We start from the raw sequence: 113,023 nt of genomic DNA, 5'->3' as shown, positions 1-113,023 counted from the left end.
CGCCGCCGGTCCTACGGGCTGACCAGCAACGCGGTTTCAGTCGGCCGCCTGACCGTCTTCCTGGACGGCCGCGACCCGGAGGTGGACGGCGAACGCCTCCGCCTCAGCCAGCGGGAACATGCGATCCTGTCGGTGCTCGCCCTCAACCACCGCCGCGTGGTGTCGAAGGAGCATATCTACGAGGAGGTCTACGGCCTGTCCGGCTCCGACCCGCTCGACAAGGTGATCGACGTCTACATTTGCAAGCTGCGCAAGAAGATCGACATGGCGACCGGCGGCGGCCGCTACATCGAGACGGTCTATGGCCGCGGCTACAAGTTCGAGGCGCCGCCCGACCATGTCGCTCCCGACCGCGCCAAGCTGATGCTGGACCGCTGGTCGAGCGCCGGCGGGCTGGCGGCCGGCCCCCGCGTGCCCTTCATCCCGCCGGTGGCGCCGCGCGCCGCGGCCCGTGCGGTCGGGCGCTGATAGCGGCTGAATCGCTCCGTCTTTTCCGTCCGCTCCGAAGCGTCCGATTTTTTACCCCGGCTTAAACCGGCTCCGTCATCCTGATCTTGCCGCTCGCGCCCCCGCACACTGATCGGGAAGGCCGGCGCGAATGGCCCCGGCGTCAGAAAGGCGCCATGCATCTCGCGAATGGAGATACCCATGGCCTCGATTATGACGAACACCTCCGCCATGACCGCGCTGCAGACCCTGCGTCGCGTGACAGGGGATCTGGAGACCACGCAGGACCGCATCTCGACCGGCCTGAAGGTCAACAACGCCAAGGACAACGCCGCCTACTGGTCGATCGCCACGACCATGAAGGCCGACGTCGCCGGCTTCAAGGCGGTCAAGGAATCGCTGGAGCTGGGTTCGGGCACCACCAACACCGCGTCGGTGGCCTCCAAGAACATCGTCGAGAACCTGCAGACGCTGAAGGCCCGCGTCATCGCCGGCCAGACCAACGGCGTCGACAAGACCCTGATCCAGAACGACGTCGACCAGCTGGTCAAGCTGATCAAGGGCGCCGCCGCCGATGCCTCCTTCAACGGCGATAACCTGCTGCGCGTCACCTATTCGAACGACGGCACGGCCAAGGACAAGAACGTCGCGATCCTGGCCTCGCTGAGCCGCAGCGACAGCACGGTCGACCCGAGCTACATCGAATTCCAGCGCCAGGACATGCGCGTGGAGTCGATCGTCGGCAAGGCCACCATCGAGCAGCAGGTCGACTCGACCAATGCCGTCAAGGCCAAGGTCGACGTCAAGCTCGGTGCCCCGGGTGCCACCTTCATCGACGGCCAGAACCTGGGTCTCGGCAGCCTGACGCTGACGGTCACCAAGGAGGACGGCAGCAAGGCGGACGTGTCGGTCGACCTGTCGGGGCAGACCTACGACACCGATCTGGCGACCACCAAGACCAACATCCTGGGTGTGGTCAACACCGCCCTGACCGCCGCCGGCGGCGACTTCCAGGTCACGTTCAGCGGCGACACGCTGACCTTCACCGACCAGGACAAGAACACCGACGGCAACTTCACCGCCCAGGTGTCCGGCCTGTGGGTCGGCTCGAAGGAAAGCGATGCCTTCGGCGGCCTCGCCGATCTGACCCAGATCGACGTGGTCAACAACTCGAAGAAGTCGCTGGAAGTCATCAATTCGCTGCTCGACAGCGCCATCGGCAAGGCGGCGGTGATCGGCTCGATTGAGAACCGCGTGTCGGTGCAGAACGACTTCGTGTCGAAGCTGACCGACTCGATGAACAAGGGCATCGGCGCGCTGGTCGACGCCGACATGAACGAGGAATCGAGCCGCCTGCAGGCCCTCCAGGTCCAGCAGCAGCTCGCCATCCAGGCTCTGTCGATCGCCAACCAGGGCCCGCAGAACATCCTGTCGCTGTTCCGCTAAGTCCCTTCGTGGGTGGCGTCATCGTCCGAACCCCTGGACGGTGGCGCCGCCCCGTCGGCCATGCCCGTTCACGCCGCCCGCAAGACGGAGCGGGCATCGCCGACGGCCGGCCTCCGCTTCGCCGGATCCTCGACCGTCCACCAAGACCCACCGCAACCGGTCCGGCTTCCCGCCGCCAAGGACCCCACCGCAGGGGTGCGCCCATGAGCATCGCCGCCTACCACCAGACCATCGCCGAGTGCGACGATCCGCGAAAGATCGAATACCGGGTGTTCCTGCGGATCACCCTGGCACTGGAAACCTACCGCGAGGCCGACTGGCGCTCCGCCGAGCTGAAGGACGCGCTGTGGCGGAACCTGGAGCTGTGGAACGCGCTGCGCGCCGATCTGCTGGAGGACGGCAACGCCCTGCCGGAAGCGTTGCGCGCCGGGCTGGTCTCGCTGTCCTTCGCGGTGAACCGCAACACCCAGCGCGTCCTGCGCGGGGAGGGCGGCATCGATCTGCTGATCCACATCAACCGGTCGGTCATGCAGGGCCTGCAGGGTGCCGCCCAGCAGCCGGCGCGGGAGCTGGCCACGGAGGAACTGTCCTATGGCACTTAAGCTCCGCCTCAAGCCGTGCGAGCGGGTGGTCATCAACGGCTGCGTCGTGCAGAACGAGAATCGCCGCTACACCCTGACGATCTCCAACTTCGCGCAGATCATCCGCGGCAGCGACATCCTGCAGGAAGAGGATGCGGTGACCCCGGTGCGCCGCGCCTATTTCCTGATCCAGAGCATGCTGCTGGACCCGGCCACGGCCGCTGCCGGCAGCGGTGCGGTGGCGGAGATGATGGCGCAGCTCTACACCACCTTCTCCCGTCCCGACATTCAGGACCGCATCGCCGGCGCCATGGGCCATGTGGGCGAGCGCGACTACTACAAGGCGCTCTCCGCCCTGCGCCCGGTGATGGAGTATGAGGGGACGCTGCTGTCGGCGGCCAATGCGGCCCCGGCGGTATCCATCCAGGCGGCCCAGGCGGTGCAGATCGACCGTCACGCGGGAGGATGACGCCATGTCCACCCCCGTCGCCGGCGTGACCGGCCCGAGCGGCGAACGCTCCCCCGCCAGCGCCGACATCATCGCCGAGGCCCGCCAGCGGCAGGCCGACCGTCTCCGCGCCGCCCAGGCCGAGACGACCAAACCGGCGGAGGTGGTGGAGCGCACCGCGAAGACCGATGCCGCGGAGGCGGAGCCCAAGCATGCCGTCCGGCCCTACCGGGTCAACCTCGACCCCGGCACGAGCCGGCTCTACACCGAGGTGCTCGACACCGCGACGGGGGAGGTGATCATGCGCATCCCCGCCAAATACGGGGCGGAAACCGACGCCGCCGACGAGCAGCCGGCCATTCCGCGCGACGGCAGCGAGATCGGGGCCGAAATCGGGGCCGGGATCGGGGAGGTGAAGGCATGACCACCCTCGTCGATCTCCGCGTCGTCAGCCGCAACCACGACCGCTACGAACAGGCGGTGCGCAGCCGCCCGGCGGTGCAGCGGGCCATCTCCTATTTCCAGGAGAACATCGGCAAGGTCTCCAGCACCGAAGACTTCATGAAGGACGACAAGCTCTATCGCTTCGTCCTGGAGGCGTTCGACCTGGGCAGCCAGGCGAAGTCGCGCGGCCTGATCCGCAAGGTGCTGGAGGAGGGGGTCAGCGACCAATACTCCACCGCCAACCGGATGAGCGACACCAAGTTCCGGGAGATGGCGACCATCCTGGGCTTCGCCGAGAATGACGGCGCCAACCTGAAGCAGCCTGCCGTCGTCCGGGCGATCATCGACCGCTATGTCAACGTGACGCTGGAGGTGGAGTCCGAGAACACCAACCCGGCGGTCCGCCTGGGTCTCTATTTCCAGCGGCGGTCGGGCAACATCAACAACTGGTATCAGGTGATGGCCGACAATGCCCTGCGCAAGGTGGTCTACACCGCGCTCGGCCTGCCGGAGCAGACGGCGCTGCTGGACGTCGACAAGCAGAAGGCGCTGCTGGAAAAGCGGATGGACATCGCGGACCTGAAGAATCCGCAGAAGGTCGCCAAGTTCCTCGACCGATTCGCCGCGATGTACGACATGCAGAATGGCGGTGCCACCGCCATGGCGGCCATGCCGTCGATCGGACCGATCTCCCGCAGCGGGCGCGCGTCGGTCATCTCCATCGATCCGTCCATCACCATGACGCTGATGAGATTCCCGCGCTTCTGATAAGCCCGCGGGGGCTCGGCAGAGGGGAGAACCCAGCCTTGCCGCCAGCCGGCACCCCACAGGACAGACCGGGACGGGACCGCATCCGGCCGCCGGCCACCACCGGAGCGGCGGCGGTGCGGCTGAAGCCGCCGGCCTCCTCGGAGGAGGATGAGGCGCGCGATGCGCTGCACATCCTGCCGCTGTCGATCCTGCCGCTGGAAACGCCGGGCCTGCGCCGGGCGCGGCTGATCAAGAATGTCCGGCTGGAGACGGTGGCGGAGCTGTTCAATGACGCCCAGACCGGCAGCGGCCAGATCGGCATCAACCAGCTGCCCAAATGCTTCGGCATCGACGACCCGGAATTCCGCCGCGACCTGCGCAAGATCGCGCAGATCGCGGAAGCCGCCAGCTTCGACGTCTACAGCCTGCGGCTGGAGCTGCGCCGGCTCAACATCGACGTCGATGATTCCGACGCCCTGCGACTGTCGCAGGCCAAGCGGGCGGAACTGACCAGCTACATGCGCATCTTCACCCGGCCACTGATCGAGCATGTCTACGGCATCCAATGCTCCGAAATCGCCAGCATGGACGAACTGATCCGCCTGTTCGCCCAGCCCGACGTGGAGGAGGCGCGGCGCCGGCTGCAGATGACGGCCGACCGGCTCGACATCCCGCTGCAGGAAATCCCGGCCTTCCTGGAGGAATACGCCGACATCTTCCTGTCGCTGGCCTATTTCAAGCGCTGCCTGGACGACATCGTTCCCGACGTGCAGGGCTTCCTCGGCTGGATGGCGGAACTCTATCAGGTCAGCGAGGTGCGCCGCGACACCCGCCAGGGCCGGATGCTGGACGAGATCGGCCACGACCTGACCGACATCGCCACTTCCATCACCGGGCGTTTCGAGAGCTTCGACAACCGTTCCCGCGATTTCTGGCGCGACATCAACCCGCAGAGCTTCCGCAGCATCCGCGACCTGATCGTCACCCACCACCTGACCATCGGCGGCGTCCTGTGCGGTCTGGCGGTGAAGATGAACCTGTGGAAACACCGCTTCGCCCGCGGCGGCGGCCCGGTCCGGCGGCTGGAGTTCATCCGGTCCGAAATCCTGCCCGGCCTCGCCCACATCAAGACCATCGAACAGGCGTCGCGCAACAATCTCGGCGGGTGAGGGGCGGGCTTTAGGTCTTGTCGTCGGCTGAGGGTGTGGGGCGCGACACCACATAGGTGCCGGCCGCCACCATGACCGTCCCGACGCCGCCCAGCACCAGATAGCCCGGCGAGGACAGGGCGAGCACGGTGAATCCGGACGACATGCCGGCAATGGCGAAGACCTTCGCCTTGACCGGGATGGCGCCGCGGTCCTGCCAATTCCGCACGGCAGGACCGAAACGCGGATCGTTGCGCAGGCGTTCGCGCAGGGCCGGATTGCTGCGGGCATAGGCCCAGCCGGCCACAAGTAGAAAAGGAACCGTGGGCAGAACCGGCAGGACCGCGCCGGCCGTGGCGAGACCGACCGCGGAATGGCCGATCAGCAGCCAGAGCCAGCGCCGGCTGCGTGGGGTGCCGGCGTTGTCGCTCTTGCTGCCACTGTCTCCGTCCTCCGCCACCTGGCCACCCACGATTGGAATCCGGCGGGAATCGTAGCATGCCTGCGCATCGCCGCTCCAGGGTGTCAGGCTGCTTTTCAGGAGCTGTTTCGGTACCGGGGAGAATCCCCTCTCCCCCCCGGGGAGAGGGTTAGGGTGAGGGGGACGCGTCGAAAGAACTTTTCTAGAGAGCAGCGCGTCGCGCATCCCAACATCCACGCCTTGCATCCCCCTCACCCCGACCCTCTCCCCGGGGGGGAGAGGGAGAGTCACCCCGCCTTGCGGACCACGCCCGGCGCGTCGGCGTTGGCGGTCGCTTCCAGGCTGTAGAGCTTCGCCAGCAACTGCGGCGCCGGGCGGTCGGCGGCCGGGACGGCGAGCGCCGTCATCGCGGTTTCCGTGGCCGGAGACTTGCGCCGCAGCGCCTCGGCCAGCGCCTGGGGGGAGGGCAGGGCCGGATCCGCGCCCTCGCCGGACCCGGCGTTCATCCAGGGCAGCGCTCCGGCTCCGCCATCGGCCTTGCCGTCCGCCACGGCGGTGCCGGCCTCATCCTCCAGCAAGCCGCCGATATGGCCCAGCACCGTGTCCCCCGTGACCTCTTCGAACGCCACCATGGCGGCGCTGCCGATCAGGCCGGGCAGGCCGCCGAACAGGAAGCCGCCGGCCAGCCGGGCGGGGATCGAGATGCTCTCCCCCGTCGCCTCGCGATAGACCGACGACACCACCGGCAACTGCTGCAGCGGGTTGACCGCATCCACCAGATCGTCGAAGCCGAGGCTCATCTTGTCGTCCGGGCTTTCCGCCTTTTCCTTGCGGGCAGGCTGTGCCGTGGGCGGAGTGACGGCCTGGGCTGCCAGCCTCCTGTCGGCGGGCGGGGTGTTGACGCTCATGATTGGTCTCCGATGGCGGCGAGCAGCGCGTCCAGATGCGCGAAGCTGTCGGCGGATGGCGAGGGGTCGTCCTTGCCCTGGCGCAGGAATTCCTCCAGCCGCGGGTGCAGGTCGATGGCGGCGTCGGTCTCCGGATCGGTGCCGCGCTTGTAGGCGCCGAGCCGGATCATCTCCTTCATGCCGTCATAGGTGGCGGCCAGCGCGCGGGCGCGGCCGACGATGCGGTTCTCTCGCGCGTCGTGGCAGCCGGGCAGGGTGCGCGACACGCTGCGCAGCAGGTTGACGGCGGGATAGCGCCCCTGCTCGGCGATCCTGCGGTCGAGAACCAGATGCCCGTCGAGGATACCGCGCACCGCGTCGGCGATGGGCTCGTCATGGTCGTCGCCGTCGACCAGAACGGTGAAGATGGCGGTGATGTCGCCCTCTCCACCTCCTTCCGGGCCGGGACCGGCACGTTCCAGCAGGCGGGGCAGCTCGGCGAAGACGCTGGGCGGATAGCTCTTGGCGGTCGGCGGCTCGCCGGCGGCCAGCCCGATCTCGCGCTGGGCCATGGCGAAGCGGGTGACGCTGTCCATCAGGCAGAGGACGTGTTTCCCCTGATCCCGCATCTCCTCCGCCACCGTCATGCAGAGCAGGGCGGCCTGCCGGCGCATCAGCGGGGGCTCGTCGGAGGTGGCGACGATGACGACGGAGCGCGCCAGCCCTTCCGGTCCCAGATCGTCCTGGATGAACTCGCGCACCTCGCGCCCGCGCTCGCCGATCAGGCCGATGACGATGGCGTCGGCCTCGGCATGGCGGGCGACCATTGCCAGCAGGGTCGATTTGCCGACGCCGGACCCGGCGAAGACGCCCAGCCGCTGGCCGCGGCAGAGCGGCACGAAGCTGTCGATCACCCGGATGCCGCTGTCGATCCGCTTCCCCACCCGGCGCCGGGCGCAGGCGGCCGGCGGCGGCTGGCGCAGGGCCCGCGGGTGCTCGCCATTGACCAGGGGACCCTTGCCGTCGATGGGCTCGCCCAGCGCATTCACCACCCGGCCGAGCCAGCCGGGACCGGGGCGGAGCGTGAAGGCGGTGTCGTCAGTGACGGCGGCGCAGCCTTCCGCCACGCCGTCCAGATTGTCGAAGGCCATCAGCAGCGAGCGGCCGTTGCGGAACCCGATGGTCTCGCACAGCACGCGGCCGCCGCGCACGGTTTCCGCATGGCATTTGTCGCCGACCGACAGCACGCGCTGCAGCCCGTCGACCTCCAGCGTCATGCCGGCGGCGGAGCGGATCTCCCCGCGCCAGTGGCGCGTCGGCAGCCGTTCGAGTTCCGCTGCCAGGGTGGCGAGTGCCGGCATCGGCGCTGTCTCCATCATCTCAGTCGATGGGGGTAGCCTAGAGGAGGGAATTTAAATCCGGTTTTAAACGGGCGGGTTCATCGTCCGCCTCGTGTTCCGGAGAGATGTGGTGGAACGAGGTCGCAATGGATTTGAGTAAAATCGGTTTCTTCCAGCTTGCCGGCACGCGCTTGGACTATCTGGCGCAGCGGCAGAAGCTGGTCGCCGAGAATGTCGTGAACGCCAACACGCCCGACTACCAGGCGCGCGACCTGAAATCCTTCGACAGCGTGATGGAGGGTATCCGGCCGGTGGAGACCGCACGCACCTCCGGCCTTCATCTGGCGAGCACCCGCTCCACCGCCGGCTTCCGCGAGGCGGGCAAGGCCGGCCTGTGGGAAACGACGCCCTCCGGCAACGCGGTGTCGCTGGAGCAGGAGATGATCAAGGGCAGCGAGACCCGCGACGCCTTCGCGCTGACCACCAGCCTGTTCCAGCGCAATGTGCAGATGCTGCGCATGGCCTGGAGAAATGGCTGACGGTATTCGAGACGGAGACGAGCCATGATGAACGATGTCCTCGGCACCACGCTGAAGATCGCCGGTGCCGGCCTTCAGGCGCAATCGACCCGGCTGCGCGTGGTGGCCGAAAACCTCGCCAACGCCGATTCCACCGCCACCACCAAGGGCGGCGATCCCTACCGCCGCAAGACGGTGTCCTTCGACAGCGTGATGGATCGCGGCGTGGGGGCGGAGTTGGTGCAGGTCAAGCAGATCGGCCGCGACCGCAGCGACTTCCAACTCGCCTACGATCCCTCGCATCCGGCGGCCGACGACAAGGGCTATGTCAAGAAGCCCAACGTCCAGCCGCTGGTCGAGATGATGGACATGCGCGAGGCCGGCCGCGCTTTCGAGGCCAGCATGAACGTCATCGAACAATCGCGCGCGATGATGACCCGCGTCGTCGACCTGCTGCGCAGCTGAGGAGCCGTTCCATGATCGAGATGTCCGTCGGCCGCGTCGCCGCCGCCTACGCCGCCAACCGCAGCCCCTTCGTCGCCGGCCTCGCCGAAACCCAGGCTGCGACCTCGCCGCTGTCCGCCACCGGTCAGACCGATGCGGTGGCGGCCAGTGCCGAAAGCGATTTCGGCGGTTTCCTCGACAAGTCGATCTCGCAGGCGGTCGACACGCTGAAGGAGAGCGAGCGCGTCTCGCTCGCCGCCGTGTCGGGAAAGGCGAGCGCGCAGGATGTCGTGCGTTCGGTGCTGGCCGCGGAGATGACGGTGCAGAGCGTCGTCGCCATCCGCGACAAGATGGTGCAGGCGTATCAGGAGATCATGCGGATCGCGGTTTGAGTCCTCGCACTTGCCCCCACCCTAACCCTCCCCCGCTCTCAGCGGACCTACGGTCCGCCTGCCGCGTCAGCACAAAGCGGAGCTTTGTGCGAGAGCTGGGCGGGGGAGGGGACACGCACTTGTTCAGAAAAGTGGCGGCAGTCCCTCCCCCGCCCAGCGGGGGAGGTTAGGTGGGGGGCTAACGTCTCCATTCAAAAGCATTTCTACAGCCAAGGACCCACCATGAACCAGGCCGACGTGCTGGAGGTGCTGCGCAGCGGCATCTGGACGACGCTGCTGATCGCCGCGCCGCCGCTGATCGTCGCGGTGGTGGTGGGCGTGACGATCTCGCTGGTGCAGGCGCTGACCCAGGTGCAGGAGATGACGCTGACCTTCGTGCCGAAGATCGTCGCGATCCTGGTGGTGACGGTGCTGGCGCTGCCTTTCATGTATGGCGCGCTCGCCACCTACGCCGACCGGCTGAGCGACCTCATCGTCGCCATAGACTGACGCTGCTGGCGATGCGGCGCCCCCTGTTGCGAGCGGCCATCCCCCTTCTCGGGCTGCTCGTAAGCCCGGCCGGCGGTGCGGCGGCGCCGCCGGCCAACATCTCGCAGATCGGGGTGTGGAGCACCGCGCTCTATGCCGCGCCGAAGCTGCCGGCCCAGCCGTCGCCCCAGCCTCCACGCAAGGCCCTGCCGCCGGAAGCGCAGTGCATCGCCGCGATCCTGGATGCGGAGAAGGCGGCGGGCATCACCGACCATCTGCTGCTGGCGATGGGCTTCACCGAATCCGGGCGGCGGACGGAAGACCGGCTGTTCACCGCCTGGCCCTGGACCGTCAACACCGAGGGGCGGTCCCACTATTTCCCGACGCGCGACGATGCCATCGCCTTCGTGCGGGAAACCCAGGCCCGTGGCGTGCAGTCCATCGACGTCGGCTGCCTGCAGGTCAATCTGCGCTGGCACCCCAATGCCTTTCCCGACCTCGTCACCGCCTTCGATCCGGTCGCCAACGCCCGCTATGCCGCGTCCTTCCTGTCGGCGCTGCGGCGCGACCATGGTTCGCTGGAGACGGCCATCGCCCGCTACCACTCGTCCCAGTCCGAGCGCGGCGAGGCCTATCGCCAGCGGGTGAGCGGCAACCTGCGCTGGGTTGCCGGCGCGCTCGGCTATTTGCAGACGCTGGCCGCGGGGCCGGGCGGCGGCAGCACCGACTTTACCCCGGCGGAGCGCGGCCGGCTGAGCTTCCTGTCCGGCCTGTTCGCCGACGGCCGGGCCCGGCCGCTGCTGCCGAACCAATGACCGGCGGTACAGCGGCGGCAGGAATACCCGCGGCCGTTTAAATCCCGGTTTTACCGCACCCCCCTATCGTTGCCGGAACGCCCTTCCTCCACAAACCTGTCGGGACCCCATGACCTTCACGGATCACGTCCGCAGCCGGTTCAGCCTGATCGGCGACATCGGGCTGGCGAACCGCGACGTGCTGTTCGCGGTCGGCATCCTGCTGGTGCTGGCGGTGCTGTTCCTGCCGGTGCCGTCCTGGTTCCTCGATCTCGGGCTGGCGCTGTCCTTCTCGGTCGCGGTGCTGGTGCTGATGGTGTCCCTGTGGATCCCGCGGCCGCTGGATTTTTCCTCCTTCCCCACCGTGCTGCTGGTGGTGACGATGCTGCGGCTGGCGCTGAACATCGCGTCCACCCGCCTGATCCTCAGCGAGGGGCACAACGGCCACGCCGCCGCCGGCCACGTCATCCAGGGCTTCAGCCAGTTCGTGATGGGCGGCAACTTCGTCATCGGCGTGGTGATTTTCTGCATCCTGGTGGTGATCAACTTCGTGGTCATCACCAAGGGCGCCACCCGCATCGCCGAGGTCGGCGCCCGCTTCACGCTGGACGCCATTCCCGGCAAGCAGATGGCGATCGACGCGGATCTCTCCGCCGGCATGATCGACGAGGTCGAGGCGCGGCGCCGCCGCAAGGAGCTGGAGGACGAAAGCACCTTCTACGGCGCCATGGACGGCGCCTCGAAATTCGTGCGCGGCGATGCGGTGGCCGGGCTGGTCATCACCGTCATCAACGTTCTCGGCGGCATGGCCATCGGCATCGCCCAGAAGGGGATGAGCTTCGAGCACGCCGCCTCCATCTACACCACGCTGACGGTGGGCGACGGTCTGGCGACGCAGATCCCGGCGCTGGTGGTGTCGCTGGCCGCCGGCCTTCTGGTGACCAAGGGCGGCAACATCGGCTCCGCCGAAAAGGCGGTGATCGACCAGCTCGGCGCCTATCCGAAGGCGCTGATGGTGGCGTCGGGCCTGCTGGTGGCGCTGGCGGTGACGCCCGGCCTGCCGATGGCGCCCTTCCTCGCCATTGGGGCGGCCTTCGCGGTGCTTGGCTGGTACGCGCCGCGCCGCAAGGCCCGCGCCGCGGCGCTCGCCAAGCTGGAGGAGAGCCGCAAGGCGCCGCCCGCCGCACCGGAGGAGGCGGTGGAGGACATGCTGAAGGTGGACGAGGTGAAGGTGGAGGTCGGCAACCACCTCGTCCCGCTGATCCTGAACAAGAACGGCCCGCTGACCACCAAGGTGAAGACGCTGCGCAAGCGCTTTGCCACCGAGTTCGGCTTCGTCCTGCCATCGGTGCGCATCAAGGATTCCAGCTTCCTGCCGCCCAAGAGCTACGTCATCAGCATCATGGGGGTGGAGGCCGCGAAGGGGGAGGTGCGGCCTAAGCATCTGCTGGCCATCGACCCCACCGGCGGCGCCGTGCCGGACATCGCCGGCGATCCCACGCGCGAGCCGACCTTCGGCCTGCAGGCCAAGTGGATCGACCCCTCCCGCCATGAGGAGGCGGTGGCGAAGGGGTATACGGTGGTCGACCCCGAAAGCGTCATCACCACCCACCTGACCGAGGTCATCAAGGACAATCTGTCCACCCTGCTGACCTTCGCCGCCTTGCAGAAGCTGATCGACGGGCTGGGGCGCGAGTACCAGAAGCTGATCAACGACATGGTGCCGAGCCAGATCTCGCTGGTCGTGCTCCAGCGCGTGCTGCAGCAACTGTTGTCGGAGCGGGTGTCGATCCGCAACCTGCCGGCCATCGTCGAGGCGGTGGCGGAGGCGGTCGGCTGGACCCGCCACATCACGCTGATCACCGAACATGTGCGCATGCGGCTGGGCCAGCAGATCCACCAGGGGCTGGCCGGGCCGGACGGCTTCGTGTCGGTGATCGCGCTCAGCCCGCGCTGGGAGCAGGCCCTGCTCGACCACATCGTGGTGGAGGGCGACGACCGCCGCTTCGTCATGCCGCCCAGCCAGGTGCAGGAATTCCTGACGGCCGTGCGGCTGAAGATCCAGAAGCACGCCACCTCGCAGATCTGGCCCGCCCTGCTGGTGGGGGCGGAGGTGCGGCCCTTCGTGCGGTCGCTGCTTGAGCGCGTCAGCCCGATGACGCCGGTGCTGAGCCATGCCGAGCTGCACCGCAAGGCGTCGCTCAAGACCATCGATCAGGTGTAGGCGCGGATGGACGCCCTGAGCCAGTTCCTCACCCTGGAGATCTACCGCGGGCTCCTCGTGCTGGCGCGGGTGGCGGCGGCCATAGGGCTGCTGCCGGGCTTCGGCGAGGCGGCGGTGCCGATGCGGATTCGGGCGGCGTTGGCGATCATCGTCACGCTAGTGCTGCTGCCGGGAGTAGACGGCCTGCCGGAGCGCATGCCGGACCAGCCGGTGGAGATGCTGCGCGCACTGGCTGGGGAATCGCTGGTCGGTGCCTATCTCGGAATCGGCGCACGGCTGTTCATGGCCGCATTGCAGACCACCGGCGCGCTGGTGGCGCAGGTGGTGGGGCTCAGCAACCCGTTTTCCATGGAGGCGGCGGGGTTCGAGGGCGGATCGGTGCTGTCGGGCGTGCTGCTGATCGGCGGGCTGGCGCTGCTGTTCGCATCGGACGTGCATTACCTGATGATCGGCGCCTTGGCGCGCTCCTACGGATCCTGGCCGGCGGGGGTGTTCCCGGACCTCGGCATGGTCGCCCAGCGCTTCGCCGAGCTGCTGGCGACCACCTTCCGGCTGGGGGTGGGGCTGGCGGCGCCCTTCATCCTCTATGGGCTGGTGATGAATGTGGCGCTGGGGCTGGTCAACCGGGTCATGCCGGCGATGCCCGTCTATTTCGTCGCGACGCCGGGCGTGCTGATGGTGGGCATGGGCCTGTTCATGGCGACCGCCGGCGCGATGCTGACCGCCTTCGTCGCCGCGCTAGGCGGCTGGCTTTCGGGGTCCTGAGCCATGGCGGAGCAGGACGACGAGCAGAAGACAGAGGAACCGACAGAGAAACGCCTGCGCGAGGCGGCGGAGAAGGGCGACGTCCCCCGTGCCCGCGACGTCGGCCTGCTGTCCGCGATGGTGGCGGCCTGGATGATCGTGCTGATGGCGGCGCCCGGCGTGTCGTCGCAGCTGTCGGGCCTGCTGCTGCCGCTGATCGAGAATCCCGATGACATCCGCATCGACGGCAGCGCGATCGACGTCATCCACAGCCTGCATTGGCTGATCGTCGGCGCCGCTGTGGCCCTGCTGCCGGTGCTGGGCATCCTGCTGGGCGGGGTGGTGGTTTCGGCGCTGGGGCAGGGGCCCTTTCTCGTCGCCTCCGACCGCATCCGGCCGAAATGGTCGCACCTGTCGCCGGCCTCGGGCTGGAAGCGGATGGCCGGGCGGCCGGCGCTGGTCGAATTCGCCAAGAGCTTGGTCAAGCTCGCCATCATCAGCGCTGCGGCCTGGTACGCGCTGGCGCCCTACATCGCATGGACGGAGGATACTGTGGGCATGGACGTCGCCGGATTGCCCGTGCTGCTGCGGGACGTGACCTTGCGGCTGCTGCTGGCGGTCCTGCTGGCGACCGTCCTGATGGCGGCGGTGGACGTGCTGTGGAACCGCCTGGAATGGCGCCGCCGCCTGCGCATGAGCCACCAGGAGATCAAGGACGAGTTCAAGCAGATCGAGGGCGATCCCCACGCCAAGGCCCGCCTGCGCGACATCCGCCGCTCGCGGTCGAAGAAGCGGATGATGGCGAATGTCCCGCGCGCCACGGTGGTCATCACCAACCCCACCCATTTCGCCGTAGCCCTGGAATACGAGCGCGGCCGCACCGCCGCCCCGATCTGCCTCGCTAAGGGCGCCGACCTGATCGCGTTGCGCATCCGCGCGCTGGCCCAGGAGCACGGCATCCCCGTCGTCGAGAACCCGCCGCTGGCCCGCGCCCTCCATGCCTCGGCCGAGGTGGACGCCGCCATCCCGCTCCAGCACTATCAGGCGGTGGCGGAGGTCATCACCTATGTGCTGAAGCTGAAGGGCCGCATCATCCCCTCTCCCCCCCGGGGAGAGGGTTAGGGTGAGGGGGATGCATGGCGAGGATCGTCAAGTATCGCGTACCCACCACCCCCTTGCCATCCCGCCGGCTGCGTGCCAGGAACGGTATCGCCAGACCGTGACGTGATGGGGGACCCCGATGCCGCCGCTCTCCGCCAAGCCCGCCGCCAAAGCCGCTCCCAAATCCGCCGCCGGGTCGCTCGCCGGCTTCTGCCTCTGGGCAGGGGAGGAGGGGGTGCGGGTCTATCTGCGGCCGGTCGGGTTGATGCCGATCGCCGCCTGGGCCAAGGGGGCCGCGGTGCCGCTGGCCGGCGGGCGCTTCGCCTTCTCGACCGCCGAACTGATCGTCCGCGACCAGGCGGCCCGCATCGACCGCGCCTTCGCGCCGCTGTCGGAGATCATGGCCTGGGGCTGGGAGCGGTCGCGCGCCGTGGCGGAGGCGCTGGACCGCCAACTGGGCGCGCTGACCCGGGCGCGGGCGCCCTTCGCCGGGCTGGCGCTCGACCGGCCGCTGATCATGGGCATCGTCAACGTGACGCCGGACAGCTTCTCCGACGGCGGCGACTTCCTCGACCCCTCCGCCGCCATCGCCCATGGCGAGGCGATGCTGGCGGCCGGCGCCGACATCCTGGACATCGGGGGCGAATCCACCCGTCCCGGCGCCGCTCCCGTCCCGCCGGAGGAGGAGGAGCGGCGCGTCCTGCCGGTCATCCGCCATTTCGCCGAAAAGGGGGCGACCGTCTCGGTCGACACCCGCCACGCCAGCGTGATGGCCTCCGCCGCCGCGGCCGGTGCCCGCATCGTCAATGACATCGCCGGGCTGTCCGATCCGCAGGCCCTGCCGGTCGTCTCGCGAACCGCGATGCCGGTGGTGGTGATGCACATGCAGGGCGATCCCGGCACCATGCAGGCCAATCCGACCTACCGCGACGCGGCGCTCGACGTGTTCGACTGGCTGGAGGAACGGGTCGCCCTCTGTGTCGCGGCTGGTGTGCCGGCGGAGCGCATCGCCGTCGATCCCGGCATCGGCTTCGGCAAGAGGACCGAGCACAATATGGAGATCCTGCGCCACACCGCGCTGTACCATGCGCTTGGCTGCACGGTGCTGATCGGTCTGTCGCGCAAAGGTTTCATCGGCCGGCTGTCTCGGGAGGAGCCGCCGAAGGAGCGGCTGGCCGGTTCGCTCGCCGCCGGGCTGGAGACGCTGAACCAGGGCGCGCAGATCCTGCGGGTCCACGATGTCGCTGAAACCGCGCAGGCCCGCGCCGTCTGGGAGGCGCTGCATCTTCGGCAAGGGTAAGCTGTAACCCTTTCGCGCAGCCGCCTAAGGGAGCTTGACCCGGCCGGGCTGCCGCGCGAAGAAACATCCTTCGCTTGCGCTTCCGGCCCCGAACCCCGACATCCGGGCCTGAAGACGGTTCCTGCACGAGGTTTTCATGACGCGACACCTGTTCGGCACCGACGGCATCCGTGGCACCGCCAACATCGACCCGATGACCGCCGAAACGGCCCTGCGCGTGGCGATGGCGACCGCGCTGCAGTTCCGCCGCGGCGACCATCGGCACCGGGTGGTGATCGGCAAGGACACCCGCCTGTCCGGTTATCTGCTGGAACCGGCGCTGACCGCCGGATTCATCTCCATGGGGATGGATGTGGTGCTGGTCGGGCCGCTGCCGACCCCGGCGGTCGCCATGCTGACCCGGTCCTTGCGCGCCGACATGGGCGTGGTGATCTCCGCCTCGCACAACCCCTATCAGGACAACGGCATCAAGCTGTTCGGCCCCGACGGCTACAAGCTGTCGGACGAGGTCGAGGCGGCGATCGAGCGGCGCATGGCGCTGCCCTTCGCCCCCGACCTCGCCCGCCCCGCCGATCTCGGCCGCGCCAGCCGTATGGAGGACGCCACCGGCCGCTACATCGAATATGTGAAGAACACCTTCCCGCGCGGGCTGCGGCTGGACGGGCTGAAGATCGTCGTCGATTGCGCTAACGGCGCCGCCTACAAGGTCGCGCCCAAGGTGCTGTACGAGTTGGGGGCCGACGTGATCCCGGTCGGCGTCAGCCCCGACGGCACCAACATCAACAAGGGCTGCGGCGCCACCGCCACCCAGACCTTGCAGGAGCAGGTGGTGGCCCACGGCGCCCATCTGGGCGTCGCGCTGGATGGTGACGCCGACCGCCTGATCATGGTGGACGAGTCCGGGCGCCCGATCGACGGCGACCAGCTGATGAGCCTGATCGCCACCTCCTGGGCGCGGTCGCAGACCCTGCGCGGCGGCGGCGTGGTCGCCACCGTGATGTCCAACCTGGGCATGGAGCGCCATCTCGGCGGGCTCGGCCTGCATCTAGCCCGCACCCCCGTGGGCGACCGCTATGTCGTCGAGATGATGCGCGAGCGCGGCTACAATGTCGGTGGCGAGCAGTCGGGCCATGTCGTGCTGTCCGACTATTCCACCACCGGCGACGGGCTGATCGCCGCGCTTCAGGTTTTGGCGGTGCTGATCCAGGCCGAGGGCCGGTCTGCCAGCGAGGTCTGCCGGGTGTTCGATCCGGTGCCGCAGAAGCTGACCAATGTCCGTTTCGCCGCCGGAACAAAGCCGCTGGAGGATGCCGTCGTCCAGCAGGCGATCAGGGAAGGCGAGGCGCGGCTGGCGTCGAGCGGCCGCATCCTGATCCGCAAGTCCGGCACCGAGCCGGTCATCCGCGTGATGGCGGAGGGCGACGACGAGGCGCTGGTCCATGGCGTCGTCGGCGACATCGCCGACGCTATCCGCGCCAGCGCCGCCCGCAGCCTGGAGGCCGCGCAATGACCGGCGGCCCGGAAAAGACCGGCCCCGAAAAGACCGGCATGGTAAAGACCGGCTCGGTGAAGGGCCGCGTACTGATCGTCGCCGGATCGGATTCCGGCGGCGGGGCCGGCATCCAGGCCGACATCAAGGCGGTCAGCGCGCTCGGTGCCTATGGGATGACCGCCATCGCCGCGTTGACGGCGCAGAACACCACCGGCGTCTATGGCGTGGTGCCGGTCGATCCGGCCTTCGTCGCCCTGCAGATGAAGGTGGTGCTGGAGGATATCGGCGCCGACGCGGTGAAGATCGGGATGCTCGCCAACGCCCCCGTCATCGAGGCGGTGGCGGCGGAGTATGAGGCGCGCGCGGTCAACGTGCCGCTGGTGCTCGATCCCGTCATGATCGCCAAGAGCGGCCATCACCTGCTCGATCCCGACGCCGTCGTGACCCTGCGCAAGCGCCTGCTGCCGCTGGCCGAGGTGGTGACGCCCAACCTGCCGGAGGCGGAGGCGCTGAGCGACCTGCCGATCCGCGACCTGGACGACATGCGCCGCGCCGCGGAACTGATGCTGAGCTTCGGTCCGAAATCGGTGCTGCTGAAGGGCGGACACCTGGAGGACGACAGCCTCTACGACCTGCTTCTGACGGAAGAGGGCGAGACGGTTTTCGAAGGCCGGCGCGTCCACACGCCCCACACCCATGGCACCGGCTGCACCCTGTCGTCGGCCATCGCCGCCGGTCTGGCGCAGGGGCTGGGCACGCGCGACGCGGTGGCGCGGGCGCGGCGTTACGTGGAGACTGCGATTTTGAGTGCGCCGGGGCTGGGCCACGGCCATGGGCCGCTCAACCACCTGCACACGGTGCGGGAGTTTTCGTGAGGGGTCGTTAGACCCCCACCCCAACCCTCCCCCGCTGGGCGGGGGAGGGAGCAAGTGCTTGTGCGGTAGAGTGGCGGCAGTCCCTCCCCCGCCCAGCGGGGGAGGATAGGTGGGGGTCTAACGCCCCCACACCTCACTTGCTGTAGTCGTAGAACCCGCGGCCGGTCTTGCGGCCGAGGTAGCCGGCGTCGACCATTTCCTTCAGCAGCGGGGCCGGGCGGTACTTCGGGTCGTTGAAGCCTTCATAGAAGACCTCCATCACCGACAGCATGGTGTCCAGACCGATCAGGTCGGCGAGCGCGAGCGGGCCGATCGGGTGGTTGCAGCCGGCCTTCATGCCGGCGTCGATGTGCTCGGCCGTGGCGATGCCTTCCTGCAGCGCGAAGATCGCCTCGTTGATCATCGGGCAGAGGATGCGGTTGACGGCGAAGCCGGGGCTGTTCTTGGCGGTGATCGGCGACTTGCCGACGCGCTTGGCGAAGGCCATCGCCTTGGCATGCGTGTCGTCGCTGGTCTGGATGCCGCGGATGATCTCCAGGAGCGCCATCAGCGGCACCGGGTTGAAGAAATGCAGGCCGATGAAGCGGTCGGGACGGTCGGTGGCCGTCGCCAGCTTGGTGATGGAGATCGACGAGGTGTTGGTGGCGACCAGCGCCTCCGGCTTCAGCGTCGCGCAGAGGTCCTTCAGGATCTTGACCTTCAGATCCTCGTTCTCGGTCGCCGCCTCGATCACCAGGTCGCAGGACGCCAGCTTCGACTTGTCGGTGGTGGCGGTGATACGCGCGACGGCGGCTTCGCGGTTGGCGGCCGTCATCTTCTCCTTCTTGACCAGTCGGTCCAGGCTGCCGCCGACGGTCGACAGGCCGCGCTGCACCGCTTCCTCGGAGATGTCGGTCATCACCACCGTCAGGCCGGCGACGGCGCAGACCTGGGCGATGCCGTTGCCCATCTGTCCGGCGCCGATGACGCCGATGGTCTCGATTCCCATGCTCTCGGCCATTGTTCCTTGTCCCTATTGGTTGGCGGTTGCGTTGGTTCGCAGGTGCAGCAAGTTCTACACGCTTTTTCGTTGCGCTGCGATGACTTGTCGTATGCGGCATACGGGCCTTTCGGCCGGCGCGTCGACCTGCCGCAGCCCCGTCCCAATCGCTGATCGGCGGAAATCCGCCGATGCCGTCGGGCGTGCAGGCGGAAATCCGCCGACCAGGGGCTTAGTCCGAAGGGCTAGGTCCAGGCTTTTCAACTGTTTGCGCGGCGAACTGACTATGGCATGCCCCTTGCTCTTCTCCGAGGCAACCGCGGCGACGGGCCGCGGACCAAGCCCCAGGGGAGAGACTCGATGCTTCGGAAGAGCCTGCTTGCCGCCGCCGCCTTCGCCGCCGCCGCACTCGCCACCCAGGCCGCGTCGGCCGCCGATCTGGTCCGACTCGGCAACCTGAAATTCGCCCATTACGGCGCGGTTTCCTACATGAAGGAGATCGCCGGCAAGTACGACCTGAAGATCGAGGAGCGGGTCTTCCCCAAGGGCATCGACATCCTGCCGGCCATCGTCGCCGGCGAGATCGACGTCGCCGCCAGCGCGGTGGACGCCGCAATCGCCGGCCGGGCCTCGGGCGTGCCGATCTACGCCGTGGCCGGCTTCGCCAAGGGCGGGGCGCGCATCGTCGCCAAGCCGGACGCCGGCATCAAGTCCATCGCCGACCTGAAGGGCAAGAAGGTCGCCACCCCGCGCGGCGGCGCGCAGGAACTGATCCTGCTGGCCGAACTGGCGAAGCATGGCTTGAGCTGGTCGGACCGTTCGGGCAAGGACGTGCAGATCGTCTACATGGCCTACGCCGACATGAACCAGGCCCTGCTGGCCGGCAGCATCGACGCCATGTCGCAGTCCGAGCCGCAGTCGAGCCAGGCCATCAACAAGGGCTTCGGCGTCGAGGTGATCAAGCCCTACGACACCGAACTGGGCGAGCCGGTGCGGTCGCTGGTCATCACCGAGGACTTCTACAACAAGAAGCGCGACGTCGCCGAGCGGCTGGTCCGCTGCTTTGTCGAGGCGACGGCGACCTTCATCGCCAACCCCGATCTGGCGGAGAAGTATGTCCGCGAGCAGATGTTCAAGGGCCAGATCAGCAGCCAGGACTTCCGGGACGCGATCGGCAACTCCCCCTACAGCTACGACCTGTCGGTCCATCATGTGCAGGTCACGACCGACATGATGCAGAAGTTCGGCGTCGGCCGCATGGACAACCCGCCGAAGGCAGCCGAGTGGGTGAAGCTGGACCTGCTGGAAAAGGCGAAGGCGGCCAAGACCGCTGATGCCGGTGCCGGCACCGTGAAGGCGAACTGAGCCTCACCGCGTCCGGCGGGCAAGCCCCTCTCCCCTTGCGGGAGAGGGGTTGGGGTGAGGGGGCGCAAATCTGAACTCCCTCCGGCCTTCGGCCGGCCGCACCCCTCATCCCAACCCTTCTCCCACAAGGGGAGAAGGGCTACTTGCCCGACCCGGGACAGCCGAACCCAATCGCTTCCAATTCGGAAGGAGGACACCCCATGTCCCAAGCCAAGACCCGTTTCTCGCCCGCCGCCATGCTGCGCGGCTCCCTGGTTCCCGTGCTGGTGATCGTGCTGTGGCAGGTCCTGTCCACGTCCGGCCTGATCAACCCGGTGGTCCTGCCCTCTCCGGTCGCGGTGGTGGAGCGCTGGTGGGCCTATCTGCTGCCGACAGAGGCCTATGATCCGGCGCAGTCCAGCTGGATCCTGTGGGCGCTGTCGGGCGAGATGCTGTTCGATGCCTGGTCCAGCCTCTACCGGGTGGTGCTGGGCTTCGCCGTCGGCGCCGGGCTTGCCCTTCCGCTGGGGCTCGCCATGGGCGGCAATCCGCGCATCTATGCGCTGTTCGACCCGCTGATGCAGGTGCTGCGGCCGATCCCGCCGATCGCCTACATCCCGCTGGCCATCCTGTGGTTCGGGCTGGGCAATGCGCCGGCCGTGTTCCTGATCGCCATCGGCGCCTTTTTCCCGGTGCTGATGAACACCATCGCCGGGGTGCGCCATGTCGACGGCATCTATCTGCGCGCCGCCCGCAACCTGGGCGCCGGCAAGCTGACCATGTTCGTCCGCGTCATCCTGCCGGCCGCCACGCCCTACATCCTGGCCGGCGCGCGGATCGGCATCGGCACCGCCTTCATCGTCGTGATCGTGTCGGAGATGATCGCCGTCAACTCCGGCCTCGGCTTCCGCATCCTGGAAGCACGCGAGTTCATGTGGTCCGACAAGATCATCGCCGGGATGTTCACCATCGGCCTGCTGGGCCTCGCCATCGACATCGGCATGAACCGCCTGAACAACCACCTGCTGCGCTGGCACCGTGGGCTCGAGAATTGATGGGGAGGGGATGGAGATGACGCCCATGCTGAAGACCGTTGCCGACACCGCGCCCGTCGCCGAGACGGCCCCCGTCCAAATCCAGGTTCGTGGGGTGGAGAAGACCTTCTCCGTCGGTCCGCAGAAGATCGTGGCATTGCAGAACATCGACCTCGACATCCGCAAGGGCGAGTTCGTCTGCCTGCTGGGGCCGTCGGGCTGCGGCAAGTCCACGCTGCTGAACGCGGTGGCGGGGTTCCAGCCGCCGACCAAGGGCAGCGTCACCGTCGATGGCCGCACCATCACCGAACCCGGTCCCGACCGCGGCATGGTGTTCCAGGAATATGCCCTGTTCCCCTGGATGACGGTGGCGCAGAACGTCGCCTTCGGCCTGGAGATCAAGGGCATGTCGAAGGCCGAGATCGCCGAGCGGGTGGAGTGGCTGCTGCAGAAGCTGCACCTGCAGGACTTCCGCAACCGCTTCCCCAAGGATCTGTCGGGCGGCATGCGCCAGCGCGTCGCCATCGCCCGTGTCCTGGCGCTCGACAGCCCGATCCTGCTGATGGACGAGCCGTTCGGCGCGCTCGACGCCCTGACCCGCCGCACGCTTCAGGACGAATTGCTGCGTATCTGGGAGGAGGTCGGCAAGACCATCCTGTTCGTCACCCACTCCATCGAGGAGAGCATCTATCTGGCCGACCGCATCATCGTGATGACCTACCGGCCGGGCACCATCAAGCGTGACGTCCCGGTCGACATGCCCCGTCCGCGCGACGGCTCCGCCCCGGAGTTCAACCGCCTGAAGCGGGAGCTGTCGCAGATGGTGATGGAAGAGCAGCAGCGCTTCAGCCAGGACGAAATCCGGTCCGTCACAGCCGATTGACCGGGGGACCCAAGCGAAGTGGAAGGGGCGCGCCGCCATGGGCGCCCTTTTCCTCTTCGCGTCAGAGCTTCGCCGCTTCCTCGCCGATGCGTTGGCGCAGCCAGCTGTGCGAGGGGGAGCCGGTGTTGCGGCGGTGCCAGATCATCGACATCTCGTAGTCGCCGACATCGAAGGGCAGGGGGCTGGTGGCGAGGCCGAGCGCGTCGGCACACAGCCGGGCCAGCCGGGCAGGCAGGGAGGTCAGCATCGGTGCCCGCATCAGGATCATCGGGATCGCCAGGAACTGGGTGGTGGAGGCGGCGACGCGCCGGCTCGTGCCGAGCGCTGCCAACTCGTCGTCGATGAAGCTGGTCAGGCCGCCGCGCAGGGACGGCATCAGGTGCGGGTAGCGGGTGTAATCCTCCAGCCCGATGGGCGGAGTGACCGGCACGAGAGCCGGGTTGTACAGGCAGACATGGGTCTCCCGGTACAGGACCTGACGGTCGTGCCAGCGCCGCAGTTCCGGCAGATAGCCGATCGCCAGATCGAGGGTGCCGTCGTCCAGCGCATCCAGCATGGCGTCTGGATCGAGGCTGCGCAGGGCGACCGACACGCGCAGGTCGCCCTCCGCCGCGTCGCGCAGGATGCCGGTCAGCAGAACCGCCTGCATGGAATCGGGGGTGGAGATGCTGAAGCTCCGCTCCTCGCGCTGGGGGTCGAAGTCCTCCTCCGCCGACAGGGCGCGGGCGGCGCCGACCAGCAGGTCGCGCAGGGGCTCAGCCAAGCGTTGGGCGCGGGGCGTCGGCTCCATCCGGTTGCCGGTGCGCACGAACAGGGGGTCGCCGACCAGCGTGCGCAGCCGGCCCAGCGCGTGGCTGACCGCCGATTGGCTGACGCCCAGCGCCTCGGCCGCGCGGGAAACGTTGCGGGTCTCCAGCAGCGCGTCGAACACCTTGATCAGGTTCAGGTCGAGCGCCGGGTTATGAATAGCTTTCATGACGATATGAACCAAAGCCGCCTACTTCATTGTGCACTAGACGGTGTATTCTGTCGAGGCAGAGCTGACCCAGCAGCCAACAATCAAAAAATTATCCAATCCGTAGCCAAGGCCCGCAACCGGGCAGCGGACTCGTCGTCACTCCAGTCCGGCGGTTCCGTTCAGGGAGAAAGAGGCAAGAGCCATGATTAGCATCAACGTCAACGGCGAGAACCGTCAGGTCGACGTGCCCGAGGACATGCCGCTCCTGTGGGTTCTGCGGGACGAACTGAACATGACCGGCACCAAGTTCGGCTGCGGCGTCGCCCAGTGCGGCGCCTGCACCGTCCATGTCGACGGTACGCCGACCCGGGCCTGCCAGACTCCGGTCGGCATGCTGGGGCCGGACAGCAAGGTCACCACCATCGAAGGCGTGAAGGGCAAGGCGGCGCAGGCCGTCCAGGCGGCGTGGCAGAAGCTGGACGTTGTCCAGTGCGGCTATTGCCAGTCGGGGCAGATCATGAGCGCGGTCGCGCTGCTGACCGACAACCAGAACCCGACCGACCAGGACATCGACGCGGCGATGGACGGCAATGTCTGCCGCTGCGCCACCTATGTCCGCATCCGCGCGGCGATCAAGGATGCCGCCCAGACGATGAGGGCCTGATCCATGCTGCATCATCTGATCCGTCAGGCCGCCCAAAATGGTTTTGCCCAAAATGGGTTCGGCGAATCCCTCGCGCTGAAGCCGCTGCCCGCCCCGTCGCGCCGCGGTTTCCTGAAAGCCATCGGCGCCGGGGCCGGCGCGCTGGTCATCGGCGCGCATGTGCCGCTGCCGGCGCTGGCCGCTGAAGCCGCGGCGAAGACCGTCGGCCCGGCCGACCCGCGCCCGCAGCTGTTCGTCATCGTGGCGCCGGACAACACCGTCACCGTGCTGGCCAAGCATCTGGACAAGGGCCAGGGCATCGTCACCGGCCTCGCCACCATCGTGGCGGAGGAGCTGGACGCCGACTGGGCCCAGGTGCGCGGCGCCTTCGCCCCGGCCGACAACAAGCTGTACGCCAACCACTTCTTCGGCATCCAGGGCACCGGCGGCTCCACCGCCATCGCCAACAGTTGGGACGAGCTGCGGATGGCCGGTGCCGCCGCCCGCGCCATGCTGGTCGCCGCCGCGGCCGCCCGCTGGAACGTGCCGGCCGGCGAGGTGACGGTGTCGAAGGGCATCGTCCGCCATGCCTCCAGCAACCGCAGCCTGACCTTCGGCGAACTGGCGGAGGCGGCGGCGAAGCTGCCCGTGCCGCAGCAGGTCAAGCTGAAGGACCCCAAGGACTATGTGCTGATCGGCAAGCCGGACCTGCACCGGCTGGACCACATCAGCAAGACCAACGGCACAGCGATCTTCGCCATGGACATCCGCCGCCCGGATCAGGTGACGGCGGTTCTGGCCCGCAGCCCCCGCTTCGGCGGCACGGTGAAGAGCGTCGACGACGCGGCGGCCCGCAAGGTGCCGGGCGTGATCGAGGTGGTGAGCCTGCCGGTCGGCGTCGCGGTGATCGCCAGGAACACCTGGGCAGCCATGAAGGGCCGCGAGGCTCTGACGGTCACCTGGGACGATGCCAAGTCCGAGATGCGCGGCACCGACGCCATGCTGGCCGACTACCGCAAGCTGGCCGACCAGCCGGGCGCTGTCGCCGCCGGCAAGGGCGATGCCGACAAGGCCTTCGCCGAGGCGTCGTCCAAGGGCGGCCATGTGGTGGAGGGCGACTTCGTCTTCCCCTACCTCGCCCATGCGCCGATGGAGCCGCTGAACGCCGTGGTGGCGCTGAACCCGGAGGGTGGCTGCACCATCTGGGCCGGCTCCCAGTTCCAGGGCGTGGAGCAGATGGTCGCCGCCCACATCCTGGGCTGCAAGCCGGAACAGGTGAAGATCGAGACCCAGTGGGCCGGCGGCAGCTTCGGCCGGCGCGCCACCACCAACGCCGACTACATCGCCGAGGCGGTGATGGTCGCCAAGGCCTATCCCAAGGCGCCGGTGCATCTGGTCTGGACGCGCGAGGACGACATCAAGGGCGGCCGCTACCGTCCGCTGTTCCTGCACCGGATCAAGGCGGCGGTGGATGCCAAGGGCGCCCTGGTCGCCTGGAAGCAGCGCATCGTCGGCCAGAGCTTCATGGCCGGCACGCCCTTCGAGGCGGTGATGGTCAAGAACGGCGTCGACGCGACGATGGTCGAGGGCGCGTCGGACATGGCCTATGCCGTGCCGAATCTGGCGGTGGACGCCCACACCGTCGCCTCGCCGGTCACCACCCTGTGGTGGCGGTCGGTCGGGCACACCCACACCGCCTATTCCAAGGAGGTGATGATCGACCGGCTCGCCAAGGCGGCCGGCAAGGATCCGGTGGCCTTCCGGCTGGAGATGCTGAAGGACCATCCGCGTCTGGCCGGCGTGCTGAAGCTGGCGGCGGAAAAGGCCGGCTGGGGCCAGCCCATGCCGCAAGGCAAGGGCCGCGGCGTCGCCGTGCATGAGAGCTTCAACACCTATGTCGCCCATGTCGCCGACGTGACGGTCGACGCCAAGGGTCAGGTCAAGGTCGACCGCGTCGTCGTCGCCATCGACTGCGGCCGGGTGATCAACCCCGACGTGGTCAAGGCGCAGATGGAGGGCGGCACCGGCTGGGGCATTGGCCATGCGCTGCGCGGCGAGATCACCATGACCGACGGCGTGGTGGATCAGGCCAACTTCGACAGCTACCTGCCGATGCGGATGTCGGACATGCCGGTGGTCGAGGTGCACATCGTGCCGTCCGGCGAACGGCCGACCGGCGCCGGCGAGCCCGGCGTCCCGACCGCCGCGCCCGCGGTGGCCAACGCCGTCTTCTCGGTGACCGGCCAGCCGCAGCAGACGCTGCCCTTCAGCCGCAACGGCATCGTCAGCTGAGTGGGGGGCAGCTAGGGCGAAGCGGACTGCGGTGAAACGGCGATCCCGGCCGTCCGTGCGGCGGCCGGGATCGCAGCAGGCCGCAAGGCTGTGTCCGGCAGTATCGGAGAGGCAGGCAGAGCGGCGGGAGCGACACGCTCCGCCGCTTCCGGCTGTTCGCTGCTCAGAAGCCGGGCGAGCTGCCAGGGCCGCGTCCCCAGCGGATGCGGCCCCCAGGGGTCGACCGCAGCGCTTGTCGCCGCGCCTGCGGCCACCGGTGACAGCGCCGTCAGATAGGCGGCGGCGCGCACCACCCCGGCCAGCAGCAGAACGGCCAGCGTCATCACCATCCAATGCCGGCGGCGCAGCCGGGCGGCGACGGGATCCGGTCCCGTGTCCCCGTCCGGGGGCGGTATCCGGTCATGGCTGGAATTGCGTCGTGCGATAACGGTCATGCGGCGCACAGCATGGCCCATCGACGCCCGGGACGTGTTGGTCTTTCCCGGCGAAAGGCCGGAACAGGGGGAGTGCCCCCGGCGCTCATCCCTCCGCTCGTCGGCATGCTCCCTTTGGCGCGGGCGCGGCACCCCGATGGCGGCGGCCCCCATGTCAGTGCTGCTGTCAGCGCCGCCGGTCGATCTCCGCCCGGACTTCGCGGAACCAGCGCAGCTTTTCCTCGAAGGGCAGGCGGGCGAGACCGCTCGGCGACGGCACCACCACGTCGGCAACCCCGTTGAACAGCGGGCGCTCCTGCACGCCCCAGGGCGCATCCGGCAGGCCGGTCGCCGCCAGATAGACCCCCTTGCCGGTATAGGCCAACACCTTCGGCCGGACGAAGCCGACGATCCGCGCCAGCCGCGGCACCCCGCCGCGCAGCTCCGCCCGCGACAGTTCGGCGGCGCCGGCGGTGGCGCGGGCGACGAGATTGGTGGAGCCCAGGCCGATGGCCGGCAGGGTGACGTCCTCCTCCGGCCGGTAGAGGCGCGGGGTCAACCCGGCCTCATGCAGCAGGCGCCAGAACTGGTTGCCGCGCCCGGCATAATGGTGACCGAGCGCGCCCGACCGCAGGCCGGGGTTGAAGCCCACGAACAGGCAGTCGAGCCCCGGCGCCACGATGTCGGGCAATGGCCCGGCGGCAGGCGGCATCCCTTCCGGGGGAGGGGCCGGAGCATCGTCGAACAGGTCCATCGGTCGGTTCCTCTCCGCAGGGAGAGGAAATATAGGACTCCGCCGCCCCGCTCAAAGCGAGGCGGCGACCGCGGGGGCAGGCGGACTGCTCCGTTCGTCCTGCAGCATCGCGAGGATGCGGTCGGTCATTCTCAAGGCCAGTGCCACGATGGTCATGGTCGGGTGGTCGGCGCCCATGGTGGGGAAGACGGAACTGCCGGCGATGTAGAGGTTGCCGACGCCATGCACGCGGCCTTCCGCATCGACCACGCCGTGGCGCGGCGATTCGTGCATGCGCGTCGTGCCCATGTGGTGCCAGCACCAGCCGACATCCGCCATCGTCGCCTCGGCGGACTCGTCCTGCCGCCCGTCCGTCTTGATCAGGCCGCGGCGCAGCAGATCCTCGCGCAGAAGGCGCTGGGTCTCGGCCGCGCCCCGGCGGTCCTGCTCGGTCAGCCGCCAGTCCACCCGCGGCAGGTTGCAGCCGAACGGGTCGGTGGCATGGTCCAGCGTCACGCGGCTGTCGGGATTGGGGACGGGCTCCAGCACCGTTTCCAGAGTGAAGCGCCGGGACAGCCAGCCCGGATCGATGATGCTGTCGAACAGGGCGTGGGCGAGCTGCGGCATGCTTCGCAGGATACGCGGGCCGGCATTGCGCAGCAGGCTCACCGCCTCGTCTTCCGACACGCCGAATCGCCGGCAGCTGTGGCGCGAGGGCAGGAGCCGCAGGTCGCGCATCGCCTTGAAGGCGTCCAGCGCGGCCGAATGGTAGGAGGCGACCAGATAGGTGCGGGAATTGGGCAGCGCGTGGCGTTCCTGAAGCTCCGCCGTCGGCGACAGCGCCAGCGCCACCGACGGGTGCGGCCGGCGCAGACGCCGCCGCGCCAGGCACAGGCTGACGTCGTAGAGCGTGCGGTGCCGCCCCTGCTGGGTCAGGCGGATCGGCGGTGTCTTGAAGCGCGGATGGTCGGCGAAGTAGCGGCCGACGAGATCGTTGCCGTTGCCCAGCCCAGCCGCCTGCACCTTGTTGGACAGCAGCAGGATGCGCGCATTCTCGATGCCGCCGCAGCACAGCACGAACAGCCGGGCGCCGACGGTGAAGCTGGGTCCCTCCAGCGTACGGACCTGCACCCGTTCCACCGCCGTGGCGGTCGGGTTGGTATCCAGGCCGGTGACGTTCGCGTTGAGGAAGGCGGTGATGTTGGCGGCGCGACCGATCTCCGCGCGGTAAGCCTCGCCCATGCGGATCGGCGGGCTGAGTTGGGCGAGCCGGTTCTCGAAACCGTCTCCGCCCTCCTCTTCCACCGGGATCAGCGCCGCCTTCGGCCCGCCGACCCGTTCCATCCAGAAATCATTGTCGTAGTCGAACGGACCCAGGCCCAGCACGCTCTGCGAGCGCTCATAATAAGGCATCATCGTGTCGCGCGGGATCGGCCATCCGCTGTCTGGAATCCAGGACCGTTCGGCGAAATCGCCCGGCTCCAGCGGGCGGGAGAATCCACCCCAGCAGTTGGTGCTGCCGCCCAGATAGCGGCTGCGCGCGGTGGTCAGCCGCTCATACGGCAAGCCGACGTTGCGGCCGGCATACAGCGCCTGGGAGATGCCCTCGACCTCCAGTCCGCCGCCTTCGAGCAGGACGACGCTGCAGGAACTGCCGGCCAGCTCGCGCGCAATGGTCAGGCCGGCAGCGCCCCCACCGATCACGCACAGGTCGCAATCGATATGGGTGCCGTTCAGGACATGGCGGGCGTCACGAAGCAAACTGGCCTCCGTACCAGGGATATAAGCCGTCCCTTCTTGCCCCGGACACGTAGCCTAGGCCGAGCACGCATTCGGCTATACCCCCGGCGCGCCGCAATACTCCGATACTCAACGCAAGTGCGGCACCCCGGACGATCCGGATGGCCTGTCCGCATCGCCCAGGCCGTTGGGGATGATGGCGGGAATGATGGTGGGAACGACGGCCGCAGTCGGCGGTTGAAATGGGTAAGAACGGTGCCTCGGCCCGGCCGGAAGGCCCCGGATGAACGCGCACCGGCAACCACGCAATCGCAGGAACCGCCGCCATGAAACGCCATCATCTTCTCGCCACCGCCGCCCTGATCCTGTTCTCCGCCCCGGCGCTGTCGCTGGCCCAGACGCCGACGCCGCAGAAGACCGTGACCGAGAAGGGGCAGATGTCGCAGCAGGACATGACCTTCGCCGAAAAGGCCGCGATGAGCGACATGTTCGAGATCCAGGCCGGCAAGCTGGCGCAGGACCATGCCAAGGACAATGGCGTCAAGCAGTTCGGCAACCACATGGTGGCCGACCACACCAAGACGTCGGAAGCCATGAAGGCGATGGCCCAGCAGAAATCGATGACGCTGCCGACCAAGCTCGATTCCGAACATCAGCAGAAGCTGGACAAGCTGCGCGGCCAGCAGGGTGAACAGTTCGATTCCGCCTATCTGCAGGGCCAGATCGACGCCCACCAGACCGCCGTCACCCTGTTCCGCACCCAGGCCGAGAAAGGCCAGGACGCCGACCTGAAGCGCTTCGCCGAGCAGACCCTGCCGACCCTGGAGCAGCATCTGCGCCAGGTCCGCGATCTGCGCCCGAACGTCGCCTCCACCAGCGGTGCTGCCCAGCAGAGCACCAGCTTCGAGAATATGATGGGCAAGGCCGTCTATGGCGAGGACGGCGGCAAGCTCGGCGATGTCGCCGACATCATCCTCGACGCCCAGTCGGGCAAGGCCACCCAGGTGATCCTGGACCGCGGCGGCATTCTGGGCATCGGCGCCAAGCAGGTGGCCCTGGACTACACCCTGCTGAACGCCAATGGCGACCGCATCGTCGCCCGGCAGGTGACCGAGGATCAGGTCAAGCAGATGGCCGAGTTCAAATACGATGACAACACCGTCTCGCTGGGCAAGGGCGACCGCAACAGCGGCGGCAGCAACGCCGACCACGGCACCATGAACAAGGGCGGCGACATGAAGAACGACGCGGCCCACGGCACCGCCAACAGCCTGGACAGCACCCAGCCGCGCAACCCGCAGTAAGGCTTTCGGCGGATTTGAGCCGACACCAGCCGAGCGGCGCCGGGAATCCACTTCCCGGCGCCCCCGGCCAACCGACGGAGAAAGCAAGGATGGCGAACGCCAGCAAGAAGCACATGAGCCCCAGCGGACAGGGCAAGGGCACCGGAACCGGCGCCACCACCGACCTGCCGGCCGGTTCCATCGGCGACAACGCGGTCCTGTCGAACCGCGACAAGTCCCGCCATTCCGACGCCCGCGGGCTGGACAGCAAGACCGTGCAGACCGAACAGCTGCAGGATCACGCGGCCAACCGCAATCCGGACGAATAGAGCGCACAAAGGGGCCGGTCCCGGCCGGCCCCCCCCTCAGGTTCGGCCCCTCAGCCCCGCCAGAACTGGGGCATGAACAGCACAAGCACGGTGAACAGCTCCAGCCGGCCCAGCAGCATCGCCAGAGACAGCAGCCATTTCGCCGAATCCGGCAGGGAGGAGAAGGTGCCGGCCGGACCGATGATGTCGCCCAGCCCCGGCCCCACATTCGCCAGCGCGGTCACCGCGGCGCTGGCGCTGGTGATGAAGTCCAGCCCCAGGGCCATCAGCGCGATGGTGATCACGCTGTAGGCGGTGAAGAAAAGCGCGAAGAACACGATCACCGATCCCAGCACGTCGTCGTCCAGCTGCCGGTTGCCGTATTGGCGCGGAAAGACGCCGCGGGGATAGATCAGGTGAAGGAAATGGGTACGCAGCACCGTCACCATCACCTCGAACCGGAAGATCTTGATGCCGCCGGCGGTCGAGCCGGTGCAGCCGCCGATGAAGGTCAGCCCGAAGAACACGCCGACCGCAAGATTTCCCCATTGGCTGTAATCGGTGTAGGCATAGCCGGTGGTGGTGACGACCGACACCACGTTGAAGGCCACCAGCCGCAGGGCATCGTGGAAATCGTGCCCGTGCTTCAGCGCCAGCCAGATGCTGAGCGGCAGGATCACCGCGGCCAGGAAGGCCATGAAGGTCCGCACTTGGCTGTCATTCCACAGCGCGTCGCGCTGGCCGGTCAGGGTGCGGACATACAGGACGAAGGGCAGGCTGCCCAGAAGCATGAACAGCGTCACCAGCCAATGCAGGAGCGGGCTTTCGAAATGCCCGATGGAGCTGTCGGATGTGGAGAATCCGCCGGTCGACAGGCTGCTCAGCGCATGCACCACCGCCTCGAACGGCGTCATCCCGGCCAGCCAGTAGCAGACCCCGCAGATCGCCGTCAGCCCGGCATAGACCGCGACGATCGCCTTGGCGATCTGCTGGGCGCGCGGCAGCACCTTCTGCGACCGGTCGGAGGATTCGGTGCGGAACAGCTGCATGCCGCCCACCCGCAGCGCCGGAAGGACCGCGATGGCGACGCCGATGATGCCGATGCCGCCCATCCATTGCAGCAACGCCCGCCACAGCAGGATGCCCTCTGTCGTCCGGTCCAGCCCGACCAGGACCGTCGATCCCGTGGTGGTCAGTCCCGACATGGTTTCGAAGAAGGCGTTGGCGTAGTTCAGCGACAGATCCGGAAAATGGCCGAACTGGAAGGGAAGGGCGGCGAAGGCCGCGGTGCTGGTCCAGGTCAGCGGCGTCAGCAGGAAGGCCTGCCTCAGCGACAATCCGCCATGCAGGTGGCACCGGGTGCCGAGCGCCACCGCACCGCCGCAGGCGCCGGTGAAGGCGGCCGAATAGAGGAAGACCCCGGCATCCGGATTGCCATAGGCGAAATCGACCGCGGCCGGAATCAGCATCGTCGCGGCAAGCGCCAGCAGCACGATGGAGACGATGAACAGGATCGGCCTGAAATTCGGCATGATGTCTCTGGTCAGGGGAATGGGCGGCGGCGGGAAGGGGATGACGTGTCGGGCAGGGCGGTGCGGCCGATCAGAAGAACTCCAGCCCGACCGCGAACAGCTTTTCGACCTTGCGCACCAGATCGGCGGTGGCCATCACGATGACGCGGTCATGCGGTTCGATCGCCGTCTGGCTGGTGGGGATGATGACCTCCCCGCGGCGGACCAGCGCACCGATCATCATGCCGGCCGGCAGGCCGATGGATCCGATGGGGCCGCTGACCGCGCGCGAGGTCTCCAACGCCTCGGCCTCCACCACCTCGCCGAAGTTGTCGCCGATGGTCTGCACCGCCGCGACCCGGCCGCGCCGGACATGGCGCAGGATCGAGGACACCGTGACCGCCGCCGGGTTGACCACCACGTCCATCCCCAGCCCGGCGACGATCGGCGCGTAGGACGTCTTGTTCAGCAGCGTGATCGCCCGCCCGCAGCCGGCGCGCTTGGCCAGCAGCGAGGTGAAGACGTTGGTCTCATCGTCGTTGGTGACGGCGACGATGGTCTCGGCCCGGCCGACCTGCGCCTCTTCCAGGATTTCGTGGTCCAGCGCGTCGCCGTTCAGCACCACGGTGCTGGAGCGCAGCGAGCGCGAGATCAGCTCCGCCCGGTCAGCGTTGCCCTCGATCATCTTGATGGAGATGCCGCGCATGTGGCGTTCGACGATCTGCGCCAGGTTGAAGCCGACATTGCCGCCGCCGGCGATGACCAGACGGCGGGCCGGCGCTTCGCTGTGGCCGAACAGGGCGACGACGCGGACGATGTCGGCGGTGCGGCACACCAGATGCACGTCGTCGCCCAGCCGCAGCTGGTCGTTCCCCTTGGGCACAAAGCCGACGCCGTCGCGGAAGACCGCCAGCACGGCCGCGCGCACGTCCGGGAACATCTCGGTCAGGCGGCGCAGCGGCGTGTTGAGCAGGGGCGAGCTGTTGGTGCAGTGGACGCCGATCAGGTGCACCTTGCCGTCGGCGAGCGGCACCATCTCGAACGCGCCGGGGGAGCGCAGGCGCCGCGCGATGCTGTGGGCGATCTCCACCTCCGGCGAGATGACGACGCTGATCGCCAGATGCTGTGCGGAAAACATCGCCGACCATTCCGGCTGCAGATAGGCCTGCTTGCGGATGCGGGCGATGCGCAGCGGGATGTTGAACACCGAATGGGCGACCTCGCAGGCCACCATGTTGACCTCGTCGGAATGGGTGACGGCGATCAGCATGTCTGCATCCCGCGCCCCCGCCTGGGCCAGCACATCCGGGTGCGAGGCATAGCCGACCATCCCGCGCACGTCGTGGCTCTCGTCCATCCGCTGCGCCAGCTCGGTAGAGGTGTCGATCACCGTGATGTCGTTGTCTTCCAGCGCGAGGTGCCGCGCGATGCTGGCTCCGACCTGCCCGGCCCCACAGATGATCACCTTCATGCGCCCGCCCCCGGCCTGTCCACAATGCACTCCGGCCCAACCGGCCAATGTCAGCAAATGACGGCAAAGGCGAAGCGTTGCAAGCCAAAGCGGATCGGACAGGACCGGGGCGGCCGGGGAAGACGTGCAAAAACCTTCGCGCAGGCCTGTTCATGGTGTGCTCCCCCGGCGGGCGGTTCGGTGGCAGGATGCGGGGCGGAGCCTCCGTGAACCGACAATAATGAAGGAACGTCCATGTTGAAGCTGCGCTGGAGCCCCACCTCGCCCTATGTGCGCAAGGTGATGATGGTCGTCATCGAACGCGGGTTGGAGGATCGGGTGGAGCGGGTGGCGACCGATCCGTGGTCGGCCGATACCGACCTGCCCAGGGAAAACCCGCTGGGCAAGGTTCCCGCCCTGACGCTGGAGGATGGCACCACCCTGTTCGACAGCCCGGTCATCGTCGAGTATCTCGATTCGCTCGGCGACCGGGCGCCGCTGTTCCCGCCTGCAGGGCCGGCACGCTGGACCGCGCTTCGGTTCCAGGCGATCGCCGACGGCATCTGCGACGCCGCCATCCTCCGCCGGCTGGAATCCATGCGCCCCGACGGCGAGAAGTCTGAAGGCTGGATGGAGCGCCAGCGCAAGGCGGTCGCCCGCGCGCTCGACCTGCTGGAGGCCGACGCGGCGGAACTGGCCGGCGAGGCCACCATCGGCACGCTCGCCGTGCTGGCGGCGCTCGGCTATCTCGATTTCCGTTTCGGCCACGAGGACTGGCGCGAAGGCCGCCCGGCCCTTGCGTCCTGGTTCGACAAGGCAGCGGACCGCGACAGCCTGCGGCGCACCGCACCGCCGGTGTAACGTCCGCAATAAGTCGAATGTCCTGCCCTGAAAACGCGTAATAAAGCGGCGTCCCGCACCAGCGGGCGCCGCTTTTGCTTCGCAGCGCTGTTTACGTTCGATTCACCATGACTGGCCAATGGTCGGCCATCGACCATCGCCCGGACCGGCGATTTCGCGGGCGCAACGATGTTTCGATTGTGCGTCGCGAAAACTTCATCGAACCGTCACCCAAACATACAAAGAGAGGGGCTACCCATGGCGTCGGCCGGGCCGCGGAGAACCGCGGGTCCGGTGCGGACAACCTCCAGACCACGGGTGGCCCACATGGCAGATCGCGCCGACCAGCGCCGGCGATCCGGCATCAAGTCGAAAATGCTGATCGCCTTCGGCACCGTGGCGGCACTGCCCTGCATCGCGGCGGTCGTCGGCTGGATGTCCTACGGCGCGGTCCGGGGCCATGTCGCCGACATCACCGGAACGCAGGTGCCGGTGCTCAGCGCCGCGCACGGCCTCGCCACCACCACGGCGCGGGTGCTGGCGCTGGGGCCGCTGATCGACGCCGCGTCGTCGGAGGAGGATTTGACCCGGCTGCGCAGTGCCGTGGCGGCGCAGCGCGGGGAGCTGGACGGCCAGCTTGCCCGGCTGGCCGATGGGCATGGCGATATCGGCCGCATGGGCGAACTGGCGGCCACCGCGCGTTCGCTTCTGGGCACCATCGACGCGCTGGGCGCGGCGACCGGCCGCCGGCTGAGCCTGCAGGAACAGCGCAGCGCCCGGCTGGCGGAGTTGAGCGACGCCCATGCCCGGCTGCTGGCGGCGCTGAAGCCGGACATGCAGGCGTCGCGCGAACAGCTTGCCCAGGCAATCGCCGCGATGGTGGAGGCGACCTCGCAATCCTCCGAGGCGATCGGCGGCGAACTGGGGCAGACGGTGATCCCGCTGTTCCAGCTGCGTGGCGCGGAGGCGGCGCTGACCAAGGCGCTGCTGATCGGCGCCTTCGAGACCGACCGGTCCAAGGTGATGTCGCTGTCCACCGACTTCGATTCGGCGCTGTCCGACCTGCAGGGCGCCCTGCGCCCGCTGTCGAAGAGCGAGGCGGCCGCTCCCGTCGTCGCGGCGATCAACGAACTGGCGGCATATGGTGACGGCGACAAGAGCGTCTACACCCGCCGCGTCCGCCAGCTGACCCCCGGCATCGGGGAGGCGGAAGCGCACAAGCTGGCGGAGGCCCAGGCCGCCGCCGTCGATGAGATCGTCCGGCTGGACCGCGACGCCAACAGCCGGATGCTGCCGCTGATGCTGAACTCCCGCGGGCGCATCGCAGAGGCCGGAAGCGCCATCGCGGAGCGGATGCAGGATCTCTCCACCAATGTGGTGCCGGAGGCGCAGCACCGCTACACCGTGCTGAGCGGCCTGATGGCCGACGCCAACCTGCTGGCCGGCAAGCTGGCCGAGGCTGGCAATGCGGAAACGCCGGCCCGTCTGGCCGCCGCGCGCCGCACGCTGGACCCGCTGGCCGCGACCATCCGCAAGTCTCTGCAGGACGGGCAGGGCGATCTGGGTGCCGAGGTCCGCCGGTTGGCCGAACGGCTGCTGGCACTGGGCTTCGGCGACGACGGCATCCTGGCGCTGCGCGGCGGCGAACTGGCGGCCTATGCCGAAAATGCCGCGCTGATCGACAGCAACCGCAGCACCGGCGCCGCCCTGACCGGGATGGTCGACGGGCTGGTCCAGGCGGCCGAGCAGGCGACTGCTGACGGGGCCGAAGCCGCCCATGCCGCGCTGGAGCGCACCAACCAGGTGCAGATCCTGCTGGCGACGGCCGGCGTGCTGCTGGCCGGTCTGATCGTCTCGCTCTATGTCGGGCGCCGCGTCGTCGGCCGGATGGAGGCGCTTGCCGACGCAATGCGCCGGGTCGCCGCCGGCGACCTGACGGTGGAGCAGAAGGCCGATGGCAACGACGAGATCACCGACATGGCTCGCGCCCTGTTCGTCTTCATCGCCAACGCCCGCGCCATGGAAGAGGCGCATGAGAAGGTGGAGATCGAACGCCGCAACGCCGCGTCGGCCCGGCGGACCAGCATGCTGGAGATCGCCGACCAGTTCGAGAGCAACGTGCTGAGCAGTGTCGAGACGCTGGCGGACGCTGCCCGCCAGATGGCGGCGCGGGCCCGCTCGCTGACCGACATCGCCGCCAACGCCAACGACCGCGCCGAGGCCGCGATGCAGCTGTCCGGCGAGATGGCCGCCGGAATCCAGCAGGTGGCGACCGCCGCGTCCGAAATCTCGCAATCCATCGCCGAGATCAGCAAGCGCACCGGCGAATCGGCCCGCATCATCGGCGACACCGCCGCCGGGGCGGAGCAGGTCAAGGCCACCGTCGCCGACCTGTCCGGCACCGCCGGCGAGATCGGTACCGTGGTGGGGCTGATCGACGAGATCGCCGGCCAGACCAACCTGCTGGCGCTGAACGCCACCATCGAGGCGGCACGCGCGGGCGAGGCCGGCAAGGGCTTCGCGGTCGTCGCCGGCGAGGTGAAGGCGCTGGCCAGCCAGACCGCCCAGGCCACCGCCGAGATCGCCCGCCAGATCGCCGCGACCCAGGCGGCCAGCCGCCAGACGGCGGAGGTGGTGGCGACCATGACCGGCAGCGTCCAGCGCATCGAAACCAACGCCTCGGCCATCGCCGCGGCGGTTGAGGAGCAGGCGACCATCACGTCCAGCATCGTCGACAGCTCCCACCGGGTCGCGGTGGGCACGCAGGCGGCATCGGACCATGTCGCCGGCCTGTCGGAGGCCGCGGCCAAGGTGCGCGCCCAGGCCGGCGACGTGCTGCAGGTGGCGGAAAGCCTGTCGCACGAGGCGACCAGCCTCGGCTCCGCCGTGCATCTGTTCCTTCAGGAAATCCGGGCGGCGCGATGACCATCGCGAAGCCGGCAAGAATGGGTCGGTTTCATAAAACTGACACGTAAACAAAACAAACCCGTCACCAGCGGTGGCTATGGTCACCGCGACGAAGAAGGCGGGTTACGACCTCCGGCGAAGGCCGGGATTTTCCCAAACCCAACGACACCGTCCAAACCTATCGGGAGTTTTGCCGTGAAAACCATGACCTCGGCGTTCGTTCGTTGCGCCGCCTTCGGTGCCCTGGCCGTTCTGTCCGTGTCGGTCGCTCCGCTGTCGGTCGCCTCGGCCGCCGACATCTCCGGCGCCGGCGCCACCTTCCCGTACCCGATCTATGCCAAGTGGGCCGACGCCTACAAGAAGGAGACGGGCACGGGCCTGAACTACCAGTCGATCGGTTCGGGCGGCGGCATCAAGCAGATCAAGGCCAAGACGGTCACCTTCGGCGCGTCGGACATGCCGCTGAAGCCGGAAGAGCTGGAGCAGGCCGGCCTGATCCAGTTCCCGATGATCATGGGCGGCGTCGTTCCGGTCGTGAACCTGAAGGGTCTGAAGTCCGGCGAGGTCAAGCTGTCGGGCACGGTTCTCGCCAACATCTACATGGGCGAGGTCACCAAGTGGAACGACCCGCAGATCAAGTCGCTGAACCCGGACGTCAACCTGCCAAACACCGCCATCGCGCCGGTGTACCGTTCTGACGGGTCGGGCACCAACTTCCTGTTCACCGACTACCTGTCGAAGACCAGCCCGAAGTTCAAGACCCAGATCGGCGCCAACACCTCCGTCCAGTGGCCGGCCGGCATCGGCGCCAAGGGCAACGAAGGCGTGGCCAACATGGTCAAGCAGACGGACGGCTCGATCGGCTACGTCGAATACGCCTACGCCAAGCAGAACAACATCACGTATCTCGGCCTGCAGAACAAGGACGGCAAGACCGTCGTGCCGAAGATCGAGGCCTTCCAGGCCGCCGCGGCGAACGCCGACTGGGCCAACTCCAAGGGCTACTACGTCATCCTGACGGACGAGCCGGGTGCGGAGAGCTGGCCGATCACCGGCGCCAGCTTCATCCTGATGTACAAGAACCCGCAGGATGTCGCGACCTCGGCCGAAGCGCTGAAGTTCTTCGACTGGGCGTACAAGAGCGGCGCCAAGATGGCCACCGATCTGGATTACGTGCCGATGCCGGAAGCGGTCGTCTCCTTGGTCCAGAAGACCTGGTCGCAGTCGATCCAGGCCGACGGCAAGCCGATCTGGACCGCGTCGGCCAAGTAACCACGGCCAACCCGACCCCGGGATGCGCCGTCAGACGGTGCGCCCCGGGGGCATGATCCGCCGGTGGGGACGGAAATTTCGCCGCCCCCACCGCACGCCTCACGGAGCGGCCATGACCGAGATCGCGCTGACTTTGACCGACGCACACGCTTCCACCGCCCGACGGGCCCGCCGCCAGCGCCTGCAGGATGCGGCTTTCCGCAACGCCACGCTCTTCTTTGCGCTGCTCGTCCTGTTCATCCTGGGCGGCGTCACGGTTTCTCTCATCGACGGCGCGCTTCCGGCACTGCGCACGTTCGGCTTCGGGTTCGTCACGACCGAAGTCTGGAACCCGGTGTCGGAGGAATTCGGCGCGCTCGCCCCCATTTACGGCACGCTGATCACCTCGGTCATCGCCATGGCTGTCGGCATTCCGGTCAGCTTCGGCATCGCGCTGTTCATCACCGAGATGTGCCCGGCCTGGCTCAAGCGACCGCTCGGCGTCGCGATCGAGCTGCTGGCCGGCATTCCCAGCATCATCTACGGCATCTGGGGCCTGTTCGTCTTCGCCCCCTTCATGCAGTCGACCATCCAGCCCTTCCTGATCGCCACGGTGGGGCAGGTTCCGGGAATCGGCAACCTGTTCATGGGCCCGCCCTACGGCATCGGCATCCTGACCGCCGGCCTGATCCTGGGCATCATGGTGCTGCCCTTCATCACCTCCATCACCCGCGACGTCTTCGAGACGGTGCCGCCGATGGTGCGCGAATCCGCCTACGGGCTTGGCGCCACCACCTGGGAAGTGGTGTGGAACGTGGTGCTGCCCTACACCCGCACCGGCGTGATGGGCGGCGTCATGCTGGGGCTGGGCCGTGCGCTGGGCGAGACGATGGCGGTCACCTTCGTCATCGGCAACGCGCACCGCATCAGCTCCTCCATCATGGCGCCGGGTACGACGATTTCGGCCTCCATCGCCAACGAATTCACCGAGGCGGTCGGCGACGTCTACACCGCGTCGCTGGTGGCGCTGGGCCTGATCCTGTTCCTGATCACCTTCGCCGTGCTGTCGATCGCCAAGCTGATGCTGCTGCGCCTGCAGCGCCAGGCCGGAGTCTGAGGCCATGAGCATGTCAACTTCCGCGACGCTGGCCGCTCCGGCCGGCGGCCTGTACAACCGCCGCCGCATCGTCAACAAGGTGGCGCTGGCCCTGGCGCTGGGCGCCGCCGGCTTCGGCCTGTTCTGGCTGGTCGCCATCCTGTGGACGCTGCTCTACAACGGGCTGTCGGCGATCAACATCGCCCTGTTCACCGAGAACACGCCGCCGCCGGGCGGGGAGGGCGGCCTGCTGAACGCCATCTTCGGCAGCGTCATCATGACCACTGTCGCCACCCTGGTCGGCACGCCGATCGGCATCATGGCCGGCACCTACCTTGCCGAATTCGGCCGCGACCGCAAGCTGGCCGAGGTGGTGCGCTTCATCAACGACGTGCTGCTGAGCGCGCCGTCGATCATGGTCGGCCTGTTCGTGTACGAGGTGATGGTCATCCGCATGGGCCATTTCTCGGCCTGGGCGGGGGCCATGGCCCTGGCGGTCATCGTCATCCCCGTCGTGGTCCGCACGACCGAGGACATGCTGAAGCTGGTGCCCAACAGCCTGCGCGAGGCCGCGGCCGCCCTTGGCGCGCCGCAGTGGAAGGTGATCACCATGGTCGCCTACCGCGCCGCCCGCAACGGCATGATCACCGGCGTCCTGCTCGCCATCGCCCGCATCAGCGGCGAGACGGCGCCGCTGCTCTTCACCGCCCTGAACAACCAGTTCTGGAGTGCGGACATGAACGCGCCGATGGCCAACCTGCCGGTGGTCATCTTCCAGTACGCGATGTCTCCCTACGAGGACTGGCGCCAGCTGGCCTGGGGCGGCGCGCTGCTGATCACGGTCGCCATCCTGCTCCTCAACATCGGCGCCCGGCTGCTGGCCGGTCTCGGCTCGACGAGAAAGTAACCATGACGATGACCCACATGGACGCCAACAGCCCCGCCCACGGCAGCCACGCCCACGGAAGCCACACGATGCCCCCCGGCATGATCCCCGGTGCCGGTGCCGACCGCGGAATCGCCGGCGCCGGCCTGCCCGAGAAGATCAGCATCCGCAACCTGGACTTCTTCTATGACGGCTACCGGGCCCTGAAGAACGTTTCGCTGCCGCTGTACGACCGTCAGGTCACCGCCTTCATCGGGCCGTCGGGTTGCGGCAAGTCGACCCTGCTGCGCATTCTGAACCGGATGTACGACCTCTACCCCAAGCAGGTCGCGACCGGCGAGGTCATGCTGGACGGCGTCAACATCCTGTCGCCCAAGCAAGACCTGAACCTGCTGCGCGCCCGCGTCGGCATGGTGTTCCAGAAGCCGACGCCGTTCCCGATGTCGATCTACGACAACATCGCCTTCGGCGTGAAGCTGTACGAGAAGCTGTCCCGCGCCGAGATGGACGAGCGGGTGGAGTTCTCGCTGCGCCGCGCCGCCCTGTGGGACGAGGCGAAGGACAAGCTGCGCCAGAACGGCATGAGCCTGTCCGGCGGCCAGCAGCAGCGCCTGTGCATCGCCCGCGCAATCGCGGTCAAGCCGTCGGTCCTGCTGCTGGACGAGCCGACCTCGGCGCTCGACCCCATCTCCACCGCCAAGTGCGAGGAGCTGATCGACGAGCTGCGCTCCGACTACTGCATTGCCATCGTGACCCACAACATGCAGCAGGCGGCCCGCATCTCCAACTTCACCGCCTTCATGTATCTGGGCGAGCTGATCGAGTTCGGGAACACGGAAGAGATCTTCACCAACCCGACCAAGGAAAAGACGTCCGAATACATCACCGGCCGTTTCGGCTGACGCCCATGCTCCGCCGGTCCTTCCCACCAGGGGGAGGGCCGGCGGGGAATTGTGGTTGGGTTGCATACTGGAAGCTGTTCAGGGCGGCGGTTCATTCAACCGCCGCCTTTCGTGCGATTCTGAAGTGGGGTAGGATCGGGCCGCTCACTGTGATGGCGGGAACGGCTGCGGCGTGAAGGATTTTCTTGAGTCGGAGGCCTCCGGCATCATCGTCGTGGCGCGCCTGCCGGCCGATATCCAAAGGCATCTCGGAGCCAAGACGACCCGCGTTTTCCTGTCTTCGGAGACCAGGGACAGCCATAAGAAGCACAGATGGACCCCGGAAGCCTTTGCCCGTCTCCAGGAGATTTTGGACCAAAGCGAGGTTCGGGAGGATCGCGAGAGGCACGTGATCGTTGCGCACCATGATGCGGTCTGGTGGTGCGCAGTCGTCAAAGTGACTGTGGATCGCAAGGAGGTCTATCTTCAGTCCCTGCGGCGCAGCAACAACGACCAGATCGCAAACATGCGAGCGCGCGGAGTTCTGATTCGCCGAATTAGAGGAAGGTAGCGGCTGGGGAGAGAGACACGCCCCACGGACCCGAAGGCTACCCGGCATCTCTTACTGTACGCCGCCACCTGTGTTTGAGCATAGCCGGGAAGAAGCGATTCGACAAGCGCAGGGGTTTCGAGGAGCGGTTCGGGAGAGGGACACTCTCCATGGACCCGAAGGCTACCCGGCATCTCTTGTTCGCGGCACCCGCATGAGATTGCAGCAACTCTGCATGAACATCGGCGCGGACGACAAACCACCTACGTATTTCCATAATTGGACTTATGTGTCGAAACTCCACCTGCAAGATCGAACTGTCAGTGCGCTGCGGATTGAGGACTCTGCCGCATCGGAAAGATGTTCAGAATTTTCCAAGCCGGCCGTGAACCGACAAGACCGCCGTCGCGGCGATGACCGATGCTGTCGCTTCACCCACCGGAAACAATGGGAAAGCGACAGCCATGTCCGCACCGGCCGCACCCGGCAACTCCCCCCTGCCCTGGCTTCTGCTTCTTCTGTCGGTGACGACGGGGCTGGTCGATGCCATCAGCGTTCTTGGCCTGGGCAAGGTCTTCACCGCCAACATGACCGGCAACGTCGTCTTCCTCGGCTTCGCCGCCGCCGGCACGCCGGGTTTCCTGGTCATGCCGGCGGTGACGGCGCTGGCATCCTTCCTTGCCGGCGCCCTCATCGCCGGCCGGGTCGGTCGGATTCTGGCTGGACGGCCGATGCGGCACTGGCTGCTGGCCGCGGCCCTGTTCGAGACGTCGCTGTTCTGGATCGCCGCGATCGTCGCCACCGGTTTCGATGTCGGCACGCAGGCTCCCGCTTCCGGTTTGTATACGATCATCGCCCTGACCGGGTTCGCGATGGGCTTCCGCAACGCCACGGTCCGGCAGTTGAAGGTACCCGACCTCACGACGACGGTCCTGACCCTGACCCTGACCGGGTTGGCGGCCGATTCCAGCCTTGCCGGCGGCGCCAACACCAATGCGGCACGCCGGATGGGCAGCGTCGCCGCGATCTTCCTCGGTGCCGTGATCGGCGCCGTCATGGTGACGCAGAGCGGTCTGGTGCTTCCCCTGGTCGTCGTCGGCGTGCTGGTGCTGGCGGGGACCGCGGTCTGCGCGCTCCATCCGGTGGCGGCCGCGCCGGCCGTGGCCTGACGCTGGAGATCGGACCGATGAAGGCTGGCCGACTGGAGGCATTCACCGACGGGGTGGTGGCGATCGTCATCACCATCATGGTGCTGGAGTTGAAGGTGCCGGTGGACGGCAGCCTCGCCGCCTTGGCGGAGCGCATCCCCATCCTGCTGGCCTATGTGCTGTCCTTCATCAATGTCGGGCTCTACTGGAACAACCATCACCATCTGTTGCAGGCGACCGCGCGCATCGACGGGCGGGTGCTGTGGGCGAACCTGTTCCTGCTGTTCTGGCTGTCGCTGGTGCCCTTCGTCATCCGCTGGCTCGATGAAAGCGCCTTCTCGCCGGTGGCGACCGCGGCCTATGGCGTCGTCCTCGGCATGGCGGCGGTCGGCTACAACCTGACCGAACGGGCGATCATCGCCTGCGGCGGCCGGGATTCGGCGGTGGCGCGGGCCGTCGGCTCCGACCTGAAGGGCAAGATCAGCATGGCGTTCTACGCCATGGCCATTCCCTTGGCCTTCGTCCTGCAGTCGCTGTCCATCCTGCTCTACGTGTCGGTGATCCTGCTGTGGCTGGTGCCGGACCGGCGGATCGAACGCGCTCTCGAGGAATGAAGGACGATCACCGCGTTTCGAAAAGCTCCTGGTGGAAGCACGACCGGCAACAGGGCGGCATGGAGCGTCCATCCGCCGATCTCCTCCGTGGTGCGGCTGGACGGCGGGTCCAGTCATCTGCGCACTCCTCCGAAATACATCCGAAGTCGGAAATATTTCGCTTCACAACCGGCTGCTTGCCGCCTATGATCCCGCTTCCCTGGGCGATCCCGTTCCGGCCGCCAGTTTGACCGGAATCGCATCCCCCGCCCGATTGGGGCATAGTTATCCGTCGTGTTTTGCAAGGCTCTTCCATGTCTCCCGTTCTTCGGCCGCGCAAGGCCGCGATCGCATTCATTCTGGTCACCGCAGCGCTCGACATCGTCGCGATGGGCATCGTCATTCCGGTGCTGCCGGCGCTGATCGAGGAGTTTGCCGGGCCCGATGCGCAGGCCGGCACCATCAACGGCGCGCTGGTGGCGCTGTGGGCGCTGATGCAGTTCTTCTGCTCTCCGGTGATCGGTTCGCTGTCGGACCGTTTCGGGAGGCGGCCGGTGATCCTGCTGTCGGCCTTGGGACTGGCGGTGGATTATGTGCTGATCGCGGTGGCGCCGAACATGTGGTGGCTGGTGGTCGGCCGGGCGATCGCCGGCATCACCTCCTCCAGCTTCACCACGGTGTTCGCCTATATGGCCGACGTGACGCCGCCGGAGCAGCGGGCGCGGGCCTATGGCCTGATCGGTGCCGCGTTCAGCGCCGGCTTCATTGCTGGCCCCCTCCTCGGCGGATTGTTGGGAGAGCTGTCGCCGCGCGCCCCCTTCTGGGCGGCCGGGGCGCTCAGCGGGCTGGCCTTCCTCTATGGTCTGGCCGTTCTGCCGGAATCGCTGGCGGCGGAAAACCGGATGGCCTTTTCCTGGCGCCGGGCCAATCCGTTCGGTGCGCTGCGCCTGCTGCGGTCCCACTCGGAGCTGTCGGGGCTGGCCCTGGTCAATTTCATGCTGCATTTCTCCCACAATGTCTTTCCCGCCGTCTTCGTCCTCTATGCCGCGCATCGGTACGGTTGGAGCGCCTGGGATGTCGGGCTTCTTCTGGCGGTGGTCGGCGCGCTGGACATGGTCATGCAGGGACTGGTGGTGTCCCGCGTGGTGAAATGGCTGGGCGACCGCGGCACGATGGTGGTCGGCCTGTTCGGCGGGGCCGGCGGGCTGACCTGCATGGGTCTGGCGCCGGACGGCGGCTGGTTCGCGCTGGCCATCCTGCCGAACGCGCTGTGGGGTCTGGCCATGCCGACCATCCAGTCGCTGATGACGCAGCGGGTCTCACCTTCGGAACAGGGCCAGCTGCAGGGCGCCAACATGAGCGTGGCGAGCGTTGCCGGAATCGTGTCGCCGGTCTTCTTCGGAGCGGTCTATTCCGCCTCCGTCGGGGCCGAGCCGCTGTTCCCCCATCCGGGCGCGGCCTTCGTCAGCGCGGCGCTGGTGCTGCTGGTGGGGGCGGTGATCGGCTGGGTGGTGGCGCGGCGCAACGGCCGGGCGGAAGAGGCGGACGGCGCTGCGGCCTGACCGGCGCCCCTTCCCTCTTCCCCTTCCCTGCGCCCCCTTCCCCACGGGCAACCCTTGCACCGGCTGTGGGGCGTCCCACATAGCTCCCCACACTCCCGCACAATATCCCATTGCTCCGCTGCGTTATCAGCGGTGGGAATTTGCGGGCCGACAAGGTAAGACTGTCGGCTTCCATCCGCATTGACAGCTGAGACCCGGAGAACGCGATGCTCGCGGCCCCCAACCTGTTCGCCCACCGTCCGGACCGGAGCGTGCGCCCCAAGGCGGCACCCTTCCTGCCGATGTCGCGTGCGGAAATGGACCGGCTGGGCTGGGACCAGTGCGACGTCATCGTCGTCACCGGCGACGCCTATGTCGACCATCCCAGCTTCGGCATGGCGATCATCGGCCGGCTGCTGGAAGCGCAAGGCCTGCGCGTCGGCATCATCGCCCAGCCGGACTGGAGCAGTGCGGAGCCGTTCAAGATCCTGGGCAAGCCGCGGCTGTTCTGGGGCGTGACCGGCGGCAATATGGATTCGATGGTCAACCACTACACGGCTGACCGCCGCCTGCGCCACAACGACAGCTACACGCCGAACGACGAGGGCGGCAAGCGGCCGGACCGCGCCGTCATCGTCTATTCCCAGCGCTGCCGCGAGGCCTTCAAGGACGTTCCCATCGTCCTTGGCGGCATCGAGGCGTCGTTGCGCCGCATCGCCCAGTACGACCATTGGAGCGAGAAGATCCGCCGCTCCGTCCTGGTCGATTCCAAGGCGGACATGCTGGTCTACGGCAATGCGGAACGCGCGATCATCGAGATCGCCCAGCGCGCGCTGAAGGGGGAATCGCCCAAGGCGATGACCGACATCCGCGGCACCGCCATCATGCGCTCGTCCCTGCCGGAAGGCTGGACGGTGGTCGACAGCAGCTCCATCGACGATCCGTCGGCGCCGGTGTCGCCGCGCGCCGCCGGCGCCGACCGCATGGCGGTGCGCCTTCCCAGCTTCGAGCAGGTGACGGCCGACAAGGTGCTCTATGCCCATGCCAGCCGCGTGCTGCACCAGGAGAGCAACCCCGGCAACGCCCGCGCGCTGGTCCAGCGCCACGGCGACCGCGACGTCTGGCTGAACCCGCCGCCGATCCCGCTCGAAACCAACGAGATGGACGGCGTCTACGACCTGCCCTACGCCCGGGCGCCGCATCCGTCCTATGGCGATGCGCGCATTCCGGCCTGGGAGATGATCCGCTTCTCGGTCAACATCATGCGCGGCTGTTTCGGCGGCTGTTCCTTCTGCTCGATCACCGAGCATGAGGGGCGCATCATCCAGAGCCGGTCGGAAGGCTCCATCCTGCGCGAGATCGAGCACATCCGCGACAAGACCAAGGGCTTCACTGGCGTCATCTCCGACATGGGCGGGCCGACCGCCAACATGTATCGCCTCGCCTGCAAGGACAAGGAGACGGAGTCGGTCTGCCGCCGGCCGTCCTGCGTCTTCCCGGACATCTGCAAGAACCTGAACACCGACCATTCCTCGCTGGTGCAGCTCTACCGCAAGGCCCGTGCGGTGCCGGGGGTGAAGAAGATCCACATCGCGTCCGGCCTGCGCTACGACCTCGCGGTCCGCAATCCGGAATATGTTAAGGAGCTGGTGACCCACCATGTCGGCGGCTACCTGAAGATCGCGCCGGAACACACCGAGCCGGGTCCGCTGGCGAAGATGATGAAGCCCGGCATGGGCGCCTATGACGAGTTCAAGCGGATGTTCGACAAGGCGGCGAAAGAGGCGGGCAAGAAGCTCTACCTGATCCCCTACTTCATCGCCGCCCACCCCGGCACCACGGACGAGGACATGATGAACCTCGCCTTGTGGCTGAAGCGGAACGGCTTCAAGGCGGATCAGGTGCAGACCTTCCTGCCCTCGCCGATGTCGCTGGCGACCGCCATGTACCACAGCGAGCGCAACCCCCTGCGCCCGGTGCGCCGCGTCGGGTCGGAGATGGTGTCGTCGGCGAAGGGCTTGAAGCAGCGCCGCCTGCACAAGGCCTTCCTGCGCTACCACGATCCGGAGAACTGGCCGATCCTGCGCGAGGCGCTGAAGCGCATGGGCCGCGAGGACCTGATCGGACCGGGCGAGGAGCATCTGATCCCGGCGTGGCAGCCGGTCGGCGCCACCGCCAAGCCGCGGGAGAAGGGGCCGAACGGCAAGACCTTCTTCACCCAGCAGGCAGGCCAGGGACGCCGCGTGGTGCCGCCGGTGGGCAAGCCGCCGGGTGCAAAACCGGCTGGAGGCAATCCCACTGCGCCGAAGCCTTCCGGCATGAAGCCGCGCCAGACGAATTTGAAGGGGCGCTAGCATTCGGCTTCGTTCAACCGTTCCCGCTATGGCCTGCTGCATAAGTTGTGCTAGGTTGAGTGCATCCTATCGACAGTTGGCAGAGCCATGGCGGGATGCTTGTAATCGGCGAGGCGCAGCTTAACCGCATGGTTCTTTCCGACCGCGCGCTGCTGGTTCGGGATGTCGAGGAACATCTGGCGCAATATCGGCCGGCGATTGGCGCGGCCTATCCTGCCGGCTATCTGCGCTGGGTCATCGGTGACAGCCTGGACATCGCCAGCCGCTTCGGCATCGACGATGTCCGGATGCTCCGCGTGTTCGTGCGGTTGCACTGGGACATCGCGCCGGGCTTTTACAAGCAGCCTGATATCGCGGCCGTCCTGTCGAACACCGCCCTGCCCGCGTCGGAACGCTTTGCCGTTCTGGAAACTGAGCGCTACGCCGATGCATGGAACGACGCCTGCCGGTTCGATTCGCCGGCGGAATGGCGCGCGCGCTTCTGGCAGGATCCGCCATGACGGAGGCCTATAACGACGCCCTGCAGGAGCAGGCGAAGAAAAAGATCTGGGACACCGTCAAAGAAGAAGCGAAAGGAATGTCTCCCGCGGATTATCTGGAACTGACTGCGGATATAACGGGAATCTTCGATCCGACGCCACTCAGCGATGCGGTCGGCGGGACGATATCGCTGGTGCGAGGTGATTTAATGGGTGTCGCCCTGTCGGTGGCCAGCTTCATTCCCTATGCGGGCGATGCATTGGCGAAGCCGGCCAAGATCGCCAGGCGCGCTCCCAAAACGGCGAAGCTGGTCGAGGCGCTGCTTCACAGAGGCGACAACCTCGCGAAGGCGGGCGAGAAGGCCCTGAAGGAAGCGTTTACCCTCCCCCAGGTGGCGGCGGCGCGGCAGAAGGCGCTGAAGCGGGTCCAGCAGGCCATGCTCGATGCGCGAAACAGGGTGCCCGGCTGCAGGGATTGCAAAAAGCTGGTGGACAAGGGCACGACGCGGACGCTGCAGATGCCTGCGACCGGCGGCACATGGAGAACGCCCAACGGCCTTTCGCCGCCCAACGGAACCGGAACCTTCACATTCGGGTCGCCCGTGACCCTTCCTGATGGCCGCGTGGTGAACTCCATCGATTTCAAAGGCGGCTTTCCGGATTTCGACAAATACGTCTATGGCGGAAAGAAATACAATCTCTGGGAGGTTTCAGGCAACGCCAGTACGGATGCAAGGCGCCTTGAGGAAATGATGTTGAAGATCGACCCGAACTGGACCGCTCCGAGCAAAAAATACACGCTCCATCATTTCGAGGATGGTACGGTCGGTTATGTGCCCAAGGAAATCCATGACCGCACCGGCACCGGCGTCGCGCATACCGGCGGCAATTCCATGATCAACAACGACCTGTTCTGAAGGAGGCGCAATGTCTTTCCAGATTCCGCCGGAGACGTTGGCATACTGGCAGCGGACGGGAATGGAACCGGCCAGTGACGCCGATATTGCCCTGCTCGAACAACAGCTTGGTGGAAAGGCTCCAGCCGGTTACGCGGACTTCATGAAGACGTATGGCAGCGTCGAGTTCGCTTTTCGCATCAAGAACGGCTTCGACTATGTTTATCAGATGGACGATCGAACCGAGCAGCGCAGCGAGGCCGTTTCCGTCATCAAGTCCCCAGAGCAGGCATTGACATATTACGAGGGGATAAAAAGAGACCCAAAAATCAACATGCCCGAGCACCTCCTGCCGTTCGCCATGGACTATGGACAGGGCGAGCTGCTAATCGAGTTCGGACAGCCGACGGAGCGTGTTTATTACTGGAGCTTTGACAATCACGATTGGGAGGGTGGGGTCACGAAACTGGGTTTCGTTGCCAACAGCTTCATGGATTTCATAAACGGCTTGAAGAAATTCGACGGTTGAGGAGCCTGGAATGGGCGATCCATACGCGAAAATCCTGAGCACGGATTTCGATAACCTGCCGGAGCCTGTCCGTCGGCATTATCTGGCGCCGCCGATCCTGAGTTTCGCCGTCCGGCAGAGCGGCAACGGTTTCGCGCTGGCAAATCCCGGGGAGGCCGACCGCCCGGCCCCGGAGGCTCTCATGCCCAAACTCGGCGTCAAAAGCTGGCGCGACGGTGGTACGCTAGGCATCATCTATCAGGGCGTGTCAATGCGCGACATGCTGACCTTGCTGCTTCAGCATCCGACCAGCGCCCAATCCCTGGCCGCGAGAGCCTGGACACGCACGCGAACGCCGATCTTCGTCCGCCTGTCGCGCTACGTCGATTTTTCGGACATCAGCGAAGTTCGATTCCTTGCCGGCGGGGACGGGGTCGCACGCATCAGCGCATGCCTTCGCGGCAGTACGGGACGGAGTGTGGCATCCATGTCCGGACGGCTGTCCGCCGCAGCGCGGAAGACCGCCGATGCCCTTGGGGCAGGGGCCTGGATCATGGATTTCGGCGTTCTTCCGGACGGTTCCATACGCATCGTCGACATCAATCCGGGCCTCACCCGGCACGACATCGCCGCCATCAAGGCGTGAGCGTCGCCTCCCCTCCCCGCCCTCTCAAACGAACAGTTCCATCGTCTGCGGCACGTTGCGCGGCGTCTCCCCCGCCAGGACCGCGCGGGCGACGTCGACGGCGGCGAGGAGGCCGCTTTCGGTGAAGGGCTTGGGCAGGCAGCCGATTCCGGTGAGCGGGCCGTCCTTCTTCAGCTCGTCGCGGAACGACGTGATGAACAGGCACGGCACGCCGAGCGCGTTCAAACCACGCGCGGCGTCTATGCCGTTGGTGCCTAAGCCCAGATGCACGTCGACCAGCGCCAGGTCCGGCTTGTCGGCCTCGGCCATCTCCACCGCCTCCATCGCGGTGACGGCGGGGCCGATGACGTCGTGGCCGACCGATTCAAGGTAGAGTTGCTGTTCCAGCGCGATCAGCACCTCGTCCTCCACCAGCAGGATCTTCATCCGTCAATCTCCTCGGCGGAGGAAGCTTCCAGCAGCGGCACCGCGTCCGGCACCGGAAGCTCGATTCGGAAGGTGGTCCCCTGCGGGGTAGTGTCGATGTCCACGCTGGCCCGGATCTGGCCGGCGAGGCTGGAAACCAGGCGCATGCCCAGGCTGCGGCTCTTGCGGATGTCGAAATTGGACGGCAGCCCCGGACCGCGGTCCGACACGGTCAGGGACAGGTCGTCGCCCTCGCGCCGGAAGGTCACCGTCACTCGTGCCGGTCCGCCTCCGCGATGCTTCACCGCGTTGGTGATCAGCTCGTTCGCGATCAGGCCCAGCGGTGCGGCGTGGTCGATCGGCAGATCGATGACCTCGGACCGCACGACGATGTCGCACATGCTCTCGCCGCCCGAGGCGCGGGCCAGATCCTCGCACAGCTCGTTCAGGTAGGTGCCGAACTCGATGGTCTGGAACTGGTCAGCCTGATAGAGCCGGTTGTGGACGCGGGCGATCGCCTCGATGCGGCTGCGGGCGTCCTGGAAATGCACCCGCACCGCCTCGTCCGGCAGGCTGAGAGTCTGCAGGGTCAGGAGGCTGGACACCAGTTGCAGGCTGTTCTTGACGCGGTGGTTGACCTCGCGCAGCAGGGTCGATTTCTGGCCGACCAGCTTGCGCAGCGCCGCCTCCATCGACTTGATCTCCGTCACGTCGATGTGCATCAGCACCGTGCCGCCGAAGGGGCCGGCCGGCATGGGGGCGGCAAGGCAGCGGAACCAGTGCTGGTTGCTGGTGACATATTCCGCCGACACCGGCGGCCCGCCGTCGCTCAGCAGCGTGCGCAAGCCGTCCATCACGTCGTCCGCCCGCGGGTCGGCGGTCTGGCCCTTGCCGCAATGGTCGAGGTAATCGTCGCCGACGATGCAGCCCTGGCCGAGGAAGGTCGTCTCCGGTCCCGCCTCCGCCCAGGCGCGGTTGACCGAGACGATGTGGCCGGACCGGTCGAGCACCGCGATGAAGGCGGGCAGCGCATCCAGCGTCGCCTTGGTCTGCTCGGCCAGCTGCCGCATGGCGAGCGCGCTGGCCCGCAGTTCCTCGCGGGTGCGGCGGCGCTCGGTGATGTCGCGCAGGATCCCGGTGATGAAGCTGCGCCCTTCCGATTCCCAGCGCGCCATCGACAGTTCCAGGTCGATGTGGCTGCCGTCGCGGCGCCGTCCGGACAGTTCAACCGGCTGGGTGACGGCGTCCAGGCTGCCGGAACTGCCCGGGCCGCTGTGCTCGGCCATGGCGATCCAGTCCGGCGCGTCGTCGCCCAGCAGCACCGTCACGTTCTGCCCGATCAGCTCCTCCGGCCGATAGTCGAACTGGCGGGTTGCGGCGCCGTTCATCCACTGCACCATGCCGCGGGTGTCGGTGGTGAGGATGGCATCGGGAGCCGTATCGACGATGGCGCGGTAGCGGGCGTCGCGCTGCTCGCGCAGGACGCGCTCGCGGTTGACCGACGCGGTGACGTCGGTCACCTGGATCAGGCAGCGCGCCTCTCCTCCGGCCACCCCTCCGGTCGTCTGGGCGTGGGCCGGCAGCGGACGGATCACCACATTGTGGACCATCCGCCGCCCATCCGGCAGGCGCAGCGGGAACAGCATCGGGTTCAGCGTATGGGACAGCACGCCGGGCGCCCCGGTCGCCAGCGTGTCGCGCACCGCGATGTGCAGGCGCGATTCGCGCAGGTTCGGCAGCGCATCGAACAGGTCATGCCCAAGGATTTCCCGGGCGGTCAGGGTGGAGGCCTGCTCCATCCAGCCGTTCCAGTACAGGACCCGGCAGTGGCGGTCGAGAAGCAGGATACCTGCATCCAGCGCCCCGAGGACGTCCAAGGCCCACATCGGTTGTTCAGGCAATCTGGGGACCATGCGGCGTTCCGGCGGATGTGGGATCTTCGGAGGCGATGCCTTCGATGAAGGCGTGGATCAGCAGCTGCAGCGACTCCAGCGAGGAGACCCCCATCAGCAAGGCGATGTAACCGCGGATGCTGCGGCTGCGGATCGTGAAGTCGATGTAGAGGAACAGCACCAGTTCATCGGAGTCCCCCGCCTTGTCCTTCAGGATGTTGGCGCCGTCGCCGCGCAGCACCGCCGGCAGCGAGATGGTCAGCCGGTCCTTCAGCGCGTTGGCGACCACGACGAGGCAGCCGTTGAGGATGATGTTGCCGATCTCCGCCAGGGCGTCCTGTTCCAGATCGACGATTTCCGCCAGGGTGAGGTCGCCGCCCAGCACCGCGCGGGCCAGTTCCAGGCTGTTGGCCTCCGGAAAGATCAGCATGGCGCGCCCGTCGAAGGAGCCTTGGAACTGCTGCTCCACCGCCACCAGTCCGCTGCGCTCGCGCGCGCTCAGGAAATCGGAGGCTTCCTGCCGGCTGACGATGTCCACGGTCGGGACGGACAGCAGAACCTGGTCGTTGACCATGCGGCTGAGATGGGTTGCGGCGCGGCCGACCCCCATGTTCACCAACTCGGTCAGCGCATCGCGCTCCAGGTCGGTCAGTTCCACCATCTCTCGGCGCCTGTTCATTCTTGGTCTCGGCTTCACAACCGGCGCCGCCCGGCGGTCGCATCCAGAATGTGGCCTATCGACCGGAAAAAGGGCACCCCCGTCAATGTCATATGTTAAGTCGGCGACGCCATAGCCGGTATAGCCGCCCCACTTCCCACAATGGTCAGCCCAACGATCCACAAACTCATGTGCCAAGTTCGGAACGTTCGGCAGCACATCGGCGTTCTAACGCAATATTGCTTTAGAGACGTAATGACATGGCTCGGCTGCTGTTCGAGGTGACGACAGGCCCGTCGAGCAGCACCGTCTCCAGGGGACTTGTCTGCAGGGGGATGGCGACTCCACATCATGCACGGCGCCTGTGCGATGGACGCCGCGCGAGATGATGGCGCGAGGAGATGGCGATGACCCCTGAGGAACGCACCCTTCTGTCCGACCTGTTCCGCCGCCTGCGCGAGGTGGAATCCCAACCGCGCGACGGCGAAGCGGAGGACTTCATCCGCCGGTCGGTCCAGGACCAGCCGCTGTCCGCCTATTACATGACGCAGACCGTCCTGGTTCAGCAGCAGGTGCTGACTGCGGCGCAGACCCGGATCGAGGAGCTTGAACGGCAACTGCGCGACCGCCCGGCCCAGCCGGCGCCGTCCGGCGGCAGCTTCCTGTCGAACGCGCTCGGCATCGGCCGCAGCCCGTGGAGCCGGGGTGCGGAGCCGCCCTCCGCTCCTACTCCGCAGCCGCCTCAGCCGCCTGCCGGCCGCAGCCCGTGGGGTGGCGGACCCGGCGCGGCCTACCCGCAGCAACCCTATGCACCGCCTCCTTTCCCGCAAGCCGGCATGGCGCCCGGAATGGCCCCTGGACTCGCGCCGCGCGGCGGCGGCTTCTTCGCCGGGGCGGCACAGACGGCGGCGGGCGTGGCCGGCGGCATGCTGGCGGCGAGCGCCATCTCCTCCCTCCTGCACCATTCCCCCGGCCCCTTCGGTGAGGCGGCGGCGCAGACACCGGTCAGCGAGACGATCAACGAGACGGTGATCAACAACAACTACGGCGGCGATCAGGGACCGCAAACCGACGCGGTGCAGGATGCATCCTACGACCCGGGCCCGCCGCCGGCAGACGATGCGTCATTCGACGACGCGCCCGTCGATGAGGGCGGCAGCGACGGCGGGGGTGATTCCTGGATCTGACCGTCGCCTGACGGCTCACCCCTCGTCGCTGTAGCGGTTGGCGATGTCCTTGAACTCGTCCTCCAGCGCGGTGAAGGCGGCGACGACGGCAGGGTCGAAATGGCTGCCGCTGCCCTCGCGGATGATGGCTGCCGCTTTCTCGTGCGGGAAGGACGGCTTGTAGCAGCGCCGGCTGATCAGGGCGTCGTAGACGTCGGCGACCGCCATCAGGCGGGCCGACAGCGGAATCGCCTCCCCTGCCAGCCCCTGGGGATAGCCGGCGCCGTCCCAGCGTTCGTGGTGGCCGTGCGCGATCTCCCGCGCGATGCGCAGGAAGGAGCTTTCGCCGGCAGCCCTTTCGCCGGTGGCAATGTCCGCCTGCCCTTCGGCGGCGAAGATGGCGTCGTGGCCCAGCGCGGCGTGGGTCTTCATGATTTGGAATTCGTCGTCGGTCAGCTTTCCCGGCTTCAGCAGGATGGAATCCGGGATGCCCACCTTGCCGACATCGTGCAACGGCGCCGACTTGTACAGCAATTCGATGGTTTCCTCGTCCAGCTGACCGGCATAGCGCGGGTCGCGGCTGAGATGGAGGGCGAGGGCGAGCACATAGTTCTGGGTGCGGCGGATGTGGTTGCCGGTCTCGTTGTCGCGGGTCTCCGCCAGCGAGGCCATGGCTCGGATGGTGGCGTCCTGGGCGCGCAGCAGGTCGCGCGTGCGCTCCGCCACCCGGTCTTCCAGTTGTCGGTTCTGGTTGGCGAGCGCGCGCTTGGCCTCGCGCAGGGCGATGTGGGTGCGGACACGCGCCAGCACCACCGGCGGGGAGATCGGCTTGGTGATGTAGTCGACCGCGCCCACTTCGAAGCCGCGGGTCTCGTCGTGGACCTGCCCCATCGCGGTGATGAAGATCACCGGCAGGTCGCGGGTGCGGGCGTCTTCCTTCAGCCGTCTGCACACCTCCACCCCGTCCATGCCCGGCATCATCACGTCGAGCAGGATCAGGTCCGGCAGCGGGTCGCCGGCCAGCCGGGCGAGCGCCTGCGGCCCGTCCTTCGCCACGATCAGCCCGTAGCTGTCGCGCAGAAGGTCGGCCATGACCTTGAGGTTGATCGGCTCGTCGTCGACGATCAGGATCCGCGGCTTGTCGCCGTTCTGAAGCGGCATGCTCATGTCGCAGTCTCCCTCAGGTCGCGAAGCCGGTCGCGCAACTCGGCAAGCGCGGTGGCGGCATCCTCGAAATCGAAGGCGCCGGCGTGGCGGTTAACCCGGTCGGCCGCCGCGGCGACCGGGCTGCCGACCAGCAGCCGGGCCAGCCCGTCGGCCATGTCGCCGGCCTCCGGGTCGCCGGCGATCAGCAGGCCGCCCAGTTGATCGGCGAGCGACAGCGCCGCCCGCAGGGTATCGCGCGGCAAGGTGGCGGATGGCAGGGTGGCGGAAGACTGAGCGGCGGGCGCATCCGCCGTCGCAGCGGCCTCCGCCGCCGGCCGGCCGAGGGTGCCGATCCCGTCCACCACCAGTGCGAGCGCGTCGGCAATCCGGTCGAGCACCCCATCCTCCAGAACGGGCGGCGAGGTCATCGCCCCCCGCTCCACCGCACCCGCCAGGGCCGACAGGTCCATGGCCCCGACGGTGGCGGCGGTGCCCTTCAGCGTATGGGACAGGCGCAACACATCCTTCCACCGCTCCTCCCGCACCGCGGTGGTCAGTCGCACCGCCTCCCCGGCATGGGTGGCGGCGAAATCGATCAGGATCCGGCGCAACAGGGCAAGATTGCCGTTCACGTTGCGCCGGGCGACGGCAAGGTCGAGCGCCGGCAGGCTTTCGGGCAGCGCCGGAGCGGCCGAGACGGCGGCCGCCACTGGCGCCGAAACCGTTCCGGCAGGAGCCCCGCCACCCAGACCGGAGCCCAACCCGCGCACCGGCTTCAGCCAGCGGGCGAGCGCCGCATAGAGCGCCTCCGGGTCGATCGGCTTGGAGACATGGTCGTTCATGCCCGCGTCCAGGCAGCGCTCGCGGTCGCCGGCCATGGCGTGCGCGGTCATGGCGACGATGGGCAGGGCCGACAGCTCCAACTCGCGCCGGATCAGCCGGGTGGTCTCGTAGCCGTCCAGCCCGGGCATCTGCACGTCCATCAGCACGAGGTCGAACTTGACCTCGCGCAGGCATTGCAGGGCCTCCTCGCCGCTGCCGACCACCATCGCCTCGATGCCGACCAGTTCCAGAAGGCCGCAGGCGACCTGCTGGTTGACCAGATTGTCCTCCACCAGCAGGACGGTGCGCCCGACCAGCGCCGACAGTTCCGTCGATTGGGCCGGGTCGTGGATGCGGCGGACGGCGTCCGCCATGCGGGGGCCGGCGCCGCCGAGCGCCATCATCACCGAATCGAACATGGCCGACGGCGTCACCGGCTTCTCCAGTACGGCGGTGACCGGCCCGCCGCCGGGCAGCGTTTCCTCAAGGGCGCCCTGCACGCCGTCGGCTCCATAGGCCGTGGTCATCACCACCGGCGGCTGGACGCCCGGCAAGGCGCGCAGGCGGCGCAGCGTCTCCACCCCGTCCAGGTCGGGCATGCGCCAGTCGAGCACCACCAGCTCCACCGGCGGCTGGCTGCCTGCCTGCCCATCCTCCAGCCGGCGGAGCGCCGACAGGCCGTCCGCCACCGCTTCCACGGTCAGGCCGAAGCGCTCCAGCATGTCGGTCAGGATGGAGCGTACGGCGTCGCTGTCGTCGACCACCAGCACGCGCCGGTCCATCAGGTGGCGCGGCAGCCGTTCGGCGGCGGTCTCTCCTGCCGCGACGCGGCAACGGACGGAGAAGCGGAAGATGCTGCCCTCCCCCTGCCGGCTTTCCACCGACACGCGGCCGCCCATCAGCTCCACCAGTTGCCGGCAGATCGCCAGCCCCAGCCCGGTTCCGCCGAACCGCCGCGTGGTGGAACTGTCGGCCTGGGTGAAGGGGCGGAAGAGCACCGCGGTCTGATCCGGCGACATGCCGATCCCGCTGTCGCAGACTTCCACCTCCAGCCGGTAATCGTCGCCGGTGCCGATGCGGCCGGCCACGGTCACCACCACCTCGCCCCGCTCCGTGAACTTCACGGCGTTGGAGACGAGGTTCAGGATCACCTGCCCCAGCCGCAGCGGATCGCCCACCAGCGTGCCCGGCACGTCGCCGTTCAGGTCGACGATCAGCTCCAGCCCCTTCTCCCGCAGCTTGGGCAGGACGACGGTCGCCACCTCCTGCAGGACGTCGCCGACGTGGAAGGGGATCGCCTCGATGGTCAGCTTGCCGGCCTCGACCTTGGAGAAGTCGAGAATGTCGTTGATGATGCCGAGCAGGCTGCGCGAGGACGCATGGATCTTGTCGAGGTAATCGCGCTGCCGCGGCGTCAGGTCGGTCTTCATCATCAGGTGGCTGAGGCCGATCACCGCATTCATCGGCGTGCGGATCTCGTGGCTCATGTTGGCGAGGAAATCGCTCTTCTGCCGGTTGGCGCGGTCGGCCTCCTCCTTGGCGCGCGCCAGTTCGTCCTCGGTGCGCTTGCGGTCGGTCACGTCCTTGTGGATGCCGGTGATGCGGGTGGGCCGGCCCGCTGCGTCGCGGTCCGTCACCTTGCCGGCCGACAGGATCCAGACCCAGGCGCCGGACTTGTGGCGCATGCGGAACTCGACCTCATAGACCGCGACGCGCCCGGCGACATGCTCTTCCAGGATGGCGAGAACCCGGTCCCGGTCGTCCTCGTGCAGCAGCCCCAGCCAGGTGGCGCCGCAGGGCGGCAGTTCGCCGGGGGCGTAGCCCAGCATGCCGAGCCAGCGGTCGGAGAAATAGGCATGGTCGGTCACCGGGTTCCAGTCCCACAGCCCGGTGTTGGAGGCGTCCAGCGCCACGGTCAGCCGCTCCTCGCTCTCCTGCAGGGCGGTCAGCATGCGCTGGCGTTCGGTGATGTCCTGGAAGACGGTGACGGAGCCGACGATGCGCCCTTCCTCGCGCAACGGCACCGCCGTGATGGCGATGGGGAAGACGGTGCCGTCTCGCCGGACGAAATGGTCGGTTTCGGAGCGATAGGAGTCGCCGCGCCGGACGCTGTTCAGGACGGCGCAGTCCTTCCGGTCGACCGGCTGCCCTTGCGCATCCTTGTAGTGGACCGCGTCATGCAGGGTCAGCCCGCGCAGGTCCTCCAGCGACCAGCCGAGCAGCCGTTCCGCTTCCGGGTTCAGGAAGGTGCAGAAGCCGTTGCGGTCCAGCGAGAAGACGCCCTCGCCCATGCTGTCGGTGATGCTCTGCAGGAAGCGGCGGCTTTCCTCCAGTTCCGCTTCCATCCGCTTGCGTTCGGTGATGTCGGTGCGGATCGCGATGTACTGGTGCGGCTGTCCGTCGGTGGTCAGCAGCGGCACGATGGTGGCGGCCACCCAATAGTCTTCGCCGGCCTTGGTCCGGTTGCAGATCTCGCCGTGCCAGACCTGCCCGTCCATGATGGTGTGCCACATCTCCGCGAAGAAGCCGGACGGGTGGCGGCCCGAATTCACGATGCGGTGCGAACGGCCCAGCAGTTCGTCGCGGGAAAAGCCGCTGATCTGGCAGAACTTGTCGTTGGCGTAGGTGATGATGCCGCGGTGGTCGGTGATGCTGACGATGGCATGCTGGTCCAGCGCGAATTTCTGCTGTTCCAGCGCCCGCTGGGCGGCGGAGCGCTCCTCCACCAGCCCTGCCATCAGCTGACTGAGCCGCTCCAGGCTGTCTGTCGGGCTGCTCTCGGCGGAATCCGGCAGCTCCGGGCGGCCGTCGGCGCGCAGCAGGCTGTTGGCGACGCCGCGCAGGCGGCGGATCGCATGGGCCTGGGTCGCCGCCTCCCGCCGCAGCCGCTCGTTGGCGTCCGCCAATTCCTCCGAACTCAGTTGAAGGCTGCGCGCCCGCAGGGTCAGGTCGCGGTCCGCCTGCTCATAGCTCTGGCCGATGCGCCCGAACAGGGCCGGCAGTTCCGCCAGCATCCGTGCCGCCTCCGGCGACAGGCCGGTCCGGCCGGCAAGCGCCTTCAGCTCCGCCAGCACGGACTCCGCCGCCTCCGCGCTTTGCAGGCCCAGCACGCGCTTGAACTGGCTTTGCAGCAGGCGGTGCATGCGCTCAGCGTTCCGTCAGCAAGGCGACCGTCATCGTCTGGTTGTGCAGCCGGCAATCGACCAGATCGCGCATCGGCCCGATCTCCCCATAGGAGTAGAAGCCGGTCAGCAGGGTGCCGGCCCCCAGCCGGTCGGCCACCGCCTGCACCTCCTCCTCCACCCGGTCGCCCAGCACCAGCTTGCGCCCGACGCAGCTGACCAGCAGGGCGAGCCGGTCCCCCTCGGCTGCCTTCCCGGTATTCGACTCCGTGCTGGCGGCGGCGATGGCCCCCGCCTGCTCCGCCCCGTCGACCAGCCCGTCCGTGCTGGCATGCATCAGCCGGAGATAGAAGCCCTCCTCCACCGTGCCGGCCAGGATCAGGCCGCCCGCAGCCTCGTCGATGCCCAGGATGGTGCGGATCAGCCCGACCGAGTCATGGTTGCCGTTCAGCAGCTCGAACGGGAACAGCAGCCCCGACGCCGGCAGGTCGCGGGCATAGTCGCCGAGATAGCGCTTGTAGACGTTCAGCGCCGGTTCCCCGTCCAGCTGCAGCAGCAGGTTGCCGACGGCCTGCGTCACCTTGCGCGCCGGCCCGAACGGCTCCCACCCGCCAACGGAGCCGAGGCCGAGATGCGGCCCGTCGCCATAGAGCCCCACCGCAACCGCACCGGCGTCGGACACGCCGGACGGCGACAGCACCAGCGTGCGTACGAAGGCGCCGCCGTCGCCGGCCAATCCGCCCGAAACCGGCACCCCGGCCGGCAGGCGCGACACCAGCCCATCGATCAACGCGCTGCCGTTCACCGCCACGCCACGGGCGAACAGCAGCACCCCCGCCAGTCCCGGCCGGGCGGCAAGCGCCTCTCCCAACGCCTCCCCCGCCGGCTGGCTGTCGTCGATGACCGCGATGCCGGCCTCCGCCGCGGCGACGGCGCCTCGTTCAAAGCGGATGGCGGTGACGGTGCAGGAGTCGTCGAGCACGCCGTCGCCGACGATCTCGCCCGCGGTGCTGCATCCGGCCAGCACCGCACCGGGAAAGGCATCGGCGAGCCTCGTCGCGAACCCCGGCGCGTCGAAATGGGCGACCGAGCCGAAGACCAGCACCAGATCGGCCTGTTGCGGGACGGGCTGCGGAGACACCTCCGCCGCCGAGGGCGCTAACACCGTCTGCCAGACCCGCATGCGTCTCCCCATCATCGACGTCTCACGCGGAAGACTAACACGGCGGTTGCGGGGGAGAAGAGCCTCTATAACGTTCGTCGCATGCGGATGGTCATAATGACGCATGCCGAGACGGCCGGTCGCAAACATGCCGCCGAAAGCGACTATGCCTACGAATGGCAGAAAATGAGAGTTCCCCCGTAAGGATCTGTCAACCACACTGCAGTATGGTTGGTCTGCCAAGCAGTGCAGGTCTGGATCAAATCGCGCAAGCGGGAACCGGCGGCCGCAGGAGCAGGAACGAACAAGACGGGCGCCAAGCCCGGCCAGTCACATCATTCCGGGGGAGCAGGGACGAAACATGACGATCGATGTCCGCCACGACAGCATGATGCCGGACCGCAAGGACGGCGAGCCACGCGCCCGCCGCCTGGGCGTCCGCGGCAAGCTTCTGCTCGCCTTCGCCGGCATGGCCGGCATGACGGTCGCCGCCAGCATCGTCGGGCTGACCTCCTTTTCCGCCGTGGAGGCGCCGCTGACGCGGATCGTCGGCACCGGGCTGCCGGAAATGGAACTGGCCAAGCGCCTGTCCGGCGAAAGCAGCGGCATCGCCGCCGCCGCCCCGGTGCTGGATGCCGCCGAGACGCAGGCCGAGCGCGAGCGTGCCTATCGCGACATCATGGGCAGCGCCAAGACGTTGGGCGCCCTGGTGGACGAGTTGGGCAATCGCCGGCCCGGCGATGCCCGCATTCCGGAACTGCGGGCCAAGACCCAGGCGCTGGTCGTCACGCTGGACAAGGAGAACGCCGCCGTCAACCGGCGCCTGTCGGTCCGCACCACCCGCGAGGAGATGGGTGTCGGGCTGGCCACCTCCTATGACACCTTCCTGGCGGCTCTGGCTCCCCTGACCGACCGGGCCGGCGCGACCCTGCGCGGCAAGGGCGAGGCCCTGGACGCCAGCACCGAAAGCGACATGAATGCGCTCGGAGACGCCGTGCGCTCGCTGATCACCATGTACGAGGTGCGCGGCGACCTGAGCGTCGCGTCCGAGGCGCTGACCCGCGCAGGCGGAGCCGAAACCGCCTTTTCGGTCACCCAGCACCAGCAATCCTATCTGGAAGCCGCCGCCCGCATGGTCAGCGCTGCCGCGCAGATCGGCGGCCGGCTGAGCAAGGAGACCTCCGACGGGCTGGACGCCTTCTTCCTGCTGGGCGACGGCGCCACCGGTGTCTTCGACATGCGCCGCAAGGCCCTGGAACTGCCGGTCGGCAGCGCGGAGCGCGACGGGCTGCGCCAGAAGGTGGCCGACGTGCTGGCCGACGCTGCGCGCCGTCAGGCCGTCCTGTTGGAGCAGATGGAATCGCCGCTGATGCGGTTGAAGGCCGAAATCAAGCTGTCCAGCGTCAACATCCGCTCGCAGACCCGTGATTCGATGCAGGATCTGCTGGGCGACGGATTGGCCCGCTTCCGGACATATCTGGAGCTGTCGACCTATGCCGCCGCGACCGTCGGTGCCCTGAACGAGGCGATGCAGGCCCCGACGGAAGACCGGCTGGCGACGCTGGAAGCCCGCTATGCCGCCGCCGCCAAGGCGATGGCGGAACGGTTGAAATCCTTGCAGTCGGTCGGCGACGACGGGCTTCCCAAGCTGGTCAAGAGCGCCGAGGCCCTGATCGGCTTCGGCAAGGGCGAGTCCAGCCTGTTTGCGCTACGCCAGTCGGAATTGCATGCGGTCGACGAGAACGAGCTGATCCTGGCCGAGAACCGGCAGATCGCCCAGGAATTCGCCGGGATGATCGACGCCCAGATCGCGATGATGAAGCAGGAGGCGGATTCCGCCGCTGCCGGCGCCACCGACGCGCTGTCCGCCGGCCGCATGATGTTGATCCTGTTCGCCGCCGCCAGCCTCGTCGGCGCCGCCGCGCTGGCCTGGTTCGTGGTCGGCCGCAACATCGTCGCCCGGTTGAGCGCCCTGTCCGACGCCATGCGGGCCATTGCCTCCGGCAACCTCAACGCCCCGATCCCCGCCGCCGGTTCCGACGAGATCGGCGACATGACCCGCGCGCTGATGGTCTTCCGCGACACCGCCAACGAGGCCAATGCGGCCAACGCCCGCGCCGAGACCGAACGCAGCCGGGCTGCCGGCGAGCGCCGCCGGGCCATGGTCGAGATGGCGGAGAATTTCGAAAGCAGCGTCCGCGGCGTGCTGGACCGCGTCGCGCGTGCGGCCGGCGAGATGCAGGACATGGCCCAGCGCATGAGCCGCAATGCGGAGGCCACCACCGGAGAGGCCGCGACCGCCGCCAGCACCTCGCAGCAGGCCGAAGGCAGCGTCAAGGCGGTCGCCGCCGCGACGGAGGAGCTGTCGGCGTCGATCCAGGAGATCGGCAGCCAGGTCCACGCCTCCAGCCAGATCGCCCGCAAGGCGGCCAGCGAGGCCGAACGCACCGACCGCACGGTGGAGGGGCTGTCGCAGTCCGCCAACAAGATCGGCGAGGTGGTGCAGCTGATCAACGACATCGCCAGCCAGACCAACCTGCTGGCCCTGAACGCCACCATCGAGGCGGCACGCGCGGGCGAGGCCGGCAAGGGCTTCGCGGTGGTGGCCTCGGAGGTGAAGAGCCTCGCCAACCAGACCGGCAAGGCGACGGAGGAGATTTCCAGCCAGATCCAGGCGATGCAGTCGGTGACCCAGGACGCGGTGGACGCCATCCGCTCCATCGCCGGCACCATCCGCGAGATCAACGAAATCGCCGCCACCGTCGCGGCAGCGGTCGAGCAGCAGAGCGCGGCCACCCGCGAGATCGCCCGCAATGTCGGCGAGGCCGCCGATGGCACCCAGCATGTGCGCCGCAACATCGATTCAGTGGCCCGGGCCGCCGCGGAATCGGGCGAATCCGCCACCCGCGTGCTGACGGCATCCTCCACCGTGGCGGACGAGGTGCGCTCGCTGGGCTCTCAGGTCGACAGTCTGGTCAACCGGATGCGGGCGGGCTGAAGGCAAGACGGAGGACAGGAAACCGGCTGGCCCTACCCCGTCGTCCGACCTGCGGAGCGGCGGGGTAGAGCCAGTTTTGCAATAGACCCGGCACCGGTCACTGCCGACCGCTTCTCTGGACGGTGATCTGCTGCCACAGGATCGCCGCCCCGGCACCGGCGCCGCAGGCACTGCCCCAGACAAGACGCTCTTCCTGTTCGTCGGCGGCGGTGGCTCCCGGCTGGGTGCCGACGGCACCGACCGTCCCTTGCGCCCGAACCTCGTCCGGTTGGGCCATCTGCTGCTGTTGCGACTGAGTGGTCATACCAATCCTCCTGGTGAGGCCGCGACAGCTATCAAACTATTCGTCTGCCTTCAATTCGGATTTTTGAAAGAACCCATGACTTTTTGCGGCTCAGCCATTCGAATATGCCTGCGTCATTTTGCAGCGGCGAAGACTTGAACGGCACTGCACAAGAACAGGGAAAGATTGTTGGCCAAATTGATTTTGCATCTGCTCACAAGCGAAAAAGGCCCCTCTTCCATGGGGAAGAGGGGCCCGTTCCGAAAGGTCCGGCTGCAGCTGCTGGCGGCGGAAAACAAGCCGGCGGATCAGCCGCTGTTGCGCAATCCGGCGGCGATGCCGTTGATGGTCAGATGGATGCCGCGGGCGATCTGCTCCCCGCTGTCGCTGGTGCGGTGGCGCTTCAGCAACTCGACCTGGACGTGGTTGAGCGGGTCCAGATAGGGGAAGCGGTTGCGGATCGACCGCGCCAGCAGCGGGTTCTTCTCCAGCAGGGCCGACTGCTCGGTGATCGCCAGCAGGACCTCGATGCAGTCCTGCCACTCCGCCCGGATGCGGGAGAAGATAGCGTCGCGAAGATCCGGGTCCGACACCAGCCCGGCATAGCGGGACGCGATGGCGATGTTCGACTTCGCGAGCACCATGTCCATGTTGGACAGCAGCGTGCGGAAGAAGCCCCAATCGCGGTGCATGGCGCGCAGCCGCTCCATGCCGTCGGGATGCTGGGCCAGATAGGCCTTCACCGCCGAGCCGAAGCCGTACCAGCCCGGCAGCATCAGGCGGCATTGCGCCCAACTGAACACCCAGGGAATGGCGCGCAGATCCTCGATGCTGGTCGACTTCTTGCGCGAAGCCGGACGGCTGCCGATGTTGAGGTTGGCGATCTCGCCGATCACCGTCGATTCCCAGAAATACTTCTCGAAGCCCTCGGTCTCGTAGACCAGCCCACGATAGGCCTTGAAGGCATGCTCCGACAGCTCTTCCATGGTCTGGAGGAACACATCGGTGCAGGGCTCCGCCGATTCCGGATGCAGCAGGGTCGCTTCCAGCGTCGCCGCCGCCAGCGTTTCCAGGTTGCGGCGGCCGACCTCGGGGTTGGAATATTTGCCGGCGATGACCTCGCCCTGTTCGGTGATGCGGATGGCGCCCTGAACGGCGCCGGCCGGCTGGGCCAGGATCGCCTGATAGCTGGGGCCGCCGCCGCGGCCGACCGAACCGCCGCGGCCGTGGAACAGCCGCAGCCGCACGCCATGCTTGGCGAACACCTCGACCAGCGCGATCTCCGCCTTGTACAGCTCCCAGCCGGAGGTGAGGAACCCGCCGTCCTTGTTGCTGTCCGAATAGCCGAGCATCACCTCCTGCAGGTTGCCGCGGCTTTCCAGGAAGCGCCGGTAGGTCGGGATCGACAGCAGCCGGTCCATGGTGGCGGCGCAGTTGCGCAGGTCGCCGATGGTCTCGAACAGCGGGGCGATGTTCAGGTCCAGCGCCTTGTCCTTCGGCCGCAGCAGCCCGGCTTCCTTCAGCAGGACGGCGACCTCCAGGATGTCCGACACGCCGTCGGTCTTGGAGATGACGCAGTTCACCACCGCGTCCGACCCGAAGCGGGCGCGGGCATCGGCGGCGGTGCGCAGGATGTCCAGCTCCGACGCGGTCTCTTCCGAATAGTCGGCGTAGCGCGAGGCCAGCGGCCGGTTGGTCTCCAACTCCCGCACCAGCAGTTCGATCCGCTCGTCCTCCGACAGCGCCGTGTAGTCGATACCGGCATCGGCGAAGGACAGCAGCTCCGCGACCGACCGCTCATGCACGTCCGAGTTCTGGCGCAGGTCGATGCTGGCCAGATGGAAACCGAACAGGTCGACGGCGCGGCGCAGGTGGCGCAGCCGGCCCTTGGCGAGAGCGGCCGAGCCGTTGACGGTCAACGACCGGTCGATGATGTCCAGGTCGGCGCGGAACTCGGCCGGCGTCAGGTAGGGCGGCGCGTCGCCCACGGCGTGGCGCGGTGCCTCCAGCCCGTCCAGGGTCCGCAACGTCGCGGCGACCCGCGCATAGATGCCGGAGATGGCGCGGCGGTACGGCTCCATCTTGCGGTGCGGCGACGGGTCGGGGGAGCGCTCGGCCAACTGGCGCAGCGGCTCCGACACGTCGATGACGCGGGTGCTGAGCGACAACTCGGCGCCCAGCGCGTGCAGTTCGTCGAGGTAGAATTGCAGGGCGCGGGTGCTCTGCATCCGCATTGCCTGACGCAGGACGGGCGCGGTGACGAAGGGGTTGCCGTCGCGGTCGCCGCCGATCCAGCTGCCCATGCGCAGGAAGGACGGCAGCTCGGTCGTCGCCCAGGACGGGTCCATCCGCCGCAGATGGTCTTCCAACTGGGCGTAGAAGCGCGGCATCTCGCGCAGGAAGGTGTAGTCGTAGAAGGTCAGGCCGTTCGCCACCTCGTCCGTCACCGCCAGCTTGGTGGCGCGCAGGATCGCGGTCTGCCACAGCGTCAGCACGGCGCGCTGCAGGGATTCGAGGTTGGTTTCCTCCTCCTCCGGCGTCATCGGGCCGTGGTCGCGCTCCGCCAGCAGCTTGGCGACGGCCATCTGCACGGTCAGGATGCTCTTGCGCTGCACCTCGGTCGGGTGGGCGGTCAGCACCGGGCTGACCAGCGCGCCGTCGAAGAACTCCTTCAGCTGCTGGGTGGTGATGCCGGCCTTGGTCGCCTCGTCCAGCGCATGGGCCATGGTGCCGTCGCGCGGCGACGAACCGGCGAGCGCATGGGCGCGGGTGCGGCGGATGTGGTGCTGGTCCTCGGCGATGTTGGCGAGGTGCGAGAAGAAGCTGTAGGCCCGCACCACCCGCGCCGTCTGCGGCGGCGACAGGCTGTTCAGGATCGCCTCCAGCTCCTTGCGGGCGCCCTGGTCCTCTTCGCGGTGGAACCGGATGGAGGTCTGGCGGATGCGCTCGACGATGTCGAACACCGCCTCCCCTTCCTGGCTGCGGACGGTGTCGCCCAGGATGCGCCCCAGCAGGCGGATGTCTTCGCGGAGCGGCTGGTCCTTCGTCTCGGAACTTTCCTGCAGCAGGATGGCGGACATGGGCGACGGTTTCCTGGTCGAGGATGGACGGATACGGGTCGATGCGCGAGCGCCGGATACATGAATTTGGATGATCAAATTCCGGGCAGGGGTAAGCCCCTGCGCGCGAAGTGGTCAGACCATCGGCGACAGCATGCCGATTCCTCAGGAAGTTTCAACAGTCCGTGTGCTGGTGCGAAATGATTTCCATAAGTCGTAGCGCTGTGAAATGCGACGTCGCATATGAACGGCCCGCAGCGTGGCGCTTGCTTCCCAACTAGTATGGTAGTATGCTTGACTGATTGTTTCCTCCTGCCCATGCTCCGTATGACGAAGCCGGCGGGGAGAAGGGCGGCCTGACAGGATGGCGAAGCGATGCTGAACAAGATCGACGTGGACTCCGGGGAGCCGATCGCTCGGCGCGTGTACCGGGTGCTGCGCCAAGCCATCGTGACGATGCAGTTCCGCCCCGGTCAAGCCCTGTCCGAGCAGGAGATCGCCGACCAGCTCGGCGTCAGCCGCCAGCCGGTGCGCGAGGCCTTCATCAAGCTGAGCGAGTCCGGCCTGCTGACCATCCGGCCGCAGCGCGGCACCTTCGTCGTCAAGATCTCGGTCAAGCAGGTGCTCGATGCCCGCTTCGTCCGCGAGGCGGTGGAGACCGCGGTCGTCCGCAAGGCTTGCGAGACCATCACGCCGGCTGGACTCGCCGAATTGCGCGACAACCTGAAGGCCCAGTGGGACATCGCCGACGAACCGGTGCCGGTGCGCTTCCTGGAGCTGGACGAGGCCTTCCACCGCACCATCGCCATCGGGGCGGAGTGCGATTACGCCTGGCGCATCGTCGAGGAGACGAAGGCCCAGATGGACCGCGTCCGCTATCTCAGCGTGCCCTATGCCACGCCGATCCGCCGGCTGATCTCCCAGCATCAGGCGGTGCTGGAGGCGATCGTCGCCCGCGATCCTGCCAAGGCCGAAGCGGCGATGGGCATGCACCTGCGCGAGATCCTGACGTCTCTGCCCGAATTGGAAGGCAAGTTCCCCGACCTGTTCACGCAGGAGGATGGCGTGCCGCCTCCCGCTCCCAAGGCTTCCTCCCGGTCTGCCGGCCGTTCGAAGGTTGCCGGACTGCGCTGACCGGCGCAGCATCGGCCTGTTTCCTTATCAGGACGCCATACCATTTAACTGCGGAACAATCCGGGTTGCCCTCGCCCGCAGTGTTTGACATACTACCATACAAGAATGCGAGCCAACGCCTCGCGCAATCGCTCCGCCGGGAAGGAAACCAACCCCCATGCAATCCCCTGCGACCTCTTCCCTGCCTCGTCTCGGTGCCGCCGGCCTGTCAACCCTGCCGGTGGCGGTGGCGCGGCCGGCCTATGACCGCAAGGCGCTGGAACTCGGGGTCGTCCATCTCGGCGTCGGCGCTTTCCAGCGTGCCCATCAGGCTGCCTACACCGACGCATTGCTGGAAAAGCGTTTCGGGCCCTGGGGCATTGCCGGCGTCAGCCTGCGCAGCCCCGACACCCGCGACGCGCTGGAACCGCAGGACGGGCTCTACACCGTCGCGGTGCGCGATGCGGCGGGAGAGCGGCTGCGGGTGATCGGCTGCCTGCTGGAACTGCTGGTGGCCCATGAGGATCCGCAGGCGGTGCTGGAACGGATGTGCCGCCCGTCGGTGTGCATCGTCACCCTGACGGTGACGGAGAAGGGCTATTGCCATGATCCGGCCACCGGCGCGCTGAACGAGGCCCACCCCGACATCCGCCACGACCTGGACAATCCCGGCAGCCCGCGCACCGCAATCGGCTTCCTGGCCGAGGCGCTGGCCCGTCGCCGCGCCGCCGGGCTGCCGCCCTTTACGGTGCTGAGCTGCGACAACCTGCCGAGCAACGGCGACACGGTGGCCCGCATCCTGCGCCGTTTCGCCGAACTGCGCGATCCGGGCTTCGGCGCCTGGGTGGCGGAGACCGTCGCCTGTCCGAACAGCATGGTCGACCGCATCGTCCCCGCCACCACGGAGGCCGACCGCGCCCGCGTGTCCCAGGCTCTCGGCCTGCAGGACGCCTGGCCGGTGGTGACGGAGCCCTTCACCCAGTGGGTGGTGGAGGACCGCTTCCCCGCCGGCCGGCCGGCCTGGGAGGAGGTCGGCGTCGAGCTGGTCGCCGACGTCCATCCCTATGAGACGATGAAGCTGCGGCTGTTGAACGGCAGCCACTCCACCATCGCCTATCTGGGCTATCTGGCGGGCTACGAGACGGTGTCGGACACCATGGCCGACCGCGCCTTCGCCACGCTGGTCCGCAACCTGATGGATTTGGAGACCGGCCCGACCCTGCACATGCCGCCCGGCGCCGACCTCGAGCATTACAAGGACGCGCTGATCGCCCGCTTCCGCAATCCGGCGCTGCGCCACCGCACCTGGCAGATCGCCATGGACGGCACGCAGAAGCTGCCGCAGCGCCTGTTGAACCCGATCCGTGAGCGGCTGGCCGCCGGGGAACCGATCGACCGGATGGTTTTGGCCGTCGCCGCCTGGATGCGCTACGTCGCCGGCATCGACGAGAAGGGCCAGCCCATCGACGTGCGCGATCCGCTGGCCTCCAAGTTGACGGAGATCGCGGCATCGACTGCCGGAAACCCCGACAGGCTGGCCGAGGCGCTGTTCGGCCTGACCGCGGTGTTCGGCGAGGATCTGCCGCGCGACCCGCGCTTCACCGGGCCGGTCACCGCCGCGCTCAGGCGGCTGTTCGCCGAAGGTGCCCGCGCCGTCGTCGCCGCCACCGCCTGACCCAGCTTTCAAAGCATCATCTTCTCTAGGGAGTGTTCCCGTGGTTGCCCTGACCGTCGAAAAGCCGCATGTGCTGGCCCTTCGTCCCGAAAACGCCCCGGCTGCCGGGCCGGTCAAGGCTGGCGAGGTGCTGGTCCGCGTCCAGCGCGCCGGGATCTGCGGGTCGGACCTGCACATCTACCACGGCTCCAATCCCTTCGCGGTCTATCCCCGCGTGATCGGCCACGAGTTCGCCGGCACGGTCGAGGTGGTCGGCGACGGTGTCACCAACGTGGCGGCCGGCGATCATGTGGTGGTCGATCCGGTGGTGTCCTGCGGCCGCTGCTATGCCTGCCGGGCCGGGCGCACCAACGTCTGCGCCAATCTGGAGGTGTTCGGCGTCCATCGCGACGGCGGCTTCCGCAACCATGTCGTGGTGCCGGCGGCCAATGCGGTGAAGGTGCGCTCCGACCTGCCGATTTCGATTGCCGCCCTGGCGGAGCCGCTGTCGATTGCCGCCAACGTTCTGTCGCGCACCGGCATCGCGGCCGACGACACGGTCCTCGTCTATGGCGCCGGCACCGTCGGGCTGACGGTGGTGCAGGTCGCCAAGCTGCACGGCGCCCGCTGCATCGTCGCCGACCTCGACGACAAGCGGCTGGAGCGTGCGAAGGAGTTCGGTGCGGACGTCGTCCTCAATTCCTCGCGCGTGTCGGTTCCCGATGCGGTGCGCGACGAGAATGACGGGCTCGGCCCCACGGTGGTGATCGACGGTGCCGGCGTGCCGGCCCTGCTGGAGGAGGCCTGCCGCCTTGCCAGCCCGGCCGCGCGCATCGGCCTGCTGGGCTTCTCCCCCGGCCCCTGCAACATCAGCCAGCAGGAGATCGTGAAGAAGGAGCTGACGCTGGTCGGGTCCCGCCTGAACCGCCGCCTGCTGCCGCAGGTGATCGAGTGGCTGGAGAGCGGCAAGCTGCAGCCGGCGGCGATGATCACCCAGGTCTTCCCGATCGCCGACGCGGCGAGCGCCTTCTCCCTGATCGAGACCGACCCGTCCAGCACGATCAAGGTGCAGCTCGACTTCGAAGGCTGAGAGTTCGTGAGCTTTTCTCGGCCGTCATCCCCGCGAAGGCGGGAGCCCAGACCTGCCGAATGGAGGCTTTCCCCGAGAAGCCTGGATCCCCGCCTTCGCGGGGATGACGGCCGAGAGGGCAGCCTGAAGGTTCACAGCCTCTGATCGCCCCAGTTTATCCATCGCGCAAATAAAGGCGGACCTGATCCGCCTAAAACGGAGGAGCCACGAGATGAACAGCAAGACCCCGATCTCCCGCCGTACGCTCGCCCGGAGCATCGGCCTCGGTGCCGGTCTCGCCGCCGGTGCGACGCTGCTGGGCGGCATCGCCGCGCCGGCCATCGTCCGTGCCCAGGCCAAGACGACGCTGAAACTGGGCCACCTCGCCAACGAGGAGAATGTCTGGCACAAGGCCTCGCTGGTCTTCGCCGAGGAAGTCGCCAAGCGCACGAACGGCGCGGTCGAGGTCAAGGTGTTCCCCAACGAGCAGCTCGGCAAGGAAACCGACCTGATCAAGGGCATCCAGCTCGGCACCATCGACTTTACCATCACCGGCGAATCCCTGCAGAACTGGGCGCCGGCCGCGGCATTGCTGGCGGTTCCCTACGGCATCCGCGACCTCGACCATCTGGACAAGGTCGTCACCGGCGCGCCGGGCCAGAAGATCGCCGAGGCCATCGAGCAGAAGACCCAGCTGGTTCCGCTGACCTACTTCGCCCGCGGCCCGCGCAACCTGACCAGCAAGCGCCCGATCAAGACGCCGGCCGACCTGAACGGCCTGAAGATGCGCGTTCCCAACGTGCCGCTGTTCGTGTCCTTCTGGCAGGGGCTGGGCGCCAAGCCGACGCCGATGGCCTTCTCGGAAGTGTTCACCGGCCTGCAGAACGACACCATCGAGGCCCAGGAGAACCCGCTGGCCCTCATCAAGTCGGCCAGCTTCTACGAGGTCCAGAAATACGTGAACCAGACGGAACACGTGATCAGCTGGATCTATCTGGTCGGCGGATCGAAGAGAATGGGCCGCCTGCCGGCTGAACAGCGCACCGCCATCATGGAAGCCGCCAAGGCGGCGCAGGCCGCCGAGCGCAAGCTGTTCATCGAGGACGAGGCCAAGCTGGCCGCCGACCTGAAGGCCAAGGGCATGGAGTTTGTCACGGTCGACAAGGCCGCCTTCGCGGAGAAGGGCCGTGCCGCCGTGGTCGCCGCCCTGTCGCCGGAGATCAAGCCGATCTACGACGAAATCCTCGCGGTGAAGTGAGGGGGAGAGTCAGGCCCTCTCCCGTCCCGGGAAGATCCCCTCTCCCTCCGGGGAGAGGGGGACCCTTCGGGTTCGCCTCCCCCCAACCGCAAGAGCCTTCTCCATGCGCACAGCCTTTGCCGCCGCGGTGTCGGCCGTATCCGCCCTTTGCCGTTGGGGTACCCTGGCGGCAATCGGCGTCCTCATCATCGTCGTGACCATCCAGGTGCTGGGCCGCGTTCCCGGCTTTCCCTCTCCGGCCTGGACGGAGGAGGTGGCCCGTTTCGCGCTGGTCCATCTCGTCGCCTTCTCCTGCGGCCTGGCGCTGCTCCGCGGCGAGCTGGTGAACGTGGACATGTTCATCCTGCTGCTGCCCAAGCCGGCACAGTGGGCGGTCGCCCGGCTGGTCGACGTGGCGATCCTGGTCTTCGCCGTCGCCATCATCCCCGGCGCCTGGGACTATGTCGTCGGCAGCGTGGGCGAGCGGGCACGTTCCATCAACGTCCCGATGATCTGGGTCTATGTCGTGACTCTGATCATCCCGGTCTCGCTCGCCTTCTTCTCGATCGCCCGGCTGGCCGGGCTTGGGCGCGATTCCGCGCCGCCCAGCCATGGGGAAACCGTCTGATGGTCACCGCACTGTTCGTCACCTTCGCCGTGCTGCTGATCCTGGGTGCGCCGGTGGGCATCGCGCTGGGCGGCGCCTCGGCGGTCTATCTGGTCGGCAGCGACATCGATCTCGCGGTGGTTCCGCAGTTCATGTATGCCGGCATGGACAGCTTCGTGCTGCTCTGCATCCCCGGCTTCGTTCTGGCCGGCAACCTGATGAACGGCGGCGGCATCACCGACCAGATCGTTCTGTTCAGCAACCGGCTGGTCGGCCACATCCGCGGCGGCCTCGGCCTTGCCAACGTCACGGGTTCGATGGTCTTCGCCGGCATCTCCGGCACCGCGGTGGCGGAGACCGCCTCCATCGGCGCGGTGATGATCCCGGCGATGCGCAAGTCCGGCTACGACGCGCCCTTCGCCGCCGCCGTGACCGCCGCCGCCTCCACCGTCGGGCCGATCATCCCGCCCAGCGTGCCGATGATCATCGTCGGCACCCTGACCGGCCTGTCGGTCGGCAAGATGTTCATGGCCGGCGCCGTCCCGGGCCTGCTGCTGGGCCTCGGCATGATGCTGACGGTCTGGATCCTGGCCCGCGTCCGCAATTATCCGAGGGAGCCGTGGCAGGGCTTCGGCGCGCTGGTCCGCGCGAGCCGCGGCGCCTTCTGGGCGCTGCTGATGACGGCGATCATCCTGTTCGGCATCGTCGGAGGCTATTTCACCCCGACCGAGGCGTCGATCGTCGCGGCGCTCTATGCCTTCGTCATCGGGCTGTTCGTCTACAAGGGCTTCACCCTGCGCCAGCTGCCGGCGATCCTGCTGGAAAGCGCCATCGGGTCGGGCGGGCTGATCCTGCTGGTGGGGCTCGCCAACGTCTTCGGCTGGATCCTGACAAGCGAGCAGATTCCGCAGGCCATCGCCGCTTCGATGCTGGCGCTGACCACCGACAAGTACCTGATCATCCTGATGATCAACATCCTGCTGCTGATCGTCGGCACCTTCATGGAGACGATCGCGGCGCTGATCATCCTGTTCCCGCCGCTGCTGGCGGTGGCGACCCAGGTCGGCATCGACCCGATCCATTTCGCCACCTTCGCCGTGCTGAACCTGATGATCGGCCTGACCACCCCGCCGGTCGGCGTCTGCCTGTTCGTCGCGGCGAACATCGCAAAGATCTCGCTGGGTGCGATCACCAAGGCGATCTGGCCCTTCCTGCTCTGCAACATCCTGATCCTGTTCCTGGTCTCCTACATCCCGGCACTGTCGCTCTGGCTGCCGAGCCTGCTTTTCCGCTGATCTTCCAAATTCCAAAGCCCCCCTCTTTCCGCCCCCCCCTCTTTCCAAGGAGTTCGAAGCCATGGAACAATCCTGGCGCTGGTTCGGCCCCGAAGACGCCATCAAGCTGAACCACATCCGCCAAGCCGGCGCCACCGGCGTGGTCACCGCCCTGCACCACATCCCCTATGGCGTGGTCTGGTCGGTCGAGGAAATCCAGAAGCGCAAGGCGATGATCGAGTCCGACGAGGAGCTCGGCCTCAGCTGGACCGTCACCGAAAGCCTGCCGGTGCACGAGGCGATCAAGATCGGCGAAGGCGACCTGACGGAGCTGTTCGACAACTACCGCCAGTCGATGCGAAATCTCGCCGCCTGCGGCGTGACCACCATCTGCTACAACTTCATGCCGGTGCTGGATTGGACGCGGACGGAGCTGGCCGCGGCGCTGCCGGGTGGCGGCACCTCGCTGCGCTTCAACGCTTACGAGCATGCGGCCTTCGACGTCTACATGCTGGAGCGTCCGGGTGCGGAGGAGGATCACTCCCCGGAAGTGATGGCCAAGGCGAAGGAGTGGTTCGACCGGTCTTCCGAAAGCGACCGGGCGAAGCTCCTGACGAACATCATGGCCGGGCTGCCGGGCGCCTATGACCGCTACGACATCCCCGGCCTGCGCAAGATGATCGCACGCTTCAACGGCATGACCGCCGACGGCCTGCGCGAGACGCTCGCCCGCTTCCTGCGCGAGGTGATCCCGACGGCGGAGGAGGTCGGCATCCGCATGGCGATCCATCCCGACGACCCGCCCCGTCCGCTGTTCGGCCTGCCGCGCATCGTCAGCACCGAGGACGACCTTGCCCACCTGATCGACGCGGTTAAGTCGCCCAACAACGGCCTGACCTTCTGCACCGGCTCGCTGGGGGCCGGCCAGACCAACGACGTGCCGGCGATGGCCAAGCGCTTCGTCGAGGACATCCACTTCGTCCACCTGCGCAACGTCGCCAAGGAGCCGGACGGGTCCTTCGAGGAAGCCGACCATCTCGGCGGCGACGTCGACATGGTGTCGGTCGTCACCACCCTGCTGGAGGAGCAGAAGCGCCGCCAGGATGCCGGCAACGACAACTGGCGCCTGCCCTTCCGCCCCGACCACGGCCACGAGCTGCTGGACGACATCGGCAAGCCGACCCACCCCGGCTATCCGATGATCGGCCGCCTGCGCGGTCTGGCCGAGATCCGCGGCGTGATGACCGCCGTCGCGGCGATGAAGCAGTTGCCGGTGTGATGCGATAGCGTTTCGGCTTCGGCAAGATCCCCTCTCCCCGGGGGGGGAGAGGGGGATTCTACCGCCCCCGCATCCCCAGACGGGCAAGCTTCTTGTAGAAGGCGGCGCGGGAGATGCCGAGCGCCCGCGCCGCTTCCGCTGCCCGGCCGCCGCTGGTGGCGAGCGCGCGGCCGAGCAGACCGCGCTCGAATTCGTCGAAGGCTTCGTCGTATCCCGGCAAGGGCTGCGGTTCCGTACGGACGACCGCCGGAACCGTAATGGGAAGCGCCGCCGGACCAACGTCACCCAAATCCGGCAGCGCCTCCGCAAGGTCGGCGGCGGTCAGGCGGCGGTTGTCGGTCAGCAGGCAGGCCCGCTCCAGGACGTTGCGCAGCTCGCGCACATTGCCCGGCCAGCGGTGGCGGCCCAGCGCCTCCACCGCCTCCGGGGTCAGGCCGCGCAGGGGGAGCCCGGTGCGGGCGGCGATCTCCTGCAGGATGGATTCGGCGATGGCTTCCAGCCCGCCGCCCATCTCCGCCAGGGCCGGCAGGCGGATCGGCAGCACGTTCAGCCGGTAATAAAGGTCGGAGCGGAAACGGCCGTCGCGGATCCGCTGCTCCAGATCGACGTTCGTCGCCGCGATCACCCGCACATCGACCTTCACCGGCCGGTCGGATCCCAGCGGTTCGATTTCCTGCTCCTGCAATGCCCGCAGCAGCTTGGCCTGGAGGCCGAGCGGCATGTCGCCGATCTCGTCCAGGAACAGGGTGCCGCCGTTGGCTGTCTTGAAGCGACCTTCCCGCCCGCGGCGGTCGAGCCCGGTATAGGCACCGGGCACCGCGCCGAAGAATTCCGCCTCCAGCAGCGTTTCCGGGATCGCCGCCACATTGACGCCGACGAAGGACCGGCCGCTGCGGGCCGACAGGCCATGGATGGCCTGGGCGATCAGCTCCTTGCCGGTGCCGGTCTCGCCCAGCAGCAGGATCGGCGCATCGGTGCGGGCGGCGAGACGGGCCTTGCGCTTGACCTCCAGGCACACCGGACTGTCGCCGACATAGCTCTGCAGCGTGTAGCGCGGCTGACGCCCCTCGTCGAGCCGGCGCTTGGTCGCCGCCAGTTCCGCCTCCAGCCGCGACAGTTCGGCCAGCAGGGGCTTCAGCCGGTGCAGGCTGTCATAGAGGACGAAGCCGACGGCGCCGATCACCGCGCCGTCGTCGTCGGTCAGCGGGAAACGCGTCACCACCAGCCGCTGGGTGCCGAACAGCATCAGGTCGAGCAGGATCGGCTGGCCGGTCGCCAGGACCTGCCGCATCTGCGAATGGGGAATGATCTCCTCCACCTCGCGGCCGATGGCCTCGGCGGGGTCGGCGATTCCCAGCATGCGGGCATATTTGGCGTTGATCCACACCACCCGCGCGTCGCGGTCGACCGCCACCGTGCCTTCGGACTGGGTTTCCAGCGCCTCGAACAGCGACGGGATGGCGCGGCGGTGCAGCAGGGCCGCCCCGCCTTCGAAGGCATCGCCGTCGAAGGGACGGGCGTCCGGCCCATCGCCTGAAAACCGGTCGCTGTCCGTTCCGTGCGTCACCCCGGCCGCTCCCCTGTGCCCGTCCGTCCCATCCCCCGTGTTATCGGGACCGCGCACGGAATCCGCAATGGCGGAACGGGCCGCCGGCCTTCTCCGACCTTGGTGCCGCACCCCCTTGCGGAGTCGCGGCGGGCCGGTCCATGCTGCGGCCGCGCCGATGGCCCGGATCGTTCCGGGCGGGCCGCACCTGTCCATCGGAGCCGTCTTGCCCCTGCCGTCCGTCCCGCCATGCTGAGCCTGCCTGCCGTCCTTCTCCTGGCCGCGGTGCTGGCGACCCTGTGGACGGCGTGGCGCAGCTGGGTCCTGCCGCCCTTCCCCGGCCGGTTCAATTTCGTGGCGATGCAGCTTTCGGCCTCCTGGTGGGCGACCGCCGCCGCCATCGAGACCATCGTCCCGGCACCGGCGGACAAGCTGTTCTGGGCGGAGATGGCGTGGCTCGGCATCGTCGGCGCGCCGAGCTTCTGGGCGTTGTTCCTGTGGTCCTACACGCGGGAGGAGCTGCCGGCGCGCTGGCGGCTGGTGCCGGCCGTGGTGGGGACCGCGACCTGGGCGGCGGCGCTGACCAACGCCAGCCACCGGCTGATGTACACCGCGGTCCACCCCGTCAGCGACGCGCCGGGGGCGGCGCTGGTCTACGGCCACGGGCTGCTGTTCTTCGTCGTCACCATCTATCTCTACGCCTTCATGGTGATGAGCATCGTCGTCACCGCCAACGGCGTCCACCGGGCGACGCCGGCCTACCGCACCCACTACCTGGGCTTCCTGGTGGCGATGGCGGTGCCGTGGGTGGCGAATGTCGGCTATGTCACCGGCAACCTGACCCTGTTCGACCTGGACCCGACCCCTTTCAGCTTCCTTCTGATGGGAGCGGTCTTCTATTGGCTGATCACCCGGCGGCGCCTGTTCGACCTGCTGCCGGTCGCCCGCGATGCCCTGCTGGACGCGGTGCCGGACCCGGTGCTGGTCCTGGACGCCGACGGCACGGTGGTGGAGGCGAACCCCGCCGCCCAGGCGCTGGTGTGCGACCGCCAGCCGCTGGGCCGCCGGCTGGCCGAGCTTCCCGGCCTGTCTGTCCTGTCGTTCGGCACCTCCGCCGCGCTGCCGGTTCCGCTGACGCTGGAGTGCGACGGCGGTCTGCGCAGCTTCGAGGCGACGTGGGTGCCGCTGACCTCCGGCGGCCGTAGCGGCGGGGGACGGTCGGGACCGCGCGAGGTCGGCTGCCTGCTGATGCTGCGCGACGTCACCCATCGCCGCCGGGCGGAGGCGCGGCTGGAGGACACCGTCCGCCGCCTGGACCTCGCCCGGCTGGAGGCGGAGGAACGGCTGGTCGCGGAGCAGGAGGCCAAGCGGGCGCTGAAGGGCTTCCTGTCGATGACGGCGCACGAGTTCAAGACGCCGCTCGCCATCATCGACGGCGCCGCCCAGATCCTGCAGCTGGATGCGGAGGTGAAGGCTCCCGGCATGCTGCCGCGGCTGGAGAAGATCCGCCGTGCGGTGCGCCGGCAGGTCAACATCCTGGAGACCTGCCTTGCCGACGACCGGCTGAGCGACCCGGCCTTCGCCCTGCGCCGCGATCCGCTGGACCTGCCGGCCCTGCTGCGCGCTGCGGCGGCGGCCCAAGGCGACGCCGCTCCCGGCCGGCGGATCGAGCTCGACCTGAAGGACTGCCCTGCGGGCATGACCGGCGACGGCCCCATGCTGGAACTGTGCGTCCACAACCTGCTGAACAATGCGCTGAAATACTCCGCCGCCGGCACGCCGGTGCGGCTGCGCGCGTGGATCGGGGAAGGGCCGGGCGGGCAGTCGGAACTGGCGCTGTCCGTGGCCGACCAGGGGATCGGCATTCCGGCGGAGGAGGTGGAGCGGGTGTTCGACCGCTTCTTCCGCGCCACCAACACCGGGACGGCGGCAGGAAGCGGCGTCGGGCTGAATATGGTCCGCCGCATCGCCGCGCTGCATGGCGGAACGGTGACGGTGGAAAGCCGGCTGGGCGAGGGCAGCGTCTTCACCCTGCGCATCCCGCTCCGCCAGGAGGCGCTCTGCGAGGAAGGGATGGCGGGCATGCCGGCGGAGTAATCCGCTGGGGAGATCGTTTCTTGCATTGATTGCCCAGTGAAGGGAATAATCCCGCTCCCTCCATCTGGACCCTGGCAATATGAGCGATCACGACCCCACCGTCGTCCGGCCGGTGCCGAAACCCCGCGTCCCATTGGGCATCGAAGAGGTGCTGGTCGCCGTCACCATGGCGGTGGTGGCGCTGATCACCTTCGCCAACGTCGTGGTGCGCTACCTGACCGACGTGTCCTTCGCCTTCACCGAGGAATATTCGATCGCCCTGATGGTGATCCTGACCTTCCTCGGCGCCTCCGCCGCGGTGGTGAAGGACCGCCACATCCGCATCACCTTCGTCACCGACAAGATGTCGCCCGTCAACCGCCGGCGGGCGGAGCAGTTCGCCATGGCCTGCGTGGCCCTGATGTACGGGCTGCTGGTGGTCTACGGCGCCTGGACGACCTGGGACGACTACCGGTTCGAAGTGACGTCGCCGGCGCTGGGGCTGCCGCAGTGGATCTACACGATCTGGCTGCCGGTGCTGTCGCTGGTGGTGCTGGCCCGCACGGTGGGCCGCATGATCCGCATCCACAAGGGCACCGAGCCGCTGGAAACCGGCCATATTCCGGAGGGGGAACCGTGATCACCACCCTGCTCTTCGGTTCCTTCCTGGTCATGATGGTCCTGGGCGTGCCGATCGCCGCCGCCCTGGGGCTGGCCGGCACCGCCGCCATCGCCTTCGCCCATCTCGGCGTCATTTCGGTGCCGACCAGCGTCTATACCGGCATCGCCAAGTATCCGCTGCTGACCATCCCGATGTTCGTGCTGGCCGGCACCATCTTCGACCGGTCGGGCGTGGCGCAGAAGCTGGTGCGCTTCGCCACCGCCATCGTCGGCCAGGGCAAGGGTGCGCTGGCGGTCATCGCGGTGGTGGTGGCGATGATGATGGGCGGCATCTCCGGTTCCGGTCCAGCCATCGCCGCCGCGGTCTGCGGCGTGATGGCGCCCAGCATGATCCGCGCCGGCTATCCCCGCCCCTACATCGCCAGCGTCATCGCCGCCGCCGCCGCCACCGACATCCTGATCCCGCCATCGGTGGCGCTGATCATCTACAGCGTGCTGGTGCCCGCCGCCCCGACCACCTCGATGTTCGCCGCCGGCATCATCCCCGGCACGCTGGCCGGCCTTGCCCTGATCGTTCCGGTCTATTGGCTGGCGCGGAAGTACAATCTGGGGTCCAAGCTATCGCACGAGCCGCGCCCGCCCTTCTGGCGCAGCCTGTGGGACGCGGCGCTCGGCCTGTTCGCCAAGGTCATCATCCTGGGCGGCCTGCGCTTCGGCATCTTCACCCCGACCGAGGCGGCGGTGATCGCGGTCGCCTACGGCCTGCTGCTGGGCATGGTGGTCTACCGCACCATCCGCTTCCGCGACCTCTATTCCATGCTGGTCGATGCGGCGGAGATTTCCGCCATCATCCTGACGGTGATCGCGCTGGCCAGCGTTTTCGGCTGGGCGCTCAGCACCCTGTCGGTGATCGACCCCATCGCCGACGCCATCATCCATTCCGGCCTTGGCGAATATGGGGTGCTGGCGCTGCTGGTGTTGATGCTGACGGTCATCGGCACCTTCCTGGACGGCATTTCGATCTTCATCATCCTGCTGCCGCTGCTGATCCCCATCGCCCAGGCCTACAACTGGGACCTGACCTGGTTCGGCGTCATCCTGACCCTGATGATCGCCGTCGGCCAGTTCACCCCGCCGATGGCGGTCAACCTGATGGTCGCCTGCCGGATGACGGGCTGCACGATGGAAAGCACGCTGCGCTGGGTGCTGTGGCCGCTCGTCACCCTGCTACTGGTGGTGGTGGCGGTGATCGTCTGGCCCGATCTGGCGCTGTGGATGCCGCGGCAGATGGGGTTCTAAAGAGCGCGGGCGATGTCGCGGCTGGTCAGATGCAGGCTGGCCGCGGCGTCGTAGCCGCGCCGGGCGATCTTGTCGGCCGCCGCGGCCTCGAATGCCGTGCGATGAGCGGCGGCGTGGGCGAGGCAATCCTCCGGCGTCGGTTCCCGCAGGCCGAGCAGGGCGCGGAAGGCCAGCCGGTGGACGGCGCACCAGCCGCCATGTCCCGCCGGCCGGAAGACAAGCGCGTCGATGTCGTCCCGCCAGGACAGCCCCTCCGCGGTCATTCGCGCAGACCCAGCCGCTTGGCGAGCCGGAACAGGTTGCTGCGGTCCATGCCGAGCGACCGCGCCGCCTGCGCCCAGTTGCCGCCATGGCGGGCCAGATGCTCAAGGATCATTCGGCGCTCCAGATCCTCCACCGCGTCGCGCAAGGGCAGTTCGGGCAGTTCCGACACCTCCACCGGATGAGGCCGCTGCATTGCCGCCGTCGGCGCAGCAATCCCCTCCCCCACCTCTTCCAGTCCGAGATCGGCCGGGGTCAGGGTCAGCACGCCGCCATCCGGCGGGCGGGCGGCGCGGGCGCGGATGGCCCCGCGGCCGATGGCATGTTCCAGTTCCCGCACGTTCCCCGGCCAGGGGTAGGACAACATGCGCCGCTCCGCCGCCGCAGACAGGCGCAGGTTGCGCAGGCCCAGCCGCGCCCGGTTGCGCTCCAGGAACAGGCCGGCCAGCCGCAGGATGTCGGTGCCGCGGTCGCGCAGCGGCGGCACCCGCAGCGGATAGACGCTGAGCCGGTGGTAGACGTCGGCGCGAAAGCGTCCCTCCCGCACCTCAGCCGCCAGATCGCGGTTGGTGGCGGCGATCACCCGCAAGTTCACGGTGATGTGGCGGTCGGAGCCGACGCGCTGGATCTCGCCGTTCTGCAGCGCCCGCAGCATCTTCGCCTGCGCCGCAAGCGGCAGCTCGCCGACCTCGTCGAGGAACAGGGTGCCGCCGTCGGCCAGTTCGAACTTGCCGCGCCGGTCGGTCACCGCACCGGAAAAGGCGCCGCGCACATGGCCGAACAACTCGCTTTCCACCAGCGCGTCCGGCAGCGCCGCACAATTCACATGAACCAGCGGGCCGGCCGCGCGGGTGGAGCGGGCGTGCAGACGGCGGGCCACCAATTCCTTGCCCACCCCGGTCTCCCCCAGCACCAGGACGACGAGGTCGCTCGCGGCGACCGTGTCGATCTCCGTCAGCAGGGCCGTCATCGCCGGGCTGGTGCCGACCGTGCCGGATTCGAGGTCCGCCGGCGGGTCGTCGATCTCCCTGATCCCCGGGCTTCCGCCATCCGTGAGAGCCGTGTGCCGTTCCACCGCCGTGGCGAGGTCGGCGGCCAGCCGCGCCCAGGCGGCGATCTCCTCCTCCCAGCCGTCGAAGCGCCCCTCGTTCAGCGCATCCAGGGTCAGCATGCCCCACGGGCGGCCGTCCATGCTCAGCGGCGCTCCGACGCAGTCATGAACATGCAGCCGCTGCTTCAGGTCGGGGATCAGCCCGTCATAGGGGTCGGGAAGCTCGCAGTCGGGAGGAAAGCGCAACGGCCCGCCCTCCGTCTCGGCGATCGCCCGCAATCGGGGATGATCGTCCAGCGCGAAGCGCCGGCCGAGTGTGTCCGGGCTGAGCCCGCGCGTGGCGAGCGGGACCAGCAGTGCATCGCCCGAACCACCGTCATGCCGCAACAGCGCACAGGCGTCGCAGGGCAGGTGCCGCGTCATCAGATCCAGCAGCAGCGGCCACAGCCGCACAGGCTCATCCAGCATGCGCAGCAGCGCACCGGCCTCATCCAGCGTGAGGGTTGTTGTCAAAATGACTGCGCCGTTGTCCATCCGACATCATAGCCTGCGTGGTCGCTTTGACAACAGAGGCATCGCAGGGTGCCGGTTTCCGCCCTGCGTCGCTTTGGCACAGGGATTGCCAACCGATTGCGACATCGTGACGCGCAAAAGGATTGCTCCCTCCATGCTGACGCCTGCCCAGATCGCTGTCATCAAGGCCACCGCTCCCGTCGTCGCCGCCAATGCCAACCGGATCACCGGCACCTTCTATCCCCTGATGTTCGAGCGCTTCCCTGAAGTGCGCGCCGTCTTCAACCAGAGCCACCAGCGCAGCAGCGCCCAGCCGGAGGCACTGGCCAACGCCATCATCGCCTATGCCTCCAACATCGACCGGCTCGAGGTTCTGGGTCCGGCGGTCGAAGGCATCGTGCAGAAGCACGTCTCGCTGAACATCACCCCCGACCAGTACAAGATCGTCGGCACCTGCCTGATGGAAGCCATCGGCAAGGTGCTGGGCGATGCGGTGACGGCGGAGGTCGCCGATGCCTGGGGCGCGGCCTACTGGCAACTCGCCGACCTGCTGATTGCGGCGGAGGAGAAGGAATATGCCCGCAAGGCGGCGCTGACCGGCGGCTGGCGCGGTGCGCGCCGCTTCCGGATCGTGGAGAAGACGCCGGAGAGCGCCGTCATCACCTCCTTCCGGCTGGCGCCGGTGGATGGCGGGCGGGTGATGGATTTCCAGCCCGGCCAGTATCTCGGCTTGCGGTTGGCCGTCGACGGCGAGACCGTTCACCGCAACTACAGCCTGTCGGCCTCGCCCAACGGCCGCGATTACCGCATTTCGGTAAAGCGGGAGCCGCAGGGGGTGGTCTCGGGCTTCCTGCATGACCGCGCGCAGGTCGGCGATGAGATCGACGCCTTCCCGCCGGCCGGCGAATTCGTGCTGCGCGAGGGGACCGGCCCGCTGCTGCTGATCACCGGCGGAGTGGGTCAGACGCCTGCGCTGCCGCTGGCCGAACAGGCACTGGCGGCCGGCCGCAAGGTGATCTACGTGCATGCGGCGCTCAACGGCTCGGTCCATGCCTTCCGCGAGCAGATCGACCGTCTGGCCGAACGGCACGACACCCTGAAGCCGGTCTATTGCTATGCCGATCCGCAGCCGGGCGACCGGCCGCACATGGTTGGCCTGCTCGACCAGGACCGCTTGGGCGGCCTGCTGCCGAAGGATGCAGGGGTTGCCGCCTATGTCGTCGGCCCGAAGCCCTTCATGGCGGCGGTTGTGAAGGCGCTGACCGCACTGGGTCTTCCGGAGTCGGCGATCGTCCACGAGTTCTTCGGTCCCCGGGAAGCTCTCGCCTAAGCTCCAGCCTGACCGGCGGCACCTGATCATTGACTCCACTCTGGGGCTCCACTCTGGCGGGCCGGCCCTTCAACCTTAGGCTGGCCCGTCCTTGTCTCCGCCTCGCGGATGTCACGCCTACGCCCGGCGGTTGTGAGTAAAACTGTTATATCACCACGAAAGCGCGACTGTCCGACAGCCATGCGCCATTCAAAGCGGCATAAACGAGCCGTCGGCGCGCCTATTCGCTGAAATAGTTCTATGACCACGACGAACCGCCATCGCACCGCAGCAACTTTCATCCCGGTAGACGGAAAGATCGTGGATTCTCCTTATTTATTTGTTAGCGAATTTGGCGCTTTCTTAGTCACGTAACTTTCAAATTATTTACAAGTGTTCCCTTCCTGTGACATCGCCACCAACAGTCCGGCGAAGGGGATGGACGCAACGACCAATGCGGCGAGAGCCGGAACGGCCGACCGCAGAAGAGACCTGAATGTGCCTGCGCGCGAGCGCCAGGGGGGAGGACGGGATGTCGAACGATAGTCACCGGAACAAGCCCGCAAAGGGCAATGCCTGGTATTCCGGCCTGCGTGGGAAGCTGATGATCGCCATCGGCGTCGTGCTGTCCGGCACGCTGGTGGCCGCAGCCGTGGCGCTGATCGGCTACGCCAACGTGCGCACCACCATCGACGCCATCGTTGGCGAAGCGGTGCCGGCGATGACCGAAGGCATGGGCGTGGCGCAGCAGGCCGAACGGCTGGTCGCGCTGGCGCCGGAACTGACCTCCGCCGACAAGGCCGCCACGCGCGAGGCGGTGTCCGCCCGCATCGCCGCGGCGAAGGGGGAGTTCAACGCGCGCCTCGACCGGCTGCGGGCCACCGGTTCCGCCGGTGCCCAGCTGACCGCCATCGAAGACTCCTCGAAGGGGCTGCTCGGCAACCTCGTGCAGCTCGATCAGGCGGCGGCGGATCGGGTCGCGCTTGCGGCGGCGCGGGAGGCGATGCTGCCCAAGGTGATGGCTGCGGAAGCCGAAATCCAGAAATTCACCGCACCCTGGACCTCCGTCCTGAACAACGAGGAGGAGCAGGCGCGCTCGACCCTGGCCGATCCCGACGCCGAGCCCGCCATCCTGCGCGAGGCCGCGACCACCCTGAACCGGGTCATGGCCCAGAAGAAGCCGCTGGCCACGGTCACCGCCGAAGCGGCCAACGTCCGCAACATGCTGATGGAAGCGGCGAGCACCCGTGACGACCAGCGGCTTGCGATCATCGAGACGCGCGTCGGCGTGTCGCTGGCCGGTCTCGCGAACGCCGCGCAGGCTCTGCCGGAGCGTCTGGCCGAAGTCGCCACCAAGCAGGCGGAGCTTCTGACCGGATATTCCGTCGGCGAGGAGTCGATGGTCACCCTGCGCCAGAAGGAGCTGGCGATCGAGGGCTATTTCGCCCAGCTGCTGGAGAGCAACCACGCGCTGGCCGGCACCCTGTCCAAGGGGATCGCCACGCTGGTCGACGCCCAGAAGCAGGGCATCGCGGAGGCCAGCGGCGACACCACCCGTATGCTGGACAACAGCCGACTGACCCAGGTCGCAGTGGCCGCCGCCAGCATCCTGGTGTCGATCCTGGTCGTCTGGCTCTATATCGGCCGCGTCGTCATCCGCCGGATGCTGTCACTGAAGACCGGGATGGGCCGCATCGCCGCGGGCGACCTGGATGCGGAGATCGCGCTGCACGGCCATGACGAGATCGCGGAGATGGGGGCGGCGCTGCTCGTCTTCCGCGACACCGCGCGCGAGGTGGAAACGACCCGCGCCGCCGCGGAGGCCGAACGCCAGCGGGCCGCAGGCGAACGCCGAGACGCCATGCTGTCGCTGGCCGATCAGTTCGAGAACGGCGTGAAGGTGGTGGTGGAGACGGTGTCCGCCGCCGCGACCCAGATGCACCAGACCGCCGCCGGCATGGTGGCGACCGCCGACGACACCTCCCGCCAGGCCGGCAGCGCCGCCGAGGCGGCGGAGACCGCGTCGGTCAACGTCGACGGGGCGGCGTCCGCCGCTCATGAACTGTCGCAGTCGATCAGCGAGATCGCCCGGCAGGTGACCGAATCGGCGACCATCGCAGCCAAGGCCGCCAACGAGGCGGAGCGCACCGACGGCACGATGCGCGAACTGAACGAGGCGGCCAGCCGGATCGGCGCCGTCCTGGACCTGATTTCCGACATCGCCGGCCAGACCAACCTGCTGGCGCTGAACGCGACGATCGAGGCCGCCCGCGCCGGTGAGGCCGGCAAGGGCTTCGCCGTGGTGGCGCAGGAGGTCAAGCAGCTGGCCAGCCAGACGGCCAAGGCCACCGACCAGATCGCGGGCCAGATCGGCGCCATGCAGCAGGCGACCGGCGAGGCGGTGAACGCCATCCGCAGCATCGGCCTGACCATCGGCCGGCTGAACGACATCGCCGCCAGCATCGCCGCGGCGGTGGAACAGCAGGGTGCGGCCACTTCGGAAATTGCCCGCAACGTCCAGCAGGCGGCGGGCGGCACCGCCCAGGCCTCGCAGAACATCGGTGAGGTTCGCACCGCCGCCGGACAGACCGGCCAGTCGGCGCAGGAGGTCCTGTCGGTGGCCCAGGAGGTCTCGACCCAGACCAGCCACCTTCAGCAGCAGATCGACCGCTTCCTGCGCCAGGTGCGGTCGGCGTAACAGCAGCCGGAGCCCCTCTCCCCTTGTGGGAGAGGGGTTGGGGTGAAGGGGTGTATCAGCCCTGGACGACCGTCTGGCGCTGGGTGCCGAGGCCTTCGATGCCCAGTTCCACCACGTCGCCGGCCTTCAGGAAGACCTGCGGCTTCTGCCCCATGCCGACGCCCGGCGGGGTTCCGGTGGAGATGATGTCGCCCGGCTGCAGGCTCATGAATCGCGACAGGTAGGACACCAGATAGCGCACGCCATAGACCATGGTGGCGCTGCTGCCGTCCTGATAGCGGTGGCCGTTGACCTCCAGCCACATCTTCAGCTTCTGCGGGTCCTCGACTTCGTCACGCGTCACCAGCCAGGGACCGGTCGGGCCGAAGCTGTCGCAGCTCTTGCCCTTGGTCCACTGCCCCTGCTTTTCGATCTGGAAGGCGCGTTCGGACACGTCGTTGACGATGCAATAGCCGGCGACATGGTCCATCGCCTCGTCTTCCGTGACGTATTTGGCGGTCTTGCCGATCACGAAGGCCAGTTCGACTTCCCAGTCGGTCTTCTCCGACCCGCGCGGCAGTTCGATCGGATCGTTCGGACCGACGATGGCGCTGGTCGCCTTCATGAAGATGATCGGCTCCGGCGGCACTGCCATCCCCGTCTCCGCCGCGTGGTCGGAGAAATTCAGGCCGATGCAGACCATCTTGCCGACGCGGCCGACGCAGGGGCCGAGGCGCGGGTTGCCTTCCACCAGCGGCAGCGTCGCCGGCTCGATCGCTCGCAGGCGATCCAGCCCGTCCGGCAGCAGCGCCGCACCGGCGATGTCGTCCACATGGGCGGACAGGTCGCGGATGCGGCCTTCGGCGTCGAGCAATCCCGGCTTTTCCTGGCCCGGCGGGCCGTAGCGCAGCAGTTTCATGAAAACTCTTCCCTGGTAGGAGTTTGGCGCCCGCCGATCCTGACCTGTCGGCGCCGAAAGTAAAGAGGGTGAACGAACGAAATGTAGCGTTACTTCACAGATCGGTCGACAAAGCCGCAAGCCTGTAGTAAAACTACATCAGGTTCGCAGGCAGCCCGGACGGCCGCCGCACCTCCCCTGGTGGACTCCCGCATGCTGGACACGATCGCATCCTCACTCGACAGGCTCCGCCGGGCGGAAGCCGCGGTGGCGCGCACCGTGCTGGCCGCCCCCCATGCCGCCGTGCGTGCCAGTCTGGCCCAGCTTGCGGGCAAGGCCGGGGTCAGCGAACCGTCCGTCCTGCGCTTCTGCCGCACCGCCGGCTTCGGCGGCTTCCATGAATTCAAGATCGCGCTGGCCCAGCATCTGGCGGCATCCGCCGCGCGGGAAGAGGCCGGCGACCGTCCGACCCCGCTGGTGCGCGACCTCTCCCCCGGCGACAGCGTCGCCAGTGCCACGGAAAAGGTGCTGAACCGGTCCATCGACGCGCTGGTCCGCCTGCGCAGCCGCCTGGACACCGCGGCGCTGGAGCGTGCAGCCGGCGTGCTGGCCTGTGCGCAGCGGGTGCAGATCGTCGGCGTCGGCGCGTCCGGCACCGTGGCGCTCGACGCCCACCACAAGCTGTTCCGCCTTCTCCCGCAGGTGACCGCCAGTGCCGACGCCCATTTCCAGGCGATGGCCGCGGCGACGCTCGGCCCCGGCGACGCCCTGCTGGCGATCTCCAAGACCGGCACCAGCGACGAGATCTTCGACGTCGCCGCCATCGCACGCGACGGCGGCGCGACGGTGATCGCCATCACCGCATCGGCCACGCCGCTCGCCGAACGCGCCGACATCCGCCTGACCGTCGACGTGGACGAGGACACCGCGGTCCACACCCCGATGGCCTCCCGTTTGGCCCAGCTGGCCCTGATCGACGCCCTGACCGTCGCTGTCGGCCTGCAGGCTCCTCCCGGCCTCGACCGCCGCCTTGCCCGCATCAAGGCCGTGCTGGCCGGGCACCACCGCGTGCCGGACCGTCCGGCCTCCGCCGCTCCTTCGCTTTCCCCGTCCCCTCAGAAGAATCCCGAGGAATCCTGATGTCCACCACCCCGACCGCTTCCGAGATCCTGGACCAGCTCGCCGCCTACGGCGTCGTTCCGGTCATCCGCAACAGCTCCGCCGATCTGGCGCGCACCGCCGTCAGCTGGCTGCGCGAGGCCGGCTATGGCACCTTCGAGATCACCATGACCACCCCCGGCGCCGTCGGCCTGATCGAGGAGCTGTCGGCGGAGGGCGGCGCCCTGATCGGCGCCGGCACCGTGCTGACCCCGGCCGCCGTCGCCGACGTGGTGAAGGCCGGCGCCAAGTATGTCGTGTCGCCCTGCGTCGTGCCGAAGGTGGCCGCCGCCTGCCGCGACCATGGCGTCGCTTGCCTGATGGGCGCCCTGACCCCGACCGAGGTGCATGCCGCCATTTCCGCCGGTGCCGACGCCATCAAGATCTTCCCTGCCTCCACCGTCGGCCCGGCGCACATCAAGGCGCTGAAGTCGGTCTTCCCCGGCATCCGCTTCGTCCCCACCGGCGGCATCGACGCCACCACCGTGGCTTCCTATGTCGCGGCCGGCGTGGCCTGCGTCGGTGCCGGCGGCAAGCTGGTGGACGAGGGTCTGGTCAAGAAGGGCGACCGCGAGGCCATCATGGCGGCCGGCCGCCAGTTGATGGACGCCTATCGGGCCGCCAAGGGCGCCTGATACCCGCTGGGAAAATCCTGCCGCCCCGCGGGGCAAAGCTGCCGGGCGGCAGGATCGGCGCGTTCTAACTTCCTTTTTTATCAATATCTTGTAGCTGGCCTGCATCCTGCAAAGCCCCGGTCGACATCCCTTCAGGGGATGCGGAACGAGGGAGAGCACGCCATGGTCAGCCTGTCCAGCTACGCCGATGTCGGCGGCATGGCCCAGAGCCTGCAGCAGTCGATTGATGCCGCGGTCAAGCGCGTGCAGCAGCAGGCAGCCGGCAATGGCGGCGCGACCGGCAAGGTCCAGGAGTACGAGCAGACCGTCAACAAGTCGGCGCTGAACGCCGCGCCCTTCGCGACCAACATCGGCACGCTGGTGAAGGACACGAGCAGGCTGAACGTCTTCAGCTCCCTGGCTTCCAACGATCCCGCCGACTTCTACAAATTCACCGTCACCAGTTCCGGCGCTCCGACGCTGGGGACGGTGGGGGATGCCGGGGTGCGGCTCCAGTTGATGGACCGCGGCGGCAAGGTCATCGCCGACAGCAACAAGGATGCCGGCGCCACCTTTGACGCCTTCCAGAAGCTGAAGTCCGGCCAACTCACGCTCGACAAGGGCGACTACACGCTGCGCATCGCCCGAGAGAAGGACGTGCCGGTCAAGGATGCCAAGAGCTACGGCGTCCAACTGCGCATGGGGAATTACAGCAAGGACTACGACACCATCGCCAAGCAGCCGGCCAAGGGCGACAACCCCTTCGGCAACAACACCAAGCTGCAGGGGCTGGCCGCCATCCTGGGCGCCGGCAGCGCCTCCATCAACCCCGCCTCGATGATGCTGGGCGGATCCGGCGGCAGCTACGGCGGGCGCGGGTCGCTGCTGAACGCGCTGCTTTAGGAGCGTCGCCCGGCCTCAAACCAGCCGGTCGCGACCCGATTCCTTGACCAGCAGGACCGCCTGGGTGCGGCTGCCGACGCCGAGCGCCTTCAGCACTCCGGTGACGTGGGTCTTCACGGTGGACAGGTTCAGGCCCAGCCTTTCGCCGATCTCCTGGTTCGACAGGCCCTGGGCCAGCAGATCCAGAACCTCCAGCTGCCGGCGGGTCAGGCCGTCGAACACGCTGGGCGCGCTGCCCCGTGCAGGCCCCCCCCCGACCGCCGGGGGCGCTCCCGGCATGCCCAGAACCGGCGGCACATAGGAGCCGCCCGCCATCACCAGCCGCAGGATGTTGACCACCAGCACGTCGTCGGTCGATTTCGGGATAAAGGCGCGCACGCCGCGCGACAGCACTGCGCGCATCTCGTCCGGCGATTCGATCATGGAGAAGACCGCGACGGGGACCGGCGCCACGCGCTTCACCAGCGCCTCGACCTCATCCAGTCCGCCCAGGCCGGGCATGCGCAAATCCATCACGATCAGGTCGAATGCAATGCCGCCCTCGAGCATCGACGCGTCGAGGATGGCGTTCAACTGGCTGAAGCTGGTCGCGGCCACCACGGTGGCCTGTTCGTCCAGTTCACCCACCAGATGGGTCAAGCCGCTGCGGACGATGGAATGATCGTCGGCGATCAGAACCTGCATGTAACGTCTCGGACCGAAGATGCCTCGCGTGCAGCATCGTCATACGCTGACGCAACGGACAGCGCTACCTCCTTCGCACGTCCGGTCATTGGAATGCCGGGAGGAACCGTAAAGAAAAGCGCGGAGGAGGTCATCCGCCCCCTCCCCCGCGTGCAGGTTCCCTGCGGTCAGGAGATTTTGATGAGGATCTGGGCGCGGCGGTTCGACGGCTCGCGCACGTTCGGACCGGTAGGCACCATCAGCTGGTTCTCGCCCACGCCTTCGATCGAGATCATGTTGGCCGGCGTGCCCCGCGCGATCAGCGCCTGCCGCACCGCCTCGGCCCGGCGGATCGAAAGCCGCTGGTTGTAGGTCGGCGAGCCCGAGGTGTCGGTGTGGCCGATCACCTGGATGCGAACGGCGCGGGCACGGTTGGCCGCCTCTGCGGCATCGCCGATGATGCTTGCGGAATTCGGCGTGATCGTCGCCTTGTCCCAATCGAAGAACACCTGATACTCGCTCTGCGGCTGGGCCGCCATCGGCGGGGCGGCAGGGGCCGGGGCAACGACCGGCGTGGCGCGCGACGGCCCGCCGAAGGTATAGCGCAGGCCGGCCAGGATGGTGTGGTTGCGGTATTCGCTCTTCGAGGTCACCGGACCCAACTCGAACTCCGGATCGACGGTGGCGAAGTAGCGGTAATCCAGTGTCAGCGCCACATTGTCGTTGATGGCATAGGACGCGCCGACGATGCCCTGATAGGCGAAGACCCAGTCGCGGTCGCTGGCGCCGTTCAGCGTCTTCTTCACCCCGGCGATACCGGCACCGGCGCCGATATAGGGCGTGATCGGCAGGCCGATGTTGAAATCGTACAGCAGGTTGCCCATGAAGGCGACCGAGCTCGTCTTGCCGCCCAGGCCGTTCAGGCCGGGAGTGGCGCTGCTGGTGTCGTCGACGCTGTTGCGCCAACGCCAGGCGGCCTCCAGTTCGGCGCGCAGGCCCATCGCGGTGGCGTAGCCGACCGAAATGTCGCCGATGCCGCCGATCTTGAACTCCTCCTTCAGACCCAGGCCCGGGGCCGGATAGCTGCTGAGGTCGGCATCCTCGGTCCAGTTCACGCCGGCCCCCGCGCCGACGTAGAAGCCTTCCGGCGCGGCAAAGGCGGCAGTCGGAATGGCCAGGGAAGGAATGGCGACGGCCAGTGCCGTGCCCAGCAAAATCCCACGCATCGTCATGTTCTTGTTCCCATCGTTGACGGCGTTGGCGGATCGGGACATCCCGGCCTGCGGCGAAACGCGTGACAGAACGGGCTCCGGCCCCGACAATGGAATCAGCACGCGCGGCTTCCAATCCCGCCCACGCACGGCCGCTTTTTCTGTTGCAGATTTGCCGCAGCGCTCCTGCTGGCATTTCCTTCCGTGATAACAATGACTTGGACACCCGCCCCGATGCTTCCTACCCCGGACGATGCGATCGACTACCCCATCTGCACCACCCCGGATCCCGGCGGCTGGCAAGAGGTGGCGCCGGGCGTGTTGTGGATCCGGCTGTCCCTGCCTTTCCAACTTGACCACATCAACGCCTGGGCGCTGGACGGTGGAGCGGACGGCTGGACGCTGATCGATTGCGGTCTGGGTGACCGGCACACGCTGGCGCTGTGGGAGGGATTGTTGCGCGACGCGCTCGGCGGCCGGCCGGTGGAAAGGGTGGTCGCCACCCATTTCCATCCCGACCACATCGGCGCCGCCAACTGGCTGGTGGAGCGGACCGGCGCGGCCTTCGCCACCTCATTGACGGAATGGCTGTTCGCCCGCATGCTGTCGGCCGGCAACGATGCCGCCACCGATGCCGCGGTGGAGCGTTTCTACCGCCGGTGCGGGTTGGCGCCGGAGACGCTGGACGCCGTGCTCGCCCGCAAGGGGGCCTACAGCCGCGGCGTCCCCGGCGTGCCGGCGACGCTGACCCGCCTGCGGGCCGGCGACAGGCTGCCGGTGGGCGACCGCCTCTGGACCGTGATCGGCGGCAGCGGCCATACGGCCGAACCGGTCAGCCTGTACCGGCCGGCAGATGGCGATGACGGCGGCAACGGCTTGGCCCTGGTGATCTCCGGCGACCAGATTCTGCCGCGGATCAGCCCGAACATCAGCGTCTGGCCGACCGAACCGGACGCCGATCCTCTCACCGACTATCTCGCCAGCCTGAAGGATTGGACCGCCCTGCCGGCCGACACGCTGGTCCTGCCCTCACACGGCCGTCCATTCCGCGGACTGCACCGGCGCGCCGACGATCTGGCCGACCATCATGCCGAACGGCTGGCGGAGATCGAATCGCTCTGCGCATCGCCCCGCACGGCGGCAGAGGTGACGCAGGCGCTGTTCCCGCGGCCGCTCGACCCGCACCAGACCGTCTTCGCCGTGGGCGAAGCCGTGGCGCACCTCAACCATCTGATCCGCAAGGGGCGACTGGAGCGTGTGTCGGGCGGCAGGAAGGTTGGGCCGGACGTCGACCTCTATCGGCGGCGCATGCTTGTCGAACAAGCCGCTACTCGGTGACGATCTCGAACTGCTGGGGGTCGAGCAGGGTCGACACCGACAAGGTCTTCAGTGTCTTCGGGTCGTCGGTTCGCTTCATCTGGGCATGCTGGGTGCCCATTCCATCCTTGCGGATGGCGACCACTTCCCAGTAGCCGCCGCTGGGGGACAGCTTGCGATAAATCTGCCCCTCGATCACCTCGCGCTTTCTGCGCATTGTCGTTCTCCAAAACCCATCCCATACCGGTTGCCGTCACGGCCGCCGCGAAGGGCGCCATTGAACCACAAAACACCCCCGTCGTGGCGAGTGTCCGTTCGGTGACCGTTCTTGGATGCCGCATAAGCGTTGTTGCGGTGCAGCACGTCCGGGGCACCACCGATGACCCTTTGCCGCAGTGCGGTTTCAAGCTGGAACAAAAGCCCCGGTTGTGGGTTCATAGCCGTCATGAACACCGATCTCGACGTGCTTGTCTTCGCGACCCGCCTGGTTGATGAACTGGGCGAAACCGCGATTCGAATGAGCCGCGTTCGTCTTGTCGAACTCACGGCCGCCAACCACACCCGTGCCGCCGCCTTCTGGCGGGAGGTGATGCGGACCTCCGAACGACTGCTGAACGAGCGGTCGGGTCGTCGGGTCGCATCCGGCCTCTCCTCGCCGGCCATTGCCGCGGCGCAACCGTCCGTGGCCCAGTCCGTCGCCTATGTTCCCCGACCTATTCCCTGATCCGGCGCCAAGTCGGGTCGAATAAAAAAGGGCCGACACAGAAGTGCCGGCCCCCTTTCAACGGAACGCTGATGCGTTTCGCTTACTTCACTTCGGCATACTGGCCGTTCTTCCACTTGTACCAGACATAGGCCGGGCTGGTGACGTCGCCCTTCGGGTCGAACCCGATCTTGCCGATGACGGTGTTGTAGTTGCCCTTGCGCATGACTTCGGCAACCTTCGCAGCGTCGGTCGAGTTCGCCTGCTTCACCGCGTCGGCCCAGATCTGGAGCGCGGCGTAGGTGTACAGGGTGTAGCCTTCCGGCTCGTAGCCAGCCTTGCGGAACTTCTCCACGACGGCCTTGGCGTCCGGCTTCTCGCGCGGATCCGGACCGAAGGTCATCATGGTGTTCTCGCCGGCGTCACCGGTGATAGCCCAGTACTCGTTGGTCACCAGCGCGTCACCCGACACGATGATGGCCTTCATGCCCTGGTCCTTCATCTGGCGGGCGATCAGGCCGGCCTCGGTGTGGTAGCCACCGATGTAGACGGCGTCGACGTTCGCCTGCTTCAGCTTCGACACCAGGGCGGAATAGTCCTTCTCACCGGCCGTGTAGGCTTCGTAGATGGTTTCCTTCTGGCCGCCGGCGTTCAGCGCCTTCTGCGTCTCATCGGCCAGACCCTTGCCGTAGGCCGACTTGTCGTGAAGGATGGCGACGTTCTTGCCCTTGTAATTGTCCAGCAGATACTTGCCGGCGATCAGGCCCTGCTGGTCGTCACGGCCGCAGACGCGGAAGACGTTCTTCAGGCCCTGCTCGGTCAGCTTCGGGTTGGTCGAAGCCGGGGAGATCTGCAGCATCCCTTCTTCGGCATAGACCTGGCTGGCCGGGATCGACGAGCCCGAGCAGAAGTGGCCGGCCACGAACTTCACACCGGCCTTGGCCAGCTGGTTGGCGACGGCCACGGCCTGCTTGGGATCGCAGGCGTCGTCGCCGACTTCCAGCTTCAGCTTCTGGCCCAGGACACCGCCGGCGGCGTTGATGTCCGCGACGGCCTGCTCCATGCCCTTCTTCATCTGCTCGCCGAAGGTGGCGTACTGGCCGGTGATCGGACCGGCGGTGGCCACCGCGATGTCGGCCTGGGCGGCCGTGGCGGAGAGCGCGGTCGCCGCGATCGCGGCGAGAAGGGACAGCTTGAATTTCATGGGTGTGCTTCCCTGTTCTGTGAATGGTCCCTGTTGCAACATACCCCCGGCCCTTGCGGGCCTTGCCGCCGGGTCCCCTCCGGCGGTTTCCAGATTACCATACCCCAAGTGGTGCGGTGTGCGACAGTTTCACGGGCACCAATCAGCCGTACGGTCTATTCCGAATGACTTATTTGTCGGCGGCCGCGCCAGTCCGCTCCCGCCAGGCGAAAGGGCCGGCAGTTTCATAGAGCCACGGATACTGGTTGACCATGCGACGTGCGATGGCGATGCGGTGCGCCGTCAGCGTGATCAGCCCGATCACCACGGTGTGGACGATGAAGCCCCACAGCGACAGCAGCTGCTCGCCGAACAGGCCCCAGGCCAGGAAGCGGTCGCCCAGCCCCAGCAGGAGCGAGTAGGCCAGCACGCTGGAGACCGGCTTCCACCCCTCCGCCAGGGTCTGCCCGGTCAGCACGCCGCAGCCGCCGAACACCAGAACCGTCAGGAACACGAACACCGGAACCGAAGAGCCAAGGATCGTTTCCATCTCAGTGGCCCCCTTCCAGATAAGCCGCGCGAACCTCCGGGTCGGCCAGAAGCTGTGCCCCCGTCCCCGTCATCGTGATCTTCCCCGTCACCATCACGTAAGCCCGGTGCGCCAGCTTCAGCGCGTGGAACGCGTTCTGCTCCACCATGAACACCGTCATCTTCTGTTCCCGGTTGATCTCCTGGATCACCTGGAAGATCTGCTTCACGATCAGCGGCGCCAGACCCAGGCTCGGCTCGTCCAGCAGCAGCAACCGCGGCTGGCTCATCAACGCGCGGCCGATCGCCAGCATCTGCTGCTCGCCGCCCGACATCGTGCCGGCGCGCTGGTTGATGCGCTCCTTCAGCCGCGGGAACAGCGTCAGAACCCGTTCCAGCTCGCGCTCGAAGCTGCCGGGCTGCGCGACGATGGAGCCCATCTGCAGGTTCTCAAGCACCGTCATCCGCGGGAAGATGCGCCGGCCTTCGGGAGACTGCGCGATGCCGCGCCGCACGATCTCGTGGGTGGGCAGGTCGGTGATGTCCTCGCCCTCGAAGAACACCCGGCCCTGGCGCGCCCGCGGGCTGCCGCAGATCGTCATCAGCAGCGTCGACTTGCCTGCACCATTCGCGCCGATCAGCGAGACGATCTCGCCGGCGCCGATCTCGATGTCGATGCCCTTCAGCGCCTCGATGGCGCCGTAGAAGGTGTGGACGCCCGATACCTTCAGCATGGCTCAGGCCCCCTTCTGCGCTTCTTGCGGCATATTCAGGTCGGCGGCGATCTCCGGCGGCAGCGCCTCGTCCTCGTCCTCGCCCAGATAGGCGCGGATCACCGCCGGGTCGTTCTTCACATGCTCCGGATCGCCGTCGGAAATCTTCCGGCCATAGTCCAGCACCACCACATGGTCGGAAATGCGCATCACCACGCTCATGTCATGCTCGATCAGCAGCACGCCCGTGCGGTGACCCTGCGGGGTCTGGACGTCGCGGATGAAGGTCAGGATCTCGGCCAGCTCCGCCGACTCGCGCGGGTTCAGGCCGGCCGCCGGCTCGTCCAGGCACAGCAGAACCGGCTCCGTGCACATGGCCCGCGCGATCTCCAGCCGGCGCTGGGCGCCGTAGGGCAGGTTGCCGGCTTCCCAGTCGGCGAACTCGGTCAGCCGCACCCGCTCCAGCCAGTATTTCGCCAGCTCCACCGCCTCATGCTCGGCCTTGCGGTAGCTGGGAAAGCCCAGCAGCCCGCCGATGGCGAAGGTCGAGGCGCGCATCAGCTTGTTGTGCTGGGCGACGATCAGGTTCTCCAGGACGCTCATGCCGCTGAACAGCCGGATGTTCTGGAAGGTGCGCGCCACCCCGGCTAGCTGGGCGATGCGGTAGCCCGGCATCCGCTCCAGCAGGAACTCCTTGCCGGTGGGATGGCGCAGCGTCAGCCGCCCCACCGTGGGGGTGTAGAAGCCGGTGACGCAGTTGAACAGCGTCGTCTTGCCGGCGCCGTTCGGGCCGATCAGCGCGGTGATCTCGCCCGCCCGCGCCTCGAACGACACGTCGTTGTTCGCCACCAGGCCGCCGAAGCGCATGGTCAGGTGTTCGACGGTCAGCAGGGGCTTTTCACTCATGACGGCGCTCATTTCGCGGCTCCCGCCGGGATCGGCTTCTTGCCGCCATGCAGGAGGATGGTCGGGTCGCGGTGGGCCAGCAGGCCGCGCGGACGCCACAGCATGATCACCACCATGCCGGCGCCAAACGCCAGCATGCGGTAGTCGGCCAGTTCGCGGAACGCTTCGGGCAGGCCGATCACCAGCAGCGTGGCGACCACCACGCCGATCTGGCTGCCCATGCCGCCCAGCACCACGATGGCCAGGATGATCGCCGACTCGATGAAGGTGAAGCTCTCCGGGCTGATGAAGCCCTGGCGCGTGGCGAAGAAGGAGCCGGCGAAGCCGCCGAACATCGCGGCAATCGCAAAGGCCGCCAGCTTCATGTTGGTGCGGTTGATGCCGAGCGAGGCGCAGGCGATGTCGTCCTCGCGCAGCGCTTCCCACGCCCGGCCCAGCGGCAGCTTGCGCACCCGCAGCGTGAACAGGTTCACCACCAGCGCCAGCGCCAGGATGAGGTAGTAGAGGAAGATGATGCGGTGGAGCGGCGAGAACTCCAGCCCGAACATCTCGTGGAAGGCGGCCATGCCGTCGGCCGGGCTGCGCGAGAAGTCGGCGATGCCGAAGAAGCTCGGCCGCGGAATGCCGGAGATGCCGTTGGGACCGCCGGTGAACTGGTACCAGTTGACCAGGATGATGCGGATGATCTCGCCGAAGCCCAGCGTCACGATGGCGAAATAGTCGCCGCGCAGCCGCAGGACGGGGAAGCCCAGCAGCACGCCGGAGATGGCGGCGAGCACGCCCGCCAGCGGCAGGCAGACCCAGAAGCTGAGCCCGAAGTAATGGGCCAGCAGTGCGTAGCTATAGGCGCCCACCGCGTAGAAGGCGACATAGCCGAGGTCGAGCAGGCCGGCGAGGCCCACCACGATGTTCAGGCCCCAGCCCAGCATGATGTAGGTCAGCAGCAGGATGCCGATGTCCAGGATCATGCGGTCGGCCAGCGGGGTCAGCGGCAGGACGGCGGCGAAGGCGACGGCGACCGGGCCGATGTAGCGGCTGGCGTGCTGGACCTTGGCGGCGATGCGGTCCATGCGCTTGTCGCGGTCGGCCTGGGACAGCTTGGAGCGGCCGGTGGCGACGGTCATGGCGGCACGGATGGCGATGACGCCGCCGCCCAGCACCAGCACCAGGCGCAGCACCTGGGTCGGCATCGGCAGCAGCAGCCCGACGCCGGCGCAGATCAGCGCCAGGATCAGCACCGGCAGCGCCATGCCCTGGCGGATCAGCCCGAGCCCGAGCCGGCCGAGGAAGACCAGCAGCAGCGAGGCGACGACCTCCTCCGGCCGGGCTTCGATGCCGAGCCCGGTGGGACGGTCCACCGTGCGCAATCCGACCAGCGGCACGGTCAGCAGCAATGCCACGAAGGCGGCGAGGCCGGCGTCCTTGACGGTGGCGGCCCAGTCGACGCCGCGCGCGGTGCCGCCCGCGGCGGACGAGACGGTGTTGGAGTGCATGGTCATGGCGCTTACACCTTCTCGATCTCGGGCCGGCCGAGCAGGCCGGTGGGCCGGAAGATCAGGACGAGGACGAGGATGGAGAAGGTTGCGACGTCCTTCCATTCGGAGCCGACATAGCCGGACCAGAAGGCCTCGATCAGGCCGATGACCACGCCGCCGAGCATGGCGCCGGGCAGCGAGCCGACGCCGCCGAGCACGGCCGCGGTGAAGCTTTTCACCCCGGCGAGGAAGCCGATGTAGAAGTCGATGACGCCGTAGATCAGCAGCACCATCATGCCGGCGACGGCGGCGAGCGCGGCGCCCATGACGAAGGTCAGCGAGATGACGCGGTCGACGTTGACGCCGAGCAGCCCCGCCATCTTCTTGTCCTGCTCGCAGGCGCGCTGGGCGCGTCCCAGCGAGGTGCGGTTGATCAGCATGGTGAAGCCGACCATGAGGACCAGGGTGATGACGATGGTGGCGAGGCGCACGTAGCTGACGGAGACGGCGCCGTCCATCAGGGTGAGGTTGCCGGGCAGGATGGGCTGCAGCGGCTTGGAGCGGGCGCCCTGGAGGAGCTGGATGTAGTTCTGCAGGAAGATCGACATGCCGATGGCGGAGATCAGCGGCGCCAGCCGGGGCGAGGAGCGCAAGGGCCGGTAGGCGATGCGCTCGACCGTCCAGCCATAGACGCTGGTGAACAGCATGGAGGCGAGCAGCATGACCAGCAGGGCCAGCGGCACCCAGGTGATGCCGAGCGCGCCGATGGCCAGGAAGGTGATCAGCGCCACGAAGGAGCCGATCATGTAAATCTCGCCATGGGCGAAGTTGATCATCCCGATGATGCCGTACACCATCGTGTAGCCGATCGCGATCAGGCCGTAAATCGCCCCAAGCGACAAGCCGTTGATCAATTGCTGGAGAAAATATTCCATGTCCTCACCCCACCTTCAGCACGGCGCAAAGGCAGGGTGCGGCGGCACGGGTACACTCGGCACACCGGTCACGCAACAGCAGCCCCCTGTCTGGTGCAGCCCGTCCATTCACCAAACGGAATGCCGTATCATCCGGAGTTCCGTCTATCGGTCTGACGGACCATGATTTTTCCTGTTCGGAGGATGCGATTCCGACTTGGCCGGGCCGTTCGGCGAGCGCTCCCCCTGACCTTTTCGGTAGTACCAGCCTGACGGATTTTTGCAAGACAGATTTGTGCTGCCCGCATGCGTCGTCCGGTTTGCGCATCGGTCGGGAGGGGCGAAAAACGCAAAACGCCCCGCCGGCAGCTGCCTGGCGGGGCGTTGGATCGCGCGTCTTAAACCGGACGTTGCAGCGTCAGCGGACGGCGACGGACTGCTTGGCCGGAACGGCGGCGACCTTCTGCTTCGGCTTGGCCGGAGCGGCGGCCTTGGCCGGAGCCTTCGCCTTGGCGGCGGCCGCCTTCGGCGCGGCCGGAGCCGGCGTGGCCTGGGCGACGGCGAAGACGGGGTCCGGACCGCTAACCACCTTCACGTCGCAGAGCGGGCGGCTGGCCAGATGCATCAGGCCGGCGTTCTTTTCGTCCGCGGTCAGGGTGCGCAGGTCGTCGGGGGTCAGGTCCTTGGCGGCGGCCGACCGGTCGACGAAGTTGGCGCAGTACTGCGGGATGCCGATGGTGGCGGCACGGCGGCTGACCTCGTTCGCCAGCTCGGTGCGGAACATGTCGAACTGACGGGTGGCGTTGCCGCCGGCTCCGGAACGCTTGTAATAGCTGATGAGCGACGCTTCGGAATTGGACAGCAGGGCACGGTTTTTGACCGAGAAGTCCTGGTAGAGGTCGAACGGCTTCTTGTCCGGCACCACGGTGCGGCAGGTCAGTCCGACCACCATCATCTCGGTGTGCAGGCGCATCATCTGCTCGGCCGCATGTTCGGCACGGTTGTAGCAGGCGGGCGCGGCCGGGGTGCTGGCCTTGGTCGGGCGCGCCTTGGCGGCGGCCGTCTTCGCCGGCGGCTTCGCAGCCTCCTTGGCGGCGGCAGCGCTGGCGGGCGCGGCAGGCAGGGCGAGCAGCGCGCCGAGGACGGCGGCGCCGGTCAGGGCTTTCAGGGAGAGGCGAAGGGCAGCGCGCTGGCGACTCATCAGGGGCTCCGGTGGCGCGGTACGACAGGACGGGTTGGGGCGGGATAGGCGACCGCCCGACAGTCGGCGACCTTCTACCCGAACGCGGGGGCCGGTCAATGGTATTTGCCGGGCGCTTGCGTTTTGTCCCACGACCGCGGCGGAGTCGACACGCCGAGTCGCGACCGCGGCCTGTTCCTTCGGTGCCTGTTCTTTTTGGCAGTCGCCGTCGCTGGACGCCGCGGTGGCGGCGACGGTATGGATGGGCTTTCCACGGTCAGACGGGTCACGCGGCATGGCAGCCACCGGATCAAAATCGGGCGGATCGGGTTTTGCGAGCGGGCACCGCATCGGCATCGATCTGGGCGGCACGAAGACCGAGGGCATCCTGCTCGACCGCCAGGGAAACGAGTTGGCCCGCCACAGGGTTCCCACGCCCAAGGGCGATTATGACGGGACGGTCGCGACGGTGCGCGATCTGGTCGCAAGGCTGGAAGGAGGGATCCCCGCCGGCGGCAAGGCGACGGTCGGGCTGGGGATTCCGGGCGCCATTTCCCCGGCCACCGGGCTGGTGAAGAACGCCAACTCCACATGGCTGATCGGGAAGGACTTCGCCTGCGACCTCGTCCAGGCGCTCGGCCGGCCGGTGCGGATCGAGAACGACGCCAACTGTCTTGCGGTGTCGGAGGCGACCGACGGCGCCGGGGCCGGCTGCGGCGTGGTGTTCGCGGCGATCCTCGGCACCGGCTGCGGCGCCGGCATCGTCGTGCATGGCCGGCCGCTCGGCGGGCGCAACGCCATCGCCGGCGAGTGGGGGCACAATCCGCTGCCCTGGCCGACCGACGCCGAGCGGCCGGGCCCGGCCTGCTACTGCGGCAAGCACGGCTGCCTGGAGACCTTCGTTTCCGGGCCGGCGGTGGCGGCGGACCATCTGGTGGCCACCGGCGAGGCGCTCGACGCCGCAACGATCCTCTCACGCGCCGACAGCGATCCCGGATGCGCCGCGACGGCGGAGCGGCTGGTCGGGCGGCTTGGCCGCGGGCTGGCCGCTGTGGTCAATCTGCTGGACTCGGACGTGATCGTGCTGGGAGGCGGCCTATCGAACGCGGACCTGCTGTATGACCGGCTGTCGGCGGCGATGGAGCCCTGGGCCTTCTCCGACCGGCTGGACACGCCGGTGCGCCGTGCCCGCCATGGCGATTCCAGTGGCGTGCGCGGCGCTGCGTGGCTGTGGCGGCCGGGCGAGATGCCGGACGCGGATTACTGAGGCTGGGCCGTCCGCGGCGTCGGCGGGGCATCTGCGCTGCGCGGCGGCGCCATCACCCGCCGGGCGGCGGCCGGGTCCACCGGCGGCGGCGTCAGCGAATGGGTGTTGGAATAGTGGCGGTTCGTCCGCTTCACGTCGGTGCCGTAGCGCGTCATGCCGGCGCGGTGCTCGCCCGATTTCGTGGCGCCCCAATGCGACGGCGCCGGGCCGGGGAGCGGCTGCGCCTGATCCATGTTGCGCATGAAGGGACCGGTCGGCACCATCTGATCGTAAACCCAGGGCGCATAGTCCTGCTTCTGGGCATTCGCCGGCAGCGACAGCGCCGCCATTCCCAGGATGGAGAGGGCGGCGACGGCGGCAGTCCTGACGGCAGCTGTGGCAGCGGAGGCAACGCGGGTCATCGAACAGGCACCTTTCATCCGGAAAAAACGGATCCGAAGGTGCAGTCGAGCGGAAAGCGCCCGCGCCGTCCAATGCGGAGGCGCGTTACCCATCCCGGCAGGCCCATCCCCAACCGGGGGGCTCCCCTGCCCTTACGACGCAGGCAGGCGGTAGAGCGTGAGGTGCAGGCGCTTGCCCGTGTTGTAGTTGAATCCGTCCAGTTCCGCCAGCGGCAGCGGCGTGGCGGTGCCCAGGCTGTCGAGGAAGGCGGCAGCTTCCCGGTCCTCCACCAGGGCCAGACCGCAGGCACGGTCAGACAGCAGATGGGTTGCCGCACCGGCGCCATGGACCAGCTTGGTCGGCGTGCCCAGCAGGAAGACGAGGCTCGGCTCGGAATAGCCGGCGGACGCGACGACACTGTCGGCGCAGGGCCGGACCTGGGCGACCGCACGAGCGGCCTGCCGGCTGACCCAGACGCCATCGATGTTCGGCAGCACCGCGGCGTAGGTCCCCAGATAGAGCAGGCCTGCGGCCCCAACTCCGGCCGCGAGACCGATCCGCCGCTCGCCCCCAAGCAACCGATGCAGGGCGAGCGCGAAGAGCCCGCCCACCGCAGGCACCAGCGACACCGCGATCGGATCGATCCGCTGGCCGACCAGCCAGGGGATCACCGCGACCGCCAGGGTCAGGGCGCCGAAGCCGATGACGCCGAGCGCCACGGCGGCGGCCGTCAGCCAGCGGCGCGGCCGTTTGCGGCTGCGGTCGAAATTGTCGAGCAGGGCCGCCGCGGCGAGGGCGGCAATCGCCGGAAAGACCGGCAGCGTGTAATGCAGCAGCTTGGTCGGCACCGCCTCGAACACCAGCCAGCTCGGGACGATCCAGGCGATGCAGAATCGCACGGCGTCCAGCCGGCGGCGCGCCCAGGTCCAGGGAACCGCCAGCAGGGCCAACAGTGACCAGGGGGCGAAGGTGACCCAGAAGGTGCCGAGATAATAGCCCGGCGGCAGGCCCTTGCCCTCCTGCCCGCCCGACACCTTGCCCAGCATGTCGTGGCCGACGGATTCGGCGAAGAAGGCGCCCTTGCTCTTGATGGCGATGGCGATCAGCCAGGGCGCGGCGATGGCGACGACGATGCCGAGCCCGGCCAGCGGCTTCAGCCGCTTCAGCCAGCCGGCCTCGCGGTCCCACAAGGCCAGCACCAGCGCCGTGCTGCCGGACACCAGCAGGACCAGCGGCCCCTTGACCAGCACGCCGACGCCGGCGGCGATCCAGAACACCAGCGGCGCGGTCCAGGCCCCCCGCCCGGCGGGAGCCGGATCACGGCGGGTGAGGTACAGATGCGCCAGAACCGCCTGCCCGACCACCACGGTGGCGAGCAGGACGGCGTCGGTCTTGGCCATCCGCGCCTCGACCCCCAGCACGACGCAGGACGCCATCATCAGCCCGGCAATGAAGCCGGCCGGACCGCCGAACAGCCGCGCCGCCGTCCAGGCGCTGCCAAGCACGGCGAGGATCGCCCCCAGGAAGGACGGGATGCGGTAGGTCCAGATCAGCTTTTCGCTGCCCGCCGGAACGCCGCGCACCGCTTCGGCCACCGTGGTCGCCGCGGTCTGCAGCCAATAGATACCAACCGGCTTCTTGTAGCGCGTCTCGTCCTGGAAGCGGATGTCGACGAAGTTGCCGCTGTCCAGCATCTGGGACGACGCCTGCGCGAAGCGCGCCTCGTCCCGGTCGAAGGGCGGCAGCACGGTGAAGCCCGGCAGGAAGAGCGCGGCGGCGATCAGCGCCAGCAGCGCATAGGCCCAGATCGGCAGGGCGGCGCGCGGCAGGGTGGATGCGGTCACGATTTGCTCGGCACCGCATCGCCGGCGGCCAGCGACTTCTTGTGGGTCCAGACGAAATAGACGTTGCGGGCGTAGATCACCAGCCCCATGCCCTGCCCCAGCATGAAGACCGGGTCGAAGCGGTAGAAGGCATAGGCGAACAGCATCACGCCGCCGCCCAGCGAGAAGTACCAGAACAGCTCCGGCACCACGCTGCGCCGCGCCTTTTCGCTGGCGATCCACTGCACGATGAAGCGCATGGTGAACATCAGCTGGGCGAAGAAGCCGATGCCGACCCAGATCAGGTCGGTCGTGCTCTGCTCGTTGAACCAGGCCGCAGCGCGCTCAAGCATCGTAGAAATCCTGTCCCGAAAGGGTCTTGTGGTCGCAAGCGTAAGGTCGGTCAGAGGCGTTCGGAGACGGGCGACAGCTTCGTCCGCCGCTTCAGCCAATAAACGCCCAGTAGATCGACCACGCCGATCAGCCCGCGCCGCCAGTTGTTGTATTTTGACACGCCGCGCTCGCGCGGGCGATGGTTCACCGGCACATAAGCCACCGGATGGCCGTGGGCGCGGAACAGGGCCGGCAGGAACCGGTGCATCGCCCCGAAGAACGGCAGGTCGAGGAAGGCGTCGCGGCGGAACAGCTTCAGCCCGCAGCCGCTGTCGGTGCAGCCGTCCTGCAGGAAGGACTGGCGGACGGCGTTGGCGATCTTGGAGGCCCAGCGCTTCGACAGGGTGTCCTGCCGTTTCCTGCGCAGGCCGCCGACCAGCACCGGCGCGCCGGCCTCCCCTGTCGACACCAGCGCGAACAGCGCCGGTATGTCGGCAGGGTCGTTCTGCCCGTCGCCGTCGAGGGTGACGACGAACTCGCCGCGCGCCGCCTTGACGCCGCTGCGCACCGCGGCGCTCTGGCCGGAGCGGCGGACATGGCGCAGCACGCGCAGCCGGCCGGCCTCGACCGCCGGGGCAAGCCGCGTCTGGGTGTCGTCGTCGGACTGGTCGTCGACGAAGATGATCTCGAAGCCGCCGACCGGAGCCAGCGCCCGCTCGATCTCTTCGAGCAGCGGCAGCACGTTGTCGGCCTCGTTGAAGACGGGGACAACGACCGACAGCCGCACCGGCTGGCCGCTCTCCGGATAAATGCTCACGGTTTACCATCCCATTCGCCAAACGGGCCGCAAATTACTCTCGCGGCGCGGCGAACGGTAGCGGAAAAGGATGAGACCGGAGCGGGGCAGATCCCCGCACCGGTCCTATCGGCCGGGCGTCGGTACGGGTTACCCCTTGTTGCCATCCAGCGGAAGCGGGACATAACGCAGGTCGCCGCCGCGGCTGACCAGCATCAGCAGGGTCTTGCGCCCCTGTTCCTTTGCCTTGGCGATGCGGCTTTCCAGGTCGGCGGGGGTCGACACCGGCTCCTGCCCCGCCTCGACGATCACGTCGCCCAGGTCCAGCCCGCGTTGCGAGGCGACGCTGTCGCCGTCCACCTCCGTCACCACCACCCCGTCGACGTCCTCGCCGATGGAGAAGGTCTCGCGCAGGCCGGGGGTGAGCGGGGCGAGCTTGAGGCCGAGCGCCGATTTGCTCTCCTCCGGCTGTGCCGAGCGGGGGGCCCCGCTCGACCCGGACATCGCCAGTTGCTGCGGCTCGTTGCGCAGTTCGCCGAGCGTCACCTGCACCGATTCCTGCTTGCCGCCGCGCAGCACGGTCAACGGCACGTCGCTGCCGATCCCGGTCGAGGCGACGAGACGCGGCAGTTCACGCATCTGCTCCAGCGGCTTGCCGTTGAAGGCGGTGATGACGTCACCCTGGCGCAGGCCGGCGGAGGCGGCAGGGCTGTCGGGCGAAACGCTGGTGACCAGCGCGCCGCCGGTGCCGTCCATGCCCAGGCTTTCGGCGATGTCCGGCGTCACCCGCTGAACCTGGACGCCCAGCCAGCCGCGCCGCACCTTGCCACCGTCCCTCAGCTGATCGATGATCGGCTTGGCAAGCGAGGACGGAATGGCGAAGCCGATGCCCACCGAACCGCCGGTGGGCGAATAGATCGCGGTGTTGATGCCGATAACCGCACCGCCGGCATCATAGAGCGGACCACCGGAATTGCCGCGGTTGATGGCGGCGTCGGTCTGCAGATACTCGTCGTAGGGGCCCTGCTGGATATCGCGGGCGCGGGCCGACAAGATGCCGGCGGTCACCGACCCGCCGAGCCCGAACGGGTTGCCGATGGCGACCACCCAGTCGCCGACCTCCACCGTCTCGCTGTCGCCCCAATGGGCGGCGGCCAGCGGCTTGTCGCTTTCGACCTTCAAGAGCGCCAGATCGGTCGGCGCATCGGACCCCACCAGCTTGGCCGGCAGCCGGGTGCCGTCATGCAGGGTGACGGAGATTTCCGCCGCATCGGCGACGACATGGCTGTTGGTGACGATCAGCCCGGCCGGATCGATGATGAAGCCGGAACCGAGCGCCATGCTGGGCAAGCCGCCCGGCCCACCCCCCGGGCCACCCCCCGGCGCACCATTGGGACCGCCGCCAGGCCCGCCATTGGGACCGCCTTCGGGCGTGCCGTTGGGCTGACCGCCGCGCTGGCGGTTGCGGAACTCGCGGAAGAATTCCTCCAGCGGCGAGCCGGGGGGCACGTCCATCCCCTCCGGCAGGCGGCCGCCGCCGGATGCCTGCGGCGCCTGGGTGCTGGAGATGTTGACCACGGTGTCGACCTGCGTCCGGGCGAGGTCGCGGAAGGATGGCGGCGCGTAGGTCCGGCTGGCGTTGGGCGCAGCATTGACGGTGTTCGCGGCGGGCGCCTCCTGCGCGGCGGCGGGACCCGCGGGAAGCACCGGCAACAGGACGGCACCGGCCAGCAGCGCGCACAGCGCCGCAGCCGGAAGATGGCGGGAGGTGTGGGGCGAACGCGGAACGGACGCATGCGGCATGGACGGTCTCCGCAAAATCGGTGGGGCAAAACAGTTGGAGCCAACGGCCACCGCCCGCCGAGCCGACAAGTCCCGGTGACGGTCGGAACGCCCCGTTCAGGGAAATTCCTGAAGTCAAAACACGCCACCCCCCGTCCGGGGTCCATCGCACTTTTCAAAAGACGCCACCACCGGCGGTTTCCGGTACGCGCTTTTCATCCGTCAACGGATTTTAAAAGCCCCGCCATCCACCAATCGTCGTGCCCCGTTGTGACACCGGACACAAAATCACGATTCCGTGCAAAGTTATGCTGGCATTTTTGAGAAGAGTTTCCGATAGTCATCCATACCGAAAACATCGCCCGCCAGCGTGAAGCCACGATGCTGCCGACGCACGCGCCCGCGTGGTCCCGCGTCGGAAGCGTGCGGTTCGGGTGGACATGCTGACGAATGACTGAAAATTCACTTTGGCAACCGAGCGATATAATGAACGCAGAAACCGGGAGCGAACCGGAGTCTCCCAAGAAGCGTGGGCGCATTCCGCAGTCGGCGTGGCCCCAAATTCTTGAACGTTACCGCAGCGGTGCAACGCTTTCGGCCATCGCGCGCGAATTCGAATGCACGCCCAGCGCCATCTCCTACATCATCAAGAAGGCGGAGGCCGCAAGCGGCCAGGGCGACGCCGCCCACGCTGATGACGACCAGGGCGATGCCCAGGCGGACGACGGTCAGTCTTCCGCACCGGCCGCACCGGCCGAGGAGACATCCGCACCGGTAACCGCGGCTCCGGCTTCCCCGGCGGCCGAACCCGCTCCCGCCGCTCCTGCGGAAGCCGAAGCTCCCGCAGAGCCGCGCCGTGCCGGCCGCACGGTCCGCGGCACGCTGACCCGTACCCCGCGGACGGAACCGGCGGCCGATCAGCCCCCGGTCGAGACGCCTGCCGCTTCCCCGGCCCCGGCGGCGGCTGCCCCGGCGGCACCGGCACCGACGGAAACGCTGCGCCTGAACCGTCAGGAACCCGCACCGGCTCCGGCCCCCGCGGCAGCCCCCGCCCCGGCGGCTCCGGTCGCGGCAGCCCCGGCGACCGTGGATGCTCCGCGGACGGCCGGACAGCCGACCCCGCCGGTGGATGCGATCGAAGGCCGCCTGCGCGACACGGCCAAGGCCTGCATCTCCGCCTACCGTGGCTGGCGCCAGCAGCCGAGCGAAGCGACGATCCAGTCGCTGTCCGAAAGCGTGCACGAACTGCGCAAGGCCCTGGCCCGCGTGGAAATCGACATGTCGGCCAGCCGGCGCGAGGAACAGGCGATTCGCCCGATTCCGATCCCCGCGCACCGGGCATCGCGTCGCCCGAACTGAGCGGATTTTGAAAAGCGGGTCTCCTCGCCCTCTTTGAATCCCGTGTTTCAAAAAACCTCCGTCCCGTTCTTGGGGCGGAGGTTTTTTGTTGGTGCAAAAATCCGCGAAAAGGGGCTTGACGCCCACCCGATCGAAAGGCTAATCCTCTGCGCCCCGATGGAAGGGTGGCCGAGTGGTTAAAGGCAGCAGACTGTAAATCTGCCCGCGTACGCGTACGCTGGTTCGAATCCAGCCCCTTCCACCATCGCACCATGGCGTGCGCCGCAGCAGACCGCCCCCAGCAGACGACCACGTCATGGCGGTGCCGCGATAAACTCCCAAGTTATCGACTTCTGAACTTTGAAAAACCTGTCGCGCGCCGCTACAGCGGCAGAGGATCTGCCGGCGTGACGCGCGGGAAACGCAGCGTGAAGGCCGTTCCAGCCCCCGGTGCGCTGTCCAGCCGCAAACGCCCGCGCAAGCTGCGCGTGACAAGCGTGTAGACGATGTTCAGCCCCAGCCCGCTGCCGCCGCGGTCGCGACTGGTGGTGAAGAAGGGCTCGAACACCCGACCATGCAGGTCCGCCGGAATGCCCCTGCCGTCGTCGGCAAAGACCAATTCCACCTCCCCGCCCGACAGCGTGACCGTTACGGTCAGCCGGCCGCGCACGCCCGGATCATAGCCATGCAGGATGGAGTTGATGACGAAGTTGGTCAGGATCTGGCTGATGACGCCGGGATAGCTGTCCAGCATCAGGTCTTCCGGGCAATGGACGGCGACGGCATGTCCGCTGCGGCGGATGCGCATTCCCAGGCTGCGCAGGACCTCGTGGATATAGTGGTTCAGTTCGAAAACGCGGCGTTCCTCGCTGGCCTGGTCGACGGCGATCTGTTTGAAGCTCTGGATCAGGCGGGTGGCGCGCTCGACGTTCAGCAGCATCAGCTGCGTCGCCTCGTCCGCGATGTCGATGAATTCGGCGAAGTCGCCGCGCCGCAGCGAGCCGGCTTCGAACAGGCGGCGCAGGCTCCGCGTCTTTTCCGCCAAAAGCGAGGCGCCGGTCAGGGCGATGCCGACCGGCGTGTTGATTTCGTGCGTCACGCCGGCCACGAGGGAGCCGAGCGCGGCCATCTTCTCCGCCTGGATCAGCTGGACCTGCGCCTCCTTCAAATCCTGCAGGGCGCGCTCGGCCTCCTCCTTGGCGGCGCGGACGGCTTCCGCCGCGCGGACGCTCTCCGTCACGTCGGTGTGGGAGCCGACGATGCGGAAAGTCCGGCCGTCGCTGCCCGCCACGGCCAGTGCGCGGGTCTCCAGGAAGACCGTCGCGCCCGACCGATGGAGAAACCGCTGCAGCAACCGACTTTCGGAACGCCGGCCGGACGCCAGTTCTTCCACCATCTCCAATGCGGCGGCGCGATCGTCGGCGTGGATCAGCTCTTCCCAACGGCGGCGGCTGTTCTCCATCTCCGTCTCGCCATAGCCCAGCAGGCCCCACCATTGCGGGGAGAACCAAACCTCGCCCGTGCGCAGGTCCCACTGCGAGATGCCCTCCCGCGCGGCGCGGATCGCCAGTTCGAACAGTTCGCGGCTGGCGGCCAATTCCCGTTCGGCCTGCTTGCGCTGGGTGATGTCGGTGTAGGTGGTGACGAAGCCGCCGTCCGGCAGCGGCAGGGTCACCGTCTCGATGACCACGCCGTCGGGCCGCACCCGCTCGTTGTAGAAGGGCCAGGACGCGTTGCGGATGTAGTCCAGCCGCTGCGCCACCAGATCATCCACCTCGCCGCGGCCATAGCCGCCCTGCTCCGCGATGTGGCGCACCACCGTCTCGTAGGGCTGGGCATAGCGCGGGAATTCCGGGTCGATGAAAAGCAGTTCCAGCACGCGCCGGTTCCACGCGACCAGCCGCAGGTCGTGGTCGAAGGCCATCACGCCCTGGCTGAGACAGTCGAGGACGAGGCTGGTCTTGGCCCAGGGTTCACGCTCAGACGGGATTTCCGGCTGACCGGCAGTCTCGACGGCCGTCAGCAGGCTTTCCCCCGGCGCGCCCGCGCCAAGCGCCAGAGTGACCGCGGAGCCGTCGGGGAATGCCCGCGTCACGGCATGGCCGCGGCGCAGGTCGTCGATCCCGGACAGCCCGAGAAGACCGGCGAGAAGCGCGTCGAGCGTCGCATGGAACGGCCCGTCAGGCGTTCCGGCGGGAGGCATGGCGAACCGGGCCGCGAAGGCGGCATTGGCCCAGACCAGACGTTCGTCGGCGTCGAAGCGGGCGAACCCGGTTTCCCCCATGCGCGTGCCTTCTCCCACCGCCAATTCGGCCTGCATGCGATGACCATTCGCGATATCCGGCGAGCAAAAGCCGCCGGCCGGACACGCGGTGCGGATCGCGGCCCCATTCTTGTCTCTTGACGGTTGACGGGCAAGGGCCATCACGCAGCCGCTCCCGCCGGACGCCGCCGGTGAACCCCTTGATTTTACGTCTGCCCGACGCCTAATCCTGCGCCAGACAGTGAAGCGTAACAGGCAAACCGTTGGCCGGGAAAGGATTTGCACGATGTCGGACGTCGCGGCCTACGGCAGTCTGTTCCTTGTGGCGCTGGCGGCCGCGACGATTTTTCCCGCCCAGTCGGAGCTTCTGTTGGCCGGGTTGCATTCTTCGGGCAACTATCACGACGGCCTCCTGATTCTGGTGGCGACCACCGGGAACGTGGCGGGATCGACGGTCAACTGGGCTCTCGGCCGTTATCTGATGCACTTTCAGGACCGCCGCTGGTTCCCGGCGTCGCGCCGTCTGGTGGAACGGGCCACCGGATGGTACCAGCGCTTCGGCGTCTGGTCGCTTCTGCTGGCCTGGGTCCCCTTCATCGGCGATCCGCTGACCCTGGTCGCCGGCATCCTGCGCGTCGACTTGCGGCTGTTCCTGCTGCTGGTCACGATCGGCAAGCTTGGACGGTACGTTGCGCTGATAGTAGCTTTTTAATACAGTATAGTATTAGTATTGTATGTCATGCGTCCATATCAGACGCAATAATGGGCTTGTCGGCGACGGTGGCTGCACAGTATTAACGGAACCCGGACCGCGGATCCCTCGAACCGGCGGAAGGCCTCAGGAAAGCAGGGGCTTTTCAAAATATCGGTGCTGTTTGACAGAGGTCAAACGCGCCGCACTGGTGGTCGACTATGCTCCGCGCCAACGTGGAATCGGAAATCAGGCGCATCGACATGCCAGACGGAAGCATCGTTCAGCAGGGATCAGCCCAACCAGCCAAGGTTCCGCTGTACGAAAGCCATAAGACGATTCACCCGAAATCGGTCAAGGGCCTCTATCGCCGCCTGAAAACCGTGACCTTCAGCGTTCTACTGGTGCTGTTCTTCATCGCACCCTGGATCCGCTGGGAACGCGGGCCCGAAGCCCCGGCCCAGGCGGTCCTGTTCGACCTGACGACGCCGCGCTTCTTCCTGTTCTGGATCGAGATCTGGCCGCAGGAGATCTACTACCTTACCGGCATCCTGATCGTGGCGGCGCTGGGCCTGTTCCTGGCGACGGCGCTGGCCGGGCGCGTCTGGTGCGGCTTCGCCTGTCCGCATACGGTGTGGACCGACCTGTTCGTCTGGATCGAGCGTGTCTTCGAAGGCGACCGGGCGGAACGCATCCGCATGGAAAAGCAGCCCTGGACCACGCGCAAGTTCCTGCGGAAGGCGGGCAAGCATGCGGGCTGGATGGCGCTCAGCCTCGTCACCGGCTTCGGCTTCCTCGCCTACTTCACCGATGCCCCGGCTCTGCTGCGCGACTTGGTCACCTTCCAGGCCAGCTACGAGGCGACGTCCTTCTTCGCCATTTTCGTCGGCATGACCTATGTGATGGCCGGCTGGACGCGCGAGCAGATGTGCATGTACATGTGCCCCTGGCCGCGCATCCAGACCGCGATGCTGGACGAACATTCGCTCGTCGTCACCTATCAGGCCGACCGCGGCGACAACCGCGGACCGAAGCGCAAGTCGCAGAGCTGGGACGAACGGCGCGCGCAGGGCTTCGGCGACTGCATCGACTGCGGACAGTGCGTCCAGGTCTGCCCGATGGGGATCGACGTGCGCACCGGCGAACAGGCCGACTGCATCAACTGCGGCCTGTGCGTCGACGCCTGCGACACCATCATGATCCAGCAGGGCCTGCCCACCCGCCTGATCGCCTTCGATTCGCTGGCGGCCCAGGACACCCGCGCGTCCGGCAA

101 protein-coding genes and 1 tRNA gene (2 of these 102 only partly in view) are annotated in these 113,023 nt (G+C 67.8%); 64 read left to right on the top strand and 38 right to left on the bottom strand.

Annotation, left to right across the window (positions count from 1 at the left end; translation table 11 throughout):
• The 7 genes from ACWPKK_RS29050 to ACWPKK_RS29020 form a co-directional block, all read left to right on the top strand.
• Nucleotides 1-468 carry the 3' portion of a winged helix-turn-helix domain-containing protein gene (locus tag ACWPKK_RS29050; RefSeq protein WP_452011463.1) on the top strand. 261 nt of this gene lie to the left of the window's left edge, so 468 of the gene's 729 nt are visible here — the last part of the coding sequence; its start codon lies beyond the left edge, outside the window; its stop codon occupies nucleotides 466-468.
• 180 nt (nucleotides 469-648) lie between these two features.
• Complete coding sequence (locus ACWPKK_RS29045; RefSeq protein WP_452011460.1) at nucleotides 649-1,893, top strand: flagellin N-terminal helical domain-containing protein; 1,245 nt, start codon at nucleotides 649-651, stop codon at nucleotides 1,891-1,893.
• A 203-nt stretch (nucleotides 1,894-2,096) separates the two neighbouring features.
• Nucleotides 2,097-2,495 (top strand): flagellar biosynthesis regulator FlaF, encoded by a 399-nt coding sequence (locus ACWPKK_RS29040; RefSeq protein ID WP_324870300.1) that lies wholly within the window; start codon nucleotides 2,097-2,099, stop codon nucleotides 2,493-2,495.
• Entirely contained in the window at nucleotides 2,485-2,943 is a 459-nt protein-coding gene (locus ACWPKK_RS29035) for a flagellar biosynthesis repressor FlbT (protein WP_452011457.1), read from the top strand. Before ACWPKK_RS29040 ends, ACWPKK_RS29035 begins: the two co-directional genes overlap by 11 nt.
• Nucleotides 2,944-2,947: 4 nt before the next feature.
• Nucleotides 2,948-3,346, top strand: coding sequence for a hypothetical protein (locus ACWPKK_RS29030; RefSeq protein WP_452011455.1), 399 nt, complete (start codon nucleotides 2,948-2,950; stop codon nucleotides 3,344-3,346).
• Nucleotides 3,343-4,134 (top strand): DUF1217 domain-containing protein, encoded by a 792-nt coding sequence (locus ACWPKK_RS29025; protein ID WP_452011453.1) that lies wholly within the window; start codon nucleotides 3,343-3,345, stop codon nucleotides 4,132-4,134. The genes ACWPKK_RS29030 and ACWPKK_RS29025 overlap by 4 nt, the downstream gene beginning before the upstream one ends.
• A 38-nt stretch (nucleotides 4,135-4,172) precedes the next feature.
• Entirely contained in the window at nucleotides 4,173-5,285 is a 1,113-nt protein-coding gene (locus tag ACWPKK_RS29020) for a hypothetical protein (protein ID WP_452011450.1), read from the top strand.
• Between the two features lie 10 nt (nucleotides 5,286-5,295).
• Here ACWPKK_RS29020 and ACWPKK_RS29015 read toward each other — a convergent pair whose 3' ends face one another.
• The 3 genes from ACWPKK_RS29015 to fliI all read right to left on the bottom strand — a co-directional run bounded on the left by ACWPKK_RS29015 (nucleotide 5,296) and on the right by fliI (nucleotide 7,933).
• On the bottom strand, nucleotides 5,296-5,736 hold the full coding sequence (locus tag ACWPKK_RS29015) for a YbaN family protein (RefSeq protein WP_452011448.1): 441 nt from the start codon (nucleotides 5,734-5,736) through the stop codon (nucleotides 5,296-5,298).
• Between the two features lie 236 nt (nucleotides 5,737-5,972).
• On the bottom strand, nucleotides 5,973-6,593 hold the full coding sequence (locus ACWPKK_RS29010; RefSeq protein WP_452011445.1) for a hypothetical protein: 621 nt from the start codon (nucleotides 6,591-6,593) through the stop codon (nucleotides 5,973-5,975).
• Nucleotides 6,590-7,933, bottom strand: a complete 1,344-nt coding sequence (gene fliI / locus ACWPKK_RS29005; protein WP_452011443.1) for a flagellar protein export ATPase FliI — start codon at nucleotides 7,931-7,933, stop codon at nucleotides 6,590-6,592. The genes ACWPKK_RS29010 and fliI overlap by 4 nt, the downstream gene beginning before the upstream one ends.
• A 125-nt stretch (nucleotides 7,934-8,058) precedes the next feature.
• Here fliI and ACWPKK_RS29000 point away from each other — a divergent pair, with 125 nt between their 5' ends.
• From ACWPKK_RS29000 to thiD, 11 genes are all read left to right on the top strand, one after another.
• On the top strand, nucleotides 8,059-8,451 hold the full coding sequence (locus tag ACWPKK_RS29000) for a flagellar biosynthesis protein FlgG (RefSeq protein ID WP_452011441.1): 393 nt from the start codon (nucleotides 8,059-8,061) through the stop codon (nucleotides 8,449-8,451).
• A 24-nt stretch (nucleotides 8,452-8,475) separates the two neighbouring features.
• Complete coding sequence (gene flgC / locus ACWPKK_RS28995; RefSeq protein ID WP_310118678.1) at nucleotides 8,476-8,895, top strand: flagellar basal body rod protein FlgC; 420 nt, start codon at nucleotides 8,476-8,478, stop codon at nucleotides 8,893-8,895.
• An 11-nt stretch (nucleotides 8,896-8,906) separates the two neighbouring features.
• Nucleotides 8,907-9,266: a flagellar hook-basal body complex protein FliE gene (locus ACWPKK_RS28990; protein ID WP_452011439.1), complete on the top strand. Its 360-nt coding sequence runs from the start codon at nucleotides 8,907-8,909 to the stop codon at nucleotides 9,264-9,266.
• Nucleotides 9,267-9,488: 222 nt separating this feature from the next.
• Complete coding sequence (fliQ, locus tag ACWPKK_RS28985) at nucleotides 9,489-9,755, top strand: flagellar biosynthesis protein FliQ (RefSeq protein ID WP_149228422.1); 267 nt, start codon at nucleotides 9,489-9,491, stop codon at nucleotides 9,753-9,755.
• 11 nt (nucleotides 9,756-9,766) lie between these two features.
• Nucleotides 9,767-10,549, top strand: coding sequence for a lytic transglycosylase domain-containing protein (locus ACWPKK_RS28980; RefSeq protein WP_452011436.1), 783 nt, complete (start codon nucleotides 9,767-9,769; stop codon nucleotides 10,547-10,549).
• Nucleotides 10,550-10,658: 109 nt separating this feature from the next.
• On the top strand, nucleotides 10,659-12,752 hold the full coding sequence (gene flhA, locus ACWPKK_RS28975; protein ID WP_452011433.1) for a flagellar biosynthesis protein FlhA: 2,094 nt from the start codon (nucleotides 10,659-10,661) through the stop codon (nucleotides 12,750-12,752).
• A gap of 6 nt (nucleotides 12,753-12,758) precedes the next feature.
• The gene (locus tag ACWPKK_RS28970) at nucleotides 12,759-13,517 is read left to right on the top strand and encodes a flagellar biosynthetic protein FliR (RefSeq protein WP_452011430.1); all 759 of its coding nucleotides are present in this window, start codon (nucleotides 12,759-12,761) and stop codon (nucleotides 13,515-13,517) included.
• A 3-nt stretch (nucleotides 13,518-13,520) separates the two neighbouring features.
• On the top strand, nucleotides 13,521-14,618 hold the full coding sequence (gene flhB / locus ACWPKK_RS28965) for a flagellar biosynthesis protein FlhB (protein WP_452011428.1): 1,098 nt from the start codon (nucleotides 13,521-13,523) through the stop codon (nucleotides 14,616-14,618).
• Between the two features lie 118 nt (nucleotides 14,619-14,736).
• Entirely contained in the window at nucleotides 14,737-15,897 is a 1,161-nt protein-coding gene (folP, locus tag ACWPKK_RS28960) for a dihydropteroate synthase (protein WP_452011425.1), read from the top strand.
• A 136-nt stretch (nucleotides 15,898-16,033) separates the two neighbouring features.
• Nucleotides 16,034-17,407, top strand: a complete 1,374-nt coding sequence (glmM, locus tag ACWPKK_RS28955) for a phosphoglucosamine mutase (RefSeq protein WP_452011422.1) — start codon at nucleotides 16,034-16,036, stop codon at nucleotides 17,405-17,407.
• The gene (gene thiD, locus ACWPKK_RS28950) at nucleotides 17,404-18,264 is read left to right on the top strand and encodes a bifunctional hydroxymethylpyrimidine kinase/phosphomethylpyrimidine kinase (protein ID WP_452011420.1); all 861 of its coding nucleotides are present in this window, start codon (nucleotides 17,404-17,406) and stop codon (nucleotides 18,262-18,264) included. The genes glmM and thiD overlap by 4 nt, the downstream gene beginning before the upstream one ends.
• A gap of 133 nt (nucleotides 18,265-18,397) precedes the next feature.
• Here thiD and ACWPKK_RS28945 read toward each other — a convergent pair whose 3' ends face one another.
• Nucleotides 18,398-19,264, bottom strand: a complete 867-nt coding sequence (locus ACWPKK_RS28945) for a 3-hydroxybutyryl-CoA dehydrogenase (RefSeq protein ID WP_452011418.1) — start codon at nucleotides 19,262-19,264, stop codon at nucleotides 18,398-18,400.
• A gap of 339 nt (nucleotides 19,265-19,603) precedes the next feature.
• Between ACWPKK_RS28945 and ACWPKK_RS28940 the strand changes: the two genes are divergently transcribed.
• From ACWPKK_RS28940 to ACWPKK_RS28930, 3 genes are all read left to right on the top strand, one after another.
• The gene (locus ACWPKK_RS28940) at nucleotides 19,604-20,608 is read left to right on the top strand and encodes an ABC transporter substrate-binding protein (RefSeq protein WP_452011415.1); all 1,005 of its coding nucleotides are present in this window, start codon (nucleotides 19,604-19,606) and stop codon (nucleotides 20,606-20,608) included.
• 200 nt (nucleotides 20,609-20,808) lie between these two features.
• Nucleotides 20,809-21,642, top strand: a complete 834-nt coding sequence (locus ACWPKK_RS28935; RefSeq protein ID WP_452011413.1) for an ABC transporter permease — start codon at nucleotides 20,809-20,811, stop codon at nucleotides 21,640-21,642.
• Nucleotides 21,643-21,667: 25 nt separating this feature from the next.
• A complete protein-coding gene (locus tag ACWPKK_RS28930) occupies nucleotides 21,668-22,504 on the top strand; it encodes an ABC transporter ATP-binding protein (RefSeq protein WP_452011410.1) in 837 nt (278 codons plus the stop codon).
• Between the two features lie 61 nt (nucleotides 22,505-22,565).
• On the opposite strand, the gene ACWPKK_RS28925 is transcribed toward ACWPKK_RS28930, so the two are convergent.
• On the bottom strand, nucleotides 22,566-23,480 hold the full coding sequence (locus tag ACWPKK_RS28925) for a LysR family transcriptional regulator (protein ID WP_452011408.1): 915 nt from the start codon (nucleotides 23,478-23,480) through the stop codon (nucleotides 22,566-22,568).
• Between the two features lie 184 nt (nucleotides 23,481-23,664).
• Here ACWPKK_RS28925 and ACWPKK_RS28920 point away from each other — a divergent pair, with 184 nt between their 5' ends.
• Nucleotides 23,665-24,126 (top strand): (2Fe-2S)-binding protein, encoded by a 462-nt coding sequence (locus ACWPKK_RS28920; RefSeq protein ID WP_324869489.1) that lies wholly within the window; start codon nucleotides 23,665-23,667, stop codon nucleotides 24,124-24,126.
• Between the two features lie 3 nt (nucleotides 24,127-24,129).
• Complete coding sequence (locus tag ACWPKK_RS28915) at nucleotides 24,130-26,397, top strand: molybdopterin cofactor-binding domain-containing protein (RefSeq protein WP_452011405.1); 2,268 nt, start codon at nucleotides 24,130-24,132, stop codon at nucleotides 26,395-26,397.
• Between the two features lie 11 nt (nucleotides 26,398-26,408).
• Here the strand turns inward: ACWPKK_RS28915 and ACWPKK_RS28910 are convergent, their stop codons facing one another.
• The 3 genes from ACWPKK_RS28910 to ACWPKK_RS28900 all read right to left on the bottom strand — a co-directional run bounded on the left by ACWPKK_RS28910 (nucleotide 26,409) and on the right by ACWPKK_RS28900 (nucleotide 29,304).
• Nucleotides 26,409-26,831, bottom strand: coding sequence for a hypothetical protein (locus ACWPKK_RS28910; protein ID WP_452011403.1), 423 nt, complete (start codon nucleotides 26,829-26,831; stop codon nucleotides 26,409-26,411).
• A 166-nt stretch (nucleotides 26,832-26,997) separates the two neighbouring features.
• A complete protein-coding gene (locus tag ACWPKK_RS28905; RefSeq protein WP_452011400.1) occupies nucleotides 26,998-27,564 on the bottom strand; it encodes a mismatch-specific DNA-glycosylase in 567 nt (188 codons plus the stop codon).
• A gap of 51 nt (nucleotides 27,565-27,615) precedes the next feature.
• On the bottom strand, nucleotides 27,616-29,304 hold the full coding sequence (locus ACWPKK_RS28900) for a GMC oxidoreductase (protein ID WP_452011397.1): 1,689 nt from the start codon (nucleotides 29,302-29,304) through the stop codon (nucleotides 27,616-27,618).
• A 305-nt stretch (nucleotides 29,305-29,609) separates the two neighbouring features.
• Here ACWPKK_RS28900 and ACWPKK_RS28895 point away from each other — a divergent pair, with 305 nt between their 5' ends.
• Together ACWPKK_RS28895 and ACWPKK_RS28890 are read left to right on the top strand one after the other, a co-directional pair.
• Nucleotides 29,610-30,587: a DUF4142 domain-containing protein gene (locus tag ACWPKK_RS28895; RefSeq protein ID WP_452011395.1), complete on the top strand. Its 978-nt coding sequence runs from the start codon at nucleotides 29,610-29,612 to the stop codon at nucleotides 30,585-30,587.
• Between the two features lie 89 nt (nucleotides 30,588-30,676).
• Nucleotides 30,677-30,895: a hypothetical protein gene (locus ACWPKK_RS28890; protein WP_310118613.1), complete on the top strand. Its 219-nt coding sequence runs from the start codon at nucleotides 30,677-30,679 to the stop codon at nucleotides 30,893-30,895.
• Between the two features lie 50 nt (nucleotides 30,896-30,945).
• Here ACWPKK_RS28890 and ACWPKK_RS28885 read toward each other — a convergent pair whose 3' ends face one another.
• Nucleotides 30,946-32,406, bottom strand: coding sequence for a TrkH family potassium uptake protein (locus ACWPKK_RS28885; protein ID WP_452011393.1), 1,461 nt, complete (start codon nucleotides 32,404-32,406; stop codon nucleotides 30,946-30,948).
• Nucleotides 32,407-32,476: 70 nt separating this feature from the next.
• Nucleotides 32,477-33,856, bottom strand: a complete 1,380-nt coding sequence (gene trkA, locus ACWPKK_RS28880) for a Trk system potassium transporter TrkA (protein WP_452011391.1) — start codon at nucleotides 33,854-33,856, stop codon at nucleotides 32,477-32,479.
• 234 nt (nucleotides 33,857-34,090) lie between these two features.
• Here trkA and ACWPKK_RS28875 point away from each other — a divergent pair, with 234 nt between their 5' ends.
• The 15 genes from ACWPKK_RS28875 to ACWPKK_RS28805 all read left to right on the top strand — a co-directional run bounded on the left by ACWPKK_RS28875 (nucleotide 34,091) and on the right by ACWPKK_RS28805 (nucleotide 50,411).
• The gene (locus tag ACWPKK_RS28875) at nucleotides 34,091-34,696 is read left to right on the top strand and encodes a glutathione S-transferase N-terminal domain-containing protein (protein WP_452011389.1); all 606 of its coding nucleotides are present in this window, start codon (nucleotides 34,091-34,093) and stop codon (nucleotides 34,694-34,696) included.
• A gap of 306 nt (nucleotides 34,697-35,002) precedes the next feature.
• Nucleotides 35,003-37,600 carry a methyl-accepting chemotaxis protein gene (locus tag ACWPKK_RS28870; RefSeq protein WP_452011386.1) on the top strand — a complete coding sequence of 866 codons (2,598 nt, stop codon included), beginning with the start codon at nucleotides 35,003-35,005 and terminating at the stop codon, nucleotides 37,598-37,600.
• 186 nt (nucleotides 37,601-37,786) lie between these two features.
• A complete protein-coding gene (gene pstS, locus ACWPKK_RS28865) occupies nucleotides 37,787-38,854 on the top strand; it encodes a phosphate ABC transporter substrate-binding protein PstS (protein WP_452011571.1) in 1,068 nt (355 codons plus the stop codon).
• Nucleotides 38,855-38,966: 112 nt separating this feature from the next.
• Nucleotides 38,967-39,950, top strand: coding sequence for a phosphate ABC transporter permease subunit PstC (pstC, locus tag ACWPKK_RS28860; protein ID WP_452011383.1), 984 nt, complete (start codon nucleotides 38,967-38,969; stop codon nucleotides 39,948-39,950).
• 4 nt (nucleotides 39,951-39,954) lie between these two features.
• Entirely contained in the window at nucleotides 39,955-40,836 is an 882-nt protein-coding gene (gene pstA, locus ACWPKK_RS28855) for a phosphate ABC transporter permease PstA (protein WP_324871025.1), read from the top strand.
• Between the two features lie 68 nt (nucleotides 40,837-40,904).
• Nucleotides 40,905-41,717: a phosphate ABC transporter ATP-binding protein PstB gene (gene pstB / locus ACWPKK_RS28850; protein WP_452011569.1), complete on the top strand. Its 813-nt coding sequence runs from the start codon at nucleotides 40,905-40,907 to the stop codon at nucleotides 41,715-41,717.
• Between the two features lie 172 nt (nucleotides 41,718-41,889).
• Nucleotides 41,890-42,267 carry a hypothetical protein gene (locus ACWPKK_RS28845; RefSeq protein WP_452011381.1) on the top strand — a complete coding sequence of 126 codons (378 nt, stop codon included), beginning with the start codon at nucleotides 41,890-41,892 and terminating at the stop codon, nucleotides 42,265-42,267.
• Nucleotides 42,268-42,710: 443 nt separating this feature from the next.
• Nucleotides 42,711-43,415, top strand: coding sequence for a YoaK family protein (locus ACWPKK_RS28840; protein ID WP_452011379.1), 705 nt, complete (start codon nucleotides 42,711-42,713; stop codon nucleotides 43,413-43,415).
• A 17-nt stretch (nucleotides 43,416-43,432) separates the two neighbouring features.
• Entirely contained in the window at nucleotides 43,433-44,008 is a 576-nt protein-coding gene (locus ACWPKK_RS28835) for a TMEM175 family protein (protein WP_452011376.1), read from the top strand.
• Nucleotides 44,009-44,301: 293 nt separating this feature from the next.
• Nucleotides 44,302-45,549 carry a TCR/Tet family MFS transporter gene (locus ACWPKK_RS28830; protein ID WP_452011374.1) on the top strand — a complete coding sequence of 416 codons (1,248 nt, stop codon included), beginning with the start codon at nucleotides 44,302-44,304 and terminating at the stop codon, nucleotides 45,547-45,549.
• Nucleotides 45,550-45,755: 206 nt separating this feature from the next.
• The gene (locus ACWPKK_RS28825; protein ID WP_452011371.1) at nucleotides 45,756-47,882 is read left to right on the top strand and encodes a YgiQ family radical SAM protein; all 2,127 of its coding nucleotides are present in this window, start codon (nucleotides 45,756-45,758) and stop codon (nucleotides 47,880-47,882) included.
• A gap of 95 nt (nucleotides 47,883-47,977) precedes the next feature.
• Complete coding sequence (locus ACWPKK_RS28820; RefSeq protein ID WP_452011368.1) at nucleotides 47,978-48,382, top strand: hypothetical protein; 405 nt, start codon at nucleotides 47,978-47,980, stop codon at nucleotides 48,380-48,382.
• On the top strand, nucleotides 48,379-49,278 hold the full coding sequence (locus ACWPKK_RS28815) for a hypothetical protein (protein ID WP_452011366.1): 900 nt from the start codon (nucleotides 48,379-48,381) through the stop codon (nucleotides 49,276-49,278). The genes ACWPKK_RS28820 and ACWPKK_RS28815 overlap by 4 nt, the downstream gene beginning before the upstream one ends.
• Nucleotides 49,279-49,288: 10 nt before the next feature.
• On the top strand, nucleotides 49,289-49,786 hold the full coding sequence (locus ACWPKK_RS28810; protein WP_452011363.1) for an SMI1/KNR4 family protein: 498 nt from the start codon (nucleotides 49,289-49,291) through the stop codon (nucleotides 49,784-49,786).
• A gap of 10 nt (nucleotides 49,787-49,796) precedes the next feature.
• On the top strand, nucleotides 49,797-50,411 hold the full coding sequence (locus ACWPKK_RS28805) for a hypothetical protein (protein ID WP_452011360.1): 615 nt from the start codon (nucleotides 49,797-49,799) through the stop codon (nucleotides 50,409-50,411).
• A 24-nt stretch (nucleotides 50,412-50,435) separates the two neighbouring features.
• On the opposite strand, the gene ACWPKK_RS28800 is transcribed toward ACWPKK_RS28805, so the two are convergent.
• The 3 genes from ACWPKK_RS28800 to ACWPKK_RS28790 are packed head-to-tail and all read right to left on the bottom strand — an operon-like array spanning nucleotide 50,436 to nucleotide 53,387.
• Complete coding sequence (locus ACWPKK_RS28800) at nucleotides 50,436-50,837, bottom strand: response regulator (RefSeq protein WP_324871911.1); 402 nt, start codon at nucleotides 50,835-50,837, stop codon at nucleotides 50,436-50,438.
• The gene (locus ACWPKK_RS28795; RefSeq protein ID WP_452011358.1) at nucleotides 50,834-52,702 is read right to left on the bottom strand and encodes a PAS domain S-box protein; all 1,869 of its coding nucleotides are present in this window, start codon (nucleotides 52,700-52,702) and stop codon (nucleotides 50,834-50,836) included. Before ACWPKK_RS28795 ends, ACWPKK_RS28800 begins: the two co-directional genes overlap by 4 nt.
• 7 nt (nucleotides 52,703-52,709) lie before the next feature.
• The gene (locus ACWPKK_RS28790) at nucleotides 52,710-53,387 is read right to left on the bottom strand and encodes a chemotaxis protein CheX (protein WP_324871913.1); all 678 of its coding nucleotides are present in this window, start codon (nucleotides 53,385-53,387) and stop codon (nucleotides 52,710-52,712) included.
• 386 nt (nucleotides 53,388-53,773) lie between these two features.
• Between ACWPKK_RS28790 and ACWPKK_RS28785 the strand changes: the two genes are divergently transcribed.
• Nucleotides 53,774-54,553, top strand: a complete 780-nt coding sequence (locus tag ACWPKK_RS28785) for a DUF2076 domain-containing protein (protein WP_452011355.1) — start codon at nucleotides 53,774-53,776, stop codon at nucleotides 54,551-54,553.
• Between the two features lie 15 nt (nucleotides 54,554-54,568).
• Here the strand turns inward: ACWPKK_RS28785 and ACWPKK_RS28780 are convergent, their stop codons facing one another.
• Genes ACWPKK_RS28780 through ACWPKK_RS28770 form a run of 3 tightly spaced genes read right to left on the bottom strand, consistent with a single transcriptional unit; the run spans nucleotide 54,569 to nucleotide 60,763 of the window.
• A complete protein-coding gene (locus ACWPKK_RS28780) occupies nucleotides 54,569-55,699 on the bottom strand; it encodes a response regulator (protein ID WP_452011353.1) in 1,131 nt (376 codons plus the stop codon).
• Entirely contained in the window at nucleotides 55,696-59,643 is a 3,948-nt protein-coding gene (locus ACWPKK_RS28775) for a PAS domain S-box protein (protein WP_452011350.1), read from the bottom strand. Before ACWPKK_RS28775 ends, ACWPKK_RS28780 begins: the two co-directional genes overlap by 4 nt.
• A gap of 4 nt (nucleotides 59,644-59,647) precedes the next feature.
• Nucleotides 59,648-60,763 (bottom strand): FIST signal transduction protein, encoded by a 1,116-nt coding sequence (locus tag ACWPKK_RS28770; RefSeq protein ID WP_452011348.1) that lies wholly within the window; start codon nucleotides 60,761-60,763, stop codon nucleotides 59,648-59,650.
• A gap of 382 nt (nucleotides 60,764-61,145) precedes the next feature.
• Here ACWPKK_RS28770 and ACWPKK_RS28765 point away from each other — a divergent pair, with 382 nt between their 5' ends.
• Nucleotides 61,146-63,782, top strand: coding sequence for a methyl-accepting chemotaxis protein (locus ACWPKK_RS28765; RefSeq protein WP_452011345.1), 2,637 nt, complete (start codon nucleotides 61,146-61,148; stop codon nucleotides 63,780-63,782).
• A gap of 97 nt (nucleotides 63,783-63,879) precedes the next feature.
• Here the strand turns inward: ACWPKK_RS28765 and ACWPKK_RS28760 are convergent, their stop codons facing one another.
• Nucleotides 63,880-64,086 (bottom strand): hypothetical protein, encoded by a 207-nt coding sequence (locus ACWPKK_RS28760; RefSeq protein WP_452011344.1) that lies wholly within the window; start codon nucleotides 64,084-64,086, stop codon nucleotides 63,880-63,882.
• Nucleotides 64,087-64,373: 287 nt separating this feature from the next.
• On the bottom strand, nucleotides 64,374-67,145 hold the full coding sequence (gene ppc / locus ACWPKK_RS28755) for a phosphoenolpyruvate carboxylase (protein ID WP_452011341.1): 2,772 nt from the start codon (nucleotides 67,143-67,145) through the stop codon (nucleotides 64,374-64,376).
• A gap of 354 nt (nucleotides 67,146-67,499) precedes the next feature.
• On the opposite strand from ppc, the gene ACWPKK_RS28750 reads away from it, so the two are divergent.
• From ACWPKK_RS28750 to uxuA, 7 genes are all read left to right on the top strand, one after another.
• Complete coding sequence (locus ACWPKK_RS28750; RefSeq protein ID WP_324871921.1) at nucleotides 67,500-68,258, top strand: GntR family transcriptional regulator; 759 nt, start codon at nucleotides 67,500-67,502, stop codon at nucleotides 68,256-68,258.
• 157 nt (nucleotides 68,259-68,415) lie between these two features.
• Nucleotides 68,416-69,912, top strand: coding sequence for a mannitol dehydrogenase family protein (locus tag ACWPKK_RS28745; protein WP_452011339.1), 1,497 nt, complete (start codon nucleotides 68,416-68,418; stop codon nucleotides 69,910-69,912).
• A 40-nt stretch (nucleotides 69,913-69,952) separates the two neighbouring features.
• The gene (locus ACWPKK_RS28740; protein WP_452011337.1) at nucleotides 69,953-70,981 is read left to right on the top strand and encodes a Zn-dependent oxidoreductase; all 1,029 of its coding nucleotides are present in this window, start codon (nucleotides 69,953-69,955) and stop codon (nucleotides 70,979-70,981) included.
• Between the two features lie 211 nt (nucleotides 70,982-71,192).
• A complete protein-coding gene (locus ACWPKK_RS28735) occupies nucleotides 71,193-72,218 on the top strand; it encodes a TRAP transporter substrate-binding protein (protein ID WP_324871924.1) in 1,026 nt (341 codons plus the stop codon).
• A 103-nt stretch (nucleotides 72,219-72,321) separates the two neighbouring features.
• The gene (locus ACWPKK_RS28730; RefSeq protein WP_324871925.1) at nucleotides 72,322-72,825 is read left to right on the top strand and encodes a TRAP transporter small permease; all 504 of its coding nucleotides are present in this window, start codon (nucleotides 72,322-72,324) and stop codon (nucleotides 72,823-72,825) included.
• On the top strand, nucleotides 72,825-74,099 hold the full coding sequence (locus tag ACWPKK_RS28725) for a TRAP transporter large permease (protein WP_452011333.1): 1,275 nt from the start codon (nucleotides 72,825-72,827) through the stop codon (nucleotides 74,097-74,099). Before ACWPKK_RS28730 ends, ACWPKK_RS28725 begins: the two co-directional genes overlap by 1 nt.
• Nucleotides 74,100-74,160: 61 nt before the next feature.
• The gene (gene uxuA, locus ACWPKK_RS28720) at nucleotides 74,161-75,357 is read left to right on the top strand and encodes a mannonate dehydratase (protein ID WP_452011330.1); all 1,197 of its coding nucleotides are present in this window, start codon (nucleotides 74,161-74,163) and stop codon (nucleotides 75,355-75,357) included.
• A gap of 58 nt (nucleotides 75,358-75,415) precedes the next feature.
• Here uxuA and ACWPKK_RS28715 read toward each other — a convergent pair whose 3' ends face one another.
• A complete protein-coding gene (locus ACWPKK_RS28715) occupies nucleotides 75,416-76,924 on the bottom strand; it encodes a sigma-54 interaction domain-containing protein (protein ID WP_452011328.1) in 1,509 nt (502 codons plus the stop codon).
• A 228-nt stretch (nucleotides 76,925-77,152) separates the two neighbouring features.
• Between ACWPKK_RS28715 and ACWPKK_RS28710 the strand changes: the two genes are divergently transcribed.
• The 3 genes from ACWPKK_RS28710 (at nucleotide 77,153) to ACWPKK_RS28700 (ending at nucleotide 80,899) form a co-directional block, all read left to right on the top strand.
• The gene (locus ACWPKK_RS28710) at nucleotides 77,153-79,000 is read left to right on the top strand and encodes a histidine kinase N-terminal 7TM domain-containing protein (RefSeq protein ID WP_452011326.1); all 1,848 of its coding nucleotides are present in this window, start codon (nucleotides 77,153-77,155) and stop codon (nucleotides 78,998-79,000) included.
• Nucleotides 79,001-79,079: 79 nt separating this feature from the next.
• On the top strand, nucleotides 79,080-79,619 hold the full coding sequence (locus ACWPKK_RS28705) for a TRAP transporter small permease (protein WP_452011323.1): 540 nt from the start codon (nucleotides 79,080-79,082) through the stop codon (nucleotides 79,617-79,619).
• On the top strand, nucleotides 79,616-80,899 hold the full coding sequence (locus ACWPKK_RS28700) for a TRAP transporter large permease (protein ID WP_452011321.1): 1,284 nt from the start codon (nucleotides 79,616-79,618) through the stop codon (nucleotides 80,897-80,899). The genes ACWPKK_RS28705 and ACWPKK_RS28700 overlap by 4 nt, the downstream gene beginning before the upstream one ends.
• Here the strand turns inward: ACWPKK_RS28700 and ACWPKK_RS28695 are convergent.
• Both ACWPKK_RS28695 and norR read right to left on the bottom strand, forming a co-directional pair.
• Nucleotides 80,896-81,162, bottom strand: coding sequence for a hypothetical protein (locus ACWPKK_RS28695; protein WP_452011319.1), 267 nt, complete (start codon nucleotides 81,160-81,162; stop codon nucleotides 80,896-80,898). The two genes, ACWPKK_RS28700 and ACWPKK_RS28695, sit on opposite strands and share 4 nt — an antisense overlap.
• Nucleotides 81,159-82,745, bottom strand: a complete 1,587-nt coding sequence (gene norR, locus ACWPKK_RS28690) for a nitric oxide reductase transcriptional regulator NorR (RefSeq protein ID WP_452011317.1) — start codon at nucleotides 82,743-82,745, stop codon at nucleotides 81,159-81,161. Before norR ends, ACWPKK_RS28695 begins: the two co-directional genes overlap by 4 nt.
• A gap of 133 nt (nucleotides 82,746-82,878) precedes the next feature.
• Here norR and hmpA point away from each other — a divergent pair, with 133 nt between their 5' ends.
• Entirely contained in the window at nucleotides 82,879-84,054 is a 1,176-nt protein-coding gene (gene hmpA, locus ACWPKK_RS28685; RefSeq protein ID WP_452011315.1) for an NO-inducible flavohemoprotein, read from the top strand.
• A 511-nt stretch (nucleotides 84,055-84,565) separates the two neighbouring features.
• Nucleotides 84,566-86,731 carry a methyl-accepting chemotaxis protein gene (locus tag ACWPKK_RS28680; RefSeq protein WP_452011312.1) on the top strand — a complete coding sequence of 722 codons (2,166 nt, stop codon included), beginning with the start codon at nucleotides 84,566-84,568 and terminating at the stop codon, nucleotides 86,729-86,731.
• 55 nt (nucleotides 86,732-86,786) lie between these two features.
• Here the strand turns inward: ACWPKK_RS28680 and ACWPKK_RS28675 are convergent, their stop codons facing one another.
• Nucleotides 86,787-87,629, bottom strand: coding sequence for a fumarylacetoacetate hydrolase family protein (locus tag ACWPKK_RS28675; protein WP_452011310.1), 843 nt, complete (start codon nucleotides 87,627-87,629; stop codon nucleotides 86,787-86,789).
• A gap of 192 nt (nucleotides 87,630-87,821) precedes the next feature.
• Here ACWPKK_RS28675 and ACWPKK_RS28670 point away from each other — a divergent pair, with 192 nt between their 5' ends.
• The 3 genes from ACWPKK_RS28670 (at nucleotide 87,822) to ACWPKK_RS28660 (ending at nucleotide 90,283) form a co-directional block, all read left to right on the top strand.
• Entirely contained in the window at nucleotides 87,822-88,748 is a 927-nt protein-coding gene (locus ACWPKK_RS28670) for a MurR/RpiR family transcriptional regulator (protein ID WP_452011307.1), read from the top strand.
• Entirely contained in the window at nucleotides 88,748-89,401 is a 654-nt protein-coding gene (locus tag ACWPKK_RS28665; RefSeq protein ID WP_452011305.1) for a bifunctional 4-hydroxy-2-oxoglutarate aldolase/2-dehydro-3-deoxy-phosphogluconate aldolase, read from the top strand. The genes ACWPKK_RS28670 and ACWPKK_RS28665 overlap by 1 nt, the downstream gene beginning before the upstream one ends.
• 162 nt (nucleotides 89,402-89,563) lie before the next feature.
• Entirely contained in the window at nucleotides 89,564-90,283 is a 720-nt protein-coding gene (locus ACWPKK_RS28660; protein WP_452011302.1) for a hypothetical protein, read from the top strand.
• 15 nt (nucleotides 90,284-90,298) lie between these two features.
• Here the strand turns inward: ACWPKK_RS28660 and ACWPKK_RS28655 are convergent, their stop codons facing one another.
• Both ACWPKK_RS28655 and ACWPKK_RS28650 read right to left on the bottom strand, forming a co-directional pair.
• Nucleotides 90,299-90,967, bottom strand: coding sequence for a LuxR C-terminal-related transcriptional regulator (locus ACWPKK_RS28655; RefSeq protein WP_452011300.1), 669 nt, complete (start codon nucleotides 90,965-90,967; stop codon nucleotides 90,299-90,301).
• A gap of 167 nt (nucleotides 90,968-91,134) precedes the next feature.
• Nucleotides 91,135-92,178, bottom strand: a complete 1,044-nt coding sequence (locus ACWPKK_RS28650; RefSeq protein ID WP_452011298.1) for an OmpA family protein — start codon at nucleotides 92,176-92,178, stop codon at nucleotides 91,135-91,137.
• 213 nt (nucleotides 92,179-92,391) lie between these two features.
• Between ACWPKK_RS28650 and ACWPKK_RS28645 the strand changes: the two genes are divergently transcribed.
• Entirely contained in the window at nucleotides 92,392-93,495 is a 1,104-nt protein-coding gene (locus tag ACWPKK_RS28645; RefSeq protein WP_452011296.1) for an MBL fold metallo-hydrolase, read from the top strand.
• Here ACWPKK_RS28645 and ACWPKK_RS28640 read toward each other — a convergent pair.
• Nucleotides 93,485-93,691: a hypothetical protein gene (locus tag ACWPKK_RS28640; protein ID WP_014249984.1), complete on the bottom strand. Its 207-nt coding sequence runs from the start codon at nucleotides 93,689-93,691 to the stop codon at nucleotides 93,485-93,487. The two genes, ACWPKK_RS28645 and ACWPKK_RS28640, sit on opposite strands and share 11 nt — an antisense overlap.
• 228 nt (nucleotides 93,692-93,919) lie before the next feature.
• On the opposite strand from ACWPKK_RS28640, the gene ACWPKK_RS28635 reads away from it, so the two are divergent.
• A complete protein-coding gene (locus ACWPKK_RS28635) occupies nucleotides 93,920-94,198 on the top strand; it encodes a hypothetical protein (protein WP_452011294.1) in 279 nt (92 codons plus the stop codon).
• An 82-nt stretch (nucleotides 94,199-94,280) separates the two neighbouring features.
• Here the strand turns inward: ACWPKK_RS28635 and ACWPKK_RS28630 are convergent, their stop codons facing one another.
• From ACWPKK_RS28630 to ACWPKK_RS28600, 7 genes are all read right to left on the bottom strand, one after another.
• Complete coding sequence (locus ACWPKK_RS28630) at nucleotides 94,281-95,381, bottom strand: branched-chain amino acid ABC transporter substrate-binding protein (protein WP_310119353.1); 1,101 nt, start codon at nucleotides 95,379-95,381, stop codon at nucleotides 94,281-94,283.
• A gap of 169 nt (nucleotides 95,382-95,550) precedes the next feature.
• Nucleotides 95,551-95,910, bottom strand: coding sequence for a DUF6867 family protein (locus ACWPKK_RS28625; RefSeq protein ID WP_452011292.1), 360 nt, complete (start codon nucleotides 95,908-95,910; stop codon nucleotides 95,551-95,553).
• Nucleotide 95,911: 1 nt separating this feature from the next.
• Nucleotides 95,912-96,622: an ABC transporter ATP-binding protein gene (locus ACWPKK_RS28620; RefSeq protein WP_014189439.1), complete on the bottom strand. Its 711-nt coding sequence runs from the start codon at nucleotides 96,620-96,622 to the stop codon at nucleotides 95,912-95,914.
• Between the two features lie 3 nt (nucleotides 96,623-96,625).
• Nucleotides 96,626-97,507: an ABC transporter ATP-binding protein gene (locus ACWPKK_RS28615; protein ID WP_452010644.1), complete on the bottom strand. Its 882-nt coding sequence runs from the start codon at nucleotides 97,505-97,507 to the stop codon at nucleotides 96,626-96,628.
• 8 nt (nucleotides 97,508-97,515) lie between these two features.
• Nucleotides 97,516-99,006, bottom strand: coding sequence for a high-affinity branched-chain amino acid ABC transporter permease LivM (gene livM, locus ACWPKK_RS28610; RefSeq protein WP_452011290.1), 1,491 nt, complete (start codon nucleotides 99,004-99,006; stop codon nucleotides 97,516-97,518).
• A 5-nt stretch (nucleotides 99,007-99,011) separates the two neighbouring features.
• The gene (locus tag ACWPKK_RS28605; protein WP_452011287.1) at nucleotides 99,012-99,917 is read right to left on the bottom strand and encodes an ABC transporter permease subunit; all 906 of its coding nucleotides are present in this window, start codon (nucleotides 99,915-99,917) and stop codon (nucleotides 99,012-99,014) included.
• A 397-nt stretch (nucleotides 99,918-100,314) separates the two neighbouring features.
• Nucleotides 100,315-101,097: a hypothetical protein gene (locus tag ACWPKK_RS28600; protein ID WP_452011285.1), complete on the bottom strand. Its 783-nt coding sequence runs from the start codon at nucleotides 101,095-101,097 to the stop codon at nucleotides 100,315-100,317.
• Nucleotides 101,098-101,371: 274 nt separating this feature from the next.
• Here ACWPKK_RS28600 and ACWPKK_RS28595 point away from each other — a divergent pair, with 274 nt between their 5' ends.
• Nucleotides 101,372-102,343, top strand: a complete 972-nt coding sequence (locus ACWPKK_RS28595) for an ROK family protein (RefSeq protein WP_452011282.1) — start codon at nucleotides 101,372-101,374, stop codon at nucleotides 102,341-102,343.
• On the opposite strand, the gene ACWPKK_RS28590 is transcribed toward ACWPKK_RS28595, so the two are convergent.
• The 5 genes from ACWPKK_RS28590 to ACWPKK_RS28570 all read right to left on the bottom strand — a co-directional run bounded on the left by ACWPKK_RS28590 (nucleotide 102,337) and on the right by ACWPKK_RS28570 (nucleotide 107,479).
• Nucleotides 102,337-102,744, bottom strand: a complete 408-nt coding sequence (locus tag ACWPKK_RS28590) for a hypothetical protein (protein WP_452011280.1) — start codon at nucleotides 102,742-102,744, stop codon at nucleotides 102,337-102,339. The two genes, ACWPKK_RS28595 and ACWPKK_RS28590, sit on opposite strands and share 7 nt — an antisense overlap.
• 132 nt (nucleotides 102,745-102,876) lie before the next feature.
• Nucleotides 102,877-104,568 carry an ArnT family glycosyltransferase gene (locus ACWPKK_RS28585; RefSeq protein ID WP_452011278.1) on the bottom strand — a complete coding sequence of 564 codons (1,692 nt, stop codon included), beginning with the start codon at nucleotides 104,566-104,568 and terminating at the stop codon, nucleotides 102,877-102,879.
• On the bottom strand, nucleotides 104,565-104,900 hold the full coding sequence (locus ACWPKK_RS28580) for a lipid-A-disaccharide synthase N-terminal domain-containing protein (RefSeq protein ID WP_324865781.1): 336 nt from the start codon (nucleotides 104,898-104,900) through the stop codon (nucleotides 104,565-104,567). The genes ACWPKK_RS28585 and ACWPKK_RS28580 overlap by 4 nt, the downstream gene beginning before the upstream one ends.
• 50 nt (nucleotides 104,901-104,950) lie before the next feature.
• Nucleotides 104,951-105,697, bottom strand: a complete 747-nt coding sequence (locus tag ACWPKK_RS28575; RefSeq protein ID WP_452011276.1) for a glycosyltransferase family 2 protein — start codon at nucleotides 105,695-105,697, stop codon at nucleotides 104,951-104,953.
• 129 nt (nucleotides 105,698-105,826) lie between these two features.
• Nucleotides 105,827-107,479 carry a DegQ family serine endoprotease gene (locus ACWPKK_RS28570; protein ID WP_452011274.1) on the bottom strand — a complete coding sequence of 551 codons (1,653 nt, stop codon included), beginning with the start codon at nucleotides 107,477-107,479 and terminating at the stop codon, nucleotides 105,827-105,829.
• A gap of 465 nt (nucleotides 107,480-107,944) precedes the next feature.
• Between ACWPKK_RS28570 and ACWPKK_RS28565 the strand changes: the two genes are divergently transcribed.
• Nucleotides 107,945-108,817, top strand: coding sequence for a hypothetical protein (locus ACWPKK_RS28565; RefSeq protein ID WP_452011272.1), 873 nt, complete (start codon nucleotides 107,945-107,947; stop codon nucleotides 108,815-108,817).
• 158 nt (nucleotides 108,818-108,975) lie between these two features.
• Nucleotides 108,976-109,061 (top strand) — tRNA-Tyr (locus tag ACWPKK_RS28560).
• A gap of 117 nt (nucleotides 109,062-109,178) precedes the next feature.
• Here ACWPKK_RS28560 and ACWPKK_RS28555 read toward each other — a convergent pair.
• Entirely contained in the window at nucleotides 109,179-111,116 is a 1,938-nt protein-coding gene (locus tag ACWPKK_RS28555; RefSeq protein ID WP_452011270.1) for a PAS-domain containing protein, read from the bottom strand.
• Nucleotides 111,117-111,345: 229 nt separating this feature from the next.
• On the opposite strand from ACWPKK_RS28555, the gene ACWPKK_RS28550 reads away from it, so the two are divergent.
• Together ACWPKK_RS28550 and ccoG are read left to right on the top strand one after the other, a co-directional pair.
• Nucleotides 111,346-111,771, top strand: a complete 426-nt coding sequence (locus ACWPKK_RS28550; protein ID WP_149222691.1) for a YqaA family protein — start codon at nucleotides 111,346-111,348, stop codon at nucleotides 111,769-111,771.
• A gap of 242 nt (nucleotides 111,772-112,013) precedes the next feature.
• A protein-coding gene (ccoG, locus tag ACWPKK_RS28545) for a cytochrome c oxidase accessory protein CcoG (RefSeq protein WP_324865791.1) crosses the window boundary here: on the top strand, nucleotides 112,014-113,023 show its 5' portion. It continues 469 nt past the right edge of the window; only the first 1,010 of its 1,479 coding nucleotides appear in the window; it begins with the start codon at nucleotides 112,014-112,016; the stop codon falls past the right edge of the window.

This window comes from Azospirillum largimobile (genome assembly GCF_977007025.2).
Note: the sequence above shows the minus strand (reverse complement) of the source record. Positions and strands in the feature narration are given on the sequence as shown.

Coding starts and splice junctions, on each gene's coding strand:
- ACWPKK_RS28705 (WP_452011323.1), top strand. CDS start 79,080: ATGAGCGATCACGACCCCACCGTCGTCCGGCCGGTGCCGAAACCCCGC.
- ACWPKK_RS28595 (WP_452011282.1), top strand. CDS start 101,372: ATGGCAGCCACCGGATCAAAATCGGGCGGATCGGGTTTTGCGAGCGGG.
- ppc (WP_452011341.1), bottom strand. CDS start 67,145: ATGTCCGCCATCCTGCTGCAGGAAAGTTCCGAGACGAAGGACCAGCCG.
- folP (WP_452011425.1), top strand. CDS start 14,737: ATGCCGCCGCTCTCCGCCAAGCCCGCCGCCAAAGCCGCTCCCAAATCC.
- ACWPKK_RS28980 (WP_452011436.1), top strand. CDS start 9,767: ATGCGGCGCCCCCTGTTGCGAGCGGCCATCCCCCTTCTCGGGCTGCTC.
- ACWPKK_RS28875 (WP_452011389.1), top strand. CDS start 34,091: ATGTTGAAGCTGCGCTGGAGCCCCACCTCGCCCTATGTGCGCAAGGTG.
- ACWPKK_RS29000 (WP_452011441.1), top strand. CDS start 8,059: ATGGATTTGAGTAAAATCGGTTTCTTCCAGCTTGCCGGCACGCGCTTG.
- ACWPKK_RS28820 (WP_452011368.1), top strand. CDS start 47,978: ATGCTTGTAATCGGCGAGGCGCAGCTTAACCGCATGGTTCTTTCCGAC.
- ACWPKK_RS28710 (WP_452011326.1), top strand. CDS start 77,153: ATGCTGAGCCTGCCTGCCGTCCTTCTCCTGGCCGCGGTGCTGGCGACC.
- ACWPKK_RS28930 (WP_452011410.1), top strand. CDS start 21,668: ATGCTGAAGACCGTTGCCGACACCGCGCCCGTCGCCGAGACGGCCCCC.
- ACWPKK_RS28785 (WP_452011355.1), top strand. CDS start 53,774: ATGACCCCTGAGGAACGCACCCTTCTGTCCGACCTGTTCCGCCGCCTG.
- ACWPKK_RS28935 (WP_452011413.1), top strand. CDS start 20,809: ATGTCCCAAGCCAAGACCCGTTTCTCGCCCGCCGCCATGCTGCGCGGC.
- ACWPKK_RS28775 (WP_452011350.1), bottom strand. CDS start 59,643: ATGCACCGCCTGCTGCAAAGCCAGTTCAAGCGCGTGCTGGGCCTGCAA.
- ACWPKK_RS28745 (WP_452011339.1), top strand. CDS start 68,416: ATGCAATCCCCTGCGACCTCTTCCCTGCCTCGTCTCGGTGCCGCCGGC.
- glmM (WP_452011422.1), top strand. CDS start 16,034: ATGACGCGACACCTGTTCGGCACCGACGGCATCCGTGGCACCGCCAAC.
- ACWPKK_RS28815 (WP_452011366.1), top strand. CDS start 48,379: ATGACGGAGGCCTATAACGACGCCCTGCAGGAGCAGGCGAAGAAAAAG.
- ACWPKK_RS28680 (WP_452011312.1), top strand. CDS start 84,566: ATGTCGAACGATAGTCACCGGAACAAGCCCGCAAAGGGCAATGCCTGG.
- ACWPKK_RS28630 (WP_310119353.1), bottom strand. CDS start 95,381: ATGAAATTCAAGCTGTCCCTTCTCGCCGCGATCGCGGCGACCGCGCTC.
- ACWPKK_RS28790 (WP_324871913.1), bottom strand. CDS start 53,387: ATGAACAGGCGCCGAGAGATGGTGGAACTGACCGACCTGGAGCGCGAT.
- ACWPKK_RS28805 (WP_452011360.1), top strand. CDS start 49,797: ATGGGCGATCCATACGCGAAAATCCTGAGCACGGATTTCGATAACCTG.
- ACWPKK_RS28940 (WP_452011415.1), top strand. CDS start 19,604: ATGCTTCGGAAGAGCCTGCTTGCCGCCGCCGCCTTCGCCGCCGCCGCA.
- ACWPKK_RS28895 (WP_452011395.1), top strand. CDS start 29,610: ATGAAACGCCATCATCTTCTCGCCACCGCCGCCCTGATCCTGTTCTCC.
- livM (WP_452011290.1), bottom strand. CDS start 99,006: ATGACCATGCACTCCAACACCGTCTCGTCCGCCGCGGGCGGCACCGCG.
- ACWPKK_RS28635 (WP_452011294.1), top strand. CDS start 93,920: ATGAACACCGATCTCGACGTGCTTGTCTTCGCGACCCGCCTGGTTGAT.
- ACWPKK_RS28800 (WP_324871911.1), bottom strand. CDS start 50,837: ATGAAGATCCTGCTGGTGGAGGACGAGGTGCTGATCGCGCTGGAACAG.
- ACWPKK_RS28830 (WP_452011374.1), top strand. CDS start 44,302: ATGTCTCCCGTTCTTCGGCCGCGCAAGGCCGCGATCGCATTCATTCTG.
- ACWPKK_RS28570 (WP_452011274.1), bottom strand. CDS start 107,479: ATGCCGCATGCGTCCGTTCCGCGTTCGCCCCACACCTCCCGCCATCTT.
- ACWPKK_RS28725 (WP_452011333.1), top strand. CDS start 72,825: ATGGTCACCGCACTGTTCGTCACCTTCGCCGTGCTGCTGATCCTGGGT.
- ACWPKK_RS28885 (WP_452011393.1), bottom strand. CDS start 32,406: ATGCCGAATTTCAGGCCGATCCTGTTCATCGTCTCCATCGTGCTGCTG.
- ACWPKK_RS28675 (WP_452011310.1), bottom strand. CDS start 87,629: ATGAAACTGCTGCGCTACGGCCCGCCGGGCCAGGAAAAGCCGGGATTG.
- ACWPKK_RS28625 (WP_452011292.1), bottom strand. CDS start 95,910: ATGGAAACGATCCTTGGCTCTTCGGTTCCGGTGTTCGTGTTCCTGACG.
- ACWPKK_RS29040 (WP_324870300.1), top strand. CDS start 2,097: ATGAGCATCGCCGCCTACCACCAGACCATCGCCGAGTGCGACGATCCG.
- ACWPKK_RS29025 (WP_452011453.1), top strand. CDS start 3,343: ATGACCACCCTCGTCGATCTCCGCGTCGTCAGCCGCAACCACGACCGC.
- ACWPKK_RS28590 (WP_452011280.1), bottom strand. CDS start 102,744: ATGACCCGCGTTGCCTCCGCTGCCACAGCTGCCGTCAGGACTGCCGCC.
- pstC (WP_452011383.1), top strand. CDS start 38,967: ATGACCGAGATCGCGCTGACTTTGACCGACGCACACGCTTCCACCGCC.
- ACWPKK_RS28925 (WP_452011408.1), bottom strand. CDS start 23,480: ATGAAAGCTATTCATAACCCGGCGCTCGACCTGAACCTGATCAAGGTG.
- ACWPKK_RS28795 (WP_452011358.1), bottom strand. CDS start 52,702: ATGTGGGCCTTGGACGTCCTCGGGGCGCTGGATGCAGGTATCCTGCTT.
- ACWPKK_RS28615 (WP_452010644.1), bottom strand. CDS start 97,507: ATGAGTGAAAAGCCCCTGCTGACCGTCGAACACCTGACCATGCGCTTC.
- pstA (WP_324871025.1), top strand. CDS start 39,955: ATGAGCATGTCAACTTCCGCGACGCTGGCCGCTCCGGCCGGCGGCCTG.
- ACWPKK_RS28580 (WP_324865781.1), bottom strand. CDS start 104,900: ATGCTTGAGCGCGCTGCGGCCTGGTTCAACGAGCAGAGCACGACCGAC.
- ACWPKK_RS28765 (WP_452011345.1), top strand. CDS start 61,146: ATGACGATCGATGTCCGCCACGACAGCATGATGCCGGACCGCAAGGAC.
- ACWPKK_RS29035 (WP_452011457.1), top strand. CDS start 2,485: ATGGCACTTAAGCTCCGCCTCAAGCCGTGCGAGCGGGTGGTCATCAAC.
- ACWPKK_RS28890 (WP_310118613.1), top strand. CDS start 30,677: ATGGCGAACGCCAGCAAGAAGCACATGAGCCCCAGCGGACAGGGCAAG.
- thiD (WP_452011420.1), top strand. CDS start 17,404: ATGACCGGCGGCCCGGAAAAGACCGGCCCCGAAAAGACCGGCATGGTA.
- ACWPKK_RS29010 (WP_452011445.1), bottom strand. CDS start 6,593: ATGAGCGTCAACACCCCGCCCGCCGACAGGAGGCTGGCAGCCCAGGCC.
- ACWPKK_RS28730 (WP_324871925.1), top strand. CDS start 72,322: ATGCGCACAGCCTTTGCCGCCGCGGTGTCGGCCGTATCCGCCCTTTGC.
- ACWPKK_RS28840 (WP_452011379.1), top strand. CDS start 42,711: ATGTCCGCACCGGCCGCACCCGGCAACTCCCCCCTGCCCTGGCTTCTG.
- ACWPKK_RS28565 (WP_452011272.1), top strand. CDS start 107,945: ATGAACGCAGAAACCGGGAGCGAACCGGAGTCTCCCAAGAAGCGTGGG.
- ACWPKK_RS28670 (WP_452011307.1), top strand. CDS start 87,822: ATGCTGGACACGATCGCATCCTCACTCGACAGGCTCCGCCGGGCGGAA.
- ACWPKK_RS28810 (WP_452011363.1), top strand. CDS start 49,289: ATGTCTTTCCAGATTCCGCCGGAGACGTTGGCATACTGGCAGCGGACG.
- ACWPKK_RS28760 (WP_452011344.1), bottom strand. CDS start 64,086: ATGACCACTCAGTCGCAACAGCAGCAGATGGCCCAACCGGACGAGGTT.
- pstB (WP_452011569.1), top strand. CDS start 40,905: ATGCCCCCCGGCATGATCCCCGGTGCCGGTGCCGACCGCGGAATCGCC.
- ACWPKK_RS29030 (WP_452011455.1), top strand. CDS start 2,948: ATGTCCACCCCCGTCGCCGGCGTGACCGGCCCGAGCGGCGAACGCTCC.
- pstS (WP_452011571.1), top strand. CDS start 37,787: ATGACCTCGGCGTTCGTTCGTTGCGCCGCCTTCGGTGCCCTGGCCGTT.
- norR (WP_452011317.1), bottom strand. CDS start 82,745: ATGGACAACGGCGCAGTCATTTTGACAACAACCCTCACGCTGGATGAG.
- trkA (WP_452011391.1), bottom strand. CDS start 33,856: ATGAAGGTGATCATCTGTGGGGCCGGGCAGGTCGGAGCCAGCATCGCG.
- ACWPKK_RS28750 (WP_324871921.1), top strand. CDS start 67,500: ATGCTGAACAAGATCGACGTGGACTCCGGGGAGCCGATCGCTCGGCGC.
- ACWPKK_RS28660 (WP_452011302.1), top strand. CDS start 89,564: ATGGTCAGCCTGTCCAGCTACGCCGATGTCGGCGGCATGGCCCAGAGC.
- fliQ (WP_149228422.1), top strand. CDS start 9,489: ATGAACCAGGCCGACGTGCTGGAGGTGCTGCGCAGCGGCATCTGGACG.
- ACWPKK_RS29045 (WP_452011460.1), top strand. CDS start 649: ATGGCCTCGATTATGACGAACACCTCCGCCATGACCGCGCTGCAGACC.
- ACWPKK_RS28650 (WP_452011298.1), bottom strand. CDS start 92,178: ATGACGATGCGTGGGATTTTGCTGGGCACGGCACTGGCCGTCGCCATT.
- ACWPKK_RS28835 (WP_452011376.1), top strand. CDS start 43,433: ATGAAGGCTGGCCGACTGGAGGCATTCACCGACGGGGTGGTGGCGATC.
- ACWPKK_RS28605 (WP_452011287.1), bottom strand. CDS start 99,917: ATGGAATATTTTCTCCAGCAATTGATCAACGGCTTGTCGCTTGGGGCG.
- ACWPKK_RS28695 (WP_452011319.1), bottom strand. CDS start 81,162: ATGACCGCGGAGGGGCTGTCCTGGCGGGACGACATCGACGCGCTTGTC.
- flhB (WP_452011428.1), top strand. CDS start 13,521: ATGGCGGAGCAGGACGACGAGCAGAAGACAGAGGAACCGACAGAGAAA.
- ACWPKK_RS28915 (WP_452011405.1), top strand. CDS start 24,130: ATGCTGCATCATCTGATCCGTCAGGCCGCCCAAAATGGTTTTGCCCAA.
- ACWPKK_RS28970 (WP_452011430.1), top strand. CDS start 12,759: ATGGACGCCCTGAGCCAGTTCCTCACCCTGGAGATCTACCGCGGGCTC.
- flgC (WP_310118678.1), top strand. CDS start 8,476: ATGATGAACGATGTCCTCGGCACCACGCTGAAGATCGCCGGTGCCGGC.
- ACWPKK_RS28870 (WP_452011386.1), top strand. CDS start 35,003: ATGGCAGATCGCGCCGACCAGCGCCGGCGATCCGGCATCAAGTCGAAA.
- ACWPKK_RS28735 (WP_324871924.1), top strand. CDS start 71,193: ATGAACAGCAAGACCCCGATCTCCCGCCGTACGCTCGCCCGGAGCATC.
- ACWPKK_RS28920 (WP_324869489.1), top strand. CDS start 23,665: ATGATTAGCATCAACGTCAACGGCGAGAACCGTCAGGTCGACGTGCCC.
- ACWPKK_RS28990 (WP_452011439.1), top strand. CDS start 8,907: ATGATCGAGATGTCCGTCGGCCGCGTCGCCGCCGCCTACGCCGCCAAC.
- fliI (WP_452011443.1), bottom strand. CDS start 7,933: ATGCCGGCACTCGCCACCCTGGCAGCGGAACTCGAACGGCTGCCGACG.
- ACWPKK_RS28620 (WP_014189439.1), bottom strand. CDS start 96,622: ATGCTGAAGGTATCGGGCGTCCACACCTTCTACGGCGCCATCGAGGCG.
- ACWPKK_RS28550 (WP_149222691.1), top strand. CDS start 111,346: ATGTCGGACGTCGCGGCCTACGGCAGTCTGTTCCTTGTGGCGCTGGCG.
- ACWPKK_RS28910 (WP_452011403.1), bottom strand. CDS start 26,831: ATGACCGTTATCGCACGACGCAATTCCAGCCATGACCGGATACCGCCC.
- ACWPKK_RS28825 (WP_452011371.1), top strand. CDS start 45,756: ATGCTCGCGGCCCCCAACCTGTTCGCCCACCGTCCGGACCGGAGCGTG.
- flhA (WP_452011433.1), top strand. CDS start 10,659: ATGACCTTCACGGATCACGTCCGCAGCCGGTTCAGCCTGATCGGCGAC.
- ACWPKK_RS28905 (WP_452011400.1), bottom strand. CDS start 27,564: ATGGACCTGTTCGACGATGCTCCGGCCCCTCCCCCGGAAGGGATGCCG.
- hmpA (WP_452011315.1), top strand. CDS start 82,879: ATGCTGACGCCTGCCCAGATCGCTGTCATCAAGGCCACCGCTCCCGTC.
- ACWPKK_RS28645 (WP_452011296.1), top strand. CDS start 92,392: ATGCTTCCTACCCCGGACGATGCGATCGACTACCCCATCTGCACCACC.
- ACWPKK_RS28655 (WP_452011300.1), bottom strand. CDS start 90,967: ATGCAGGTTCTGATCGCCGACGATCATTCCATCGTCCGCAGCGGCTTG.
- ACWPKK_RS28780 (WP_452011353.1), bottom strand. CDS start 55,699: ATGAGCATGCCGCTTCAGAACGGCGACAAGCCGCGGATCCTGATCGTC.
- uxuA (WP_452011330.1), top strand. CDS start 74,161: ATGGAACAATCCTGGCGCTGGTTCGGCCCCGAAGACGCCATCAAGCTG.
- ACWPKK_RS28640 (WP_014249984.1), bottom strand. CDS start 93,691: ATGCGCAGAAAGCGCGAGGTGATCGAGGGGCAGATTTATCGCAAGCTG.
- ACWPKK_RS28665 (WP_452011305.1), top strand. CDS start 88,748: ATGTCCACCACCCCGACCGCTTCCGAGATCCTGGACCAGCTCGCCGCC.
- ACWPKK_RS28555 (WP_452011270.1), bottom strand. CDS start 111,116: ATGCAGGCCGAATTGGCGGTGGGAGAAGGCACGCGCATGGGGGAAACC.
- ACWPKK_RS28600 (WP_452011285.1), bottom strand. CDS start 101,097: ATGAGTCGCCAGCGCGCTGCCCTTCGCCTCTCCCTGAAAGCCCTGACC.
- ACWPKK_RS28945 (WP_452011418.1), bottom strand. CDS start 19,264: ATGGCCGAGAGCATGGGAATCGAGACCATCGGCGTCATCGGCGCCGGA.